This window comes from Roseobacter sp. EG26 (genome assembly GCF_049830555.1).
Lineage (GTDB): Bacteria > Pseudomonadota > Alphaproteobacteria > Rhodobacterales > Rhodobacteraceae > Roseobacter.
In genome coordinates this window covers 1-113,220 of record NZ_JBNBLH010000003.1, presented here as the reverse complement: position 1 = coordinate 113,220, position 113,220 = coordinate 1, and the positions used below count along the sequence as shown (strand labels likewise).

Annotated in this window: 111 protein-coding genes and 1 tRNA gene (1 of these 112 only partly in view); 60 read left to right on the top strand and 52 right to left on the bottom strand. The window is 57.6% G+C overall.

Annotation, left to right across the window (positions count from 1 at the left end):
- On the top strand, positions 1-91 hold the 3' portion of the coding sequence (locus ACOTTU_RS08415) for a LolA family protein (RefSeq protein WP_425657752.1). Its footprint begins 503 nt before the window's first position; 91 of the gene's 594 nt are visible here — the last part of the coding sequence; its start codon lies off the left edge, out of view; the stop codon is at positions 89-91.
- 6 nt (positions 92-97) lie between these two features.
- Here ACOTTU_RS08415 and ACOTTU_RS08410 read toward each other — a convergent pair whose 3' ends face one another.
- Complete coding sequence (locus ACOTTU_RS08410; RefSeq protein ID WP_298915609.1) at positions 98-685, bottom strand: lytic transglycosylase; 588 nt, start codon at positions 683-685, stop codon at positions 98-100.
- 247 nt (positions 686-932) lie between these two features.
- Here ACOTTU_RS08410 and hspQ point away from each other — a divergent pair, with 247 nt between their 5' ends.
- Positions 933-1,259 carry a heat shock protein HspQ gene (gene hspQ, locus ACOTTU_RS08405; RefSeq protein ID WP_298915606.1) on the top strand — a complete coding sequence of 109 codons (327 nt, stop codon included), beginning with the start codon at positions 933-935 and terminating at the stop codon, positions 1,257-1,259.
- 37 nt (positions 1,260-1,296) lie between these two features.
- Here hspQ and ACOTTU_RS08400 read toward each other — a convergent pair whose 3' ends face one another.
- The 3 genes from ACOTTU_RS08400 to ACOTTU_RS08390 form a co-directional block, all read right to left on the bottom strand.
- The gene (locus tag ACOTTU_RS08400) at positions 1,297-2,874 is read right to left on the bottom strand and encodes a gamma-glutamyltransferase family protein (RefSeq protein ID WP_425657289.1); all 1,578 of its coding nucleotides are present in this window, start codon (positions 2,872-2,874) and stop codon (positions 1,297-1,299) included.
- A 275-nt stretch (positions 2,875-3,149) separates the two neighbouring features.
- Positions 3,150-3,599 carry an ATP-binding protein gene (locus ACOTTU_RS08395; RefSeq protein ID WP_425657287.1) on the bottom strand — a complete coding sequence of 150 codons (450 nt, stop codon included), beginning with the start codon at positions 3,597-3,599 and terminating at the stop codon, positions 3,150-3,152.
- A 26-nt stretch (positions 3,600-3,625) separates the two neighbouring features.
- A complete protein-coding gene (locus ACOTTU_RS08390; RefSeq protein ID WP_298915595.1) occupies positions 3,626-3,964 on the bottom strand; it encodes an STAS domain-containing protein in 339 nt (112 codons plus the stop codon).
- An 81-nt stretch (positions 3,965-4,045) separates the two neighbouring features.
- Here ACOTTU_RS08390 and ACOTTU_RS08385 point away from each other — a divergent pair, with 81 nt between their 5' ends.
- The 11 genes from ACOTTU_RS08385 (at position 4,046) to ACOTTU_RS08335 (ending at position 14,735) form a co-directional block, all read left to right on the top strand.
- Complete coding sequence (locus ACOTTU_RS08385; protein WP_425657285.1) at positions 4,046-5,218, top strand: thiolase family protein; 1,173 nt, start codon at positions 4,046-4,048, stop codon at positions 5,216-5,218.
- A 4-nt stretch (positions 5,219-5,222) separates the two neighbouring features.
- Positions 5,223-5,681, top strand: coding sequence for a GAF domain-containing protein (locus tag ACOTTU_RS08380; RefSeq protein WP_425657284.1), 459 nt, complete (start codon positions 5,223-5,225; stop codon positions 5,679-5,681).
- Positions 5,682-5,791: 110 nt separating this feature from the next.
- Positions 5,792-6,364 carry a helix-turn-helix domain-containing protein gene (locus tag ACOTTU_RS08375; protein ID WP_425657282.1) on the top strand — a complete coding sequence of 191 codons (573 nt, stop codon included), beginning with the start codon at positions 5,792-5,794 and terminating at the stop codon, positions 6,362-6,364.
- A gap of 1 nt (position 6,365) precedes the next feature.
- A complete protein-coding gene (locus tag ACOTTU_RS08370) occupies positions 6,366-6,989 on the top strand; it encodes a LysE family translocator (protein ID WP_425657280.1) in 624 nt (207 codons plus the stop codon).
- Complete coding sequence (locus ACOTTU_RS08365; protein ID WP_425657279.1) at positions 6,986-7,360, top strand: GFA family protein; 375 nt, start codon at positions 6,986-6,988, stop codon at positions 7,358-7,360. Before ACOTTU_RS08370 ends, ACOTTU_RS08365 begins: the two co-directional genes overlap by 4 nt.
- Before the next feature lie 3 nt (positions 7,361-7,363).
- The gene (locus ACOTTU_RS08360) at positions 7,364-9,817 is read left to right on the top strand and encodes a GcvT family protein (protein ID WP_425657277.1); all 2,454 of its coding nucleotides are present in this window, start codon (positions 7,364-7,366) and stop codon (positions 9,815-9,817) included.
- Entirely contained in the window at positions 9,814-10,704 is an 891-nt protein-coding gene (locus tag ACOTTU_RS08355) for a homocysteine S-methyltransferase family protein (RefSeq protein ID WP_425657275.1), read from the top strand. The genes ACOTTU_RS08360 and ACOTTU_RS08355 overlap by 4 nt, the downstream gene beginning before the upstream one ends.
- 11 nt (positions 10,705-10,715) lie before the next feature.
- A complete protein-coding gene (locus ACOTTU_RS08350; RefSeq protein ID WP_425657274.1) occupies positions 10,716-13,160 on the top strand; it encodes a GcvT family protein in 2,445 nt (814 codons plus the stop codon).
- 92 nt (positions 13,161-13,252) lie between these two features.
- A complete protein-coding gene (locus ACOTTU_RS08345; RefSeq protein WP_425657272.1) occupies positions 13,253-13,900 on the top strand; it encodes an RluA family pseudouridine synthase in 648 nt (215 codons plus the stop codon).
- Between the two features lie 95 nt (positions 13,901-13,995).
- Positions 13,996-14,313 (top strand): ArsR/SmtB family transcription factor, encoded by a 318-nt coding sequence (locus ACOTTU_RS08340; RefSeq protein WP_425657270.1) that lies wholly within the window; start codon positions 13,996-13,998, stop codon positions 14,311-14,313.
- Complete coding sequence (locus ACOTTU_RS08335; RefSeq protein WP_298915563.1) at positions 14,310-14,735, top strand: SRPBCC family protein; 426 nt, start codon at positions 14,310-14,312, stop codon at positions 14,733-14,735. The genes ACOTTU_RS08340 and ACOTTU_RS08335 overlap by 4 nt, the downstream gene beginning before the upstream one ends.
- Positions 14,736-15,005: 270 nt before the next feature.
- On the opposite strand, the gene ACOTTU_RS08330 is transcribed toward ACOTTU_RS08335, so the two are convergent.
- The gene (locus tag ACOTTU_RS08330) at positions 15,006-16,433 is read right to left on the bottom strand and encodes an aldehyde dehydrogenase family protein (RefSeq protein ID WP_425657267.1); all 1,428 of its coding nucleotides are present in this window, start codon (positions 16,431-16,433) and stop codon (positions 15,006-15,008) included.
- Between the two features lie 164 nt (positions 16,434-16,597).
- Between ACOTTU_RS08330 and ACOTTU_RS08325 the strand changes: the two genes are divergently transcribed.
- Positions 16,598-17,251: a peroxiredoxin gene (locus tag ACOTTU_RS08325; protein WP_298915559.1), complete on the top strand. Its 654-nt coding sequence runs from the start codon at positions 16,598-16,600 to the stop codon at positions 17,249-17,251.
- A 32-nt stretch (positions 17,252-17,283) separates the two neighbouring features.
- Here the strand turns inward: ACOTTU_RS08325 and ACOTTU_RS08320 are convergent, their stop codons facing one another.
- The 12 genes from ACOTTU_RS08320 to rbfA form a co-directional block, all read right to left on the bottom strand.
- Positions 17,284-17,742: an Lrp/AsnC family transcriptional regulator gene (locus ACOTTU_RS08320; RefSeq protein WP_425657265.1), complete on the bottom strand. Its 459-nt coding sequence runs from the start codon at positions 17,740-17,742 to the stop codon at positions 17,284-17,286.
- Positions 17,743-17,843: 101 nt separating this feature from the next.
- Positions 17,844-18,863, bottom strand: a complete 1,020-nt coding sequence (locus ACOTTU_RS08315; RefSeq protein WP_425657264.1) for an SGNH/GDSL hydrolase family protein — start codon at positions 18,861-18,863, stop codon at positions 17,844-17,846.
- Between the two features lie 148 nt (positions 18,864-19,011).
- A complete protein-coding gene (gene pnp / locus ACOTTU_RS08310) occupies positions 19,012-21,150 on the bottom strand; it encodes a polyribonucleotide nucleotidyltransferase (RefSeq protein WP_298915551.1) in 2,139 nt (712 codons plus the stop codon).
- Between the two features lie 298 nt (positions 21,151-21,448).
- Positions 21,449-21,877: an ion channel gene (locus tag ACOTTU_RS08305; RefSeq protein WP_425657261.1), complete on the bottom strand. Its 429-nt coding sequence runs from the start codon at positions 21,875-21,877 to the stop codon at positions 21,449-21,451.
- A gap of 71 nt (positions 21,878-21,948) precedes the next feature.
- Positions 21,949-22,539 carry a LysE family translocator gene (locus ACOTTU_RS08300; RefSeq protein WP_425657259.1) on the bottom strand — a complete coding sequence of 197 codons (591 nt, stop codon included), beginning with the start codon at positions 22,537-22,539 and terminating at the stop codon, positions 21,949-21,951.
- Between the two features lie 151 nt (positions 22,540-22,690).
- Complete coding sequence (rpsO, locus tag ACOTTU_RS08295; protein WP_011566963.1) at positions 22,691-22,960, bottom strand: 30S ribosomal protein S15; 270 nt, start codon at positions 22,958-22,960, stop codon at positions 22,691-22,693.
- Between the two features lie 188 nt (positions 22,961-23,148).
- A complete protein-coding gene (locus ACOTTU_RS08290) occupies positions 23,149-23,913 on the bottom strand; it encodes a hypothetical protein (RefSeq protein WP_425657257.1) in 765 nt (254 codons plus the stop codon).
- A 65-nt stretch (positions 23,914-23,978) separates the two neighbouring features.
- Positions 23,979-24,500 (bottom strand): DUF1643 domain-containing protein, encoded by a 522-nt coding sequence (locus ACOTTU_RS08285; RefSeq protein WP_425657255.1) that lies wholly within the window; start codon positions 24,498-24,500, stop codon positions 23,979-23,981.
- A gap of 80 nt (positions 24,501-24,580) precedes the next feature.
- A complete protein-coding gene (locus ACOTTU_RS08280; protein WP_425657254.1) occupies positions 24,581-25,069 on the bottom strand; it encodes a hypothetical protein in 489 nt (162 codons plus the stop codon).
- 187 nt (positions 25,070-25,256) lie between these two features.
- Positions 25,257-26,168 carry a tRNA pseudouridine(55) synthase TruB gene (gene truB, locus ACOTTU_RS08275; protein ID WP_425657253.1) on the bottom strand — a complete coding sequence of 304 codons (912 nt, stop codon included), beginning with the start codon at positions 26,166-26,168 and terminating at the stop codon, positions 25,257-25,259.
- A gap of 90 nt (positions 26,169-26,258) precedes the next feature.
- Complete coding sequence (locus ACOTTU_RS08270) at positions 26,259-26,999, bottom strand: phosphodiester glycosidase family protein (RefSeq protein WP_425657252.1); 741 nt, start codon at positions 26,997-26,999, stop codon at positions 26,259-26,261.
- Complete coding sequence (rbfA, locus tag ACOTTU_RS08265) at positions 26,996-27,409, bottom strand: 30S ribosome-binding factor RbfA (protein WP_425657251.1); 414 nt, start codon at positions 27,407-27,409, stop codon at positions 26,996-26,998. Before rbfA ends, ACOTTU_RS08270 begins: the two co-directional genes overlap by 4 nt.
- 89 nt (positions 27,410-27,498) lie before the next feature.
- On the opposite strand from rbfA, the gene dapB reads away from it, so the two are divergent.
- A complete protein-coding gene (gene dapB / locus ACOTTU_RS08260) occupies positions 27,499-28,317 on the top strand; it encodes a 4-hydroxy-tetrahydrodipicolinate reductase (protein ID WP_425657249.1) in 819 nt (272 codons plus the stop codon).
- Between the two features lie 83 nt (positions 28,318-28,400).
- Positions 28,401-28,748 (top strand): dihydrodipicolinate reductase, encoded by a 348-nt coding sequence (locus ACOTTU_RS08255; protein ID WP_298915525.1) that lies wholly within the window; start codon positions 28,401-28,403, stop codon positions 28,746-28,748.
- A gap of 56 nt (positions 28,749-28,804) precedes the next feature.
- Here the strand turns inward: ACOTTU_RS08255 and ACOTTU_RS08250 are convergent, their stop codons facing one another.
- A complete protein-coding gene (locus ACOTTU_RS08250; protein WP_425657248.1) occupies positions 28,805-28,999 on the bottom strand; it encodes a DUF1674 domain-containing protein in 195 nt (64 codons plus the stop codon).
- A gap of 85 nt (positions 29,000-29,084) precedes the next feature.
- Between ACOTTU_RS08250 and ACOTTU_RS08245 the strand changes: the two genes are divergently transcribed.
- From ACOTTU_RS08245 to ACOTTU_RS08215, 7 genes are all read left to right on the top strand, one after another.
- The gene (locus ACOTTU_RS08245; protein ID WP_425657247.1) at positions 29,085-30,356 is read left to right on the top strand and encodes an RsmB/NOP family class I SAM-dependent RNA methyltransferase; all 1,272 of its coding nucleotides are present in this window, start codon (positions 29,085-29,087) and stop codon (positions 30,354-30,356) included.
- Between the two features lie 118 nt (positions 30,357-30,474).
- Positions 30,475-32,220 carry a heparinase II/III family protein gene (locus ACOTTU_RS08240; RefSeq protein ID WP_425657246.1) on the top strand — a complete coding sequence of 582 codons (1,746 nt, stop codon included), beginning with the start codon at positions 30,475-30,477 and terminating at the stop codon, positions 32,218-32,220.
- A 20-nt stretch (positions 32,221-32,240) separates the two neighbouring features.
- On the top strand, positions 32,241-33,827 hold the full coding sequence (gene purH / locus ACOTTU_RS08235; protein WP_425657244.1) for a bifunctional phosphoribosylaminoimidazolecarboxamide formyltransferase/IMP cyclohydrolase: 1,587 nt from the start codon (positions 32,241-32,243) through the stop codon (positions 33,825-33,827).
- A gap of 14 nt (positions 33,828-33,841) precedes the next feature.
- Positions 33,842-34,327 (top strand): signal peptidase II, encoded by a 486-nt coding sequence (gene lspA / locus ACOTTU_RS08230; protein ID WP_425657242.1) that lies wholly within the window; start codon positions 33,842-33,844, stop codon positions 34,325-34,327.
- 51 nt (positions 34,328-34,378) lie between these two features.
- Positions 34,379-34,879, top strand: a complete 501-nt coding sequence (locus ACOTTU_RS08225; protein ID WP_425657241.1) for a DUF3035 domain-containing protein — start codon at positions 34,379-34,381, stop codon at positions 34,877-34,879.
- A 110-nt stretch (positions 34,880-34,989) separates the two neighbouring features.
- Positions 34,990-36,324: a M16 family metallopeptidase gene (locus ACOTTU_RS08220; protein ID WP_425657240.1), complete on the top strand. Its 1,335-nt coding sequence runs from the start codon at positions 34,990-34,992 to the stop codon at positions 36,322-36,324.
- On the top strand, positions 36,321-37,640 hold the full coding sequence (locus ACOTTU_RS08215; RefSeq protein WP_425657238.1) for a M16 family metallopeptidase: 1,320 nt from the start codon (positions 36,321-36,323) through the stop codon (positions 37,638-37,640). Before ACOTTU_RS08220 ends, ACOTTU_RS08215 begins: the two co-directional genes overlap by 4 nt.
- Before the next feature lie 82 nt (positions 37,641-37,722).
- On the opposite strand, the gene ACOTTU_RS08210 is transcribed toward ACOTTU_RS08215, so the two are convergent.
- On the bottom strand, positions 37,723-40,065 hold the full coding sequence (locus ACOTTU_RS08210) for an aldehyde dehydrogenase family protein (protein ID WP_425657237.1): 2,343 nt from the start codon (positions 40,063-40,065) through the stop codon (positions 37,723-37,725).
- A gap of 24 nt (positions 40,066-40,089) precedes the next feature.
- Positions 40,090-41,094, bottom strand: a complete 1,005-nt coding sequence (gene deoC, locus ACOTTU_RS08205; RefSeq protein ID WP_425657750.1) for a deoxyribose-phosphate aldolase — start codon at positions 41,092-41,094, stop codon at positions 40,090-40,092.
- A gap of 249 nt (positions 41,095-41,343) precedes the next feature.
- Here deoC and ACOTTU_RS08200 point away from each other — a divergent pair, with 249 nt between their 5' ends.
- The 3 genes from ACOTTU_RS08200 to ACOTTU_RS08190 all read left to right on the top strand — a co-directional run bounded on the left by ACOTTU_RS08200 (position 41,344) and on the right by ACOTTU_RS08190 (position 45,928).
- Positions 41,344-42,771 carry a uracil-xanthine permease family protein gene (locus tag ACOTTU_RS08200; RefSeq protein WP_425657235.1) on the top strand — a complete coding sequence of 476 codons (1,428 nt, stop codon included), beginning with the start codon at positions 41,344-41,346 and terminating at the stop codon, positions 42,769-42,771.
- A gap of 101 nt (positions 42,772-42,872) precedes the next feature.
- The gene (mutL, locus tag ACOTTU_RS08195; RefSeq protein ID WP_425657233.1) at positions 42,873-44,693 is read left to right on the top strand and encodes a DNA mismatch repair endonuclease MutL; all 1,821 of its coding nucleotides are present in this window, start codon (positions 42,873-42,875) and stop codon (positions 44,691-44,693) included.
- Complete coding sequence (locus ACOTTU_RS08190) at positions 44,690-45,928, top strand: DNA recombination protein RmuC (protein WP_425657232.1); 1,239 nt, start codon at positions 44,690-44,692, stop codon at positions 45,926-45,928. Before mutL ends, ACOTTU_RS08190 begins: the two co-directional genes overlap by 4 nt.
- Here ACOTTU_RS08190 and uxuA read toward each other — a convergent pair.
- The 4 genes from uxuA to ACOTTU_RS08170 are packed head-to-tail and all read right to left on the bottom strand — an operon-like array spanning position 45,925 to position 50,199.
- Entirely contained in the window at positions 45,925-47,109 is a 1,185-nt protein-coding gene (gene uxuA / locus ACOTTU_RS08185; RefSeq protein ID WP_425657230.1) for a mannonate dehydratase, read from the bottom strand. The genes ACOTTU_RS08190 and uxuA overlap by 4 nt on opposite strands.
- A complete protein-coding gene (locus ACOTTU_RS08180; RefSeq protein ID WP_425657228.1) occupies positions 47,106-48,158 on the bottom strand; it encodes a Gfo/Idh/MocA family protein in 1,053 nt (350 codons plus the stop codon). The genes uxuA and ACOTTU_RS08180 overlap by 4 nt, the downstream gene beginning before the upstream one ends.
- A complete protein-coding gene (locus ACOTTU_RS08175) occupies positions 48,155-49,162 on the bottom strand; it encodes a Gfo/Idh/MocA family protein (RefSeq protein WP_425657226.1) in 1,008 nt (335 codons plus the stop codon). Before ACOTTU_RS08175 ends, ACOTTU_RS08180 begins: the two co-directional genes overlap by 4 nt.
- On the bottom strand, positions 49,159-50,199 hold the full coding sequence (locus ACOTTU_RS08170) for a Gfo/Idh/MocA family protein (protein WP_425657224.1): 1,041 nt from the start codon (positions 50,197-50,199) through the stop codon (positions 49,159-49,161). Before ACOTTU_RS08170 ends, ACOTTU_RS08175 begins: the two co-directional genes overlap by 4 nt.
- 117 nt (positions 50,200-50,316) lie before the next feature.
- Between ACOTTU_RS08170 and uxaC the strand changes: the two genes are divergently transcribed.
- Both uxaC and ACOTTU_RS08160 read left to right on the top strand, forming a co-directional pair.
- Positions 50,317-51,678 (top strand): glucuronate isomerase, encoded by a 1,362-nt coding sequence (gene uxaC / locus ACOTTU_RS08165; protein WP_425657223.1) that lies wholly within the window; start codon positions 50,317-50,319, stop codon positions 51,676-51,678.
- Positions 51,678-52,895 (top strand): mannitol dehydrogenase family protein, encoded by a 1,218-nt coding sequence (locus tag ACOTTU_RS08160; RefSeq protein WP_425657222.1) that lies wholly within the window; start codon positions 51,678-51,680, stop codon positions 52,893-52,895. Before uxaC ends, ACOTTU_RS08160 begins: the two co-directional genes overlap by 1 nt.
- Here ACOTTU_RS08160 and ACOTTU_RS08155 read toward each other — a convergent pair.
- The 11 genes from ACOTTU_RS08155 to ACOTTU_RS08105 all read right to left on the bottom strand — a co-directional run bounded on the left by ACOTTU_RS08155 (position 52,882) and on the right by ACOTTU_RS08105 (position 63,881).
- The gene (locus ACOTTU_RS08155) at positions 52,882-53,754 is read right to left on the bottom strand and encodes a sugar kinase (protein ID WP_425657221.1); all 873 of its coding nucleotides are present in this window, start codon (positions 53,752-53,754) and stop codon (positions 52,882-52,884) included. The genes ACOTTU_RS08160 and ACOTTU_RS08155 overlap by 14 nt on opposite strands.
- A complete protein-coding gene (locus ACOTTU_RS08150; RefSeq protein ID WP_425657220.1) occupies positions 53,751-54,632 on the bottom strand; it encodes a DMT family transporter in 882 nt (293 codons plus the stop codon). The genes ACOTTU_RS08155 and ACOTTU_RS08150 overlap by 4 nt, the downstream gene beginning before the upstream one ends.
- 1 nt (position 54,633) lies before the next feature.
- Entirely contained in the window at positions 54,634-55,521 is an 888-nt protein-coding gene (locus ACOTTU_RS08145) for an NAD(P)-dependent oxidoreductase (RefSeq protein WP_425657219.1), read from the bottom strand.
- Positions 55,522-55,547: 26 nt separating this feature from the next.
- Complete coding sequence (locus ACOTTU_RS08140; RefSeq protein ID WP_425657218.1) at positions 55,548-56,435, bottom strand: phytanoyl-CoA dioxygenase family protein; 888 nt, start codon at positions 56,433-56,435, stop codon at positions 55,548-55,550.
- Positions 56,413-57,438: a Gfo/Idh/MocA family protein gene (locus tag ACOTTU_RS08135; protein ID WP_425657217.1), complete on the bottom strand. Its 1,026-nt coding sequence runs from the start codon at positions 57,436-57,438 to the stop codon at positions 56,413-56,415. The genes ACOTTU_RS08140 and ACOTTU_RS08135 overlap by 23 nt, the downstream gene beginning before the upstream one ends.
- Positions 57,435-57,812, bottom strand: a complete 378-nt coding sequence (locus ACOTTU_RS08130) for a hypothetical protein (RefSeq protein ID WP_425657215.1) — start codon at positions 57,810-57,812, stop codon at positions 57,435-57,437. Before ACOTTU_RS08130 ends, ACOTTU_RS08135 begins: the two co-directional genes overlap by 4 nt.
- On the bottom strand, positions 57,809-59,317 hold the full coding sequence (locus ACOTTU_RS08125) for a UxaA family hydrolase (protein WP_425657213.1): 1,509 nt from the start codon (positions 59,315-59,317) through the stop codon (positions 57,809-57,811). Before ACOTTU_RS08125 ends, ACOTTU_RS08130 begins: the two co-directional genes overlap by 4 nt.
- Before the next feature lie 9 nt (positions 59,318-59,326).
- A complete protein-coding gene (locus tag ACOTTU_RS08120) occupies positions 59,327-60,274 on the bottom strand; it encodes a phytanoyl-CoA dioxygenase family protein (protein WP_425657212.1) in 948 nt (315 codons plus the stop codon).
- A 16-nt stretch (positions 60,275-60,290) separates the two neighbouring features.
- Positions 60,291-61,916, bottom strand: a complete 1,626-nt coding sequence (locus ACOTTU_RS08115) for a TRAP transporter large permease (protein ID WP_298915444.1) — start codon at positions 61,914-61,916, stop codon at positions 60,291-60,293.
- Entirely contained in the window at positions 61,916-62,761 is an 846-nt protein-coding gene (locus ACOTTU_RS08110; RefSeq protein ID WP_298915442.1) for a TRAP transporter small permease subunit, read from the bottom strand. The genes ACOTTU_RS08115 and ACOTTU_RS08110 overlap by 1 nt, the downstream gene beginning before the upstream one ends.
- Positions 62,762-62,855: 94 nt before the next feature.
- Positions 62,856-63,881 (bottom strand): TRAP transporter substrate-binding protein, encoded by a 1,026-nt coding sequence (locus ACOTTU_RS08105; protein WP_298915438.1) that lies wholly within the window; start codon positions 63,879-63,881, stop codon positions 62,856-62,858.
- 191 nt (positions 63,882-64,072) lie between these two features.
- On the opposite strand from ACOTTU_RS08105, the gene ACOTTU_RS08100 reads away from it, so the two are divergent.
- On the top strand, positions 64,073-64,762 hold the full coding sequence (locus ACOTTU_RS08100) for a GntR family transcriptional regulator (protein ID WP_298915435.1): 690 nt from the start codon (positions 64,073-64,075) through the stop codon (positions 64,760-64,762).
- Here the strand turns inward: ACOTTU_RS08100 and denD are convergent.
- A complete protein-coding gene (gene denD, locus ACOTTU_RS08095) occupies positions 64,726-65,709 on the bottom strand; it encodes a D-erythronate dehydrogenase (protein WP_425657210.1) in 984 nt (327 codons plus the stop codon). The two genes, ACOTTU_RS08100 and denD, sit on opposite strands and share 37 nt — an antisense overlap.
- Complete coding sequence (locus ACOTTU_RS08090; RefSeq protein WP_425657208.1) at positions 65,706-66,593, bottom strand: NAD(P)-dependent oxidoreductase; 888 nt, start codon at positions 66,591-66,593, stop codon at positions 65,706-65,708. The genes denD and ACOTTU_RS08090 overlap by 4 nt, the downstream gene beginning before the upstream one ends.
- A 195-nt stretch (positions 66,594-66,788) precedes the next feature.
- On the opposite strand from ACOTTU_RS08090, the gene ACOTTU_RS08085 reads away from it, so the two are divergent.
- From ACOTTU_RS08085 to ACOTTU_RS08070, 4 genes are read left to right on the top strand one after another with little or no spacing between them, the layout of a single operon-like run.
- Complete coding sequence (locus ACOTTU_RS08085; RefSeq protein ID WP_425657206.1) at positions 66,789-67,550, top strand: SDR family oxidoreductase; 762 nt, start codon at positions 66,789-66,791, stop codon at positions 67,548-67,550.
- Positions 67,547-69,343 carry an IlvD/Edd family dehydratase gene (locus ACOTTU_RS08080; protein ID WP_425657205.1) on the top strand — a complete coding sequence of 599 codons (1,797 nt, stop codon included), beginning with the start codon at positions 67,547-67,549 and terminating at the stop codon, positions 69,341-69,343. Before ACOTTU_RS08085 ends, ACOTTU_RS08080 begins: the two co-directional genes overlap by 4 nt.
- A gap of 10 nt (positions 69,344-69,353) precedes the next feature.
- A complete protein-coding gene (locus ACOTTU_RS08075) occupies positions 69,354-70,202 on the top strand; it encodes a fumarylacetoacetate hydrolase family protein (RefSeq protein ID WP_425657203.1) in 849 nt (282 codons plus the stop codon).
- 2 nt (positions 70,203-70,204) lie between these two features.
- Positions 70,205-71,155: a 2-hydroxyacid dehydrogenase gene (locus tag ACOTTU_RS08070; RefSeq protein ID WP_425657201.1), complete on the top strand. Its 951-nt coding sequence runs from the start codon at positions 70,205-70,207 to the stop codon at positions 71,153-71,155.
- Positions 71,156-71,208: 53 nt separating this feature from the next.
- Here ACOTTU_RS08070 and ACOTTU_RS08065 read toward each other — a convergent pair whose 3' ends face one another.
- Positions 71,209-71,868, bottom strand: coding sequence for a ChrR family anti-sigma-E factor (locus ACOTTU_RS08065; RefSeq protein WP_425657199.1), 660 nt, complete (start codon positions 71,866-71,868; stop codon positions 71,209-71,211).
- A 5-nt stretch (positions 71,869-71,873) separates the two neighbouring features.
- A complete protein-coding gene (locus ACOTTU_RS08060; protein WP_425657748.1) occupies positions 71,874-72,398 on the bottom strand; it encodes a sigma-70 family RNA polymerase sigma factor in 525 nt (174 codons plus the stop codon).
- 242 nt (positions 72,399-72,640) lie between these two features.
- On the opposite strand from ACOTTU_RS08060, the gene ACOTTU_RS08055 reads away from it, so the two are divergent.
- Genes ACOTTU_RS08055 through ACOTTU_RS08035 form a run of 5 tightly spaced genes read left to right on the top strand, consistent with a single transcriptional unit; the run spans position 72,641 to position 77,251 of the window.
- Complete coding sequence (locus tag ACOTTU_RS08055; RefSeq protein WP_425657197.1) at positions 72,641-73,969, top strand: NAD(P)/FAD-dependent oxidoreductase; 1,329 nt, start codon at positions 72,641-72,643, stop codon at positions 73,967-73,969.
- Complete coding sequence (locus tag ACOTTU_RS08050) at positions 73,966-74,724, top strand: DUF1365 domain-containing protein (protein ID WP_425657196.1); 759 nt, start codon at positions 73,966-73,968, stop codon at positions 74,722-74,724. Before ACOTTU_RS08055 ends, ACOTTU_RS08050 begins: the two co-directional genes overlap by 4 nt.
- Complete coding sequence (locus ACOTTU_RS08045; RefSeq protein ID WP_425657194.1) at positions 74,721-75,956, top strand: MFS transporter; 1,236 nt, start codon at positions 74,721-74,723, stop codon at positions 75,954-75,956. Before ACOTTU_RS08050 ends, ACOTTU_RS08045 begins: the two co-directional genes overlap by 4 nt.
- 3 nt (positions 75,957-75,959) lie before the next feature.
- Positions 75,960-76,523 (top strand): DUF3833 domain-containing protein, encoded by a 564-nt coding sequence (locus tag ACOTTU_RS08040; RefSeq protein ID WP_298915398.1) that lies wholly within the window; start codon positions 75,960-75,962, stop codon positions 76,521-76,523.
- On the top strand, positions 76,520-77,251 hold the full coding sequence (locus ACOTTU_RS08035; RefSeq protein ID WP_425657192.1) for an SDR family NAD(P)-dependent oxidoreductase: 732 nt from the start codon (positions 76,520-76,522) through the stop codon (positions 77,249-77,251). The genes ACOTTU_RS08040 and ACOTTU_RS08035 overlap by 4 nt, the downstream gene beginning before the upstream one ends.
- On the opposite strand, the gene ACOTTU_RS08030 is transcribed toward ACOTTU_RS08035, so the two are convergent.
- The 3 genes from ACOTTU_RS08030 to ACOTTU_RS08020 are packed head-to-tail and all read right to left on the bottom strand — an operon-like array spanning position 77,248 to position 79,586.
- Positions 77,248-78,303, bottom strand: a complete 1,056-nt coding sequence (locus ACOTTU_RS08030; protein ID WP_425657190.1) for a saccharopine dehydrogenase — start codon at positions 78,301-78,303, stop codon at positions 77,248-77,250. The two genes, ACOTTU_RS08035 and ACOTTU_RS08030, sit on opposite strands and share 4 nt — an antisense overlap.
- Positions 78,304-78,921: a glutathione S-transferase family protein gene (locus ACOTTU_RS08025; RefSeq protein ID WP_425657189.1), complete on the bottom strand. Its 618-nt coding sequence runs from the start codon at positions 78,919-78,921 to the stop codon at positions 78,304-78,306.
- Positions 78,922-78,932: 11 nt separating this feature from the next.
- Positions 78,933-79,586 carry a histidine phosphatase family protein gene (locus tag ACOTTU_RS08020; RefSeq protein ID WP_425657188.1) on the bottom strand — a complete coding sequence of 218 codons (654 nt, stop codon included), beginning with the start codon at positions 79,584-79,586 and terminating at the stop codon, positions 78,933-78,935.
- 225 nt (positions 79,587-79,811) lie between these two features.
- On the opposite strand from ACOTTU_RS08020, the gene fdhF reads away from it, so the two are divergent.
- From fdhF to ACOTTU_RS08005, 3 genes are all read left to right on the top strand, one after another.
- Positions 79,812-82,577 carry a formate dehydrogenase subunit alpha gene (gene fdhF / locus ACOTTU_RS08015; protein WP_425657187.1) on the top strand — a complete coding sequence of 922 codons (2,766 nt, stop codon included), beginning with the start codon at positions 79,812-79,814 and terminating at the stop codon, positions 82,575-82,577.
- Between the two features lie 75 nt (positions 82,578-82,652).
- A complete protein-coding gene (locus ACOTTU_RS08010; RefSeq protein WP_425657185.1) occupies positions 82,653-83,195 on the top strand; it encodes a hypothetical protein in 543 nt (180 codons plus the stop codon).
- Between the two features lie 61 nt (positions 83,196-83,256).
- Positions 83,257-84,447, top strand: a complete 1,191-nt coding sequence (locus tag ACOTTU_RS08005; RefSeq protein ID WP_425657184.1) for a Zn-dependent hydrolase — start codon at positions 83,257-83,259, stop codon at positions 84,445-84,447.
- A 22-nt stretch (positions 84,448-84,469) separates the two neighbouring features.
- On the opposite strand, the gene ACOTTU_RS08000 is transcribed toward ACOTTU_RS08005, so the two are convergent.
- Together ACOTTU_RS08000 and ACOTTU_RS07995 are read right to left on the bottom strand one after the other, a co-directional pair.
- Positions 84,470-85,171, bottom strand: coding sequence for a response regulator transcription factor (locus ACOTTU_RS08000; protein ID WP_425657182.1), 702 nt, complete (start codon positions 85,169-85,171; stop codon positions 84,470-84,472).
- A complete protein-coding gene (locus ACOTTU_RS07995) occupies positions 85,168-87,081 on the bottom strand; it encodes a PAS-domain containing protein (RefSeq protein ID WP_425657180.1) in 1,914 nt (637 codons plus the stop codon). The genes ACOTTU_RS08000 and ACOTTU_RS07995 overlap by 4 nt, the downstream gene beginning before the upstream one ends.
- A 227-nt stretch (positions 87,082-87,308) precedes the next feature.
- Here ACOTTU_RS07995 and ACOTTU_RS07990 point away from each other — a divergent pair, with 227 nt between their 5' ends.
- Positions 87,309-89,279 carry an AMP-binding protein gene (locus ACOTTU_RS07990; protein ID WP_425657178.1) on the top strand — a complete coding sequence of 657 codons (1,971 nt, stop codon included), beginning with the start codon at positions 87,309-87,311 and terminating at the stop codon, positions 89,277-89,279.
- 56 nt (positions 89,280-89,335) lie between these two features.
- Here the strand turns inward: ACOTTU_RS07990 and ACOTTU_RS07985 are convergent, their stop codons facing one another.
- A complete protein-coding gene (locus ACOTTU_RS07985; RefSeq protein WP_425657177.1) occupies positions 89,336-89,515 on the bottom strand; it encodes a hypothetical protein in 180 nt (59 codons plus the stop codon).
- Between the two features lie 88 nt (positions 89,516-89,603).
- On the opposite strand from ACOTTU_RS07985, the gene ACOTTU_RS07980 reads away from it, so the two are divergent.
- The 4 genes from ACOTTU_RS07980 to ACOTTU_RS07965 all read left to right on the top strand — a co-directional run bounded on the left by ACOTTU_RS07980 (position 89,604) and on the right by ACOTTU_RS07965 (position 92,849).
- Positions 89,604-90,422 carry an ABC transporter ATP-binding protein gene (locus ACOTTU_RS07980; protein ID WP_298915363.1) on the top strand — a complete coding sequence of 273 codons (819 nt, stop codon included), beginning with the start codon at positions 89,604-89,606 and terminating at the stop codon, positions 90,420-90,422.
- A 73-nt stretch (positions 90,423-90,495) separates the two neighbouring features.
- A complete protein-coding gene (locus ACOTTU_RS07975; RefSeq protein ID WP_425657175.1) occupies positions 90,496-90,960 on the top strand; it encodes a hypothetical protein in 465 nt (154 codons plus the stop codon).
- A 402-nt stretch (positions 90,961-91,362) separates the two neighbouring features.
- Entirely contained in the window at positions 91,363-91,860 is a 498-nt protein-coding gene (locus tag ACOTTU_RS07970) for a hypothetical protein (protein ID WP_425657173.1), read from the top strand.
- Positions 91,860-92,849, top strand: a complete 990-nt coding sequence (locus tag ACOTTU_RS07965; protein ID WP_298915355.1) for a branched-chain amino acid ABC transporter permease — start codon at positions 91,860-91,862, stop codon at positions 92,847-92,849. Before ACOTTU_RS07970 ends, ACOTTU_RS07965 begins: the two co-directional genes overlap by 1 nt.
- A gap of 21 nt (positions 92,850-92,870) precedes the next feature.
- On the opposite strand, the gene ACOTTU_RS07960 is transcribed toward ACOTTU_RS07965, so the two are convergent.
- Entirely contained in the window at positions 92,871-93,209 is a 339-nt protein-coding gene (locus tag ACOTTU_RS07960) for an SHOCT domain-containing protein (RefSeq protein WP_425657171.1), read from the bottom strand.
- 153 nt (positions 93,210-93,362) lie between these two features.
- Between ACOTTU_RS07960 and ACOTTU_RS07955 the strand changes: the two genes are divergently transcribed.
- From ACOTTU_RS07955 to ACOTTU_RS07925, 7 genes are all read left to right on the top strand, one after another.
- Positions 93,363-93,728 (top strand): GFA family protein, encoded by a 366-nt coding sequence (locus tag ACOTTU_RS07955; RefSeq protein ID WP_425657746.1) that lies wholly within the window; start codon positions 93,363-93,365, stop codon positions 93,726-93,728.
- Entirely contained in the window at positions 93,728-94,804 is a 1,077-nt protein-coding gene (locus ACOTTU_RS07950; RefSeq protein ID WP_298915348.1) for a branched-chain amino acid ABC transporter permease, read from the top strand. Before ACOTTU_RS07955 ends, ACOTTU_RS07950 begins: the two co-directional genes overlap by 1 nt.
- Before the next feature lie 88 nt (positions 94,805-94,892).
- Positions 94,893-96,176 (top strand): ABC transporter substrate-binding protein, encoded by a 1,284-nt coding sequence (locus ACOTTU_RS07945; protein ID WP_298915346.1) that lies wholly within the window; start codon positions 94,893-94,895, stop codon positions 96,174-96,176.
- A 60-nt stretch (positions 96,177-96,236) separates the two neighbouring features.
- On the top strand, positions 96,237-97,073 hold the full coding sequence (locus ACOTTU_RS07940) for an ABC transporter ATP-binding protein (RefSeq protein ID WP_298915344.1): 837 nt from the start codon (positions 96,237-96,239) through the stop codon (positions 97,071-97,073).
- 21 nt (positions 97,074-97,094) lie between these two features.
- Positions 97,095-97,478 (top strand): cupin domain-containing protein, encoded by a 384-nt coding sequence (locus ACOTTU_RS07935; protein WP_298915341.1) that lies wholly within the window; start codon positions 97,095-97,097, stop codon positions 97,476-97,478.
- A complete protein-coding gene (locus tag ACOTTU_RS07930) occupies positions 97,475-98,686 on the top strand; it encodes a phenylacetate--CoA ligase family protein (RefSeq protein ID WP_425657168.1) in 1,212 nt (403 codons plus the stop codon). The genes ACOTTU_RS07935 and ACOTTU_RS07930 overlap by 4 nt, the downstream gene beginning before the upstream one ends.
- A gap of 58 nt (positions 98,687-98,744) precedes the next feature.
- Entirely contained in the window at positions 98,745-100,424 is a 1,680-nt protein-coding gene (locus ACOTTU_RS07925) for an ABC transporter permease (protein ID WP_425657166.1), read from the top strand.
- Between the two features lie 47 nt (positions 100,425-100,471).
- On the opposite strand, the gene yghU is transcribed toward ACOTTU_RS07925, so the two are convergent.
- Positions 100,472-101,347, bottom strand: coding sequence for a glutathione-dependent disulfide-bond oxidoreductase (gene yghU, locus ACOTTU_RS07920; protein WP_425657164.1), 876 nt, complete (start codon positions 101,345-101,347; stop codon positions 100,472-100,474).
- A gap of 64 nt (positions 101,348-101,411) precedes the next feature.
- Positions 101,412-101,756 (bottom strand): hypothetical protein, encoded by a 345-nt coding sequence (locus ACOTTU_RS07915; RefSeq protein ID WP_425657163.1) that lies wholly within the window; start codon positions 101,754-101,756, stop codon positions 101,412-101,414.
- Between ACOTTU_RS07915 and ACOTTU_RS07910 the strand changes: the two genes are divergently transcribed.
- Complete coding sequence (locus tag ACOTTU_RS07910; protein WP_425657161.1) at positions 101,755-103,395, top strand: Na/Pi cotransporter family protein; 1,641 nt, start codon at positions 101,755-101,757, stop codon at positions 103,393-103,395. The genes ACOTTU_RS07915 and ACOTTU_RS07910 overlap by 2 nt on opposite strands.
- An 89-nt stretch (positions 103,396-103,484) precedes the next feature.
- Here the strand turns inward: ACOTTU_RS07910 and ykgO are convergent, their stop codons facing one another.
- Entirely contained in the window at positions 103,485-103,610 is a 126-nt protein-coding gene (gene ykgO, locus ACOTTU_RS07905; RefSeq protein WP_005850168.1) for a type B 50S ribosomal protein L36, read from the bottom strand.
- Between the two features lie 77 nt (positions 103,611-103,687).
- Positions 103,688-103,762: transfer RNA gene (locus tag ACOTTU_RS07900), tRNA-Val, on the bottom strand.
- A 148-nt stretch (positions 103,763-103,910) separates the two neighbouring features.
- Here ACOTTU_RS07900 and ACOTTU_RS07895 point away from each other — a divergent pair.
- The gene (locus tag ACOTTU_RS07895) at positions 103,911-104,771 is read left to right on the top strand and encodes an N-formylglutamate amidohydrolase (RefSeq protein WP_298915324.1); all 861 of its coding nucleotides are present in this window, start codon (positions 103,911-103,913) and stop codon (positions 104,769-104,771) included.
- Between the two features lies 1 nt (position 104,772).
- On the opposite strand, the gene ACOTTU_RS07890 is transcribed toward ACOTTU_RS07895, so the two are convergent.
- Together ACOTTU_RS07890 and pyrF are read right to left on the bottom strand one after the other, a co-directional pair.
- A complete protein-coding gene (locus ACOTTU_RS07890; RefSeq protein WP_298915319.1) occupies positions 104,773-106,026 on the bottom strand; it encodes a DNA polymerase IV in 1,254 nt (417 codons plus the stop codon).
- A gap of 492 nt (positions 106,027-106,518) precedes the next feature.
- Entirely contained in the window at positions 106,519-107,235 is a 717-nt protein-coding gene (gene pyrF / locus ACOTTU_RS07885) for an orotidine-5'-phosphate decarboxylase (RefSeq protein WP_425657157.1), read from the bottom strand.
- Positions 107,236-107,621: 386 nt separating this feature from the next.
- Here pyrF and ACOTTU_RS07880 point away from each other — a divergent pair, with 386 nt between their 5' ends.
- The 5 genes from ACOTTU_RS07880 (at position 107,622) to msrQ (ending at position 112,783) form a co-directional block, all read left to right on the top strand.
- Positions 107,622-107,798: a hypothetical protein gene (locus tag ACOTTU_RS07880; RefSeq protein ID WP_425657155.1), complete on the top strand. Its 177-nt coding sequence runs from the start codon at positions 107,622-107,624 to the stop codon at positions 107,796-107,798.
- Positions 107,799-107,813: 15 nt separating this feature from the next.
- The gene (gene clpB, locus ACOTTU_RS07875) at positions 107,814-110,432 is read left to right on the top strand and encodes an ATP-dependent chaperone ClpB (protein WP_425657153.1); all 2,619 of its coding nucleotides are present in this window, start codon (positions 107,814-107,816) and stop codon (positions 110,430-110,432) included.
- A 53-nt stretch (positions 110,433-110,485) separates the two neighbouring features.
- Positions 110,486-111,136, top strand: a complete 651-nt coding sequence (locus ACOTTU_RS07870; RefSeq protein ID WP_425657151.1) for an HAD family hydrolase — start codon at positions 110,486-110,488, stop codon at positions 111,134-111,136.
- A gap of 111 nt (positions 111,137-111,247) precedes the next feature.
- Positions 111,248-112,153: a protein-methionine-sulfoxide reductase catalytic subunit MsrP gene (gene msrP, locus ACOTTU_RS07865; protein WP_425657149.1), complete on the top strand. Its 906-nt coding sequence runs from the start codon at positions 111,248-111,250 to the stop codon at positions 112,151-112,153.
- A 24-nt stretch (positions 112,154-112,177) separates the two neighbouring features.
- Positions 112,178-112,783 carry a protein-methionine-sulfoxide reductase heme-binding subunit MsrQ gene (gene msrQ, locus ACOTTU_RS07860; protein ID WP_425657147.1) on the top strand — a complete coding sequence of 202 codons (606 nt, stop codon included), beginning with the start codon at positions 112,178-112,180 and terminating at the stop codon, positions 112,781-112,783.
- The last annotated feature ends 437 nt before the right edge of the window (positions 112,784-113,220 follow it).

The following is a 113,220-nucleotide window of genomic DNA, read 5'->3' as shown; positions in this document are numbered from 1 at the left end:
GACGGTTATATTGGGTGCTTTCGAAGCAGGCGTTCCTTTGAAAAACAGCCTGTTCGATCCCGGCCGCGCATTGCGAAACCGGGATCGCTAAACTCGGTTATCGCCGCAGATTACATGTCGCCAATTGCGCCTGATAGGTGTCCGCGCGGGCATCGACCTTGTTGGCGACCTGCAAGAGCCAGGATTTGCGGTTGTAGCTACCACGCGCGTACCCGGTGTGACCTTCATGATAGGCAAGGTACTGGTTACGCGTATCCGTCAGGGGGATGCCGTTCTTTGACCGGCTGTTGACCATGTACCATCCCATGAAATCTGAGGCGTCTTTGATCCGGTCCCGTTTCGCAAATCGCTTGCCGGTTGCGCGTTTGTAGTCGTCCCAAGTGCCGTCCAACGCCTGCGCATAACCATAGGCGCTTGACTGACGGCCCATCGGAATGATCCCCAGCGCGTATTTATGCGGGGTACGCGCATTGGAGATGAATTTGCTTTCCTGATGGATCGTCGCCATTTGGACATGCACCGGCACGCCCCATTTCTTTTCCGTTTTCCGGAACGCTTTGATGTATTCGGGGCGCTGTTGCACGATCTTGCACGCATCATCAAGATGACGCGGCGCGCTGCCTTGGCCGCCTCCACAGGAGGCCACCAGCAATACAAGAATCATAGCGCGAAGACTTCTGCTCATCTGCCTCTCGCTTCTTTTATTTTTCGTTAGTTTAACCGAAATTCGTCTGTTGGGAAATCACGAATTATACATGTTTTTCGCAGAAGCTTACTTTGTAGACCCTGCAAATACGCTCCAAAGTGAGTAAAGAGAGGTTTTTCATACTGTCAGTGGGGTGATCACAGTCTGTTTCCCCTCCAAAGGTGGCTGTGATTGGACAAATACCTCTTGAAGCGTGTAAAATTGAACGGTAGGGGGCTGGTTGGTAATGTTACGAACGCGTGCAAAATATCATCTCGGACAGGTCGTCCGACATAAGAAACACCCCTTTCGCGGGGTGATTTTTGACGTTGATCCAGAGTTTGCGAATACCGAAGAATGGTATGAGGCGATCCCCGAAGAGAGCCGCCCGGTCAAAGAACAACCATATTATCATTTGTTGGCAGAAAATGACCAAAGCTACTACGTCGCCTATGTGTCCGAGCAAAACCTGATAGCGGACTACTCAGGCGAGCCGGTCGATCACCCGGATATTCCGGATTTGTTTGGCCCGTTCCAGGACGGATCCTACCCTTTGCATTTCCAGCTGAACTGACAGGTTATCGACGCAGAACTTACTCAAGGTCCTGTTTTCAATAACCTAAAGCGCATCCGTCTTTCCGCGGGTCACTCGCACCCTCAAGAATTCCGTCATCACGAATGCGGATCGCCTGCGCGCCCCCAATCGGCGTTTCGGGGATGCTGACGTTGTGCCCGATATCGCTGAGTTCCTGTCGAACGTGATCTGAATATCCACGTTCTACCTTCATCGAACCGGCATCTGAAAAGGCGCGCGGGAGATCAATGGCCGTCTGTGGGTCCATACCAAAGTCAACGAGGTTAGAGGCAAAACGAGCGTGTCCATTCGGTTGATAAGCTCCGCCCATCACGCCAAACGGCATGATCACCTTGCCGTTTTTGCGCACCATGCCCGGGATGATGGTGTGCATGGGCCGCTTGCCGCCCTTCAATTCGTTGGGGTGGCCCTGTTCCAGCGTGAACCCAGAGCCGCGATTTTGCAGCAATATGCCAAATTTGTCTGAAGCAATACCCGACCCAAAACCGTTGAATATCGAATAAATGAGAGACACCGACATGCCGTCACGATCCACCGTTGTGATATAGATGGTGTCCTTGTGCACGTTTTCCGAAATTGAGGTGGCATTCGGCATCGCTTTCCGGGGGTCAATCAGAGCCGCCAGTTTCCTGGCGGTTTCCATACTCAGCATGTGATCCAACCGGGTCATGAAATCGGCATCCGCCAGAAATCTGTTACGCGTATCGTAGGCGAGCTTGGCCGCTTCGGCTTCGACGTGGGTGCGCAACGTGCCAAGGGGTTCCATGCTCGCAATGTCGAATTGGGCAAGGATATTCATCATCAGCAAGGCTGTAGCGCCATGGCCGTTTGGTGGGTGTTCAACGATGTCGATATCCCGGTATGTGCCTGAAACCGGTGTTGTGGGGGTCGCCGCGACATCGGCGAAATCGTCCATTGTATGCCGCCCACCAAGCCTGTTCAGAGTGTTCACCATATCTTCGGCGATTTCCCCAGAATAAAATGCGTCGCGACCCTCCGAGGCGATGCGCCTCAGTACTGCGGCTTGATTGGGGGCGCGGAAAACCTGACCGATTTCAGGGATTTTCCCGTCAATCAGATAGAACTGTCGGGCAGTCTCTTGCAGGACTGCCGCATCGCGCTTCCAGTCAAAAGCCACGCGAGAAGCGACAGGTACGCCGTTTTCCGCGGCCGCTATCGCAGGTGCAAGTATGTCGGAAAGGCCAATTTTTCCGTAGTTTTCGGACAGGAAACAAAATGCATCCACAGCACCGGGGATGGTCACGGAGTGGGGGCTTTGGATTGGGACCGTGCTGTCACCCTGATCTCTCAGAACTGCGGCATCAAGTGCTGTTGGTGCGCGTCCCGATCCATTGAGCGCTTTGACTTCGCTTCCGTCACCATCTTGCCAAAGGACAAAGCAGTCACCGCCGATTCCGGTCATCTGCGGTTCGCATATCCCCAGCACAATGGCACCTGCAATTGCCGCATCCATCGCATTGCCACCTTTTTCGAGGATGTCCACGGCGGTCTTTGCGCCGAGTGGATGCGATGTTGCGCACATACCGTTGAGTGCAAATACGGGCGACCGGCCCGGAAAGTGAAAATCGCGCATCTTCTGCCCCAGTTGTGAAGGTTCGGTCGCAAGTTAACGGCGCAGGTGGCGATGTCCATCCTGATCGCGGAACGGTTACTGATGATGGGGAAGGTAAGTTCCTCGACGCCGCGCACTGGGTGGGGGCTATTACGCGCAGCGCCGAGGGAAGCTATATGCAGCTACAAGACAGAGAATGCCCAGTGAACAAGGCGGCAATATGATCTCAACGCGGCGCTTTGGGGGAAGATTACGGAAGAATTAAGGCTTGGTTCTTGAAACCTTAAGGACCTCTGTCAGGAAGAGAGTGCAACGGCGATCCGTATCGTCAACTGGTTCTCGTTTTCAACGCGGTTGTAATCGACATCCTTGGCGAGGTCCTGAATCAGGAACCAGCCGAATCCGCCTTCGGGTAAATCCATCAGGTCGACATCCAGAGAAGCTTGCTTGCCCAATGGGGCCGCGCCATCGGGCATGGCAGCCCCTTGATCCGTGATTTTCAGATGAAGCCCGTCTGACCGATGGCTGCAGTAAATATGGATGTCACCGGAGGTGTCCGGCTCTGGATAGGCATGTTCGACAATATTGTTGAGCACCTCTGCCAACACCAGTTCAATGGTCCCCGCTTCTTCGACGCTTAGCTCCAGTGGACCCAATTCCGTCAAAATTTGAGCGAGCGCATCGCGCACAGCCATATCGCTGCTTTGTACTGAGATTTCAAACGGAGGCAGCAAGGCAACGGCCATGAGATTGGTCCTTTTCGTGCCCGTGATCAATTGCGCAGTTCTTTGAGTGCACCATCAACTGTAGAGAATACGCTGAAAACAGTATCCATTCGGGTCAGCTTGAACACCCGTTCCACCGTCGGCGTCAGACCGGCCAGTGCCATTCTGCGCTCGGCGCCAAGATTTTTCATTGCGGCGACAATCGCCCCCAGCCCGCTTGAATCGATGAATTGCACTTCGCTGAGATCAAGCACCACGATTTCCGAGCCACCATCTGTTTCAGCGCGCATGGCATCCTTGAATTCAATTGCGACGGCCGCATCAATGCGCGGTTCCTGAACAGAAACAATGCGCAACTGATCTTCTGTTTTGGTCGAGAGTTGCATTATATACCCCGAAGTTCTGGATCTTCGCTCTTTAAAGGGCAAATCTTACTATTCCATTTAGCCCAGCAGGGAGGCCACCCGATGCGCGATGTCGTGATTTCAGGAGCAGCAAGGACACCTATGGGGGGGTTCCAAGGCGAATTCGCCAGTTTGGAAGCGTCCGAATTGGGAGGTGCTGCGATCAAGGCGGCGATCGATGGGGCGGGTGCTGCGCAAGTTGAGGAAGTGCTCATGGGATGCGTCTTACCTGCGGGTCAGGGGCAGGCCCCTGCCCGGCAAGCGGGTTTCAAAGCAGGTCTCGGCGAAGATGTCCCGGCGACCACCCTGAACAAAATGTGCGGGTCGGGTATGAAAGCCGCTATGATCGCCTTCGATCAGATCGCGCTGGGCCGGGCAGGTGTCATGGTCGCTGGCGGGATGGAGAGCATGACCAATGCGCCTTATCTACTGCCCAAGATGCGTGCCGGCGCGCGCATCGGACATGGGCAGGTGATTGACCACATGTTCCTGGATGGGCTTGAGGACGCGTATGACAAGGGTCGCCTGATGGGAACATTTGCAGAGGATTGTGCCGAGACGTATCAGTTCACCCGCAGCGTTCAGGATGAATATGCGCTCAGTTCCTTGTCGCGGGCGCTCGATGCGCAGTCGAGCGGTGCTTTTGACGGCGAGATCACCCCTGTCTCCGTCACGTCGCGCAAGGGAAGCGTCACCGTATCTGCGGATGAGCAACCTGCCTCCGCCCGGCCAGAGAAAATCCCTCATTTGAAGCCAGCGTTCCGGAAGGGCGGCACGGTCACAGCGGCAAATTCGTCGTCAATTTCCGATGGGGCTGCTGCACTGGTGCTTGCGTCAGCAGACGCGGCGCAGGCGCAGGGCCTCAATATTCGTGCCCGCATACTGGGGCACGCCAGCCACGCTCAGGCACCGGGGCTTTTTACGACAGCGCCAGTTCCTGCGGCCCAAAAGCTCCTTGACCGTTTGGGGTGGCCCAAGGACAGCGTAGATTTATGGGAAGTCAACGAAGCCTTTGCCGTTGTGCCCTTGGCCTTCATGCGGGAAATGGCGCTGGATCGTGAGATCGTGAATGTCAACGGTGGTGCTTGTGCTCTGGGACATCCCATCGGTGCCTCAGGGGCACGCATCATGGTTGCCTTGTTGAATGCGTTGGAAAAGCGCGGGTTGAAGCGGGGTGTTGCAGCCATATGTATCGGCGGTGGCGAAGGAACTGCCATTGCTATTGAGAGAGACTGATGCCTTGAAGGTCGACTATGAAGCGCTCACAAAAGCCATCGAATCCCTGACGGGCGGGGAAACAGATACTGTTGCTTTGATGGCGACTGTAGCCTGCGAGGTGCATCGCGCCGATGACCGATTTGATTGGACCGGCTTTTACCGTGTCACAGAACCCGAAGTGCTGAAAATCGGTCCCTATCAGGGCGGGCATGGCTGTCTGGTCATCCCGTTTTCACGGGGTGTCTGCGGGGCTGCCGCCCGAACGGGCGAAGTGCAGCTGGTTCGAGACGTCGATGCCTTTCCCGACCATATTGCCTGCGCCAGTTCCACGCGCTCGGAACTTGTTTTACCGGTTTGGAACAGGGCTGGTGATCTGATTGGAGTGTTTGATCTTGATAGTGACCAGCCGGATGCCTTCGACGAAAAAGATGCACAAGCATTGGCCCGAATCTTGCGGATGGTTTTTACCGCTGCGGAATGAACCGGCTGGCGAATTTTTTCCGTAGACCACGGTATACGGTGAAAATTCACTGGATTTTTTCACAAGAATCGTTAACGTGAACAAATCATCTATTTTTTCACGAAGCATCAATGCGCCACGACTTGCCCACTCCTTCAGATACGCTTGGTGCCGACCTGCGCGCGCTTCGCAAAACCCGTGGGATGACGCTCTCGGAACTCGCTGAAAGGCTGGGGCGTTCGGTTGGGTGGTTGAGCCAGGTCGAGCGCGACAAATCCGACCCCTCCATCACCGATCTGCGTGACATCGCCAAAGCACTGGATGTCTCCGTTTCCATCCTTTTTCGCCATGCAGCGTCACCCGCCGGAGAGGTGGGATACATTGTGCGCAAAACTGCCCGACGCACCATCGGCTCGAATATTGCGGGGCTGGTCGAAGAGTTGCTGTCGCCCGATCTGACCGATGATTTCGAGATGGTGCATTCGACGTTTCAGCCGGGCAGCAAGATCACCGAAACCGTCACGCGACCCACGCAGGAAGTGGGATATCTGGTATCCGGCAGGCTCGATATCGAAATTCTGGGGGTGACCCACACAATCAATCCCGGTGACAGCTTCCGCATTCGCGGAGAGGCCTTCCGCTGGGCCAACCCTTACCCTGATCCGGCCGTTGCGATCTGGGTCATTGCGCCACCGGTTTATTGACATGAGCTTTGAGGGCTGGATCATATTCACGGTTTTCTGGGCAGTCTTCGTGACGACGCCCGGACCCAACGCGGTCAACTGCATAACAAACGGCATGACCATCGGCTTCAAACGCTCTCTGATCGGGGTTTTGGCGATTCTGACGCAGGCAACATTGTTCCTACTGCTCTCAGCCCTGGGCGTGACAGCACTTATCGCGGCATCACCACAGGCTTTCTTCGTCGCCAAGATCATTGGCGCGGCTTTCCTGATTTTCCTTGGAATACGCGGCTGGATGAATGCAGCCAAACCCGTGAAGGTCGACACGCGCCCGGCGTCCTCGATTTATTTCCGCGCTTTGGCCATCGCCACGATCAATCCAAAGAGCGTGGCGGGATATCTGGCGGTATTCTCGCAATTTGTGCAGCCGGATGTGCCCATCTGGCAGCAAATGGGTGTGATCGTCCCAACGGCGCTCACGCTGACTGCGCTGAGCTATATCGGCTTTACAGCGCTGGGCGCAGGAATTGCTCGTGCCGCATTGGGGGCGGTTTTCAATGTCTGGGTGCGCCGGGTAATGGGTGCCTGTTTCGTGATCTACGGGGTGTTGCTGGGGGCTGCCTCGACCCCGGGGAGGGCGTCGTGATCAAAGGAAGCTGCCTGTGCGGTGCAGTCACCTATGTGGCGCGGGGAACGCCCGGAGCGCCTGCGGCCTGCCACTGTAATCAGTGCCGCAAACAGTCAGGCCACGTCTGGGCATCCTCCTATGTCGACGACGGAGCCCTCGAGATTGCTGGAGAGGTGCGCTGGTTCCAGTCTTCTGACAAAGCACGGCGCGGATTTTGTCCGACATGCGGCTCGGCGCTCTTCTGGGATCACGAGGACGATCCGTTTATCTGTTTTTCAACCGGCTCAATTGACGGGCCGACCGGGCTTCGCTTGCGCGGCCACATCCATACCGCCGACAAGGGCGATTACTACGCAATCTCGGCCGAAGAGCCGCAAAGGGAGACCTAGATCATGGCAGAATTTCCAACGACGGCCCGGGTGGTCATCATCGGCGGCGGGGTGGTCGGCACCTCGACCCTGTACCATCTGGCGAAAGCGGGCTGGAAAGACTGCGTTCTGCTGGAGAAAAACGAACTGACGGCGGGATCGACCTGGCATGCGGCGGGCAACGTGCCGAACTTTGCCGGGTCCTGGGCCGTGATGAACATGCAGCGCTATTCCGCATCCATGTACCGGACGCTGGGTGATGATGTCGGTTATCCGATGAACTATCACGTCACCGGCGCGATCCGTCTGGCGCATAACAAGGAACGTATGCAGGAATTCGAGAAGGTCGCCTCGATGGGGCGCTATCAGGGCCTGACAATGGACATCTGCACGCCCGATGAACTGAAGGAGCATAACCCTTTCATCGAGACACATGATCTGGCGGGCGGCCTCTGGGATCCGCTGGATGGCGACATTGACCCTGCGCAGTTGACGCAAGCTCTGGCCAAAGGCGCACGGGAAGCGGGCGGGCGGATCGAGCGGTTCTGTCCGGTCGTTGGTATTGAGCGCGATGGTGACGAGTGGATCGTTAAAACGGAAAAAGGTGACATCCGCTGTGAATATGTCGCCAACTGTGCGGGCTATTATGCGCAGCGCGTCGGTGAGATGTTCAAGCCATTCGGTGGCCGCACGGTGCCCATGGTGGTCATGTCCCACCAGTACTTCCTGACCGAACCAATTGCGGAACTGGAAGCCTGGACCAAGGAGCACGGGCGCAAGGTGCCGATGATCCGCGATGTGGACATAAGCTATTATCTGCGCCAGGAAAAAACCGGTCTGAACCTCGGGCCTTATGAGCGCAATTGCAAAGCGCATTGGGTGACGCCCGACGATCCGATGCCCGAAGATTTCTCGTTCCAGCTATATCCCGATGATCTGGAGCGGTTGGAGTTCTACATCGAAGATGCGATGGAACGGATGCCGCTTCTGGGCACGTCCGGTGTCGGGCGCAACATCAACGGGCCCATTCCATACGCGCCTGACGGTCTGCCGATGATTGGCCCGATGCCGGGCGTGAAAAATGCTTTCGAAGGGCATTCCTTCACCTTCGGGATCGCGCAGGGCGGCGGTGCGGGTAAGTGCCTCAGCGAATGGATCATGCATGGCGAGACCGAGCTGGATATGTGGGCCGTCGATCCGCGCCGCTATACCGATTACGCCGATCACGACTATTGCCTGTCGAAAGCGCTGGAAACCTATGGCCACGAATACGCGATGCATTTCCCGCATCACGAATGGCCCGCCGGGCGCAACAAGAAGCATTCCCCGAACCACGACGCGTTGATCGCTGCTGGTGCTCAGATGGGCGCCTATAACGGCTGGGAGCGAGCCAACTGGTTTGCCAAGGAAGGTGACGACACCTCCGAAGAGGCGACCCATACATGGGACCGTCAGGGACCGTGGACACAGCGCGTCAAGGAAGAGGTCGAAGCGGTGCGCGACAACGCCGGCGTGCTCGATATGGTGGGATTTTCGCGCTACACGCTCAGTGGCGAGGGTGCTGCGGAATGGCTGCGCGGTCAGATTGCCGGGGCGCTGCCCAAGGCGGGCCGGATGAACCTGGGTTATTTCACCGATAGTCGCGGAAAGATCGTCACCGAGGTCACCATCATCCGTTGGGGGGAGGATGATTTCTGGCTGATGACCGCTGCCGTGGCGCAATGGCATGACTTCGAGTTCCTGCAAAAAGCGCTGCCTGCTGATGGATCACTGACCCTGACGGATATCACCAAGCAGTGGTCCACCCTCCTGCTGACTGGCCCGAAATCACGCGAGATGCTGGCCAGCGTTACCGAAGGGGCCGATCTTTCGACAGGCTGGTTGACCCTTCAGGACGCCACCGTTGCAGGCAAAGCCGCAAAACTCATGCGGATCAGTTTTGCGGGCGAACTCGGCTGGGAGGTACACACCGCGTTTGACGACAGCCCGGCCGCTTATGCCGCGTTGAGCGAGGCGGGTGCTGTGCCCTTTGGCATGTACGCGTTGAATTCCATGCGGATCGAGAAAGGTTATCGCACCTGGAAAGGCGATCTTTCCACCGATTACTCTTTGCTCGAAGGGGGCATGGAGCGTTTCATTCGCTTCGAGAAACCACAGGATTTCCCCGGCAAGGCGGCTCTGCTCAACGAAAAGCAGCAGGGATCGAAAAAGCAATTTGTCACCCTGATCGTTGACGCGCCGGAACAGGACGCGCCCTATATGTCGCCGCTTTTCCATAACGGCGAGGTTGTGGGTGAGACCACCTCCGGTGACTGGGGGTATCGGATCAACAAATCTGTGGCCCTTGGCATGTTGCGCAAGGACCTGACAGAACCGGGCACCGAGGTTGAAGTGGAAATCTACGGCAAGCGGTGCAAAGCCACTGTGCAACCGGATCAACCGCTGTGGGACCCTGAAAACGAAAGAATCCGGGCGTGACCCAAATCACGCTTCTTGATGGCGGTATGGGACAGGAGCTGATCCACCGTGCAGGGGATCGGCCGACGCCATTATGGTCGACCCAAGTGATGATGGATCATCCGGGTATGGTGCAGGGCGTACATGCGGATTTCTTTGCCGCGGGTGCAACGATTGCCACCACAAACACCTATGCCATCCACCGGGACCGCCTGGAAGACGCCGAGGTTGCCGGGCAGTTTGAGCGCCTGCATGCAGCAGCCCTTGCGGAAGCGAAAGCGGCCCAAGCCGCTCATGGGTCCGGCAGGATCGCAGGGGCCATCGGACCATTGCGCGCCAGCTACCGCCCTGATCTGCACCCCGCATCGGATGTGGCCGTTGCCTTGTTCGGAGAGGTGGTGCAAACACTGGCGCCGCAGTGCGATTTTCTGATTTTCGAAACCGTGGCCTCTGTTGCGCACGCGCGCGACGGGCTGAAGGCCGCGCGCCGGACGGATCGACCGGTTTGGTTGTCCTTGACGGTCTCGGACACTGACGGCACGCGCCTGCGGTCAGGTGAACCGCTGGCGGAGGTGTTGGAGATTGCACGTGGCGCCGATGCGGTGTTGATCAATTGCTCTGCCCCCGAAGCAGTCACGCAGGGCCTTCCGATCATCGCTGATCTGGGCCTGCCTTTCGGCGGCTATGCCAATGCGTTCGAACTCATCACCGAGGATTTTCTGAAAGAAAAACCAACCGTCGACGCGCTCAAAGCCCGCCGTGACATGGGGCCGCGCGCCTATGCCGGTTACGTCATGGAATGGGTGGGGCTTGGCGCAACAATTGTCGGGGGCTGTTGCGAAGTCAGCCCCGATCACATCGCCGAAATTGCCAGGCGGCTGCAAGCTGCCGGTCACACAATCATCTAGGGAAACTATTCATGGCTTTGCCTCCGTCGCACGCGCGTGTTGTCATCATTGGGGGTGGCGTTATCGGCTGCTCCGTCGCCTATCACCTTACCAAACTGGGCTGGAAAGATGTGGTCTTGCTGGAGCGCAAGCAACTGACGTCCGGTACGACATGGCATGCTGCCGGGTTGATCGCGCAGCTTCGGGCAACCGCCAATATGACCAAATTGGCGAAATACTCCCAAGAACTCTACGGCAATCTTGAGGAAGAAACTGGGGTGGCCACAGGCTTCAAACGGTGCGGATCTATCACCGTCGCGCTGACAGACGAGCGGCGCGAGGAAATTTTGCGACAGGCGGCCATGGCGCGCGCTTTTGGCGTGGATGTCGAAGAGATTTCAGCGCAGGAGGTGAAATCCCGATATGAGCACCTGAACATCGAGGGTGTCACCGGCGCGGTCTATCTGGACAAGGACGGGCAGGGCGATCCGGCAAATATCGCGCTGGCTTTGGCCAAGGGCGCGCGTCAGGGCGGCGCGCAGGTGATCGAGCGCACGCGCGTGACATCCATTCGCCGCGAGGGGCGTCGTGTCACCGGTGTCGATTGGGAACAGGGTGGTGAGAGCGGTTTCATCCAAGCGGACATGGTTGTGAACTGCGGTGGGATGTGGGGTCATGAAGTAGGCCGCATGGCGGGTGTGAACGTGCCGCTGCATGCTTGTGAGCATTTCTACATCGTGACGGAGGCTATTCCGGGCCTGACGCAATTGCCGGTCCTGCGGGTGCCGGATGAATGCGCTTATTATAAGGAAGATGCGGGCAAAATGCTGCTGGGCGCCTTTGAGCCCAATGCCAAACCCTGGGCGATGAATGGCATTCCGGCGGATTTTGAATTCGATCAACTGCCCGAGGATTTCGACCATTTCGAGCCTATCCTTGAAGCGGCGGTGGAGCGTTTGCCGATGTTGGCCGAGGCTGGCATTCATACGTTTTTCAACGGGCCGGAGAGTTTCACGCCTGACGACGCCTACCATCTGGGTCTGGCGCCAGAGGTGGATAATTTCTGGGTGGCGGCCGGGTTCAACTCCATTGGTATCCAGTCGGCTGGTGGGGCGGGTATGGCCCTGGCGCAGTGGATGCAGGATGGCGAAAAACCCTTTGATCTGGGCGATGTGGATATTTCCCGCATGCAGCCCTTTCAAGGCAACAAGACCTACCTCTTTGAACGTTCGAAAGAAACGCTTGGCCTGCTTTATGCCGATCACTTCCCGTTCCGGCAGAAGGAAACGGCGCGTGGCGTGCGCCGGACGCCGTTTCACCAGCACCTTCTTGATAAAGGCGCTGTCATGGGGGAGCTGGCAGGATGGGAACGGGCAAACTGGTTCGCCGATCCGGGTCAGGATGCGGCCTACAGCTACAGCTGGAAACGGCAGAACTTCTTTGACAACGTTGCCCGCGAAGTGGCGGCCATCCGGAACAATGTCGGCATGTACGATATGTCGTCCTTCGGCAAAATCCGTGTGGAAGGACGCGACGCAACCGCTTTCATGAATTACGTTGGCGGCGGTCAATATGATGTGCCGGTCGGCAAAATCGTCTATACGCAGTTTCTGAACCATCGCGGCGGTATTGAGGCGGATGTGACCGTTACCCGCCTGAGCGAGACGGCCTTTCTGGTCGTGACGCCCGCCGCAACACGTCTGGCGGATCAAACCTGGATGATGCGCCATGTCGGCGATTTCAACGTGGTGATCACGGACGTGACCGCGGGCGAAGGTGTTCTGGCCGTGATGGGACCCAATGCACGTAAGCTCTTGCAGGCGGTTTCGCCCAATGATTTTTCCAATGAGATCAACTCTTTTGGCACCGCACAGGAGATTGAGCTTGGCATGGGGCAGGCGCGGGTGCATCGCGTGACCTACGTTGGTGAGCTTGGCTGGGAAATCTACGTGAGCAGCGATATGGCGGCTCATGCTTTTGAAACCCTGCACGCGGCAGGGCAGGAGATGGACCTGAAACTCTGTGGCATGCATATGATGGATTGTGCACGGATCGAGAAGGGTTTCCGGCACTTCGGGCATGACATCACCTGCGAAGACCACGTGCTGGAGGCGGGGCTGGGTTTCGCGGTGAAAACAGACAAACCGGATTTCATCGGTCGCGATGCGGTTCTGCGCAAGAAAGAAGAAGGGTTGTCCAGCCGGTTGCTCCAGTTCCGTCTGACGGATCCGGAACCGCTGCTCTATCACAATGAACCGGTGATCCGGGACGGCGAGATCGTGGGTTACCTGTCGTCTGGGTCTTATGGGCATACATTGGGCGGTGCCATGGGCCTTGGCTATGTGCCCTGCGCTGGAGAGACCGCCGCCGACGTGCTGGCATCGCGTTATGAGATCGACGTTGCCGGCACAAGAGTTGCCGCAGAAGCCTCCCTCAGACCCATGTATGATCCTAAGTCCGAGCGGGTGAAAGCTTAGCGGTGAACCCATGCGTTTCTGATGGGCCGCAAATAGCGTTCCCCTCCCCGGCAAGGGGTTGAACATCGGCGTGGGTTCTGCGAGCAGACCCCATGTCCTCCGATTACATGCCACCGCAAGGCCCGCTTGCGATCTTGCACGAAGACGCCGAGGTCTTGCTGGTCGATAAACCGGCGGGCCTCTTGTCTGTGCCCGGCAAGGGGCCACATCTGGCCGACTGTCTGCTGTCACGTGTTCAGGCTGTCTTCCCCGATGCTTTGTTGGTGCACCGATTGGATCGCGATACGTCGGGGGTCGTGATTTTTGCACTGACCCCTTATGCCCAACGTCATCTCGGTCTTCAGTTCGAAAAGCGAATGACAAAAAAGACCTATGTTGCGCGTGTGTGGGGTGTGCCGGGCGAAAAGTCTGGTACGGTCGATCTGCCCCTGATTGTCGACTGGCCCAATCGTCCAATACAGAAGGTTTGCCATGAGACAGGTAAACCCGCCCAAACAGATTGGCGCGTTTTGAAGGATGAGCAGACCACAGCGCGGGTGCGTCTGCAGCCGCATACCGGGCGCAGTCACCAGTTACGCGTTCACATGCTCAGCCTTGGTCACCCCATTTTGGGCGATCCCTTTTACGCGACCGGTCCGGCCCGGGAGTTCGACCGCTTGATGCTGCACAGCCAGGAACTGCGATTCAATCACCCGCAGGGCGGTCGCTCCATGAAAGTCCGCGCCCCTCTTCCTTTCTGAAGCTGCGTGTCATCTGAAATCTCAATTTTGCCACTTGACATGATACCATATGGTTTCATAAAAGAGATACCAATCGGTATCATAAAGGAGGATACATGGCTCCGGTACAATCCACTTTTCGGGCTCTGGCCGATCCGACGCGGCGCGATATTCTCGTCCTGCTGCGGCACCGTGATCTGACAATTGCCGAAGTTGCGGAAAATTTCGACATGACGCGTGCCGCCGTCAAAAAGCACCTCACGGTGCTGTCGGACGGTGGGCTCATTACCGTCCGTGCAAGCGGGCGCGAACGCATCAACACGATTAACCCCAAAGGCATTGAGCCGATCGTCGATTGGCTCAAGTTCTTTGACATATTCTGGGACGACCGCCTCTCAACGCTCAAAACTATCATTGAAAAGGACAAGAAATGACCCAACCAACATTGCGCAAAACGATTTATCTCAAAGCATCACGTTCCGAGGTCTGGGCATTTCTGACCGAACCGGAAAAGCTGGCCCAATGGTTTCATGCGCCACAGAAAACGCTTGAGAAGGGTCAAAAACTGGAGATGTTTGGCACCACCTCCGGGGATCTGCTCATTTGGGGTGAGGTCAAGGAAGCGCGCGCGCCCGAATATCTGGAGTACACTTTCACGGTAAAGCCGATGGGCGATGCGGTGAGCCTCGTCAAGTGGACCTTGGCGGAAGTCGCAGGAGGTACTCAACTGTCGCTGGAGCATTCTGGCTTGCCAGCCGCCGCAGAAGCTTTCGACCTTGTGCTGGCACTCGACAACGGCTGGGACAAACACTTCATCCAGATGCGCGAAGCGATCCACGAACCCGTACCTGCATAGGCCTTTCGAGGCTATCATCATGGCGGCCTCCTTTGGTGAACGCGAAGTTCATCAGGGGACGCCAGTCATGAGGACGCCCGAACCCGCATCTGGAACAGTGATCGGTTCTGCGTATCCACGCGCCAGACGAGACCACCAATAGTCGATCGACCGAGCCCGTAAGGGGAACGCCTGATCACATCGGTATTGGCAAATAGAAACCGCCGCGGCAGAAACCGCGGCGTTTTTTGTTGGAGGTTCTGCGGTCGCAATTCCCGCAGAAGTGTCTTCCTATTCGGCCGCCCAGCCAGAGACGGCTTTGACTTCGAGAAATTCCTCCAATCCATAAGTCCCGCCTTCACGGCCGTTTCCGGATTGTTTGTATCCACCAAAGGGTGAGCCTTGTGCAAATCCCTGTCCGTTGGTTTCGACCATTCCTGAACGCAGACGTCTTGCGACGCGGCGGCGTTTTTCATCATCTTCGGTCTGGATGTAGTTGGTCAGGCCGTAAGGCGTATCGTTGGCAATCGCGATTGCTTCTTCTTCGCTCTCGAACGGGATGATTGACAAAACCGGGCCAAAAATCTCTTCGCGGGCGATTGTCATTTCGTTGGTAACATCCGCAAAGACTGTCGGTTTGACGTAGTAGCCGCGATTGAGTCCATCCGGACGACCCAGGCCGCCCGCCACGAGGCGCGCTTCACCCATACCAACCTCGATGAGCTTCTGAATCTTGTCGAATTGCGCCTTTGAGACAACCGGGCCGATGTGTTTACCTTCTTCGGATGCCGGGCCGACATGTGTGCCCATGGCCGTTTCCGCCGCCATTTCGACAGCCTCGTCATAGCGTGATTTATGCACAAGCATCCGGGTGGGTGCGTTGCAGGATTGACCGGTATTCCGGAAACAGCGCACCGCGCCGGATTTTGCTGCTTTAGGGTGCGCATCCTCAAAAATGATGTTGGCGCCCTTTCCACCCAACTCAAGGCTGACGCGTTTGAGCGTGTCTGCTGCGGCTTTCGAAATGGCGATGCCGGCGCGGGTCGAGCCGGTAAAGCTCACCATATCGACCTCCGGGTGTGCGGATAGCTGGCTGCCAACACCCGCGCCGTCGCCATTGACCATATTGAAAACACCGGCAGGAAAACCCGCCTCATGCACGAATTCCGCAAAGAGCAGGCCGGACAATGGTGCAATTTCCGAGGGTTTGAGGACCATGGTGCAGCCCGTCGCCATGGCTGGAACGGCCTTGAGGATGATCTGGTTCATTGGCCAGTTCCAGGGCGTGATCAACGCGCAAACGCCAATCGGTTCCAGCAAGGTCTTTTCCGTCGATGTGAAATCGCGCTCGAAGCTGAAGTCTTCGAAGGCCTTGAGAAATCCATCCAGATGCCAGCTGCCCGCGCCCACCTGCTGGTTGCGGCTGAGTTCCATCGGCGCGCCCATCTCCATCGACATGGCTCGGGCCATTTCATCGGAGCGCGCGTTGTAGATTTCAAGTAAACGCCGCATCAAGCCCGTGCGTTCTTCCTTGCTCGTCCGGGACCAGCTGTCAAAAGCCGCACGCGCAGCAGCGACTGCGGCATCCGTGTCCGCCTGATCGCCCAGAGAAATAACGGCGCATTGTTCTTCGGTCGACGGATCGATCACAGCAAAATCATTTGCCGTTGCGGGGGCGACCCATTGACCGTTGATGTAGAAATCACGTTTTTCCAACATGGGTTCTCTCCTTTTTCCTTTGGGACCGCGGGGTGCGGTGTAGCGTGGATTCGCGGCACTCTGTCACTGGGTTTGATCCTCTGCAAGAGAGGGGATGAAAGACGCGCGCGAACGTATTAGGTTAACGAACATTAGATACTGTTAGCATTGCACCGGAGGACACCATGGGCTTGCGCATCAACGACACCGTTCCGAATTTGACGGTCGAAACAGACCAAGGCACAATTCAATTGCACGACTGGATTGGCGACAGCTGGGCGATTTTGTTTTCCCACCCCAAAGATTTCACGCCGGTATGCACAACCGAGTTTGGGGCTGTGGCGCAGCTGGCAGACGAATGGGAAAAGCGAGGCACCAAAGTCATCGGTGTTTCGGTCGACGGCGTCGAGGATCACAAGAAGTGGAAAGGTGACATTGAAACCTTCGGCGGCGCAAAAGCCGGTTTCCCGATCATCGCCGACGATGGCCTTGAGGTTTCCAAGGCTTTTGACATGCTGCCAGCCGAGGCATATTTGCCCGATGGTCGCACGCCCGCAGACAGTGCGACGGTGCGGTCGGTTTTCATCATTGGGCCCGACAAACAATTGAAGCTGTCGATGACATACCCGATGACCGTGGGTCGGAACTTTGCCGAGGTCCTGCGGGCATTGGACGGACTGCAAATGTCCATCGGCAAAGGCGTTGCAACGCCTGCCAACTGGAATGTCGGGGATGATGTGATCATTCCTGCAACTGTGTCAGATGAGGACGCAAAGGCAAAATTTGGTGAGTTCAACAAGATCTTGCCCTACCTGCGGACCACGAAAGCACCCCAATAACCTGATCTTGGGGCGGCGTGTATTGCGCCGCCTCAAAGTGGCAATTCGGTTGTCGATTTAAGCTCTTTCAAAACAAAGCTCGAATGCACTTCGCGAACAATCGCGTTGCGCAGGAGTGTATGGGTCATGAAGTTCTCATAGGCTTCGACATCTGCCACGCGAATCTTCAATTGGTAATCAGCCTTTCCGGAAGTCGCATAGCATTCGACGATTTCGGGATGGCCTTCGATCAGACTGGCGAACCCGGAAACCGTCTTTTCTGAGTGGTCGGTGAGTGTGATCGCGGCCAGAACACTCAATTTGCAATCAAGCTGATTGGGGTCCAGTAAAGCCACCCGCGCACGGATGAGCTTTGCACTTTCGAATTCCTGCAATCTGCGCCAGACGGTGCTTTGTGCCATGCTACACCGCTCGGCGAGTTGTGCCAGCGACAGCCCCGAATCGCGTTGAATTTCCCGCAATAATCGCTGATCCGAAGCTGATATTTTCATTTTTCCGCTCAGTTGGGATTTCTTGTGACAATAGCTGGCGCAGATAAAACAAAAAAGCCCCAGCGATCGCTGAGGCATTCCCGTTTGTGTTTACAGTCGCTTTAGATAGGGCGACGGCGACGCGCCATAACGCCGATTGTGCCAAAGGCTGTGAGGAACAATAGCGCGGAGGCTGGAACCGGTACGACAGCGGCCCGCGCCTCTGACGCCAGAATGCGATGCGTGGCGGATGTCGGGTGGACCGCGTCAGCAAAGAGGAAACTGTTCACCTGTTCCAGGGTCAACCCACCGTCGGTAACGCAGTTTGGCCCAAGATCGTTTGCGAAGCTGATCGTGCAGGGCAAGGTGACATTAGTAAAATCATAGATACCTTCCGGGCCAAGAGGATCATTCAGAGCATCGTTAAACAAGGCGAACGTATCGACCGTGTAGATGTTCAACCCGGCATTTTGCAGGTCAGCGATGTTGCTTTGAAGCTGATTGTTGAACGCCAATGTTGCGTCGGTGGCGTTCTGCTGATTGTCGGCGTCGAACACAGCATATGAGGGTGTAAGTCCAAGATCGGGCAAATTGGGAATGATGAAATCGTCGAACAGTCCGCGCGTGGATGTGGCAATGCTCTCGACCTGTTGGGTCAGCAGGTTTGCGGCATTCCGAGCGTCCTCCAGACGGGTATCACCCGCAAGCGTGTTGAACAGATCGTTTGCACCGAACCATACGGAGACAAGGGGGTTATTTCCTGGCTCAATAGCGTCGAAAAATGGCGGCACGGGCACGTCCAGAAAAAGATTCGCGGAAAATGCCTGAATCTGACCTGCAAATGTGGAAATCGGTGTCCGAGGCGCGGCTACCGGACCGGCAGTTGCTCCGCCAATCGCGTAATTCTGAGTGTTCTTGCCAGCGGCTTCGAAATCGTCTGCCAGGAACTCTGTCCAAACTTTCCCGTTTGAAAATCGCCCGTCCAGGCTGGGTGCAGATAAAAATCCCGGACCCGCTTTCCCATCATCCGAGAGGCTGTCGCCAAACGCATAGTAGCTGGTGAAAGTGTCTGCCAATGTGCTGGCCTGCGCCGTTGTCGCCAGGCCGAGCGCGATTGTCGTTGCAATAGCTGTTGTCTTCATAACTGGCCCTCCCAAGCCTATTTGGGAGAAATTAGCACTGTTTCGGTGGCTGCACAGGATGACCCTGCGGCAATTTATCAGGACGCTACGTCAAAAAAACCCCGGCGCGATGGCCGGGGTAATTGAGTCTTCGAAGATCAAGCAGTGATTACTCGTCTGCTGTCGCTTCCTCTTTTTTGATCTCTTGGCCAGTTTCCTGATCAACCACCTTCATCGACAGGCGCACCTTGCCGCGGTCATCAAAGCCCAGAAGTTTGACTTTAACTTCCTGACCTTCCTTGAGAACATCCGACGGGTGGTTCAGGCGGCGGTTCTCGATCTGGGAGACATGCACGAGGCCGTCGCGCTTGCCGAAGAAGTTCACGAAAGCACCAAAGTCGACGATCTTCACGACGGTGCCAGTGTAGACCATGCCTTCTTCGGGTTCGGCTACGATGGAGTGGATCATGTCGTAGGCTTTCTTGATCGAATCGCCGTTCGGAGACGCGATCTTGATGGTGCCTTCGTCGTTGATGTCCACTTTCGCGCCCGAGACTTCCACGATTTCGCGGATGACCTTGCCGCCGGAGCCGATGACTTCGCGGATTTTATCCGTTGGAATCTGCATCGTCTCGATACGGGGTGCGTGGACAGAGAAGTCCGCTGCACCGGTGATGGACTTTGCCATTTCACCCAGGATATGCATCCGGCCGTCTTTGGCTTGAGCCAGCGCTTTTTCCATGATCTCGGGCGTGATGCCCGCGACCTTGATGTCCATCTGCAAGGAGGTGATGCCGTTCTCGGTGCCTGCGACTTTGAAGTCCATGTCGCCCAAGTGGTCTTCATCGCCCAGAATATCGGACAGGATCGCGTAAGAACCGTCCTCTTCCAGGATCAGACCCATGGCCACACCGGCCACCGCGTTCTTCAGCGGTACACCTGCGTCCATCATCGACAGCGATCCACCGCAGACCGACGCCATCGAAGACGAGCCGTTGGATTCGGTGATCTCGGAGACCACGCGGACGGTGTAGGGGAAGTCGGTGGCTGCGGGCAGAACCGCCTGCAACGCGCGCCACGCCAGTTTGCCGTGACCGATTTCGCGGCGACCTGGAGGGCCCACGCGGCCCGCTTCACCAACCGAATAGGGTGGGAAGTTGTAGTGCAGTAGGAAGTTGGATTTGAAGTTACCGTGCAGCGCATCGATGAATTGCTCATCGTCGCCAGTGCCCAGCGTGGTCACGACCAGACCCTGCGTTTCACCGCGGGTGAACAGCGCAGACCCGTGGGTGCGGGGCAGAAGGCCGGTTTCACAGACGATGTCACGGATTTCGTCGGTTTTCCGTCCGTCGATCCGCTTGCCGGTTTTCACCACGTCGCCGCGCAGGATCGAGGCTTCAAGGCCTTTCATCGCGGAGCCGAGGTTCGGGTCCTCTGCCTGCTCTTCGCTCAACGCTGCCATAATCTTCTCGCGGGCGGCGGCCACGGCGGTGGTGCGCTCCTGCTTGTCGGAGATCGCGAAAGCCGCGCGCATGTCTGCTTCGCCAGCAGCGGCGATGGCCGCAGACAGCTCGGAATAATCCGCAGGCTGATAGTCGAAGGGCTCTTTGGCCGCTTCTTCTGCCAGGCTGATGATCAGGTCGATCACCGGTTGGATTTGCTCATGTGCGAATTTCACCGCACCCAGCATTTCCTCTTCGGTCAGCTCGTAAGCTTCGGATTCGACCATCATCACAGCATCTTTGGTGCCAGCGACAACCAAATCCAGACGTTGTTCCGGGTTTAGACGCAGGTCCTGCATGTCATCGACGGTCGGGTTCAGAACGTATTCGCCATCCTCGAAACCGATGCGGGCACCGGCAATCGGGCCCATGAAGGGCGCGCCGGAAATCGTCAGCGCGGCGGAGGCCGCGATCATCGCAACCATATCGGGATCATTGACCAGATCGTGGGAAAGCACGGTGCACATTACCAGCACTTCGTTTTTGAAGCCCGGTACGAACAGCGGGCGGATCGGACGGTCGATCAGGCGTGCGGTCAGTGTTTCTTTTTCAGTTGGGCGCGCTTCACGCTTGAAAAAACCGCCAGGCACTTTGCCGGCGGCGTAGTATTTTTCCTGATAATGCACGGTCAGTGGAAAGAAATCCTGACCCGGCTTTTGTTTCTTGGCAAAGGTGACGTTTGCCATGACGCTGGTTTCGCCCAGCGTTGCAATCACCGACCCATCCGCTTGACGGGCCACTTTTCCAGTTTCCAGTGTGAGCGTCTCTTCGCCCCACTGCATCGACTTTTTCGTTTCGTTGAACATCTAGGTTCCTCAAGTTGGCCCATTGGCCATTTGCATAGGGGGCGTATTCCCCCTGACCCCGGTATCTTCTTTTGGCGGCGCTGAGGTCCGGGCGCCGGCTTTCAGATTGCGGGTACGTACACGAGAAATAGAGTATTGGAAAGAGACGCCGTGCGCTTCAGGCAAACCAATTCATGCCAGCAATCACAGCGATACTGCCTGCAAAAATACCGTTTGCCGAAATCCGTGCAGAAGGTTTCCGTTTCCGAACTGTTGGTACAACTTTCTGAAACTGATCCTCGCGCCATGGTGCTATCGATCAGGGGGCGTTTTCACCCAGGATTCGTGAAAACAAACCGACAACAAAGGCTGTTGTCATGCCGAACATCAATATACCGGTGACTGAAACCATCGCACCAGCAATCCGAAAACCAGGATCGAGAACCACGTCGCCGTAACCCACTGTCGTGTAGGTGACCAATGCGTAATAGATAGGCGCTTCATATCCAGGCAGCGCGCCAGCGGCCCACAGAGAAAACGCGCTGATATAGATTTGAAGGGTGTGCGAGAAGAGCAGCACAAGGAAAAGAGCGCAGACCGTCAGAATCTGATGCCGCGTATTTCGATGTTCTGCAAAGTGATCATGGTTGCGCAGATACCGTACAAGACGCGCAACGATCAGGATATGCAGCAATGAGCAGACGAGAAGCACAGCACTGCCAAACATGATTTGGAATAGGACGGGCATAGGTGTTCAGGTCTGCGCTGGTTCGACGTTTCCGATGGTCTAAGGTGTCAGCGCGATGTTGTCCAATCGCGTTAGACTTGGGAGAGTGTGGCCAGCACGACGACGGCCATCATTGAAAGAGCCATCGCAACGTTGATAGCGCGCTGGCTTTTTGCAGGCAGGTCCATCTTGCGCAAGGCAATGCCAAGCCAGAGCCAACTGAAATGGATCGGAATCCAGATGGCATTTACGATCAGAAATTTCAGCGCGATCTCGAAGACAAGGTTCTGAGGCCAGAAACCGAAACCTGTAAATAGCGTGGTGTTTACCGCATAGGCTTTTGGATTGATGGCTTGCAACATGATGCCACCGATGATCCCGGGCGGGCTGGCACGTTCGATAAAGGCGATCTTGGTGCCGGCAAATGCGATGCGACAAGCCAAGTAGGAGAGGTAGGCGACTGAAGCGATAAAGAGGATTGTACGCAGTCGGTCATCTGCCAAAATGGCGGCTGTCAAACCGCTTACGATGGCAAGGCAGACCAGGTTGGTGCCAATGAAAAGACCGGTCACGTATCTGGCACCGGCGCGCGCGCCAAATGCAGCGCCCACGCCGGCCGTCGAAAGAACACCGGGCCCGGGTGTTGCCATGAGGAAAAAGACAGCAGCAGCAAAAGTCAGCATGCGCGCAACCTAATGGACCTTATGAGGAGGTAAAGGGGGGCGCCACACAAAGAAAAACCACGCCGATGCGGGCGTGGTTTTATGGGTTTTCCGGGCTGATGAGGTAGTTTTCTAAAAACGGCAGGCACCCGGATGTTCGGATAACAGATCGTTATCTGCGCAGGCCAAGGCGTTTGATGAGGTCCTGATACCGGGCTTCATCTTTGGCTTTGGTGTAGTCAAGAAGTTTGCGGCGCGTGGCCACCATCTTGAGAAGACCGCGGCGGCCGTGGTTGTCTTTCTTGTGTGTTTTGAAGTGCTCGGTCAGGGTCGCAATGCGCGACGACAGAATGGCGACTTGCACCTCAGGCGAACCGGTGTCGCCTTCTTTGGTGGCGAATTCCTTCATGACGCGTGCTTTTTCTTCAGCAGTAATCGACATCGGGGTCTCCTTTTTCAAAAGAGTTACGGGAATGGCGCAAGCCGGGATGTCGTCCAGCGTAGGCCCATGGAGAAGTAGCTTTGGGGAGATTCCCTTCGGCGATGCGCGTATAGGCGCGTTTGCCGGAAATGGCAAACGGAGAATCATCCTTGCTGATGTCGGAATAGAAGAGGCCGGACCTCTTTGAATTAAGCGGGCTCCAGCCCGATCGCTTCTGCAGAGCTCAAGGGGATGAGTGTCAGGTCAGCCACACTCAATTCGGTGTCGCCGTAAATTTCAGCAACACTGACACCATTCATCGATATGTGCATGACTTCCGGGTCGTCGGGATCCGGGTCAACCGTGACATCCGGTTCGTCGGCGCTGATACTGGTATCATCCCACACCAGCATGAGGCTATCGTGCTCTGGCTCATAGTCCAGAATCTCCGCGCCGTTGCCTTGCGTGATCCAATCCCCAAGCAAGAAGTCATCATTGCCTTCGCCGCTCGCAGCAATGTCGTCTTCTCCAAGAATGAGGATATCGTCACCACTGCCCCCATTGAGGTAGTCACCTTCGTCGGTATCCATGATTCCGACCGTATCGGGATCATCTACGATACCGTTGAGAACATCACTGCCGAGCCCGCCGAAAATCAGGTCCGAGCCTGCGCTGCCCCCCAGTTGATCATCGCCGTCACCGCCTTCAATGTAGTCCGTTTGCTCAGTGCCAGCGATCACATCCGCGGATGCGTCACCGGAGATGTGAGAAATATCCAATGTGTCGAACTGTGTCAGCAAGTCGCCGGTTTCCAACGTGATTTCAGTGTCTTCAAGGGCATCGTCGTCTTGATCTTCATCGATCTCTCCCGGCTGGATTGCGACAAACGATGCCGCTCCTACCCCTGCCAGACCTACCAAACCGGCCAACCACAACATGACGAAACCCTCGTTAACGTATTTACCCGTTCGCATGCGAATTGGTCTTTTCACCCTCACAAGCGATCGCCTGTTGTTAGGCCGAAATTCTAACCAATCGGTTAACGCTGGTCCGATCTCGCCCAGATTTCAGGGAGTTTTGAATAGGCGAGATAGAGCGGGTGTCTTGGGTGCCCCTCCTTTGAAAGGCCCAGGTGGTAAAGCGGTTTGTCCAATTCCGACAGTAAATCGGCAACAGAATTACCCCTTTCTTGGTGCGCGCCATGAACGCCCCAGGCGACAATCACCTGATCGGCCCATAACGCGGAAGCGCGCAATACCGCGTCGTTCAAAGGGCCAATCGGTTCTTTCGCGCGGCGCATTGCTGTTGGATCCGTGTCTCGCCAGGCAAAAATATTCGTGACACGAAAAGCCCCGAACCCCAGATGCTCGGCCCGTCTCTGACAGCGTTCGACGGTTGGGTCATTGCGAATCTCGTCGGCTTTCGATGGATTCAGCATGATAAAGTTCACTTTGGGCCGTGTCTCGTCCCAGACCCGCGTCAACCGGTATCTGTAGTTGCCGCAATCCGAGTAGGCGGCTTCCGACCAAATGTTATTGTCCTGATGCGTTCTGACCTTCATGGCCGTGTCATGCCAGCACGCTTCGAATAGAACAAGGCCGCCCTAGGCAACGGCGGCCTCATTCTTACTTTGGGTGTGTTTTAGCCGATAGCGACTTCGCGTTTGCGTGGCAGATCAAGCACTTCACCGCGCAATTCAAGAACGGCTGCAGCCACCAGCGCGTAAACGATGTGACCCCAGAGCGCGACCCAGGTGATGCCGGTGAAACCAAGGAAAGGTTTCATGCCTGCCACCAGATGCGCCATGCCGTAAAGGGCAAAAGCCCAGAGAGCGACGCCGTATACGGTTGCGGTGATGCTCCAGTGCAACTGGGGAAGAACAGCGCGTTGAACGGGGCGGGCGATGGCAAAATATCCGATCACGTAGAACAGCAAGCCGGTGACCGTGTGCAACATATAGGCCGCGCCGGAAGGGGCCGCTCCAAAGACAGACTTGAGCGTGGCACCTGCAAGACCGACAGGGGCCAGCTTTGCGTAGCCAAAGAGGGGGCTGAGCGCTTGACCAAAGGTGTCGAAGGCGATTGTGGCAAATGCGCCGGCGGTCAGCAGGGTAAGGACAGTGCGTTTCATATCAGAGCTCCGCGTTGGGAAAGGGTTCATGCGTCTGATCCCGATATGGCGATAAATCCCGACCCTTTGGAGAGGCCTCACGCAGGGCTTACCCAGCTGTGATGTTTCGTAATAAATTCTGAAACAATTCAATGGTTTTGGTGACATCCGCGCGAGGAATGCGACAAATTGAAATATTTGGAACCAATCAGTTCTCTATATTGATTACGCGGCTTGGATGCAGCTCGCCGGACTTGAAGCGCCCGACCGCCACGGCACGCCCTTCATAGGACGCCCAGCACTCATCGCCATATTCGACATCCGTTGTCAGAACCATGCCGGGATTACCGTTGCGCAGGCGTGTGACGCCCTCCGGCGTGGCTTTGACTTCGGGCAAGGACGTCAAAGCTTCCTCAAGAGGGTGCAGATGTGCGTCGAGCGCGGGACTGCGTGCCATGTCGTCGACTTGCTCAAGCGATAGCCCGTCTTCGGCGTCCCAGGGGCCCGACCAGATCCGGCGCAACTCCCTTACATGGCCAAAGCACCCCAGCGCATTACCCAGGTCGCGCGCGATCGAACGCACGTAACCCCCCTTGCCGCAAACCAGCTCTAACGTCACATGATCCGCGTCCGGTCGATCAACGAGCAACAGGCTCTCCACGTAGAGCGGGCGGGCAGCTATCTCCATCGTCTCACCGTCGCGGGCCCGTTTGTAAGCGCGCTCGCCGTCTATCTTTACGGCGGAAAACTGCGGGGGCACCTGTTCGATATCGCCTATGAAGGCGCCAAGCGCATCCTTGATGTCCTGATCATCCGGGCGTTGCGCGCTTTCGGCAATCACTTCCCCTTCGGCATCATCGGTATTCGTGGCCTGTCCCAGTCGGATGGTGAACTCATAAGCCTTCAAAGCATCGGTGACGTAGGGCACCGTTTTGGTGGCTTCGCCAAGGGCAACGGCCAAAACGCCTGTCGCGTCAGGATCCAAGGTCCCCGCATGACCTGCCTTTTTGGCATCCAGCGCCCAACGGACCTTGTTCACAACTGCGGTAGACGTGAGCCCTGCTGGTTTGTCCACGATCAGCCACCCGGAAATGTCTCTGCCTTTGCGTCTGCGTGCCATGGTGTCCTCGATTTTCTTGCGATTGGCGCGATAACCCGCCTTTGCCTGGACGGCCAGCGAAAACTACGCGCCGCATCTCAATTCAGCGCATCACTCGTCGGCGACAACGACACCGACGATGGGTCCCAGGCTGAAACCGAAATCGCTGCGGTCCAGCGATGGGGCATAGAGCCGGGAGATCTTGCCATCAAAATAAAGTGCATTGGGTGTTTTCAAATGGTCGCGGAACAAGCGGCCAAAACTGTGAAAATTCACCGGCTCATCGGAGATTGCAAAAACCGCGCGTTTTCCATCCGCGGAGGTGCCAACCCCGTTGCGGATGTATTTGGACGTGCCGTCTTCGAGAAACCGGGGATGCAATGCGCCGTCGATGACCAGCATCGGGCCAGATTGCGACGCATCCTCGCAGCCCCGTGTTTCCGCCAGGAATTTTTTGGTTTCAAAAACGTCGGCCCGGCCCGGGCGCAAACAGAAAACGCCATTTGGCAGCAACCCGAAATTCCCCGGACCGGCGCTGTCTATCACCCGCATGATTTCGACGCCATCTTCAACATAGTGACCAACGGGTGCGCGATCCTCATGGTACATGCCCGCATTCATGGCAAAGGCCAGGCGCTTGTTCTGTGGCGCCAACACCCGATTAATGGTCGAAAACTGTCCCAGCGGGTCGCCTGCGTCATCAAAAAGGAAAAGCTCAAGATCGTCCGTAGTGGCATCCACTTCGCAGACTGTGTAACGTAAACCGTCAAAATCGACGGCTGCACACTCCAGCGCGTCAACGCTCTGTGCGTGCACCGCAAAGAGACCAGCCAGCCAGAGTGCCCGCATCATTCAGGGGGCGTCTCCTCGGCCGCTGTATCGCGCCGTACTTCGGCGCGGTTGAGCATTTCGCGTGTCTCATCCATCCGGTCAAATGTCTCATCGAGTTGAAACCGCAGGTCGGGCGCGAATTTCAGCGACAGCTTTTTGGATACGATCCGGCGTAACTCACCCTTGTTGCGCGCCAGCAATCCGATGACTTCATCGCGTCCATCACCGCCAAGTGGCAGCACATAGGCCGTGGCGATCTTCAGATCGGGGGAAGTTCGCACCTCGCCTACGGTGATCGACATGCGGTTCAAATCCGGATCGTGTACATCACCGCGCGCCAGCACATCTGCAAGCGCACGGCGGATCGTTTCCCCAACCCGCAGTTGACGTTGTGAAGGGCCGGGGCCGTCGTGAAATTTGTTCTTTCCCATGTGTTCCATCTAAGGCTTCATCATGGCTTTGCCAAGCGGGCTGCCGCGCGATAAGCAGGAGCCATGATTGCATCGCAAGGGAGTGTCGCGTGGGCAAGTCAACGGGAATAGTCGTCACAGGTGTCTCTGGTCGCATGGGGCAGATGCTGGTCGAGACAATTGCGGCTTCGGAACAGGCGCATCTGATCGGTGCGGTGGAACGTCCGGGGCATGCGTGGGTTGGATGTGATCTAGGCACCGCCATGGGCGCTGCGCAAACGGGCGTCACCGTGACGGATGACATTGCCCAAGCGCTGCAAGGCGCCGATGTCGCCATCGACTTTACTGCGCCGATCGCCACAATCGCGGTTGCGCGCGCGGCAGCTAAAGCAGGTGTTGCACATGTGATTGGGACAACCGGTATGACGGCTGACGAGATTGAACAACTGTCTGGCCCGGCCGGGCAAACCGTGATCGTACGGGCCGGGAACATGAGCCTTGGGGTTAATCTGTTGGTTCAATTGACCAAACGCGTGGCGGCGGCGCTGGATGACGATTACGATATCGAAATCATCGAAGCGCATCATAACCAGAAAGTTGACGCGCCATCGGGCACTGCGCTGATGCTCGGTGAAGCCGCCGCCGAAGGGCGCGGCGTGGTGCTTGAAGATGTTTCCGACAGGGCCCGCGATGGCATCACCGGCGCGCGCAACCGCGGCGAGATCGGATTCGCTGCAATCCGCGGGGGCGACATCATCGGCGAGCACGATGTGCTATTTGCCGCAGCCGGTGAGCGGATCACGCTGCGCCATGTGGCATCGGACCGCTCGGTCTTTGCGCGCGGCGCTTTGAAGGCAGCACTTTGGGCCATTGATAAAGACCCCGGTCATTACGACATGTTGGATGTGCTGGGGCTTTCCAAGCAGTAAACTGCCGACATCACGATTTTTTTAAAACCAATTTCGGTCACGCTGCGTATATCCTTTGAGTGAGATTTATGGAGCTTTCTGATATGCGCATGCTTGTGAGCACACTGGCAATGATCGCGGGAACGGCCGCGTCAGCCGAATTCGCTAAAGTGGACAGTCAGGAAGAGTTTGTGTCGCTGGTCGCGGGCAAAGAACTTAAGCGCCCTTTCATCAATCTGGAGGTTTCTCCGGAAGGAGCCATTTCCGGAAAGGGCGCGGCATGGGAAGTGACAGGAAACTGGACCTGGCGCGATGGATATTTCTGCCGCGATCTTTTCTGGGGTGGCGATGCGCTGGGGTATAACTGTCAGGAAGTTCAGGCCAAAGACAATCGAATCCGCTTCACATCAGATAAGGGTGCAGGCGATTCCGCCGAGTTCCGTCTGCGCTAGGCGGCGGCTTCATTCTCAAAACAAGCCTGTTGCCCGGGCAGGGCGCTTGAGCGACTTCAAAAGTCGACCGCGATGCCCTTTTTCTCCCAATCACCGTAGCGCACGGGTTCCGGCCCCTCGCGACCGCCCAATTCCGGCGGCAAGTTCAGTTCTTGCTGCTTGCGCCGACGTTCTTCGGCTTCGGCCAAAGCCCGACGAGCTGCCGGAGGCAGCTTTTTAGCTACTTCATTTGTTTCTCTGTCGTCGCCCATTTCGCATCTTTCCTGAACGTCCTGCCCTTGATATACGCCCCTCTTTGGCGCAGACAACCCGCCAGCATCTATTGGAGCCACAATCATGTCCGACACAGGCGTTCCGGCGCGGCGCAGCGCCGTCTATCTGCTTGATCAGATTTTGGGTGAGGGGCGACTGATGTCCGAACTGACCGGATCGGGCGCATTGGACAAATTACCCGTGGACGACCGCGCACGGGCCGCACGTCTGGCCACCGACACGCTGCGGGGGATGGAACGCGCGGACCGCCTGCTGCAAAAGCACCTGTCGAAATACCCGCCGTTGACGGTGCGCAATGTGCTGCGGGTCGGCACGGTTGAACTTTGTACAGGGGCTGCGGCGCACGGTGTTGTCAATGCGATGGTTGAACTCGTCTCCAAACATCCGCGGCTCAGCCATCTGAAGGGGCTGACAAACGCGGTTCTGCGCAAAGTTGCCGCAGATGGTCCTGACGCGTGGCAGAATCTGCGCGCCCCGCGATTGCCGAAATGGCTGCGCGGTCCCTTGGTTCAGGCCTGGGGCGCTGATGCCATGGTGGCGATGGAAATCGCGCATTTTAACGGCGCGCCACTTGACCTGACGGCACGTGATGACCCGCAGGCCGTGGCAACCGCAACGGGTGGCACGCTTCTGCCCAATGGATCAGTACGTATCCGCGATGCGGGGCAGGTTTCCTCAATGCCCGGTTTTGCTGAAGGCGCTTGGTGGGTCCAAGATGTCGCCGCAGCGATGCCGGTTCAAATTCTGGCTCCGAAACCTGGTGAGAAGGTGCTGGACCTTTGTGCGGCCCCCGGTGGCAAGACCATGCAACTGGCGGCAGCGGGCGCTCAGGTGACGGCGCTGGACGATTCGGCGGGGCGTATGACGCGCGTAGAAGAAAACCTGTCCCGTACGGGGCTCAAGGCCGAACTTGTGGTTACCGACGCGCTGAGCGCCAAGGGGCAATATGATGCAGTGCTGCTGGACGCACCCTGTTCAGCAACGGGTACGATCCGACGTCACCCGGATCTGCCACAGGCAAAGGACGGGTCTGAGTTTGGCGCGTTGATTGATCTGCAAGAGCAGCTGATCGACCATGCCTGGACATTGCTTAAGCCGGGCGGACGCCTGGTATTCTGCACCTGTTCCTTGCTGCCCGACGAAGGCGAGGTCCAAGTGGATGAAGCGCTGATCCGTCACACCGACATGGAGACGGATAGACACGCGCTTGATCGCCCGGGCATCGATCCCGATTGGCAAACCACGGAAGGCGGATTGCGTTTGCGTCCGGATTTCTGGGCGGACAAAGGTGGTATGGATGGTTTCTACATGGCTTGCCTGCGCAAGTCTGCGTGATCCAAATGGTTTCTCCAGTATGAAAAGCAGGCGGGTCAAGATAAGTCGGTGACTCGCGGGTTTTGCCACGCTAACATATGTTCAAACGCCGTCAGAGCGTCCCCAGGCAGAGACCCACATGTCCGAAAACAGAAGTTTTGCTGCCCGCAAGGTGCATTTCCTGAATCGCTGGCACGCCGCGCGTGCCGGACGTATGCGCGCGCGCGCTGTGGGATTCGTCTCGTCACCTGAACCGCGCACGATCGGCAGTTTTGCCAAAGGTCGCCAGTTGCTGGCGGGTAATTTCCTCTTTGCTGGCCACCTGTTGGAACACAAGGATGCGGAACTATGGGATTTGCCGGCACCCAATAGTGATTACGAGCAGGAGATTCAGGGGTTCGCCTGGCTGGATGATCTTGCGGCGGTTGGCGATCCGCCAGCCCGCAATGCCGCGCGTCTTTGGCTCTGGGGCTGGATCGAACGTTATGGCCGTGGACGCGGCCCGGGCTGGACGCCCGATCTTACGGGGCGACGCCTCATCCGGTGGATCAACCACGCGCTCTTCATGTTGCAGGGGCAGGATGCACCAGACAGCGATGTCTTTTATCGCAGCCTGCATCAGCAAACACATTTTCTTGCTCGCCGCTGGCACGGTGCGGCCAGCGGACTGCCCAGATTTGAAGCGCTGACCGGTCTGGTTTACGCGGGCCTGTCTCTGGAAGGAATGGAACCGGTGGCGATGCCCGCCGTGAAAGCACTGGCGAAGGAGTGCCGCTCACAAATCGACGATCAGGGTGGCCTGCCGACGCGGAACCCTGAGGAGTTGCTGGAGGTTTTCACCCTCCTCACATGGGCCGCCGCAGCGCTGTCTGATGCGGGCCACGCGACACCTCAGGAACACCTGGACGCCATTGAACGCATTGCACCGACGCTGCGGACATTGCGCCATTCGGACGGTGGTTTGGCGCGATTCCACGGTGGTGGACGGGGGCCGGAAGGCTGGCTGGACCATGCTTTGGCGCAAGCGCGGGTCAAAACGCGCCAGCCGGACGGATTGTCGATGGGGTTTGCACGGCTTTCGGCGGGGCGCACCAGCGTCATTGTCGATGCGGCGAAACCACCCACGGGCCGGGCATCCTTTAACGCCCACGCTTCCACTCTGGCGTTGGAACTGACGTCAGGGCGACGACCGCTGGTGGTCAATTGCGGATCGGGGCGTTCCTTTGGTCCCGATTGGCGGCGGGCTGGTCGGGCGACCCCGTCGCATTCAACGCTGTCGCTGGACGGCTATTCCAGTGCGAGGCTTGGCAATACTGACAGGGCGACAGGGCGCGAAGAGCTCATCGAGGCACCCACGCGCGTCCCAATCGAGATTGGGCATGTGAGCGACGGGTTGCGGTTTCAGGGGGGGCACAACGGATTTGCGCAAACCCACGGGCTGACGCACGCACGCACACTTGAAATGACCTTTGACGGGCGGGCGATGGCCGGAGAGGACATGTTGCTGTCACTGGATGATGCGGAAAAGAAGCGCTTTGACCGCGCCCTTGATGCCACGCAACTGCAAGGCATCGCCTTTGACATCCGATTCCACCTTCACCCAGAGGTGGACGCGACACTCGATCTGGGCGGGGCTGCAATCTCCATGGCCCTGAAAAGCGGGGAAATCTGGGTCTTCAGACATGATGGCGCCCAAACTCTGAGCTTGCAGCCTTCGGTCTATCTCGAAACCGGTCGCCTCAAACCGCGCAGTGCAAATCAGATTGTTCTTTCCGGTCGGGCTATGTCATACGCCACCCGTGTCCGCTGGTCCTTGTCCAAGGCGCAGGAAACTGCGATTGGCGTGCGGGATCTGAGCCAGGATACGCCTGATCTGACCGAATAGCCTTTCAAGGATTCCTGCCCATGACCGATCTCGCCCCGCTGCGCCGCGCACTTCTTTCCGTTTCAGACAAGACCGGGCTGGTGGATCTGGGGCAGGCTTTGGCAGCGCGTGGCGTCGAGCTGCTGTCTACCGGGGGCACGGCAAAGGCGTTGCGCGACGCGGGGTTGGAGGTGCGGGATGTTGCGGATGTGACCGGTTTTCCTGAAATGATGGACGGCCGGGTCAAGACACTGCACCCGGTGGTTCATGGCGGGCTGCTGGCGCTGCGGGACAAGGATGATCATGTCGCTGCGATGCGGGCCCACGATATTGGGCCCATCGATCTGGTGGTGGTGAACCTCTACCCCTTCGAGGAGACGCTGGCCAAAGGGGCGCCCTATGCCGAGATGATCGAGAACATCGATATTGGGGGCCCGGCGATGATCCGGTCGGCGGCGAAAAACCACGGGTTCGTGACGGTTGTGGTGGATGTGCAGGACTATGACGCGGTTTTGGCGGAACTGGCGGCCCATGACGGGCAAACAACCTATGCGTTGCGTCAACGTCTTGCCCAAACCGCCTATGCGCGGACGGCGGCCTATGACACGGCTGTCAGCACCTGGATGGCCGGTGAGGTGGGGCAAACGCCGCGCCGCCAGACCTTTGGCGGCACGCTGGCGCAACCCCTGCGCTATGGGGAGAACCCGCATCAGTCCGCCGCTTTTTACACGGATGGCTCCAACCGTCCCGGTGTGGCGACGGCGACCCAGCATCAGGGTAAGGAGCTGAGCTACAATAACATCAATGACACGGATGCGGCCTTCGAGTTGGTGAGTGAGTTTGACCCGGGTGATGGTCCGGCTTGCGCAATCATCAAACACGCCAATCCTTGCGGCGTGGCACGTGGTGCAACGCTGAAAGAGGCCTACACGCGCGCCTTTGATTGTGACCGGACTTCTGCCTTTGGCGGCATAATCGCCTTGAATCGGCCCCTGGATGCGGAGACGGCACAGGAAATCACCGGAATTTTCACAGAAGTCGTCATCGCACCCGGTGCGGATGAGGCTGCGCTCGCCGTTTTCGCGGCAAAGAAAAACCTGCGCCTGCTGACAACAGATGGGCTGGCCGATCCGGCAACTGCCGCTCTGGCGGTCAGGCAGGTGTCGGGAGGTTATCTGGTGCAGGACAAGGATGTCGGGCGGGTTTCATTGGAGGATCTGAAGGTGGTTACCCGGAAGTCCCCATCCGATCAGGAGATGGCAGACCTGTTGTTTGCATGGACCGTGGCGAAGCATGTCAAATCCAACGCGATCATCTACGTCAAGGATGGTGCGACGGTCGGCGTCGGTGCCGGGCAGATGAGCCGCGTAGATAGCACGCGGATCGCTGCGCGCAAAGCGCAAGACATGGCTGAGGCGATGGGCTTGCCAGCACCACTGACGCAGGGTTCGGTGGTGGCGTCGGACGCGTTCTTTCCCTTTGCCGACGGCCTGATCACAGCTGCCGAAGCGGGCGCAACTGCGCTGATCCAACCCGGTGGATCCATGCGGGATGACGAGGTGATCGCCGCCGCAGACGAGGCGGGCCTTGCGATGGTCTTTACCGGCATGCGCCATTTCCGACACTGAGAACAGGAATCCCAATGCGCACAATCTTTTGGGCAGCGGCGGCCGCTTTCGTCATTGATCAGGCCAGCAAGTACTGGATCATTCACGGGCTGGAGCTTTGGCGCATCCGGGCGATTGATGTTCTGCCGCCGGTGCTGAACTTCCGCTACGGGGAAAACAGGGGTATCAATTTTGGTCTTTTTGGCGACGGATCAGAGGCCAGTCGCTGGATATTGATCGCTCTTGCGGTTGCGATCTGCCTAGCCGTTTTGATCTGGGCCCGAAAGCACGCTCTTGGTCGAATGGCGCGCATAGGCGCCGGTCTCCTGGTCGGCGGTGCGCTGGCCAATGTGCTCGACCGGCTGATCTATGGTTACGTTCTGGATTTTCTGAACATGTCCTGTTGCGGTATCGACAATCCCTTTGTGTTCAACCTGGCGGATGTGTTCATATTTGCTGGCGCGATAGCGTTGGTGTTCTTTGCTCCAGACGTGAAGTCCGAGCCCAAAAAAGGCCAGTGACATTGCCCGCCCGCTTGGCGTATCAACGGACTGACCGCGAGGAGACCTGACATGCGCCGGATTTTGGCCCTCATTCTGATCACCGCTGCCCTCAGCGCTTGTGCAAACAAGGGCCTGAGAGATCTGCGTCCCAATTCGCGTGGACCGGATGAGTTCATCATCGAGCCCAAAGCCACGCTGGAAACGCCAGATGATCTGAGCACGCTGCCGACCCCAACGCCTGGCCAAAGCAACCGGACCGACAATGACCCGCTGTCTGATGCGGTCATCGCTCTGGGTGGCAAACCGGCGCAATCCAGCGGCATTCCCGCCTCTGATGGCGCTCTGGTTACGGCCGCCAGTCGCTTTGGCGTATCGCCGAGCATTCGTCAGGACCTCGCGAAAGCCGATGCTGATTTCCGCCGCAGACAGTCGCGCTTCACCCAGTTCCGCCTTTTCCCCGAGGATCGTTATGTGCAGGCTTATCGCCGCGAGGTTCTTGATGCGGAGACGGTTGCAGGACAATGGCGACGTGCCGGGGCCAAAACGCCAAGCTATCCACCGCTCAATTGAGCTTACTTGGGGCGCTTTCGCTCACTTTCGTGACAGGACGCCTTGAACCCGCGCCGCGGGGAAGTACCTCTTGGGCAACGAGATGTGATTGACCACAAGAAGGACGTCCCATGATCCGACTGACTGCCATTGCAGCACTTCTTTCGCTTCTTCCCGGTTTTCTGGCCGCGAGTGACGAGGCGGTCACCACTTTCAAACTCGACAATGGCATGCAGGTCATCGTGGTCGAAGATCACCGTGCCCCCGTGGTACAGCATATGGTCTGGTACCGGGCCGGATCGGCTGATGAGCCCAAAGGCTCGTCTGGCGTCGCCCACTTCCTGGAACACCTGCTGTTCAAGGCGACCGACAAACTGGCCGCAGGAGAGTTGTCGGCGACGGTCGCGCGAAACGGCGGGCGCGACAATGCGTTCACGTCATATGACTATACCGCCTACTTCCAGAGGGTTGCAGCGGATAGGCTGGAATTGATGATGAGCATGGAATCAGATCGGATGCGCAACATTCGTCTGACCGAAGACAATATCCGAACCGAGCGCGATGTGATCATTGAAGAACGCAACCAGCGGACCGAAAACAATCCCAGCGCCCTGTTCGGGGAACAGTTAAGCGCGGCGCAGTTCCTCAACCACCGTTATGGCGCACCGATTATCGGTTGGATGCACGAAATGCGCTCGCTGGATATGGATGATGCTTTGGGGTTTTACGAAACCTACTATGCGCCCAACAACGCCATTCTTGTTGTTTCAGGGGATGTAACGCCGGAAGACGTGCGCAGGTTGGCAGACAAATACTATGGCGTAATTCCTGCCAACCCCGATCTTCCTGAACGCGTTCGCACGGAAGAACCGCCGCAGACCGCCGAAAGGCGGGTGATTTTCCGCGACGCACGTGTCGCACAGCCTTATGTGCGCCGGTCCTATCTGGCACCCGAGCGTGATCCGGGAGATCAGCAGGCGGCAGCAGCCCTGACCATTCTGGCGGAAATTCTGGGCGGTGGCACGACGTCTTATCTGACCGATGCATTGCAGTTCGATACGCAGATCGCGACCTATTCGGCGGCCTTCTACCGTGGGGTTTCGCTGGATGATACGACCTTCACCGTGTTGGTGGTGCCGCGCCCGGGTGTGAGCCTGCAAGAGGCCGAAGACGCCATGGATGCGGCGTTGGAACAATTCCTGATAGACGGTGTCGACGCTGAACAGCTTGACCGTATCAAGCTGCAAATCAGGGCGGATCAGATTTATGCGCGTGACGATGTGGACAGAATTGCCAACCGCTATGGGCAAGCCCTGTCGTCGGGTTTGACGATTGAAGATGTGCAAGCCTGGCCCGATGTTCTGGAGGCGGTGACGGCCGAAGATATCGTCGAAGCCGCACGCGATGTTTTTGATATCCGCGCCTCTGTGACCGGATGGCTGATGCGCGAGGAGGTAACGCAATGATCCGTTTTCTTTTGTCGATGTTTGTCACTTTTGTGATCGCAGCACCCACGGCGGCAGAGGTCAAAATTCAGGAAGTTACCTCTGATCGCGGATTGACGGCCTGGTTGGTGGAAGATCACTCCATTCCGTTTGTAGCATTGGAAGTCCGGTTTCGGGGTGGCGCGTCGCTGGATGCACCTGGCAAGCGCGGTGCGGTGAACCTGATGACGAGCCTTCTTGAGGAGGGCGCGGGCGACATGGACGCCAGAGCCTTTGCCCGGGCAGGGGAGGCGCTTGCCACATCTTTTGGGTTCGATGTCGGGGACGATTCCCTATCGGTTTCCGCCCGGTTCCTAACGGAGAATCAAGACGCTTCGGTCGCTTTGCTGCGCGCGGCTTTGCTTGAACCGAGGTTCGATGCGGATGCCATTGAACGCGTCAGAAACCAGGTGCTTTCCGTCATTCGCTCAGAGGCCAAGGACCCGAACGACATCGCCAGCCGGACCTTTGACCAGGTTGCCTTTGGAGATCATCCCTATGCGACGTCGATCAACGGTACCGAAGAAACCGTGGCGGCCCTGACCCGTGACGATCTGGTACAAGCGCACCTCAATGTTATGGCGCGCGACCGCATCTACATCGGCGCTGTCGGAGATATCACGCCCGAAGATCTGGCGATCCTGATGGATGAATTGCTGGGTGACTTACCTGAAACCGGTGCGCCTATGCCACCAGTGGCGCAGGTTGAAATTCCCGGTGGCGTAACCGTTGTCCCTTTTACAACGCCGCAGTCTGTAGCGATATTCGGGCATGCCGGTATGGCCCAGGAAGACCCCGATTTCTTTGCCGCCAGCGTCCTCAACCAGGTTTTGGGGGGCGGGTCGTTTGAAAGTCGATTGATGGATGAGGTGCGCGAAAAACGCGGACTGACCTACGGGGTCTACTCTCACCTCATACCAAAAGATCTCGCTGCGATTTACCTTGGATCCGTAAGTTCGGCCAATGATCGGATCGCAGAAGCCATCGATGTCATCCGGTCCGAATGGGCCAGGGCGGCGGCGGAAGGTGTGACACAGGCTGAGCTGGATGATGCCAAGACCTACATGACAGGGGCCTACCCCTTGAGATTTGATGGAAACGGACCGATCGCGCGGATAATGGTCGGAATGCAAATGCTCGGTTTGCCGATCGACTACATTGCGACCCGAAACGAGCGCGTTGAGGCGGTCACCTTGGAAGACGTCAAACGGGTCGCCGCGGATCTGCTTGTTCCGGAAGGGCTGCATTTCGTTGTCGTCGGGCAGCCGGTTGGGCTGGAAAGCACACCAGCCAACTGATGTTTTGTTAAAATGAGGCGCTGACGCGCCACGCCATGTCCTCGGCCCTTGATGGGCCGAGTGTTGTCGCGTGGTTCAGGTGTTATTCGCCATAGGGGACCCAGATATTCTTGATTTCGGTCGCGGCATCAAGGAATTCCTTGCCTTGACCTGCTTTTCCCAACCAGTCACGGGCGAAACCATTGTTGACCCAGGTGCGTTTGAGATTGCTGGCGCTGGCACGTTCAATATCAGCGCAGAGGTCTTTATCCGCGAATGACCAAACGGCATCAACATCCATATGACTTGCCATGTGCCTTGCGACATCTGCATGAGAACCGGTGAGAATATTGACAACACCAGAAGGCACATCTGACGTTTCCAGGATTTGGATGAAATCCGTAGCTGTCAGAGGAAAGGGTTCAGAAGCACTGAGAATGACCCGATTGCCCATTGCGATGGCCGGAGCCATGCAAGAGATCAGACCCAGTAAGGGCATCTCATTTGGACAAATGGCGCCGATCACGCCAACGGGTTCCTTCATGGCAAGGGCGACGCCGCGGATGGGAACACCGTGCACCTGACCGTCGTTTTTGTCAGCCCATGCAGCATAGGTGAAGAGCCGCTGTATTGTCGCTTCGACCTCCTTTTCCCCCAGCTTGCCACCCTGCATGTCATTCAAACGCCGCGCAAATTCTGCGGCCCGAGCGGAGAGGTTTTCGGCGATATAATAAAGGATTTGCGCACGCAGGTGGCCGCTGGTTCTGGCCCAGCTCTTTGCAGCCTGCGCGGCTTCGACCGCGTTGCGCAAATCCTTGCGGTTTGCCAGGGAGACATGGCCAAGTTGACCTCCTGACTTCCCCCAGACCGGGCGCGAATAACCCCCATCCGGGCGCGATTGCTTGCCGCCGATGTAAAGTTTGGCGGTCCGGTCAATCGAATCTACAGGATTGCCGATGCCGGAAAAGGCCGAAATCTCCTTGAGCGGTTTTCGCGCGCCCTTAGGCCGTGTGTAACCTGCAAGACCTTCCCATCCTCCTTCGCGGCCAAAACCGCTTTCCCGCACGCCCCCGAAACCGGCGGCAGCATCCATCAGATTGGTGCCATTGATCCAGACGATCCCGCTCGCAAGTTTGGGCGCGATGTCGAGCGCGAGGTTGATATTCTCGCTCCAGACGGTTGCGGCCAGGCCGTAGCGCGTATTATTGGCCAGCGCTACAGCATCCGCCGGCGTCCGGAACGTTGAGGACACCAGAACGGGCCCAAAGATCTCTTCCTGCATCAGCGTATCAGCAGGGTTCAGACCTGTGATCAGCGTGGGTGGGTAGAAGCTGCCAGCCTCGGGCAATTGCGCCGTGGCGACGTGGGTATGACCCGCGGAATTCGAAGCGACGAGCTCAGTAATTGCTTTCAGCTGGACCGGGTCGACAATCGCGCCAACATCAATGCTCTTGTCCAACGGGTCGCCGACGCGCAGCTTATCCATGCGCGCACGCAACTTGGCATAAAACACCTCTGCAACCGGTTCGTGCACCAAAAGACGCGATCCCGCACAGCATACCTGACCCTGATTGAACCAGATCGCATCAACCAAGCCTTCGACGGCTGAATCGAGATCCGCATCGTCAAATACGATGTAGGGAGATTTCCCCCCCAACTCCAGCGTCAGCGCCTTGCCGCTGCCCGCCGTGGCTTCGCGGATGCGGCGCCCTACTGCCGTTGATCCTGTAAACGCCACTTTTTCGACATCCGCAGCCACAATCATTTCGCCAACGGTGCCATCACCGGTGATAATGTTTACAACGCCTTTCGGCAGCCCGGCCTGACGGCAGATATCCGCGAAAAGCAAGGCGGTCAGAGAGGTGTATTCAGCGGGTTTCAGAACAACTGTATTGCCCATGGCGAGGGCGGGAGCGATTTTCCAAGCCAACATCAGCAGTGGGAAATTCCACGGGATCACCTGACCGCATACTCCTAGCGCTTCGCGGTCCGGCAACGCGTCTTCCATCAACTGCGCCATGCCCGCGTGGAAATAGAAATGCCGCTGTGCAAGGGGTACATCGATATCACGGCTCTCGCGGATCGGTTTGCCATTGTCGAGCGATTCCAGAACGGCAAACATCCGCCCGTGTTTTTGCAGCAGGCGCGCAAGGGCGTAAAGATATCGCGCTCTGCCATGGCCGCCAAGGCCTTCCCATTTGGGGTGGGCGCGCCGGGCTGCTTTCACTGCGGCATCGACGTCCGCCCGTGTGCCTTGGGTCAGTGTCGCCAGGGTCTCTCCATTCGCCGGATTGCGGCTGTCAAAACCTTCCCCTGGTTCCGTGAAGGTGCCGTCGATGAAATGTCCGAACCGATTGTCCTGGTCTTTCAGCCAAGCCAATGCATCTTCGGTACTTTCCGGAGCGACCCCGTATTCCATCGTTTCAAATATCTCGGAAACTGTCATGGCCTCAGGCCCTTTCAATGCGTGTCAGCTGGTCGGGTGCCGGTAGCTGGCGGAGTAATTGCCGGTGACGTGATGCTCTAGCTGGCGCTCAATGTCATTCAACAAAGATGACGCTCCAAAACGGAACAGATCGGGCTGCAGCCACCGGTCGCCCAACTCTTCTTTCATCATGGCCAGATAGGTGATCGCATCCTTGGCCTTTGAAATGCCACCCGCCGGTTTGTATCCAACCCTGAACCCGGTGCGCAGATGGTAATCCCTTATGGCCCGGATCATGACAAGGGTGACGGGCAGGGTCGCATTGACGCTTTCCTTGCCGGTTGACGTCTTGATGAAATCGGCACCCGCCATCATGCAAATCAGGGACGCCCGCGCCACATTACGCAACGATCCTAACTCGCCAGTGGCCAGAATGGCTTTGACATGGGCCTCTCCGCAGGCGGCACGAAAAGCGCACATTTCGTCATAAAGCGCTTGCCAGTTGCCGCTCAGTACATGACGGCGTGAGATCACGATATCTATTTCTGCAGCCCCGGCTTTCACGCTCTCGTCAATCTCGGCGATCCGCAGGTGCAACGGTGACAATCCCGCCGGAAATCCGGTACTGACTGCCGCAACCGGAATGCCCGTGCCTTTCAATGCTCTTACAGCGGCCGGGATCATCTCGTGATAAACGCATACCGCCCCGGTTGTAATGCCGGGCATGCCCAAGGTGTCGAGCACGGATTGTGCGACGGGTTGCCGGGCCTTGGCGCACAGACGCGTCACCCTGTCTTCGGTGTCATCCCCGGAAAGAGTGGTCAGGTCTATGCAGGTCACAGCACGCAACAGCCACGCAGCCTGATGTTGTTTCTTGACCGACCGCCGCGCCGGAAGACCGGCAGCCCGACGTTCAATTGCCGATGTATTGGCCTGCAAGCTGCGCACCCAATCCATATCCAATGCCATGCCAGGATTTCTGGGTTCCGTCACTTGGGGCAACTGGTGACCGGTTGTTGGCTGGGCAGTTTGGGTTTCGTGGCTGAGCATCTCGGTCATCCTTGTCGAGCATCTGCGCAAAATCGCATGACCGGTTCGCCTTGGCAAGCGCCCGTGCCATCCATTGCGGCAATGAAACGACGGTTTGACGAATTCTTCGAATGTAACTGCCGATGCGGCCATGCACGGCCCACCATCAGGTATTGCGGCCGGTCGAAATACTACTTGATCCATTGTGTCCTGTGCTCTCATAGTCCCGACACTGATGACAACGGACCAATCCGGCAGCAGGGGGACAAGATGACCGATCACTCAATAGGCACACCAGAACAGCTGCGTGACCCGAACTACACACCCGCATTGGGCAAAGCTATCCCATTGGGCATCCAGCATGTTCTGGCCATGTTCGTTTCCAACGTGACGCCTGCGATCATCGTTGCGGGGGCCGCCGGGTTCGGGTTCGGATCGAACTCTCCGGATTTCCCGGAACTGCTGTACCTCATTCAAATGTCGATGCTCTTTGCGGGCGTTGCCACCTTGCTGCAAACCATCACCCTGGGCCCCGTTGGCGCGGCCCTGCCAATTGTACAAGGCACATCCTTTGCCTTTATCCCGATCATGATCCCGCTGGTTGCCGGTCGCGGGGTGGATGCGCTGGCAGCCCTGTTCGGAGGCGTGTTGATCGGCGGGATTTTTCACGCGTTTCTGGGGCTTTTCATCGGCCGTATCAGGTTTGCGCTGCCGCCCCTGGTAACCGGGCTGGTTGTCACCATGATCGGCCTCGCGTTGGTGAAGGTTGGCATTCAATATGCCGCTGGTGGTGTGCCTGCGATCGGTACGCCGGAATATGGCAGCCTGTTGAACTGGTCTGCCGCCCTTGTGGTCATCTTTGTCACCCTGGGCCTGAAATTCTTCAGCAAGGGCATGCTCTCGGTTTCTGCGGTGCTGATCGGGCTGATTGTCGGGTATTTCTATGCGCTTATGGTTGGGATGCTGAGCTTTGAGGCCATCGGGACCTCCTGGTCACGCTCGGCCGCATTCGCCCTGCCACAGCCTTTCAAATACGGGTTCGAGATGTCCTTCGCCGCCGTATTGGGTTTCTGTCTGATGGCATTTATCTCGGCCATCGAAACGGTGGGTGATGTCTCCGGCATCACCAAAGGGGGCGCGGGCCGTGAAGCTACGGACAAGGAAATCGCCGGTGCTACCTACGCGGATGGTCTGGGGTCTGCGCTTGCCGGTATCTTTGGCGGGTTCCCCAATACATCCTTCAGTCAAAACGTCGGTCTAATTGCGATGACCGGCGTGATGAGCCGCCATGTGGTGACCTGCGGCGCTATTTTCCTGATCATCTGCGGGCTGGTGCCAAAGGTGGGCGGATTAATCCGGACCATCCCCATCGAAGTCCTTGGCGGCGGTGTAATCGTCATGTTTGGGATGGTCGTTGCGGCAGGTGTCTCCATGCTGTCGGATGTGGATTGGAACCGTCGCAACATGGTGATTTTCGCAATTTCCCTGTCGGTCGGGCTTGGTTTGCAACTGGAACCGGGGGCCGTTCAGCATTTGCCCGACACCCTGCGCATTCTGATGACCAGCGGACTGCTGCCCGCCGCTTTCATAGCCATTTTGCTGAACCTTGTTCTGCCCGAGGAACTGGCAAGCGAGGCCACGGAAGAAGTCTCTGGCGGGCTGTCAGGGGAGGCGAAAGGCAGCTTGCCGCATAAGTAACAACGGCGCAGCTGTGGATGGTTTCGCGGCGGTGTGTTCATCCGAACAGCTCCTGCGAATCCGGTTTCAGAATCGGGTGCGGACATGCTATACCTTGCGTCATGGTATCTCTCGACCCCAATATAGGCGATGTGCGCCCTGTCATACGGCAACTTGATGAAGGCGCAATCAACCGGATCGCGGCGGGTGAAGTGGTCGAACGGCCGGCTTCTGCCGTCAAGGAACTGGTGGAAAATGCGCTGGATGCCGGGGCGCGCCGGATCGCCATAGACTACGCCGATGGCGGCAAGACGCTGATCCGCGTGCAGGACGATGGCTGTGGCATGACCGAAGCGGAACTGCCGCTGGCACTGTCCCGCCATGCCACATCCAAGATCGACGGGTCCAACCTGTTGGACATCCACACCTTTGGCTTTCGGGGCGAGGCTTTGCCATCTCTGGGAGCGGTTGGACGTCTGACATTGGCAAGCCGGGTCGAAGGCGCACCGGGTGTTGAAATTTCGGTCAACGGCGGGGTGATGGGCGCGCTCAAACCAGCCGCATTGAACAATGGTACAACGGTCACGCTGCGCGATCTTTTTTATGCCACCCCTGCGCGCCTGAAGTTCCTGCGCACGGACAGGGCAGAGGCGCAGGCCATTGGCGATGTGATCAAGCGTCTGGCGATGGCAGAACCCTTCGTGCAATTTGTGCTGAGGGATGTTTCTGGCGGTGGCGAGGGGCGTGAGGTTTTTCGGGCAGATGCCGAGCAGGGCGATCTCTTCGGAGCGCTGCATGGTCGTTTGGCCCGCGTGCTGGGGCGCGAGTTTGCCGAAAACTCCCTGCCTATTGACGCCGAAAGCGAAGGCCTGCACCTGACCGGCTTTGCGGCTTTACCGACTTATTCGCGGGGCTCAGCGGTCGCGCAGTATCTCTTTGTCAACGGCAGGCCGGTGCGTGACAAGCTTCTTGTGGGGGCCTTGCGGGGTGCCTATTTCGACTTTCTGAGCCGCGACAGGCACCCGGCTGCTGCGCTGTTCCTGGATTGCGATCCGGCGCTTGTGGACGTGAACGTGCATCCGGCAAAATCCGAAGTGCGGTTTCGGGACCCGGGTGTCGCGCGCGGCCTCATCGTCTCGGCGCTGCGCCACGCACTGGCGGAGGCCGGGCACCGGGCATCGAGCACCGTGGCGCATGCGACCCTGGGCGCGATGACGCCCGAACCCGTTGGTGCGCGTGTCTATCAGATGGACCGGCAAAGGGCCGCTGCCCCGTCGCCCAGTTTTCAGGAAACGGCCCCTGTCTGGGGTCGCGTTGAAACGTCCGAGCCCGTCGATGAGACCGCGCCCGAGGAAGCCCTGGAATACCCATTGGGCACCGCGCGCGGTCAGGTTCATGAAAACTACATCATCGCGCAGACCGCCACGGGTATGGTCATTGTCGATCAGCATGCTGCCCATGAACGTCTGGTCTATGAAAAGCTGAAACGTCAGATTGCCGAGAACGGCGTGGCGTCTCAGGCGCTGCTGATCCCGGAAATTGTCGAGCTTTCAACGGGGGATCGCGCGCGGCTGATGGATGTCGCTGATGACCTTCAGAAATTCGGTTTAACCATTGAACCATTTGGCGGTGAGGCCATTGCCGTGCGGGAAACACCCGCCATTCTGGGTGCTGTCGATGCACGTGCCATGGTGCTGGATATCCTTGATGAACTGGCCGATCAGTCGAGCAGCAACACGGTGCAGGCACGGATCGAAGCGATCCTGAGCCGCATTGCCTGTCACGGGTCCATCCGCTCCGGGCGCTGGATGAAAGCGGAAGAAATGAACGCGCTCCTGCGCGAGATGGAAGCGACACCACATTCCGGGCAGTGCAATCACGGACGCCCAACTTATGTGGAACTCAAACTAAGTGACATAGAGCGGCTTTTTGGACGCACATGATTGAAATCGCTGGACATACCTACGCATTGGATGACCCGTTGGTTATCCTGGTCTGCGTCGGGGCGGCGGCCCTGTTGTTGATTTTTGTTTTGCTGATCATGGCGGTGCGATCCACAGGGCGCAGCGTGCAGATGACAGCACCGCTGGTTCAGCAAATCGGCATGCTTGGTCAGCAGGTGCAGCAATTGGGCGCAGGTCAGGAACAGTTGCGGGGCGGGCTGCAAACCGTCTCCGACACGCAGGCCAACGCGCAAACGCAGGTGATCCAGACCGTCGAGGCACGGCTCGCCACCGTCCAGCAGCAGATGCAAGACCGGCTGGCGGATAATGCGCTGCGGTCCGCGCGGTCCCTTTCGGAAATGCAGGAGCGCATGAAAGAAACGCTGCACGGATCGTCAAAACAGACCACGACGTCGCTGACACAGTTGCAGGAACGGCTGGCGGCGATTGACAAGGCGCAGGACAACATCACGAAGCTATCCGGGGATGTGCTGTCACTTCAGGACATCCTGAGTAACAAGCAGACCCGTGGAGCCTTTGGTGAGATCCAGCTACGCGACATCGTTTCCAAAGCGCTGCCAAGCGACAGCTTTGCCCTGCAACACACGCTAAGCAACGGAAAACGAGCGGATTGTCTTGTCCATTTGCCCAATCCGCCTGGACCCATCGTCATCGACAGCAAGTTTCCACTTGAGGCATATGAAGCCCTGCGTGCGGCAGAGACGGATTGGGCATTGAAAGACGCCGTGGCCAAGATGAAAACGGCTGTGACCAAACACATCACCGATATCTCCGAGAAATATATTATCGAGGGTGAAACGGCGGATGGGGCGCTGATGTTCCTGCCCTCCGAGGCCGTCTACGCCGAATTGCACGCGAATTTCCCCGAGCTGGTGCGCAAGGGTTTCGACGCGCGGGTCTGGATTGTGTCGCCAACCACCTGCATGGCCACGCTGAACACCATGCGCGCCATTCTGAAAGATGCCCGCATGCGCGAACAGGCCGGGGCCATTCGGTCGGAACTGTCAAAACTGGTGACGGATGTGGACCGTTTGGGAACACGTGTCGGCAATCTGGACAGGCATTTCTCGCAGGCTTCCAAGGACATCGAAGAGATCAAGATTAGCGCCGACAAGGCTGGAAAACGTGCCCACAGGCTCGACAATTTCGATTTCGAAGAGCTATCCCCTGACGATTCTGGAAATGTTGTCCCACTTGCGAAGTCGGACGTTTAACCGGCAACGGCAGCCATGATCCCGCGCAATTCGGCCAGCCCGCGCATGCGCCCGATCAGAGGATACCCGGGCATGCTGTCCATGTCACGATCTGACAAAAGCTCCTGTCCGTGGTCCGGGCGCATCGGGATTTGCCAATCGTCACGCCCTTCATCTCTGCGCCGGAGCTGTTCAGCCATCAAGGCCCGGACGGTCGCAACCATATCGGTATCACCTTCCAGATGAGCCGCTTCAAAGAAGTCAGGACGGTCGGGATCGCCATCTGAAAGCCGTTTTGTGTTGCGCAGATGGGCAAAATGGATACGGGCCCCGAGCCTCTCGACAAACCCGGGCGCGTCAAAATCCGCGTTGACCCCAAGCGACCCGGTGCACAGCGTGGCGCCATTGGCCGCCATATCCACGGCATCCAGCGCATGCGCGTAGTCGTCGGTCGATGACATGACCCGCGGCAGGCCAAGCAATCCGAATGGGGGATCGTCCGGGTGGCAGCAAAGCCGCATACCAAGTGTCTGTGCGACCGGTGCGACTTCGGACAAAAAGTCGATCAGATGTGCTCTGAGCCGGTCTGGGCTGACCCCATCATAGCTGGCCAGCCGACGCCTCACATCGTCCAACGTCCAATTGTCGTTTGCCCCCGGCAGACCGGCAATAATGGTTTGTTGCAATGTCAGCCGCTCGCTGTCTGACAAGTTGTCAAATCGTGCGCTGGCAGCGTCCTGCTGACGGGTGGAATAGTCCTCCTGCGCGCCGTGGCGTTTGAGAATGTGCAGGTCGAAAACGGCAAAATCCAGAAGCCGAAAAAGCATCGCAGTGCCGCCATGGGGTTGCGATGCCCGCAGGGCCGTTCGTGTCCAATCGAGGATCGGCATGAAGTTGTAGCACACGGTGTGGATGCCTTGTTGCGCCAGAGCTTGAAGGCTGGATTTGTAAGCCGTCAGATGTTCGCTGGCACCGGTTCCTTGGGTTTTGATCGTCTCGGAAACCGGGAGGCTTTCCACCACATCCCAGGTAAATCCCTGCGATTGCAGGAGGTCTTGCCGCTTGGATATTTCATCATCAGACCATGGCGTGCCCGGCGCAAGATGATGCAGGGCCGTGACAATCCCCTCGACACCTACTTGATGCAGATCAGCCAGCGGGATTTTATCGGCGGGTCCGAACCATCGCCAACACTGCTTCATGGTTGCCACCCTTCGTAAAGCGTGTGGGTTTTTGCCAAGGGAAGTGTCACATGCGTATCGCGCCGTGATGCGTCGTAAATGGCTGTGACCAGCTCTATGGAAGCGCGCCCGTCATCGAGCCTGACGGCGGAATTCGGTTGATTGGCAAGAGCCTTGGCGACTTCGTTCAGGAACCCGGTGAAACCCTGCGGTTCCGGCGGCAAGGTTGCCAGTATACGATCTACCTTCGGCTGGTCATCGGGCCTGCGCGCGGTAAACTCCCAGGGTTGTGCGCCGGGTGCATAGGGTTCAGTGCCAGAGGTTGCCGTCAGGTTTTCGAAAACCATCCGAATACGGGTTTCGTCCATGGCCGAGCCAAGGGTGATACTGCTGGTGCATAACGCGCCATTTTGCATTCGGAATGAGATGGCCGCGCAATCCTCGGTTTCAATGGGATTTACACGCGTCGTGGTCATCGCGGAAACCGTCTCGACCGGCCCCATGAAATGGGTCAGCAGATCGTGGTTGTGGATGGCATGTCCAAGCACCGCGCCCCCCTGTTCCCCGGCCCAGGTTCCGCGCCAGGGTGTGGCGTAATAATCGGCACCGCGCTTCCAGTGGGTTTCAATGGCAGCGACCTGAGGTGCGCCGGTCAAACCTGCGGCAATGAGCGCGCGCAATTGCGTCAAGGCTGGCCCCCAGCGATATTGAAAGACCGGGAAGACCTGCTTCCCACTACGTTTGACGGCGTCGCTCAGGCGATCAGCATCCGCCAGCGACGTGGCGAGCGGTTTTTCACAGATTACATGCTTGCCAGCAGTCAGGGCCTGTAGCGTCACCGGAACGTGAAGGTGGGGGGGCAGGCATACATCCACGAGATCAATGGCGGGGTCCTCCAACGCTTGCCCAACATCGGTAAGAACCGTGAAGTCATCCGCCGCGCGAATGCGTTCTGCGCGTGCGGCGTCCTGATCGACTATGACGGATACCGAATACAGATCGGGCAACGCGCGATATGCGGCGAGGTGTTCGCGGCCGATCCCGGCCCCGAGGATCGCGACACGGGTCACAGGCGCCCCGTTTCGGCCAACCGCTGGGCTTTCAACGCCAGTTCCATGACCAGAAAACAGTGTTGTTGGGTCATTGCCGTCTCTGTCCGGTCCAGCACATCCTGCGCAAACCGGTCAAAGTAGGGCAAGCCCGCGTCGGCGGCGTCAATTCTTTCGCAAAGGTCCTGGGTAACGAGAATGAGGTGATCGGTGCCATCCGCCCCTCCGACATCCACGTATTTCCGCAGCTCAATATAGCCTTCGGTCCCAAGAATTGTAAGGCGCCCGTCCCCCCAGGTGGGCAGAGCATCCGGCGTATACCAGTCCACGCGGATATAGCCTGTTGCCGTACCGCTGCGCAAAGACAGCTCGCCAAAATCCTGCAGACCCGGGTCGCCGGGACTAGCGTTGTTTGTCGTGAAGGCATGCGTTATTTCTGCGGTATCTACGCCCGTAAAATGCAAAAACTGGTCAATCTGATGCGAGGCGATGTCGGTCAGTATACCGCCATACCGTTCGCGTTGGAAAAACCAGTCAGGCCGTGTCGCGCGGTTCAGCCGGTGCGGGCCAAGGCCAACGGTATTTACGACCTTCCCGATGGCACCGGCCTGCACAAGCTCTGTGGCGCGCGTTACCGCCGGGACTTCAAAGCGTTCGGAGAAGTTGATCGACCAGATGCGACCGGTTTCCGAGACGCAGGTTTTGATTTCATCCAGTTGTTCGAGCGTTGTACAGCCGGGTTTGTCGGTCATGACATCCATGCCGCGTTGCATTGCCGCTACCGCCAATGCGGCGCGATCCGCAGGCACTGCCGAGATCATTGCCAGAGATGCGCCGCAGGCGAGTGCTTCTTCCAGTGTTTCAATTCTTGGAATGTCCGGAAAGCGCTTGATGAAACCCGCAAGTGTTTCTGGCGCACCGTCGGTCCAGTATCCAAGGCATTCCGCCCCGGTTGCCAACATGTTTTCCGTCATGCCGTAGATGTGCCGGTGATCGAGGCCAAGTGCGACGAAAGCAAGTGTCATGACGCGTGAAATACCTCTGTGCGTTGGCCGGATCTGTTTGCGCGTTCCATTGCATCTATAACGCGGTGCGCAGCCAGGCTGCTGGAACCGCTTGCGATCGGCTCTGAATTGTTGGCCAGGCTAGAGGCAAAATCCTCGATGATCGTCTGGTGCCATTCATGGGTGAAAGCCATGGGATCAGCACCGCCTCCGGTGCTGGCCTCAGCGCCCGATGTTTCAATCCGACCGTCTAGATGGGTAACGGTCAGCACGCCGGATTCCAGAAGGGCCGCTGCCTTGTCGCCCTGTACACGCAGGCTTTCCGCAGAGCCGGGAAAAGCGGCCGTTGTCGCCATCAGACTACCGACAGCACCGCTGCGCATCTCGAACAAGGCACCGGCCCAATCCTCTGCCTCAAGTTGGTGCAGCAAGGTGGTGCGCATCAGTGATTGGACTTGCGTGATCGGCCCCAAGAGCCAAAGCGCAAGATCAAGAGTGTGAATGGCCTGATTGATCATGACACCGCCGCCATCGCGGGCGTATGACCCACGCCCCGGCGCATCATAGTAAGCTTGGTCGCGCCACCACGGAACCCGGATTTCAACCGTCGAAACTTGCCCCAGAACGCCGCGGTCCAGCGCCTGTTTGATCGCAAGCGAGGCCGCGCGTGCGCGGTGCTGAAACACGACGCCCAACGGGACGTTAGCCTGCCGACAAATGCGAACGATTTCTTCTGCGGCTGCGAGGGTTCTCTCGACAGGTTTTTCCATCAGGATCGGTTTGCCCACGCCAGCTAAAACGGAAACCAAATCGGTACGCGCATCGGGGGGTGTTGCGATGATAACGAAATCGATGGACCGATCTTCGGCGATCTCATTTATCGTCGAAAAGGCCGGAACCCTATAGCCCAGCGCCCTTGTTGCTTTGTCAGAATATGCCTGCGTGCGTTGGGTGTCGCGTCCCATGACGCCTGCCAGTGACAAGCCTTTCCGAGAATGCTGGATCGCGGCAAGATGCGTGTCGGCCACCATGCCCAGCCCAATCAGCGCAATCCTCATATCCCCTCCATCCTGCGGCGACATTTGCAGGAAACTAGCAAAAGGCCAAGCAAAAGATGCGTTGGAAAAAAAACCTGATAATGTGGTGAAAAATGCGAAGTTTTGTTGGGGGCATATGTGCAGAATTTGACGGGCGCTGCGGGAGCACTTTACGAAGAAATTCGTGATCTGCCAATTGTTTCACCGCATGGTCATTGCGATCCTGAGTGGTTCGCCGCAGACGCGGCTTTTCCCGACCCTGCCGCCCTTTTGGTGGTGCCTGATCACTACGTCTTCCGGATGCTTTATTCGCAAGGCCACGCCTTGGCTGACCTGGGCGTCGGCGCGCCAGGAAAACAGGCTGACCCTCGCGAGGTCTTTCGCCGGTTTGCAAAGAACTGGCATCTTTTTCTGGGCACGCCATCACGCTTCTGGATGTCTTATGTGTTGCACGAAACGCTTGATGTGGCGGCGCCGCTGTCAGAGACGACGGCAGATCGGATTTACGATGAGGTTTCTGAAAAACTGCAGCTGCCGAATTATCGCCCCCGCGCCTTGTTTGAGCGGTTTGGGATAGAGGTTCTGGCGACGACAGATGGCGCATTGGATGATCTCGTGCATCATCAAAAGATCAAAGACAGTGATTGGCAGGGGCGTGTCATACCGACCTTCCGGCCGGACAGTGTTCTTGATCCCAATGATCCGCAGTTTCTTGCGAATGTAGAGCAGCTCGGCGTGATCTCTGGCGAGGATGTTGCGAGTTTTTCAGGATACCTGAGTGCCTTACGCAAACGTCGCGCCTTCTTCAGGAAAATGGGTGCAACAGCGACGGATCATGCGATTGAGGTGGTGCATACCGTATGGCTCGATGATCCTGAGGCGGTCTACCAGCGTTTGCGATCCGGCACACATGCACCTGAGGACCATGGGGCATTCTACGGACATATGCTCATCGAAATGGCACAGATGTCTGTTGAGGACGGGCTGGTCATGCAGATACACGGGGGCAGCAGGCGCAATACGAATCCTGCGGTGCTGGCGGCTTTCGGGCGCGATAAAGGCGCTGATATTCCTGTTGCAACGGATTGGGTGCGCGGACTTGAAGCACTGCTGAACAGGGTGGGCAATACACCGGATTTCACGCTAATTCTCTTCACGCTGGATGAAACCACCTATGCGCGGGAGCTGGCCCCGATGGCGGGTCATTGGCCGTGTCTTCGGATCGGGCCACCGTGGTGGTTTCATGACAGTTCGGCGGGGATCGCGCGGTATTTCGATCAGGTCGTCGAGACAGCGGGCTATTTCAATCTTGCCGGTTTCAATGACGATACGCGTGCTTTTTTGTCGATACCGGCGCGGCATGATCTCTGGCGGCGCGGTGTGGCACAGCATTTGAGCGAGCAGGTCTCCAAAGGGGTGTTTGATCTTGCGGATGCGCGGATGCTGGCCCCGTTGCTGGCGACGGATCTGGCGCGCGATAGCTACAGGCTGAGCCGATAATGCCGCGCATTTTGCATATTGGTGTTGGCAATTTCTGCCGGGCGCATCTGGCCGATTACACGCAAGATGCAGGGGACTGGTCGATTTGCGGCGTCAGCCTCAGATCGCCAGGCGTGCGTGACGGGTTGAAAGCCCAGGGGTTCGGTTACACCCTTGCCATTCAGGGTCAGGAAGCCAAGTATATTGATGTGTTCGACGACGTTTTGGTTGCGCCGGAAAACCCTGCCGCAGTTCTTTCGCAAATTGCAGCGCTGGATGTTCACGTAATCTCCATCACCGTGACCGAAAAGGGTTATCACCTGACCCCGGACAACCGGCTGAACAGGGCTGATCCGATGATAGCAGAGGATCTGGCAGGGCATGGACCGCATACGCTGATCGGTTTTCTGGCACGCGGGCTTGCGAACCGGACCACTCCCGTGACCGTGCTGAGTTGTGACAATCGAAACGGCAATGGTGAGACATTACGCGCCGCAGTTTTGGACTTTGCGGAAGCTGCGCATTTGCGGATCGATCAGGCAATCGCGTCTTTTCCCAACAGCATGGTGGATCGGATCACCCCGGCGACAACGGAGGCACTGCGCAAGCAGACCGGAGATGCCATGGCGGTGCCGACAGAGCCCTTCCGTGAGTGGGTGATCGAAGACAGCTTTGCAGGTCCGCGCCCCGATTGGCCGGATGTGCAGTTCGTCACGGATGTTGCCCCCCATGAGATGCGCAAACTCAGGATGCTGAACGCAGCACATTCCATGCTGGCCTATGCCGGAACGCTCGCAGGGTTCGAATTTGTGCATCAGGCGGTGGGTGCTGAAGTCCTGAGAAACGAAGCGCGCGCTGTCATGTCAGAGGCTGCGCAAACGCTGCCGCCCGATGTCCGACATCAGGCTCCGGCCTATGCTGAAGCGCTGATCGAACGTTTTGACAATCCACACATCAACCACAGCTTGCGGCAGATCGCGATGGATGGATCACAAAAGCTCCCCTATCGCATCTTTGATAGTATCCGCGAACGGTCTGCGGACGGGGCCAAATCGCCCGCGTTGTGCAAGGCTGTGCGGGCGTGGCTGGCATTCTGCCGAGAAGAAACGGCTGCGGCGAGGCCGATACAAGATCCGTTGGGCGCGGAGATTTCGCAACTGATTGCATCAGGTGCGGCTGACCAAGCTCTGCTGGAGTTGATTGGTGCGGGGCATTTATCGGCGGTTATTCTGGAATGATTGCGCCTCGATGTAGCACAACCCGTGCTGCCAGATCATGGCCTGATCGCAGGGCTTCCGCTTGAGATTTTCCGCTTAACAGCGCCCCGAGGTATCCGCCGTTGAAACTGTCCCCGGCCGCAGTGGTGTCGATCACTTTCTGCGCGGGCGGGTAGTCCTGGGTCACCTCGGAGCCCAAGGATAGCGGGCCTTGCGCGCCGCGTTTCAATGCGCCGCTGACGAATGATCCCTGGCACCGTGTTTTCACCTCCATTGCGGTTTCACCGAAGAGGGCCATTTCGTCATCAATGGAGGGCAAAGCGATATCTGTATGGGCCCAAATTGCGCGGGTGACGTTCTGCGCCGTTGCCTGATCCTCCCAAAGCGCTGGGCGATAGTTGCTGTCATAGATGACCCGTAGATCCATGCTTTGCAGATAGTCGATCAGGGCCAACCGCACGGCCTGTGGCAATATCCCCAAGGTGATGCCCGAGAGATAGACAAGATCGTACCCCTCCAACACTGAGAACTCGAATCGGCCGTCAAACTGGAACATATCCCGTGCGGCTGACGCGCTGCGCCAATAGGTGAATGCGCGTTCGCCGTCGTCCGTGGTCGTGATGGCGTAGAGGCCGGGCGATTTGCCCGGGATTGTTCGGATGGCGTCGCAGCCGATGCTTTGAGTGGCGATGAATTCACGAATCTGCTCAGAAAACGGATCATCGCCAAGGCATGTCACGTAGTCGACGCTCAGATCGGGTGCGGATCGTTTGAGATAGATCGCGGTGTTGAGTGTGTCACCCGCGACGCCAATATTTGCGGATTGCCCGTCCATCGACAATTCGATCATGGCTTCGCCGACGCAGGCAATTCTGGTCATCGCTGCTCTCTCTTCCAAATGATCAGACCCGAAACCACGATGATCATTGCCCCCGCGATCGTCCACTGGTCCGGCACATGCGCAAACACCAAATAGCTGAGAATCGAAAGATAAATCATGAAGGAATAGGTGTAGGGCATCAATGTATTGGCCGAACCGAAGCGATGCGCATTGGTCAGCAGTTGATGCCCTGCCCAGCCAAAGACGCCAAGGCTGATCAGGATGGCCCAATCGGCAAGATTGGTGGGCCATTCCCATACCCAGACGGCAAAAGGCAACAGGACGGCAGTGCCAAGCGCGCCCATGTAGAACTGCATGGTTTCGGTGGCGACAACACCGGCAAGTTTGCGCGTCATGATCGAGTAAAGCGCGAGACTTACCGAATTATAGAGCGGCATCAGCATGGCGATGTGGAAGGCTTCGCCAAAGGGTCGGATGACCACCAGCACGCCACCGAACCCCAGCATGATTGCGAACCAACGCCAGGGACCCACGCGTTCACCCAAGAGCGGCCAGGACAGGAAACACACGATCACGGGGCTGGAAAACATAATCGCGGAAGTCACCGTCAACGGCAGGAAATTCAGCGCGTAAAAGTTGGACAGCGTCGCCGTGATCAGCAGCATGGCACGGCTGGTGACCTGCCACATATGCCCGGTCTGGAACCGATCCTTCGTGATGCCGCCTTTGGCAATGACCCCTATCGAGATGATGAAATGGCCGAAATACCGCATGAAGGCCAGTTGGAACGCGGGAAGTCCGGCGAGGACCAGCCATTTCGCACCGGTGTCCACCAGCGCGAACAGCAGCCAGGCGCATAGCATCAGCATGATGCCAAAATGTGGCCGGTCCTCCAGAATGCCCGCGGAAACCGCCACGCTATTTGGTCATTTTGGAGGCGTAGTAATCAACCATGGTGGAGACCATATCATCGCCGCGGCCTTCATCGTTTGCGCGACGCAGGGCTGTGAGCGCGCCTTGCGCCATGACCGTTTCGGCACCCGCCTCATCGACCATGCGGGCATAATACCCAACGTCCTTGGCCGCATTCTTGATCGCGAAGGCCAATTGCGCGGGGTCGCCGTCCAGCGCATAGCCTTTGACAAAATCCATCATGCCGGAATGCAGTGGTCCGGCGGCCATAACGTCATAGAGGTTCTGCCGGTCTATCCCGGCCACGTCCGCCATGGCGAAAGCTTCGGCCATGGCATTGGCGACTGTCATGCCGAAAAAATTGTTGATCAGTTTGATGGTATGACCAGATCCAAGTGCGCCAAGATGAAAGACGTTTTCACCCAGATCATTCAGCACCGGTGCGACCTTGTCGAAGGCGGCTTTTTCTCCCGCTGCCATGATGTTCAGCAATCCATCCTTGGCATGCGCAGGTGTGCGGCCTAACGGTGCGTCCAGATATGCGCCACCAGCTGCTTCTGTCTCTGCACCAAGCGCATGGGTGCTGCCGGGGAGCGACGTGCCAAAATCGATCACGACCGCGCCCGGTTTCAGACCAGCAATCACGCCGTCATCGCCGCGCATCCGCGCCTCAACGCTGTCGCTGGTGTCCATGCAAAGCATGACAATATCGCTCGCCGCAGCCACATCGCGGGCCGTCGCAACTTCTGTCGCCCCGCGTGCGACAGCGGCATCAATGTTCGGGCGAGAGCGGTTGGCCGTGACGGTCACAGCGTAGCCTTTGTCCTGCAAACGCCCCACCATGGCCGCGCCCATAAGGCCGAGGCCGATAAATCCGATAGTTGCTTGTGTCATCTGGTGTCCTTCCCGGGGGTATGCGATCAGTCGATTGTATCAAAGGCCCGCTTTTTCAGGCCTTTCTGGATTTCATAGATGGAGACTGGGACGTCCGGTTGCGGCTGCGGAATGCGCACCGGGATGTCCTTGAGACGCGGGTTCAGCGTGGATTTGCCGCACAGCATGCGCGTGTCATAATCCCTGATCCCGTCCCATTTCGTCATCGAGCCCATGATCGGAAAAGCGTCTGCCGCCATCATCTCGTAAAACAGAATGCGGCGCGCGCGGTTGGATGTATTGAGCGCGGAGCCATGCACGATCCGCCCGTGGTGGATGCTGATGGACCCGGCGGGCCCGGTCAGTTGTACCGCATCGGCCGGGTTCAGCCCGTTCTCTTCCGGCAGCATGGCACCTGCGAAAACGCCGTCCACATGATGGTCATAAACCGGTCCTCTGTGGGAGCCGGGATAGACCATCAGCGGGCCATTCTCCGCAGCCATATCGTCAATCAACACACCGATGGCCAGAATGTCGTCGTTCGTGTGGGGGTAAAAGGCATAATCCTGATGCCACTCGACCGCCGCGCCGTAGCCTGCCGATTTCATGTTGAGCTTGGTGGTGTGCAGGCGCAAATCCGGCCCGATGAGGTCACGTGCGGGGGCGAGGATATGATCGGAAAACATCAGCTCTCGCATCACGTCGGAAATCAGATGCGGTAGTTTGATCCGCCGCAGGCGCGGTGCCTCCGGTGTGTGGCTGTCTTCCAGATCAAGCCGGTCGTTGCTGGCCGTCATGCCGCGCGCTTCTTCTTCGAAACGTGCAATTTCCGCATGGAGCCGGTCCAGCCAGACCTGTGGTATCTGGTTCTGCAACACCAGATAGCCGTACTCCTGATAATGGGCGATCTGATCAGGCGTGAGCGTTTCGGGCATTTGCTGCTCCTTCCACTTGGGCCGTTAGCTGGGCTTCGATTTGCAAGGCTGCGGCCAGCGTTCTGGTTGCGTCCGCCACGTCAATCAGCGGCGGCGCGCCCTTCATCACGTCAATGAAGTGGTCAAGCTGCGCATCAAGCGGGGCCTTGATGTCCTGTTCCGGTGCGCCCGGCGTGCTTTCGGCGGGTTTGGACCAATCCAGCCCCGACCAAAGCGTCAGTGACGGATAGCTGACAGCCCCCTGCGTTCCCATGATCCACATCATATCCTGCCCGGTTGTGCCGATGTTCGGGTTTTCACCGGTTGCGGCCTCAAAACCCCAGGGGCTGGGCGAGGTATCGGCAAAACTGATGGTGCCAGTTGCACCGCTCTCGAAGGCCAGCGCGATGGCACCGCTCTCGATGCGGGTGTCCCCGCGCAATCCCTTGCCGCGCAACGCGGTCGTCGTGGCAATTTCACCAATGACAAAACGCAGGATGTCGATGTCATGCACCAGATTGATCATGACGGGGCTGCCACCCGCCGTGCGCCAGTTGCCCTCAAAATAGGCGTCTGGTTTGCGCATCGCCCAGATCAGGTTGGCGCAGACCGGTGTGCCGACCGCGCCGTCCGCCACAAGTTCTTTCAACTGTTGCACGCTGCGGTGATAGCGCCTGTGATGCCCGACCAGCGACCCGACACCGGCCTTGGCCACCGCATGACTGAGGGCCTCAGCACCGGGCAGATCACCGGCTATTGGCTTCTCTATCAGCATATGCCAGCCGCGTTCTGCGGCATAAACCCCGTGCTCCGCATGAAGTGCCGTTGGGGTCGCGATGATGACCCCGTCAACAGGTTCGGTGATCTCGGCCATCGACGCAAAGCGTTTGACGTCAGGAGCCAGCGTCATATCCGGATCTGCCAGCCCGACCAGACTGCAATCAGGATGTGCCTGCACCGCCTGAAGATGGCGGATACCGATCAACCCGCCGCCGACGACCAGAATGCGCTTTGGCGGGCTCATATCGTACCTATGTGAAAATCAGCGTAGAGGGTTTTGTATTTTGCTGACAAATGCGCACGCGTATAGCTGCCATCCCTCTGCCAGGACCGCGTTTCAAGTTCCGTGCCATGCTTTTGGCAAAGATCGACCATGTGGTCATGTTCAACCAGATACCAATCCTGCCGGTCGCGAAAGGCGATCCAGATGCCGCGGTCCAGATATTTGCGATGTATCGTCCAGCGCGATTTCTGCTGAACACATTTCATGTCGTTATCCGCCTCGCGGTGCACGATGAAATCAATGCCCTGATCAACGACCGGTAGATAGACGTTGTAACCCTGCAAAAGCAAAAGCGAAGTCACCTCATTGCGATGGATAACTTCCGTCAGGCTCACATCACCGCCCCGATTTGCCATGGCACGAATTCATAGTCACCCAAGCCCTGAGCTTCGGATTTTGTCGCCTCTCCGCTGGCCACCTTGAGGAACAGATTGTAGATTTCGCGCCCTTTTTCCTCGACACTCACGCCTTGCGTCAGAATTGTGCCTGCGTCCACGTCCATGTCGTCAGACATGCGCTTGGCCATTTCCGAGTTGGTGGCGACTTTGATTGTCGGGCTGGGTTTGGAGCCAAACGCTGATCCGCGCCCTGTGGTAAAGCATACCAGATTGCACCCGCCTGCGATCTGCCCGGTCACGCTGGCCGGATCATAGCCTGGGCTGTCCATGAAGGTGAACCCTTTGGCCTGCACGGGTTCGGCGTATTTGTAGACCCCCATCAAGGGGCTGGTGCCGCCCTTGGCCGCCGCCCCCAGCGATTTTTCCAAAATGGTGGTCAGGCCGCCCTTTTTGTTGCCGGGGCTGGGATTGTTATCCATCGAGCCCTTGTTGCGGGCGGTGTAGTCCTCCCACCATTTGACCAATCTGACGAGGCGATCACCTGTTGCCCGGTCAACCGCGCGGCGGGTCAGCAGATGTTCTGCGCCATAAATCTCCGGTGTCTCGGCCAGAACACCTGTGCCACCCTGGGCGGCCAGCAGATCACAGGCGTATCCCAAGGCGGGATTTGCCGTGATGCCTGACCATGCATCCGAGCCGCCGCATTGCAGGGCGACCATCAGTTCAGAGGCCGGGCAGGGCGTGCGTGTGGCTTGGTTGGCAATGGGCAGCATCGCTTCGATTTTCTTGATCCCGAGATCAACGGTTTTCTGCAGGCCCGCGACAGATTGAATATTCATCACTTGAAAGGTCGGGCTCTGTTGCAGACCGTAAGCTTCGAGCAGCCAGTCGATCTGGTTCATTTCGCATCCCAGACCCACCATCAACACGCCCGCATGATTGGGGTGGCGCGCGTAGCCCCACATGACCCGTTGCAGCGCCTCGAACCCCTCGCCATCACCGGCCATGCCACAGCCGGTGCCATGCACAAAGGCGGCAACCCCATCGACATTGGGGTAATGCGCCAGGATGTCCGGCGTGAAATGGCTGGCGATACGGCGCGCTGCTGTGGCCGAGCAATTCACCGAAGTGACAATGGCGATGTAATTGCGGGTGCCTACCTGACCGTTTTCGCGCCGATAACCCATGAAAGTGTCGCGTGCGTCTTCCGGAACTGTTTTGACCGGGCGCAAATCGGTGGCAAACTCATATTCCGCCTCCGTGTTGCGAAAGGCCACGTTCTGGGTATGCACATGCTCGCCCGGTGCGATATCCTGCGACGCGTATCCGATAATCTGCGCGTATTTCCGAATGGCATCGCCTTTGGCAATCGGGGCTGTCGCGATCTTGTGCCCCGATGCGATGAGCGCACGGGTTGTTACCTTTTCAACCGGGACATCCGCTTGCAGCGGGCGTGTGGCAGTGACGACATTATCAGCCGGATCAAGACGGACGGTATCCATGGGGTCTCCTTAGGCGCAGAACGGCGCATCGCCTTGCCAGCGATGAATGGGGATGTGGGGGTTGCGCGCCAGAGTGTCGCGCGCGTCTGCCCACATCTGCCGCCATAGGCGCCAGTCGGTCAAGACCTGACCCGGATCATCTGCGCTGTGCGCGATAAATTCAGGGAAATGCGCCCGCCCGGTGGGTTGACCCGTCACATTGTAGCGCAGATCGAACGACCACCTGAATGTGTGCGTACCATTGGGCAGCGAAGCATGTGGTAAAAGCGGGTGAAGCAGCACGACACCACCTGCCGGGACCGGAAGCGGCACGGCCTGTGCCTCATCAATGAAACCGTCCGCAATCGCCGTCTGAGTTTTGGGACAATGGGGCAGCATCTCGCGGTCGGCGCCGGGTATGACCTGCAAACACCCGTTTTCAACGGTTGCATCTGTCATGGCGATCCAAACAGTGATCATATCCGTCGCATCGGCCTCTTCCAGACCGACGCCGCGATCCTGATGCCAGTCGGTTTGGGTCACATGGGCGCGGATTTCTTCCGTGTTCAGTGCCGGGCGCGGCGGCTTGATCCGGATATGCTGAATAGGGTTGGACGTGATCTCGGGCCCGATCAGCGCCTCAACCACATCCAGAATCGCAGAACAGGTCACAAGGTCGAATACCGCCGGTCCAAAATGCATGGGCGTGTCCGCCCTGATGTCGCCCCCCGGCAGGCTGATGTCCATGGGCTGGAACCAGTCGCATCCGGCCCGGTAGGCCGTCAGTAATTTCCCCCAGAAATCCTGCTGTGACACGTCATCGGGCAAAAGGCCCCGGGCCTGCCAATCGGCACAAAGGTGATCCAGCAACTGGGCGTATTCGGCGGCAACCGCGTCCCGGGTCGACTGCGGAACAACATCAGGCAAGACGAGGTAGCCATCCGTTTCAAACGCGCGTTTCTGGCCATAAGACAGCATCCGGGTTCTCCATCATCTATGGCAAAAGCAGAGACACAATGGGGGGCCAGATCAGCAGGACGGAGAGGGCGCAAAGCTGGATGCCGATGAACGGCAGAAAGCCCTTGAAAATATCCGTCAGGCTGATGTGGGGCGGGGCCACCGATTTCAGATAGAAGGCGGCAGGGCCGAAGGGCGGGCTGAGAAAGCTTACCTGCATGTTCATACAGAAGACCACGCCAAACCAGATTGCCACATGACGCGGGTTCAGCTCGCCGATAAGTCCGATTTCCTCGATGGGCAACCGCTGCACAATGGGCAGGAAGACCGGGATGATCAGCAGCACGATGCCGACCCAATCCATGAAGGCCCCCATAAAGAGCAGGATCAGCATCATCGCAAGGATAATGCCCATGGTTGGCAAATCGGAGCCCACGATGAAATCGGCTACATAAACCGGCCCGCCCGCGATTGTATAGGCCCCGGCGAGGGCTGCTGCACCAATCGTGACCCAGATGATCGTCCCGGTGGATTTGAGCGTGCGCATCAGGCTGTCCCACACCAGATCAAAGGAGGCCTCGCCGCGGAAAATCGCGATGACGAGCACTGCCAATGCTCCCATACCGGCGGCTTCGGTGATGCCGGTGATGCCGCCATAGATGGATCCCAGCACGACGCCGATGACAACGATGGGTGGCACAAGACCTTTACCCATGGACCATCCCAAAGCGGTCCGGGCGCGACCCAAAACACCAAACATCACCACAAAGGAAGCAACAACCGCTCCGCCAAACCAGGGCAGGTAGTCCGCGGTTCCATAGGCAATGGCGTCGCCCGTTTGCGCCGCATTCTGACCACTGAGTTCAAAGAACAAGGCACGCAGGAAGAGCGCAGAGCTGAAACCTGCAACCAGAACGCAGAGGAATGCCAGGAACAGTTTGAACTTCTCCATGCCGTAGGGCTCGCCTTCGACCGGGTCGGGCAAAGGGGCGTCTTGCGGGCGGAGTTGTGTGCGTACGATGATGTAAAAGATGATGAAAGATGCCAGCATGAAACCGGGCAGGAACGAGGCGGTAAACAGCGCCTTGATCGACGTCTCCGTGATCAGCCCATAGATGATCAGAACAATCGACGGCGGGATCATCGTCCCGAGGCTACCCGAGGCGCAGATCGTGCCGATTGCAAGGTTTTGACTATATCCCAGACGAAGCATTTGCGGGAGCGCGATCAGACCCAATAGCACAACCTCTCCGCCAATGATCCCCGACATTGCGGCCATGATAACAGCCATGATCGAGGTCACGATGGCGATGCCGCCACGAGTGCGGTTCAGCCAGACATTAAGGGAAGAATACATCTCTTTGGCGATGCCCGAGCGTTCCAGCAAGGCGGCCATGAAAATGAACAGCGGAATGGATATGAGGACATAGTCCGTTAACAGCCCGTATATTTTCTGCGCCAGAATATTGAGCGGCCCGGTACCGGGTCTGCCGGTCAATATGCCTTCGCCAAAGGTCCAGGGCGCTGTCAGTAGGGCCGGTTCAAATTTCATGACAAGCACCAGTACCGACAGGATCGCGGAGGCGAAACCCAGTGGCATGCCGATGGCGAGCAAAAGGACCAGGCCCAGCATCAGGACCAGTGAGATTGTGCCAATATCCATTACTTCTGCTCCGGTTCGTCTGCGCCGACAGCCGCTCGCAGGCGGGCGATTTCGTCTTCGTCAATGTCGTCCGCCGCTGTATGCACGGTGGGTTCGGTGTTCCAATCGGAAATCAGATTGATGACGGCCTGCACGGCCACCATTGCAACGATGAACAGGACGGTCGGTTTCAGGGTTGCCGGGATGGGCGGATTGAAGGCCGATCCATATAGCTCCCATCTGGCGAATTTCTGGAACGCTTCGCCGTAGCCGCCGTAGAAGAGAAAAAACGCAAATGTCACGATCAGCAGCGTCGAGATCACGTCACATACGTGCTGCAAGGTGCGTGGCATGGCGTCATAGATGATGAAAATGCGGATGTGGCTGCGCTGCTGCATGGCGTAAAGCCCGGCGCAGAGGAAAATATATCCAGCCAGCCAGAGCGACAATTCATTGGCCCAAAGCGTGCCGGATGCCAGAACATAGCGGGTGAAAACTTCGTAGAGCATGACGCCCATCAACACCACGACCAGCATCATCGTAACGCGACCAACAAAGACGGCGGTGCGATCCAGTGTTCCCCAGGCTTCGAATTCCATGGGGGCCCGGCGCACTGTCAGAATGCCGATGACGGCCAAAACGGGTATCAGAAGTAACGCGATAAGATCGATGATATCAATATGCGTGCCCATGACGACGGGCATATTCGGGGCCACGTCGACGCGGGCAAAATGGGCCGCTAGCTGGTCGCCGTGCCCACCCCAATCCAGTATGAAAGCAGGCATATGCCAAATGACCCAGCCGCCGCAAAAGATGAAGCCAAGCGGCACGATCCATTCGATCAGGCTTCCTGATTTTTCCTGCATGATGTCCCCCACCAGATTGGCCGCTGATTATTGTTGTCTGGGCCAGAAAGATTCAGGCCCTGCCTTTGCGAGCAGGGCCTGAATTCAGGTCATATTAGTCGGATACCAAACCCAGTTGAGAGAGGTAGGCAAGGTGCGCCTCAACCAGAGCTTTGGCTTCTGGTGTATCCGCGAACTCTGGCCATGTGGCTTGAGCCGCTGCCCGGAATTTGGCCAGTTCCTCAGGTGCCCACTGAGACAATGTAACGCCTTGTTCACGCAATTGCGCCGCTGCTTCTGCGTTCTTTTTCTCAAACGTCAGCGCCGTGCGCAGTGCAAGAGCTTCCATCGTCACTTTCATGATCTTCTGATGGTGCGCGGGCATTGCGTCGAACACGGCCTTGTTGCAGGCCAGGTGATCGGACGGCATGGAGTGGAAACCGGGGAAGTTGGCATATTTTACGATGTCGTAAAGTCCCAAGCCCACGTTATTGGCGAGGCCTGAAGCGTCAGCCCCATCAATGATGCCTGTTTCCAGAGCCGTAAAGATTTCAGTGAAATCCATCACGATCGGCTGTGCACCGAGTTTTTCAAAGATCTTGGTTTCCATGCCGGGGGGCGAGCGGAACTTCCAGCCTTCAAAGTCGGCAACTTTTTCGATCGGCTTGCCGGACGCAAAGGATTCCTGACCGTAGACCCACCAACCGATCAGCTCCATGCCGAATTTGTTGTAAAGTGGTGCCGCCGCCTCACGTCCACCGCCGAAATAGAGCCAGCTGAGCTGCTGATAGGGGGTCTCATAGCCGCCCATGATGTCGCCAACAAACTGGAACGCGGAGTTCTTGCCTGTCTGATAGCCACCGCCCGTCATATCACAGTCGAGAATGCCGGTCGCGGCGGCATCAAATGTTTCCACCGGTTTGACCACAGAAGCGCTGTAGAACATTTCGACTTCGATTTCGCCGTTCGACATGTCCTGAATGTCTTCTACGTATTGAGCAGCCAGTTTGCCGGATACGGTTTCAGGCGCGTAGTGCGTCTGAATGCGCAGCTTTGTTACGGCGTGGCCATCTGCCAATGCAGATGTCGCAGTCAAAGCTGCAAGAGCGGCGACAGTGGCCGCCTTTTTCATCAGTTTCATTGTTGTCCTCCCAGACGTTGAGCGCACGTATAAGTTGGGGCTTTGAAATCCCGTTCGTGATTACGCTAACGGAACGTTAGGCTGAGGCAGCAGGCACACGCAAGAAAATATTTTATTTTTCAGGAATTTTGAGATTTTGTTTGAATTTCGAATTTTTGACGGTATCAAAAATAACGCATGGGGAGATAGAGATGGGTGCTCAGGACGCTGATATTTTTGACGACATGCGTCATCGCCTCATCACAGGAGAGTTTGGATACGGTAGCAAGTTACGCGCCGAAAAGCTACGCCAGGATTATAATTGTTCGGCCAGTACGGTGCGCGAAGTTCTGTTTCGCCTGTCCACCGTGGGCCTGGTGGAGTTTCAGGAACAGCGTGGTTTTCGTGCGCCACATCAGTCACTTGAGCGCCAGCATGATCTCACGCAGATGCGCATCATGCTGGAAAGTGAAGGGGCCTGTTTGTCGATCAGAATGGGAGGCGTGGATTGGGAATCCCGGTTGACAGCGGCCCACCACAAACTGTCACACATCGAGACACGCGTGCGCTCGTCAGGTGATGTGATTCCCCTTTTGGGGCTGTGGAGCCGCGCTGAGCAGGAGTTTCATGAGACGCTGATTGATGCGTGTGATTCGAAACTTCTCAAACGCACACATCAGGTCATCTACGAGCAATTCCGCCAACAGCTTGTCTCCGCAGAAACCAACTACGGCTATTTCCCCGAGAACATTCGGGAGCATCAGGCGATTCTTGATGCGGCGCTTGAACGCAACGAGGACCTGATGCGCGTGCGCATAAATGATCATCTGGCGCGTAACCTGATGAAACCGATTCCGGAAAAAACTCAAGTAGAGGCGGCAGGTAAATCCTCGGCAATATAGGTTTGAACAATCTCATCGAAACTGCTCTCTGCCCGGAACCCGAGCTTGATGGCGCGGGTGGGGTCAAAATTGCGGGGCCAGCCTTCCACTATTTTGATGATATCGGGGTCAGGCTGCGGTTTGATCAGATTGACGGCCTCTTGTCCGGCAGCGGCGCGCAGGGCTTCAATTTGCTCGGCAACCGTGCAGCTCAATCCGGGAAGATTAAGCGCACGTCTGCCTTCCAGAAGGTCAGTATCCAACCTGGCCGCATGGATGAGAAAGCCCGCAGCAGCCTTGGGCGATGCGTGCCAATGACGTACCGTATCATCAACGGGTAGAATTGCTTCCTCTCCGTTCAGCGGTTCACGGATGATGCCGGAGAAGAACGACGACGCCGCGAGGTTTGGTTTTCCCGGCCGAACACAAATGGTGGGAAGCCGAAGCGATAGACCATCGACAAATCCCTTGCGGCTGAAATCTGTCAGCATCAGCTCGCTAACAGCTTTCTGGGCGCCATAGCTCGTTTGCGGCGCTGACAGGAAAAGGTTGTCGATTTTCTCGGGGAAAGGACCCCCGAACACCGCAATGGAGGAGGTGAAAACGACGCGCGGCACGTAGGTGCCTCCAGATGCGTCATGTTCGGCACGAAACGCTTCCAGCAGATGCCACATAGACATCATGTTGATGTCCCAGCTCTTGGAGAAGTTGGTTTCGGCCTCGCCAGAGACAATGGCCGCCAAATGGAACACAATATCCGGTCGCGCTGCCGCAAGTTGCTGTGCGGCACCCGTCTGCGACAGGTTGCCGATTTTCTGTTTCGGACCGGCAACCGCACCTGTTGGAAAGGCCACGTCAAAAAGCGTGATATCCAGCGCACCGTGATCTTCCAATCCGTCGCGTACCAGCTGGCCTGCCAGTTTTTGGCCAACCATGCCGCCGCCCCCGATGATAAGTATTTTTGTCATGTCAGCAGTCCATTTCGGGATTTGAGTTCTAGGTAGAGGCCGGAGTGATCTTTGTCAGCACCGTTCATCGCATCAATGAAATACTGAAATCGATCCCGCACGTTTTCCGTTGCAGGCAGGTTCAGGTCTAAATGGCGCGCCTCATCGAGCGTGTTGTTGAGGTCTTTCACCTGGAATTTTGTCAGGCCGCCGGGTTCAAAATCACCATTTGTCATCCGCGCCCCGTGTTGCTGGAGGATCGTGCTATCCGCAAATCCACCCTTGAGCGCTTCGCGAACGGCAGCCGGGTCCGCGCCGCCCTGCTCAACCAGTAACATGGCCTCGGCAACGGCACTTATGGTCACGGCGACAATGGTCTGATTGGCGAGTTTTGATAACTGCCCCGCGCCGGACGGACCCACATGTACCGGGCGCCCCATGGCTTGCAATACCTCGCGTGCCGCGGCGAACGTGTCGGCGTCGCCACCAACCATGATCGCCAGAGCCGCGTTTTCTGCGCCTTTGGTGCCACCGGACACCGGTGCATCCAGATGGGCGATCCCAAGGTCTTTTAGTTTGCTGGACTGCTCACGCGCGTGCTCCGGCTTGGCGCTGGACATGTCCAGCCAGATCGCATTTTTGGAGAGCGCCCTCTGCACTTCTTCGTCTTCGATCAGGGCCCCGGTTGCGAACCCGTCAGAAAGCATCGTGATGACAAACTCGGCGCTCGTGATGGCCTCGACCGGATTGGTCGCCAGCGTGGCCCCATGAGCCACCAGCGGTTTGGCGCGCGACGCACTGCGGTTCCAGACTGTCAGGTCGTGCCCGGCCTTCATCAGGTTCAAAGACATTGGGAAACCCATGAGCCCTGTTCCAATCAAGGTGATCTTGCGCGATGTCGTCATTTTGTGGCCGTCCTGTGATGTTCGTCTTTCAAAGCTGTGGCCAAATCCATGGCTGTGTCATACGCTAACGTAAACCAGCCATTGGACCAGCCCGTCTGATGGTTTTTTGACGAAGACAGCAAAAAGCATGCGCCATGGACAGGGGACCAATGCAATCCGCAGAGGGTCTCTGGCGAATTGCGACGGGGGAAAAACATGTCAGGGCAACGACTTAGTGGTAAACGCGCGCTGGTAACAGCCGCCGGTCAGGGCATTGGCCGGGCAAGCGCAATTGCAATGGCCGCCGAAGGGGCAACGGTTGTTGCGACAGATATCAACGCAGATGCGCTTTCCACGATTCGCGAGGCGAATCACGAAAATATCGAAATTTTCGAACTTGACGCGCGGAGTGACGAGAGTGTTGCCGCCGGGATTGCTCAGGCGCAACCGGATATCCTGTTCAATTGCGCGGGCTTTGTTCACCACGGGACCGTGTTGGACGCGACAGACGATGAATGGGAGTTCGCTTTTGACCTGAACGTCAAATCGATGCTCCGCACGATCCGCGCGGCACTGCCGGTTATGTTGGGAAAAGGTGGCGGGTCGATCATCAATATGTCTTCGGCCTGTTCGTCCGTGATCGGCGCGCCCAATCGGTTTATCTACGGGACCACCAAGGCCGCTGTGATCGGGCTGACGAAATCAATTGCTATCGATTATGTAGCCAAGGGGATCAGGTGCAATTGTATCTGTCCGGGAACGGTGGAAAGCCCAAGCTGGCATGACCGCGTGGACGCTTTGGGCAAAGAGCTGGGCAGCAAGGAAGAAGCGCTTAAACAATTTGTGTCGCGCCAGCCCATGGGCCGCGTGGCCACCGCCGAAGAAATCGCAGCCCTTGTTGTCTATCTTGCAAGCGATGAAAGTGCGTTTACAACAGGACATCCCCATATCATCGACGGAGGCTGGTCGGGCCAATGAAGAAAATCGGCATCGAAAACTTGCGGTCACGCAAATGGTTTATGAATCCGGACAATCCGGAGATGACCGCGCTCTATCTGGAGCGATATCTGAATTACGGCCTGACGCGCGAAGAGCTGCAATCGGGCAAGCCAATCATCGGGATCGCGCAGACCGGCAGTGATCTCAGCCCCTGCAATCGCCATCATCTGGAGCTGACCAAACGGGTGCGCGACGGCATCATCGCGGCGGGCGGGACATGCATCGAGGTGCCCGTGCATCCCATCCAGGAAACCGGCAAGCGCCCCACGGCCATGCTGGACCGAAACCTTGCCTATCTGTCACTGGTGGAGACACTTTTTGGCTATCCGCTGGATGGGGTGGTGCTGAACATCGGGTGTGACAAGACCACGCCTGCCTTGTTGATGGCCGCAGCCACGGTAAACATTCCGGCGGTCGCCCTGTCTGTTGGACCGATGTTGAATGGGTACTTCCGTGGCGAGCGGACGGGGTCAGGCACAATCGTGTGGAAGGCCCGCGAAATGCTGGCTGCCGGTGAAATTGACGACGATGGGTTCATGGAACTGGTGGCGTCTTCCGCGCCGTCGGTGGGGTACTGCAACACCATGGGGACCGCGACGACCATGAATTCGCTGGCCGAAGCTTTGGGCATGCAACTGCCGGGCTCTGCGGCAATCCCCGCGCCCTATCGTGAGCGTGGCCAGATCAGCTACGAAACCGGTCGGCGGATCGTCGATATGGTGTGGGAAGACCTGCGACCTTCCGACATCATGACACGGGAAGCATTTGAAAACACGATTGTTATCAACTCCGCAATTGGCGGGTCCACAAACGCGCCCATTCACCTCAATGGCGTGGCGCGCCACCTGGGCGTGCCGCTTGATAACAACGACTGGCAGAAAATCGGTCATGACGTGCCCTTGCTGGTGAATTTGCAGCCCGCTGGCGAGTATCTGGGCGAGGATTATCAGCACGCCGGCGGTGTGCCAGCGGTCGTTGGCGAATTGATCGCCGCCGGTTTGCTGCCGCATCCGGATGCCATTACGGCAAATGGCAAGACCATGGCGGAAAATTGCGCTCACCGGCGCAGCGAAGATACCAAGGTGATCAAACCCGCGTCTGACCCGCTGAAAGCGCAGGCCGGGTTCATCAATCTGACGGGCAACCTGTTTGACAGCGCGATCATGAAAACCAGCGTGATCAGTGATAATTTCCGGGCAAAATACCTCTCCAATCCCGATGACCTGAACGCCTTTGAAGGGCGTGCGGTTGTTTTTGACGGGCCGGAAGATTTCCACCATCGCATTGATGATCCTGCCGAAAACATTGACGAGGATTGCGTCCTGTTCATGCGGGGTGCTGGCCCCAAGGGGTATCCCGGCGGGGCGGAGGTCGTGAACATGCGCCCGCCGTCCTATCTGTTGAAAAAGGGGGTCGAAGCGCTGCCTTGCGTGGGTGACGGTCGCCAATCGGGGACATCTGGCAGCCCGTCGATCCTGAACGCCTCGCCAGAGGCGGCGGACGGTGGCGGTCTGGCACTTTTGCAGAATGGTGATCGGGTGCGGATCGATCTCAACAAATGCACGGCGGATATGCTGGTGCCATTGGATGAGTTGGCTGAACGCGCCCGTCAGTTTGAGGCAAACGGCGGCTATGACGCCCCTGCTAGCCAGTCGCCCTGGCAGCAATATTTCCGCGAAAAAGTTGGCCGCTTCGATCAGGGGATGATCCTCGAGGACGCAGACAAATACCAAGACATCGCCCGCGCTTCTATGCCGCGCGATAACCACTAAGGAAGAATAGATGAAACTTGTACGCTATGGCGCAATGGGCGCTGAAAAACCTGGATTGCTGGACGCTGCGGGGACGTTACGCGATCTTTCGGCGCATGTTGGAGATATCGCGGGTGATGTGCTGTCGGATGCCGGTCTGGAAAAGCTGCGCGCCATTGATCCGTCGACCCTGCCGGAGGTGTCGGGCAGCCCGCGCATCGGTGCCTGTGTCGGCAACATTGGCAAGTTTCTGTGTATCGGTCTGAATTATTCGGATCATGCAGCGGAAACCGGTGCGGCGATCCCGGAACACCCGATCCTGTTTTTCAAGGCGAATTCAGCCGTGGTGGGTGCTTATGACGATGTTTCCATGCCGCGCGGCTCGACCCATACGGATTGGGAAGTGGAATTGGGCGTTGTCATCGGCACCACGGCCAAATACGTCAGCAAGGAAAACGCGCTGGATCACGTTGCGGGCTATTGCGTCGTCAATGATGTCTCCGAGCGGCACTTCCAGACGCAGCTGACCGGGCAATGGACCAAGGGGAAATCCTGCGACACATTCGGCCCGACAGGTCCGTGGCTGGTGACCCGTGATGAGGTGGCCGATCCGCAAAACCTCGCCATGAGCCTTGATGTGAACGGTCAACGTATGCAGACGGGCAATACATCCACCATGATCTTCACCGTGGCGGAGGTCATTGAACATCTCTCGGGTCTGATGACGCTGTATCCGGGGGACGTGATCACCACGGGCACACCGCCCGGCGTTGGCATGGGGATGAAACCCGACCCCGTTTACCTTAAGAAAGGCGATGTGATGGAACTGACCATCGAAGGTCTGGGCCACCAGCGGCAAACCGTGACCGAGGACAATTGAGCATGGCAAATCTATTTATGATTGGCAGTGCCACGGATGTGATGCTGGAGCGTCTTGGAGAGAAGTTCACCATTCACCGGGCATCGGACATGGATGATCCGCAGGCCTGGCTTGATGAAAACGGGGCTGGCGTGGACTATGTCGCGACCAACGGCCATGATGGCGTGAAACCGGCGTTTATGGCGGCTTTGCCAAACCTCAAGGCGATTAGCTGTTACGGCGTCGGGTACGATGCCATCGACACGAACGCCGCCCGGGAAAAGGGCGTGGTGGTCACCCATACGCCCAACGTTCTGAACGCCGAAGTCGCGACAACCGCCGTGATGCTGATGATGGTCTGCTACCGCGAATTGTTGCGCGATGACGCCTATGTGCGTGCAGGCCGGTGGGAGAAAGAGGGCAATGCGCCGCTGACCCGCTCGGTGGACGGGCAAACTGTCGGTATTCTTGGTCTTGGCCGGATCGGTCAGGCGATTGCCGACAAGCTGGCGCCTTTCGACACGACGGTCGTTTACCATTCACGCAGCCCGAAGGATGTGGATTACAAATACTATAGTAATCTCGTGGATATGGCGCGGGATGTGGATGTGCTGATCTGTATCACCCCCGGCGGGCCGTCGACCAACAAGATCGTCAACCGGGAGGTGATGGACGCGTTGGGTCCGCAAGGCACCCTGATCAACGTGAGCCGTGGCAGCGTCGTGGATGAAGACGCCTTGATCGCAGCCTTGCAGGACGGGCGTCTTGGCTGGGCCGGTCTCGACGTTTTTGTTGAAGAGCCCAAGGTTCCGGAAGCGCTGCGCAAACTCGATAATGTCGTATTGTTGCCGCATGTCGGCAGTGCCACGGTGGAAACGCGCGCCGCGATGGGGGCGTTGACCGTGGACAACCTGCTTCAGCATCTCAAAGATGGCACGGTGATCAGCCCAGTGCCGGAATGTGCGGATATGTAGCCGCTGCCCGGCTGAGTGCAAAAACGGGCCTTTTCGGGCCCGTTTTTTCTGGATCAGATGCGCAGGAATTTTTGCGCTATCTTCGGGATCAACCGGTCAAATTGCAAAGGCGCATCCGTGACCGCGAGGCAGATGCAATCCTCATGGATATCCGCCACGGGCGTGTGATGCAGATCGCTGTCTGCGATTTCCACATCACCGCGCGCGAAATAGCCGTCGTCATCCTGAAACGCGCCTTGCAGCACCATCGTCATCTCGGTGCCTTGGTGGCCATGGTCGGGCATGGCCGTGCCCGCCGGAATAAGAAGCAACCGGGCGGATGCTTCCTTCGACGTTGGCAGGATCGCCTGTTTGACGCCCATGCCAACTGGTTTCCAGCGGATGGCATTCAGGTCGCCGCCCACATAGTCGCGCAGCGGTTTAGGTAGTACAGCGCACCCGGTATCTTCAGTTGCGGCCGTTTCAACAGGGCCGCCTGCGATCAAGGCTAAAGTTGCGGCGTAGCTCTCAGCGCTCACCAATGCCTCTTTGCCATCCTGGAGCTGTTCCAGAACTTCGCCGCCCAGGGCTTCAAAGCTTTCGGCCTGTGCCCGGCAGGCGTCGCATAGGGAGAGATGTGCCGCAACCATTAGGTTGAAAGCTTCGGGTAACGCGCCTGCGGCGTAGGCCATAAGCACGGAGTCACTAAGATGGTGTTTGATGTTCTCACTCATGTCATTCACTTCATTACATGGCGCAATCGTTCAAGCGCCAGACGTATTCTCGATTTGATCGTGCCCAGGGGCAGACCGGTTTCAGCGGCGATTTCGCTATGGGTCAGATCCCCGAAATACGCCTTTTCTATCAACTCCCTCTGGGCGCTTGGCAAATCCGCCAAAGCTGCACCCAGCAGTTCCGTTTCTTGTTGCAGATTCAGGATATCCGCCTGATCTGGTTCTTCTTCCGGACCCCAGGTGAGGTCCTCCGGTTCGGGTCTGCGCTGACGGCGCAACAAGTCAATTTTTCGGTTCCGCGCAATCGTGAAAATCCACGTTGCAACGGACGCGCGTGACGCATCAAACTGATGCGCTTTGTGCCACAAGGTCGCCATAACATCCTGCGTGCACTCTTCGGCCAAGGATGCATCCGCGCCGGACTTGATCAAAAACCCCTTCACGCGTGGCGCAAAGTGATCAAACAAATCCGCAAAGGCCTGGGTATCCTTATGGTCCCGGATGCGAGATACATGTTCGACCCAAAGCAATCTGGCTGCTGCATTTTTCGGCGTCACCGGTTGTTTTTTTACCTTTTCATTGCGCACAAACCCGATCGAGTTTGCGCCAGCACTCGCTAGCTTGGGTCGAATTTCAACATTTGCCAACATGCACCGTTTACGCCGCAGGTGCATAATTGGATCAAATTTTTTTGTTTGACACGGGATGCATCCATTTTTCTACGCTCATCGTATACATTCCATCAACACAACGAGTTGCGGACCTTAAAGTGATGCCCTTCGACACCCTCACAGCAACGTCACTTCCTGAAAGCGGGCGTCATGGCAAACCTTTGAGGATTGCCGTCATCGGCGGCGGCATATCCGGTATGGCTGCGGCTTACATGATGAGCAAGGAACATCAGGTGACGCTGTTCGAGGCCGAACCGCGCCTGGGGGGTCATGCGCGGACGGTGGTTGCGGGCAAGAACAAAGATCAGCCCGTCGATACAGGGTTCATCGTGTTCAATTACGCCAACTATCCTTATATGTCGGCGCTTTTTGAACAGCTGGATGTTCCTGTTACCAAGTCGAACATGAGCTTTGGCGCGTCAATTGATGGCGGTCGGCTGGAATATGCGCTGACATCCCTTGATGCGCTCTTTGCACAACGTCGCAATGCGGTAAGCCCGGCATTCTTGGCAATGGTGCGGGATATTCTGAGCTTTAACAAACATGCGTTGGATATTGCGCAAGACAGAAACCTGACCCTTGGGGAGTTTCTCCAGAAGCTTGGTTCCGGAGACTGGTTCCGTGACTACTATCTGTTGCCGCTTTCCGGTGCGATCTGGTCAACGCCAACAGAAAAGATCATGGATTTCCCCGCGCATGCGATGATCGAGTTTTTCAAGAACCATGCGCTGCTTGGGGTGACGGGGCAGCATCAGTGGTACACGGTCGATGGCGGTTCCATCCAATATATCCGCAGACTGGAGAGCGCTCTGCGAGACCGGGACGCGCAATTGCGTCTTGGGACGGCTGTCAAATCCGTCATGCGTCAAGCCGGACGTGTGATCGTTCAGGCCTGGCAGAGTGATCCGCAGGAGTTCGATGAGGTGATCCTTGCGACCCACTCAGACGACAGTCTGCGCCTTCTTGGGGATGCGTCGGATCAGGAACGGCAGGCCCTGGGGGCAATCGCCTATCAGCCAAATGACATCATTCTTCATGCGGATGAGACGATTATGCCGAAACGACGTAAAACATGGGCCAGTTGGGTCTATACGGAAGATCAGGCGGCGCAATCTGACCGAATTGACCTGACCTACTGGATGAATTCGCTGCAACCCATTCCGAAAGATGATCCGCATTTCGTGACCTTGAACACCAAACGCACGATCCGGGAGGAATTGATATACGATCATGTCACCCTGCGCCATCCGGTCTACGACCTGGCAGCACTGGCTGCGCAGAAAAAGGTGCAATCCTTCAATGGCACGAACAACACCTGGTTTTGTGGCGCCTGGATGAAAAACGGATTTCATGAAGATGGACTATCGAGCGCCGTTGACGTTGTCCGTGCCCTCCAGGAAAGACACAACCAGAAAATTGCAGCCGAATGACACGGCAAGCTGATCATATCGCCGGCCAAACTTTTCATGGACGCAAGGGCGCTGCGGAAAACGCCTTCCGCTATTCCGTGGACTATGTTCTGATGGACGCCGAGGCAGAGGTACGCACACCTTACCTGTTTTCGCGGAACAAGCCCGGGTTGACGTCATTGCAGGATATTGACCATGGCGGTGCGCCGGGTGTGGGTCGCGGCGCCGGTTGGGTGCGCGACGTTCTTGAGCGCCATCAGATCACCGGTGTTGAAAAGATTGAGCTGCTGGCACAGCCGCGTATGTTGGGGCATGTCTTCAACCCTGTCAGTTTCTGGCTTTGTCGGCGGGCGGACGGAGCCCTGATCACCGTTATTGCTGAGGTCAGCAACACTTTCGGAGATCGTCATAGCTATCTGTGCCATCACATGGATCTCAGGCCCATTACACCCAGCGATACGCTAACGGCGGCGAAAATATTCCATGTTTCGCCGTTCCAGCCGGTTGAGGGCGGTTACACGTTTCGCTTCGACATCACCGACGCACGCATCGGCATCTGGATAGATTATTCAAGAAAAGACGGGGGATTGATTGCAACCCTCACCGGCAAGCGTAAACCTCTGACCAATGGTGCGATATTGCGTTCGGCACTGCGACGTCCGTTCGGTGCGCGGCGTGTTCTGGCGCTGATCCATTGGCAGGCGTTTAAGCTCTGGCTGAAAGGCTCAAGGTACCGGGTGCGCCCGGTTCCGCCCGAAAATGAGGTTTCCCGGTGACGCAAGCAGCCGAACGCCTTCCGGCATATTCTCTCTTCGCGGCATTGCTTTCGGCAGCCGGGTTGCCGATCTACATCCACGCTCCGAAATTCTATGTGGATGAATATGGCGTCTCTCTCGCGGCGCTTGGTGCGGTCTTGTTCGGGCTGCGACTGCTGGACGTTGTGCAGGATCCCCTGTTGGGAAAGCTGTCTGAGAAAATGCGGGACAGGCGCGCGATCTGCGTAACCATCGGCTGTGCTGTGATTGCCGTCGCCATGATTGGATTGTTCGCCATTCCTCCGCTGCTCCCCCCCCTGGTCTGGTTTGGCCTGACACTCACGCTTGTTTTTTCCGCATTCAGTTTCCTGACCATCAATTTTTATGCGCAGGGCGTCCTGAAGGCCGCGCGGCTATCGGGAAAGGGCCATCTGAAACTGGCGCGGTGGCGGGAAAGTGGTGCGTTGATCGGGGTTTGTATTGCCGCTGTTGCACCAGTCGCTTTGGCCGCTTACGTGGCCTCTCCCTTTGCCTGGTTCGCAGCAGGTTTCTGCTGTCTGGCTCTACTGGCCGCATTGGTTATGGGACAGGAATGGAGTTCCGCAGGAACGCCCCCGGCCACCGGTTTTGGAACGGTGCTGAAAGATAAGCTGGCGCGCCGGTTGTTGCTGATCGCATTGGTGAATGCGGCCCCTGTCGCGGTCAGCTCAACCCTGTTCCTGTTTTTCGTTGAAAGCAGACTGGACGCACCAGGTCTCGAAGGTCCGCTGCTTTTGGTATTTTTCCTGTCGGCCGCCGTGGCTGCGCCTGTCTGGGGCAGTCTGGCTGAGCGCTTCGGGGCCAGAGATGTGCTGATCCTCGCCATGATCCTTGCCATTTGCGCATTTGGCCTCACGTTAACCCTTGGTCCTGGAGATTGGGTGCTGTTTGCGATCATATGTGTGGCGTCGGGAGCGACATTGGGGGCCGATCTGACGTTGCTGCCCGCGATTTTCGCACAACGTCTGGCGCAAATTTCACCCTCCGCAGCAGAAGGTTTTGGACTTTGGTCATTCGTGTCGAAACTGACGCTTGCCTTTGCGGCGGTGACATTGCTGCCCTTGTTGGAGCGCGCAGGCTTTCAGAGTGGTGCTGCGTCCAACAATCCCGAAGATACGCTGGTATTGCTCGCATTGCTCTATGCTGCCGTTCCATGTGCCCTGAAGCTGGTCGCGGTCGCTCTGTTGGCGGTGACCAATTTGAGAGAGGTCTGAAAAATGAGTGCTTGGGTTTACGTGATCGCGGGTATCGTCCTTGGTCTCATCGCTGTTTGGCTTGCCGGTCGTATGTGGGGCTTTGCGGCGCAAAAACCCGAGGACTATGAAGACGCAGGGCCAGAATTCGATTTGCGGGAGCATCTCAACGGCCCGATACTCTGCGAAGGCGTGATCTATGGACCGTTGGGTCGCGTGAGCAGCCGGTTTGTAGCCGAATTTCATGCATCCTGGTCAGGCAATGCAGGCTCCATGAAAGAGCGTTTTACCTATGATGATGGCAGCACCCAGGATCGCGAGTGGCATCTGACGATGGAAGACAATGGTGCCATTCGCGCGACTGCTGATGATGTCGTAGGAAATGGCATTGGGTGTCAGACCGGCCCCACGGTTCAGTTGAAATACAAAATCCGGCTACCCGAGGCCTCCGGCGGGCATGTTCTCAACACTGTCGATTGGATGTATCTCACACCCAATGGCACCATCATGAACCGGTCGCAGTTCCGCAAGTTTGGTATCAAGGTTGCCGAACTCGTCGCCACGATGAGACCCAAGGAAGCCCGATGAAATCCTGGAAAGGCAAGCGCTACTGGCTTGTGGGGGCCAGTGACGGGCTGGGTGCTGCTTTGGCAAAACGCCTCAGTCTCGCGGGCGCGCATGTCATCGTCTCTGCGCGTTCCGAACAAAAGCTGCAAAACCTTGTCGATACATTGCCAAATGAAGGCTCCTTTCAGACCATTGATGTGTCGAGCGACAAAAGCGTCACCGAGGCAGCCGAAGCGGTCGGACGCGTTGACGGTGTGGTGTTTCTGGCGGGCGTCTACTGGCCTTTTGGGGCCGAAGCCTGGAACGCGGAGCAGGCCACGGCGATGGCGGACATCAATTTCACCGGGTTGGTGCGTGTCATGGGGGCGATTGTTCCGCCCATGGTGACCCGGGATGAAGGGCATATTGTCATTACCGGCAGTCTAAGCGGGTTTCGGGGTTTGCCCGGATCCATCGGTTACACGGCCTCAAAGGCCGGGACCATGTCGCTGGCCGAATGCATGTATGCTGATTTACGCGACACCAGTGTGCAGGTTCAACTCGCCAATCCCGGTTTCATCAAGACCCAGTTGACCGACAAGAACGACTTCAAGATGCCATTTATCATGACAGCAGAACAAGCCGCAGAAGAGATGTTCAAGCAGATGAATACCGACAAGTTCAAGGTCAGTTTCCCGCGCCTGTTCTCCTTGGTGTTCCGCGCGAGCCAATTTCTTCCAGATTGGCTGTATTTCCGGATTTTTTCCTAAAGCTTCGCGATATGCTCATCGAAGGTTGCACGTGCTCGGGTCCAGACCGGCGCGTCAGGTTCAGCGAGAGATTTGAGAACAGGTAATAATTGTTCTGCATAATCCTTGCTACTTTCCAGCGGCAGCAATGAGGGCAGATTATCAATGGCAGTGACATCCAATACCGGATGCTCATGGACGCGCAGGACCGGCATTTCCCAGCTGGTGGTCTGATCATATACTTTAATTGGTGAAAAATCGCTGTCAGGGTCACAGGCGATGTCTGCAATAACGCTCAGTTTTCTGGGCTGCTTTATGGCCTCCACCGGGACAAATACAGGTGTGCCGGGTCGCGCCAGCACACAGTTGAAAAACAGATCATGCGTCAGAACTTCCGGGAAGGGGCCACCGCTTGCGGTTTCGGCCAGATCCCATTTTGTTGTTGCAACCCCCATCTCGGCGCATAGATCAGCAACGCCAGAGCCTACGCGTCCTTGCGCACCAATGATCAGAGCATTGGGACGGTCGGTTTCGGTGGCGTCAAGATCGGCCTGCAAGTCAGAGAGCAGGTGGGCGGATGTCTCATAGGCACCGAGCGCAACGGCAAGCCTACCCGTTTGCTGCGCCACCCAGCATTTCAGCGCCACAGCAGCTCCCGCATACCCCGCCCAATACCCGAAGGCCGCAAGCCTGCGTCCTTGCGCATCTGTGAGATACTCGAGATCGAGCAGGGTCCCGCCGCCTTTCCGGAACCGCCGCAGCAGGCGCAGCCCGGCAGGCTGGCCTTTGAACGCATGGCCAAACATGATGTGGCGATGGATCAGCGGGCTGTCTTCCTCTGGCAGTTCTTTCAGACCAAAAATGATGGTCTCTTGGGGAGCATCCGGCCATGTGTAGCTCTTGGCCATGGTACATCCCATCTGCGCATAAGCCTCATCGGCGATGACACGACTGGGTGATCGTTCGACGGTCACATCGATGCCCACTGCCATGAGCGCGGCGGCACCTTCTGGTGTCAGGCCAACGCGGGTTTCATTGTCACGCTGCTCGGCGCGAACCCAAAGATGTGTCATTCAGAGCATTCCCTTCGCTGTCACGGCCTGCACGGATTTTCGGGCGCGCATACGGTCCAGAAACACGCCGATTTCCGGGAACCCAGCCATATCGACGCCGTCTCCCGCAAGCCAGCTGCAAATCATGAAGGCGTGCGGATCGGCTAACGAGAACTGAGACCCCATTACATAATCGCCCTGCAGACAGTGATCTGTAAAATACTGTGCGCTTTCGGTCATTGTTTGCGGCACTTTCGATTTCATATCATCGAAGCTGGATTGTTCTGTGGCCCAGCGATGACCGCGTTGCTTGTGGGCATGGTTCACATGCATCGTCGCTGCCAGGTAGTACATAATGCTGCGCATTTCAGCGGCGCGGGCGGGGTCAGAGGGCACCAGATCAGCCTGTGGCGCCATCGCCGCGATGTAATCAAGCAGCGCCCCGGTTTCCGTCAGGATCGTCCCGTCGGCTGTCTCCAGCGCCGGGACGCGACCCTTTGGATTGACCCGCAGATAGGGTTCTTTGGTTTGTTCTGCGGATTGGAAATCCACGCGGATCGGTTCATAGGCCAGCCCGGCTTCTTCAAGGGTGATCGCGACGGCAATCGATATCGTCCGCGGAGCATAATAGAGGCGCATGATCTGTCCTTTCAAACATGGGTTTGAGCGTAGTGTCTGTCTGGGTTTTCCAGATGCGGGATGGCGTTGAACATGGTGGGTGACAGGGTGCCGCCGATGGGAAAGAGCCTGTGTTGCGAGGTGTTGTAAATGGCCAGTGCCATATGCGCCATGGCCTGAATATCAAGCCTGAGAACCTGGCGCATGACCATTGAAATCAGGCCACCCGAGGTGACGACAAGCGCAGGGCCATCCCCTTGTGCGATTTCCGTGATGGCCGACATGACCCGACTTTCGAAATCGACGAACCGTTCTGGCGCGCCTTGGATTTCGCCCTTTTGCCATGCTGCAAAAACCTGTGGCAAATGCGCGGTGAACGCTGCCTGATCCTGGGGAAAGGGAATGCCCTTTTCCGTTTCCAGCGCCCGGGCAAGTGTCAGATACTCCAGCTCATTCAGACGCGCATCCGCAATTGGCGTCAGGCCGGTATTCATCGAAGCGGCGGTTTCCTGGTGTCGTTTCAATGTGCCGGTATAAAGCCGTGTATGGTGTTGATTTTGTACGCGCATGTGCTCGCCAAGCCACTGAGATTGCTGGTGTCCCAAACTGCTCAGCTTGTCGTAGCTGGCTTCATCCTGTGCGCCTGAATTTGCCTGACCGTGGCGAATGAGGGTAATGTGCGACATGTCTGCTTTCTTGGCTCCTACCGTTCTTCTAGGCGACTGGTCTCCGGGTTGAAAGGGCAGGCATGGGCAGCGACCGGAAATCCACGCAGGCGGGTGTATCGGGACATTGATTTTCCCATGGGAAACGCATCTGGCGGAAATCTGGTGCGATGTGTCGGGAATAGGGTGCTGAACCAACTCTGTGAACTCTATAGTTCCAGGAGGATTCTGAGGAGACGGGTGCAGATGTCGGGCAAAATTACTTTCACACTGGATGGTCAGGAAGTTCAGGCGGATGCCGGTTTGACGATCTGGGAAGTGGCCAATGGTCGCGGTCTCGTGATCCCCCATTTGTGTCACAAACCGGCCCCCGGCTATCGTCCGGACGGAAATTGCCGTGCCTGTATGGTCGAGATTGAAGGCGAACGTACACTGGCCGCCTCCTGCATTCGCGAACCCTTGGACGGGATGGTCGTGACCACGAATTCAGCCCGTGCGGAAAATGCGCGCAAGATGGTTGTGGAAATGCTTGTCGCGGACCAGCCAGACCAAGAGGTTTCGCACGACAAATCCAGCCATCTTTGGGATATGGCCGCCCTGAACGGTGTCAGCGAAAGCCGCTTTCCCAAGCTGGAAGAGGGGCGCATTCCGCTGCTTGATGACAGCCATGTGGCAATGAGCGTGAATCTGGATGCCTGTATTCAATGCGGGCTTTGCGTGCGGGCCTGTCGCGAAGTGCAGGTCAACGATGTGATTGGCATGTCCGGGCGTGGGCATGATGCCTATCCGACCTTCGATATGGCCGATCCGATGGGGGCCAGCACCTGCGTTGCCTGCGGCGAGTGTGTGCAGGCCTGTCCGACCGGTGCATTGATGCCGTCGACCGTGGTGGATGACAATCAGGTCGGTGACAGCGCGGATTACGACAGCGAGGTTGAAAGCATCTGCCCTTTCTGTGGTGTCGGTTGTCAGGTGTCGCTCAAGGTCAAGGACGGCAAGGTCAAATATGTGGACGGCATCAACGGTCCGGCAAATGAAGGGCGTCTGTGCGTCAAGGGCCGTTTTGGGTTCGACTACATTCACCACAAGCATCGCGTGACCAAGCCGCTCATCCGCCGGGAAGATGCGCCTGCAAAGGGTCTCAATGTCGATCCTGACAACTGGCAAACCCATTTCCGCGAAGCCAGCTGGGACGAAGCGCTGGATTTTGCCGCCGCCGGTATGAAAGGCCGGGGTCGCGAAATCGCCGGTTTCGGGTCGGCAAAATGCACCAATGAGGAAGCCTATCTTTTCCAGAAGATGATCCGACAGGGCTTTGGCCACAACAACGTCGATCACTGCACGCGGCTGTGCCATGCGTCCTCTGTTGCGGCGCTGATGGAGAACGTGGGCTCCGGCGCGGTGACCGCGACATTCAACGAGATCGAGAACGCCGATGTGGCGATTGCCATCGGTTGCAACCCGGTCGAAAATCACCCCGTTGCGGCAACCTTCTTCAAACAGTTCACCAAGCGCGGCGGCAAGCTCATTGTGATGGACCCGCGCGGCGTCGGGCTCAGACGTTTTGCCAGTCATATGCTGCAGTTCCGCCCTGGCACGGACGTGTCGATGCTGAACGCGATCATGCACACGATTGTCGAAGAAGGCCTTTACGACCAGCAATATATCGACGCCTACACCGAAAACTGGGAGGCGGAGAAAGCGCATCTGGCCGATTTCTCGCCCGAAGCCATGGCGCCGATCTGCGGAATCGACGCGGATGTGCTGCGCGATGTGGCCCGCACATTTGCCGGTGCCAAGGCCGCGATGATTTTCTGGGGCATGGGTGTCAGCCAGCATATCCACGGAACGGACAATTCCCGCTGCCTGATTTCTCTGGCGCTGATGACCGGTCAGGTCGGGCGTCCGGGCTCGGGCCTGCACCCGCTGCGGGGTCAAAACAACGTTCAAGGAGCCTCCGATGCGGGGCTGATCCCGATGTTCCTGCCAGACTATCAACCTGTGACGGATGACGGTGTGCGCGCGGCCTTCACCTCTGTCTGGGGAACGGAGGATTTTTCCAATGAGAAAGGTCTGACCGTGACCGAAATCATGGACGCCGTGCACGCAGGCGCGATCAAGGGCATGTATGTGCTGGGCGAAAATCCGGCCATGTCGGACCCGGATGTCGAGCATGCGCGCAGTGCTCTGGCCAAGCTTGATCATCTGGTGGTGCAGGACATTTTCATCACAGAGACCGCGAATTATGCGGATGTGATCCTGCCCGCGAGTGCCTTTGCGGAAAAGACCGGGACCGTGACCAATACCAACCGTCAGGTGCAGATGGGCCGCCCTGCCGTGCCGCCTCCGGGGGACGCGCGCGAGGACTGGTGGATCGAGGTGGAACTGGCCAAGCGGCTGGGGCTGCCCTGGACCTACACATCCCCGGCAGATGTTTTTGCCGAGATGAAGCAGAATATGCGCAGTCTGGAAAACATCACTTGGGACCGTCTGGCTGAACAAAACGCCGTGACGTACCCGTCGCTGAGCCCGGAAGATCCCGGGCAGGCGATTGTCTTTGGCGAAGGCTTCCCACGCCCCGATGGGCGCGCTCGGTTTACCCCCGCCAGCGTGATTGCCCCGGACGATGTGCCGGATGCGGATTATCCGATGATCCTCACAACCGGCCGTCAGCTGGAGCATTGGCACACTGGCTCCATGACACGGCGGTCATCGATACTGGACGGGCTGGAGCCGGAGGCAAATTGTTCACTACACCCCAGCACGTTGCGAAAGCTCGGTGTTGCACCGGGAGAGCATGTCGTGCTGACAACAAAACGCGGCAGCATCTCGATCATGGCGCGCGAGGACCGCGCAGTCGCACCCGATATGGTCTTTGTGCCTTTCGCCTATGTGGAAGCTGCGGCAAATGTGTTGACCAATCCGGCGGTGGATCCCTATGGCAAAATCCCGGAGTTCAAATTCTCCGCCGTTCGCGTGGAAAAAGCCACTGACAGCGTGGCCGCCGAATAAACGCTCGCGCGTAAAGCATTTCTTCAAGGCCGATGTCTATCCTTAAAGGCATCGGGTCAAAGGAGGTTGCTGTCAATGCGGAAACTATTAGGTATATTCGCGTTTTTTTGGGCAACGGATGCGGCCGCTGACTACCAGTATTGGGACTACAAGGACTGGACCGTGGCTGTCGAACGGGTGGACACGGGTGAAGATCTGCGGATCACCTGCACGGCATCAACCGGTGGCGATGGTGATCCCAGCCTGGCGATAACACTATCGAACGGTGACGCAGCACCACCCTATTTCTACCCGGGTCCGGAGCTGCTTGAACGTGCGCCGCGTGGATACACGACGATGATGACAGATGGCGCGCGGGTGATGTTCGAGTTCGATGTTGACTGGCGCACCGAAGGCTTCGTGACTGCCGGATATGATGCCGAAGGCTTCGCACAGGCAATCGCACGGGCGCATCAGAACGACAGCTTGGGGTTGCTGCAAACAATGCGACGCGCAGGCATGTTGTGGATCACGCTGGACGGCGAGGTCGTCTATGCGGCATCGCTGTCAGGTTTCACCGCCGCTTACGGCAAAATGGCGGAGCAATGCGGATTTCCGACAGTTGGCGTGATCGACTGACCTTCATTTCAGGCGCTTGTAAGGGTATGAAAAACTATCCCGACCCAGCCGGATATGCCAGATGATCAACCCAGACCGATTTTTGTCCGATCTTCATCAATTACGCAGCTTTGGTGCGTCAGGCACCGGCAAAGGGGTTGTGCGCCCGGCCTATTCGGATCCGGACATTGCAGCGCGTTGCTGGTTGGCGGACAGGTTTGCCGATGCGGGATTGCAGGTTGAAATTGATCCGATGGGCAATGTCTTTGGTCTGGCGTGCGCGCCGTCCATGTTGCTTGGGTCACATTCGGACAGCCAGCCGGAAGGCGGTTGGCTGGACGGCGCTCTGGGCGTGATCAGCGCATTGGAAATCGCTCGAAGCTGCAAAGAAAGCGGCGGACCGGCGGTATCTGTGGTGTCTTTTCAGGATGAGGAGGGGCGTTTCGGTGTCACGACCGGCAGTGCAGTCTGGTCCGGCCATCTGGATCAGGAACGCGCGGATGACTTGACGGATCATTCCGGGATAACCCTGCGCGAGGCGCGCGCAACCATGTCTGATATGGTGACAGGCCCAGTCAACCCGTCGCAATTCAGCGGCTTTATCGAAATGCATATCGAGCAGGGACCGACACTCGACACAAGCGGCGACATCATCGGTGTGGTGACTGGTATCGTCGGCATCCGCGACATGAAAATCACCTTTGAAGGGCAACAGAACCACGCCGGCACAACCCCCATGGCCCTGCGCCGCGACGCTTTTCAGGCGGTCTCACATTTCAATATGTTGCTGAATGACCGTCTGCAAAATGTGGTGACGCCGCAGACGGTCTGGACAATTGGCCACATCACGCTGCATCCGAATGCGTCATCCATCGTGCCGGGGCGTGCGACATTCTCGATGCAGTGGCGCGACGCTGATGCGGATCGGCTGGCGCGTATGGAAGAGATCATCCGGAGCACGGCGGATGACGTGGCGCAGATGAACGGCATGGCGCTGTCCTTTGGTCCGATGTTGGGTCTGGAGCCCGTCGCAATGGCTCAAGGGCTGGTCGATGCCCTGAGCGATGCAGCCCGGAACATCGTGCCGGATGCCTGGCGCAAGATGCCGTCGGGCGCTTTGCATGACGCAACAAATCTGTCGCGCCTGATGCCCGTCGCCATGCTTTTTGTCCCGTCTATTGATGGGATCAGCCATGCCTTTCAGGAAGACACCAAAGAAGAACATCTGGTTGCAGGTCTGCGGGTGCTGAATCATGCCGTCAGAAGCCTCTGATCAGGTTGAGCACGACCCAAGCCTACATCCAATCGACGTCGCCCAGAAAGATATACCCCGCCCCGTAGATGGTTTTGATCAATTGCGGGTTTTTGGGATCTTCGCGTAGTTTGGTACGCAATCGCGAGATTCGCACGTCCATGGCGCGATCAAAGCTCTCGCTGGCGGCACCCCCCAGATTGTCCTGCATCTGCGCCCGGCTGATCAGGCGTTTCGGGTTCTCAAGAAACAGGCGCAGAACTTCACCTTCGGCATGGGAAAATCCGGTCTGCCCGCCATCTGCGTCTTCCATCACATATTGATCGAAAAAAACGGTCCAGCCCGCGAATTGCGCCGTTTTGCCGACAATCTGCTCCGCCTTGGTGGTGCGAAGCCGGGCCCGAATGCGCGCAACAACTTCCGCCGGATCGAAGGGCTTGATGATGTAGTCATCGGCACCAAGCTCAAGGCCCGTCACCTTGTCCTGCACCAGTGCCCGCCCGGAAATGATGATTACGATGGCGCCTTGCTCAAGGGCAAGCTTGTGCACCAGCGTCAGCCCATCGGTGTCTGGCAGCGACAGATCGACAAGGCATACATCCGGGGTGAATTTTGTGAGTGCCGTGCTAAATTCCTTGGCGCGCGCGAAGCTCAAGGTGCGATACCCGGCTTCCTCAAGTGCGTCCGTCAGCATGCTTCGGATGGCCGGTTCATCGTCAAGGATGGTGATAAGCGGCGCGGTCATGCGACGATTTCTTTCGCGGATTTTGGTGCCAGCAAAGCTTGCAAAGTGTCCGATGAAAATGGCTTTCGCAACAGCGGCGCTGCTCTTTGCGCGGCCTTAAACAGTGGATCCTCTGCCGGCAACGAAGTCATCAACAAGATCGGAATACCGGCTGCCAGACGATTTGTCAGATCAATACCCGTCGCTTCGCCAGCCAGCTGAACATCCGACAGGACGAAGGCAATTTCAGGCAGATCCGCTAACAGCGCCGTGGCTTCATCCGCGCTTGTGGCCTCAATGACGGAATGGCCCAGATCAGTCAGCATGTCCCGGTAAACCGACCGCAAGTCGTCGCGATCTTCCACCAGCAACACAAGGCCCATCGCCGCGCTCAACGCGGGTCGATAGGGCAGGCGAAGGGTGACCCGCGCGCCGGTCTGGGTGTTTTCGAGCCGCAGATCACCTCCGGCAAGCTTGGTCATGTCATAGACCATCGGTAATCCGAGCCCGGAGCCTCCGGCACCCTTGGTGGTAAAGAATGGATCAAACCCTCGGCTGAGGGCCTGTTCTGAAAACCCCGGCCCGGTGTCCTCGACCTGCCACTCGATCCAGGTGTCATGCACGACTTTCACGGAAACGCCAATCTTGCCTTTCGTACCGCAGGCGTCTCTTGCGTTGAGGATCAGGTTAAGCAAGCTATCCGTGGCCATCCCGGCATCCAGCATGACCGGACGATCAGGCGTTGTGTCGGTTACCACGAGTGTGATCGCATCGGGCAATGTGGGCTCCGCCAGTGTGCGCAGGTTGGCCATCATCTGCCTGACTTCGGTTGCTTCTGGCCGAAGGGAGCGCTGCGCCGTCATTCCGGCGATGCTGCCCAGCAGGCTCCCTCCGCGCTGTGCTGCTGCCAGGGTTCCATCAATCAGTTCGGCGGCTTCCTGTGGCAAACCCTCAGCGCGCTTCAGCTTTGACTGCAACCCAAGGATGATCGTCAAAAGGTTGGAGAAATCATGCGCAAGACCAGAGGTCATTTGAGCCGCCAGCGCGCGCCTTTGGGTCTGCTGCATGGCCACCCGTACCTGCATTTCGGCAGTGACATCCATCGACAAGATATACGCGCCACCCCGGCTGTCCGGCGTGAATGCCGCCCGAATGCGCCGGGCGCTGGCGTCATCGGTGAACTCAAATACTGACGGATTGCCGTCGAATGCTTTCTCGAGGTGTGGCGCGATCCGATCATAGGCGGAGGTCCCCAAAGCGGCGCTGATATGCATGCCGCGAATGTCTGAAGGTCGTCCCGGGATCACGGCGTTCAACTGGCGGTTGGAATAGGTGTAGGTTCCCGACGCGTCCACATGGGCGATATGGGCCGGCATCATTTCGGTTGTCAGACGGGTGCGCGCCTCGATTTCCGTCAACTCGCGTTTGGCCTCCTCAAGGGCTGCGTTCATGGCGGCGAGTTCGCGGTTGGTAGAAGAGAGTTCTTCGGCGTAATCAATCAGTTGACCCGATAGCTCCTCGGATCTGGCTTGCAGCAACGCTTCCTGCTGCCGTGTCCGCGTGATGTCGGTGTAAACCGTGACCCATCCGCCCTGCTGCAATGGCGCACCTTCCACGCTGATGATCCGTCCGTTCGCGCGTTTGCGCTCCATGTAATGCGGCTCAAAGGCGAGGGCCTGATCGACACGTTCGGCCACGAACCCGTCAATATCTGCGACGTCGCCATATTCACCGCGCTGAACCAGATGACGGATGGTGTCTTCGAATGTCGCACCGGGTGTGACCAACTCATCGGGCAGCTCAAACATGCGCTGGAACGGAACGTTACATACGGCCAGTTTCAGATCAGAATCGTAGATCGTCAGGGCCTGACCAATCAGGTTGAGACCCGCCGCCGTCAACTCTTGTGTCCTGTCCGGGGAGATGGCCAAAGGATGCTCCTGAGGGTGATTGTTTGCCACCCGAGCCTAGCACGTAATTTTTTGCCGAAAATCCGGTTTCTGCCGAACCATACAATAAAGCCGATTTGTAACAATTCGTAAGGATTGAGAAATCATGACGAAAAAGTTGACCTTATGCTCAAAAGCAACATTGTTATTCACACGAGAGCTGAAAAAGCTGCGCTTGTCATGATTGGCAAGGTCTGGGAGGACAACAGTTGAATAATCGCACCCTGGGGGCTGACGGATCACAATCCGTCCCGGCGCTGCTGCATCGTAACGCGACCGAATTTGCGAACGCGCCTGCGTATCGTGAAAAAGAGTACGGGATCTGGCAGACCTGGACATGGTCGCAGACCCGCGAAGAGATCGAAGCACTGGCACTGGGACTTCTTGATCTGGGCGTGGCAGAAGGCGACTTTGTTGCAATCATCGGGCGGAACCGACCATACCTCTACTGGTCCATGGTCGCAGCGGAAATGTGTGGCGCGATCCCCGTGCCGCTCTATCAGGACGCGGTTGCCGAAGAGATGGCCTATGTGCTTGGGCATTGCGGTGCGCGCTTCGTGATCGTCGGCGATCAGGAACAGGTCGACAAAGTCATCGAAGTACAGGCGCAACTGCCCGATTTCGAACAGATGATTTATCTCGATCCGAGGGGTCTGCGCAAATACGATCATGCGAAGCTGCATCAATACGCGCATGTGCAGGAGGCCGGCCGTGCCAAACGCGACGAGTTGAGCAAAGAGCTTGATGCGCGGCAGGCGAAACTGACCTACGACAGCACCTGCGTGATGCTTTACACTTCGGGTACAACTGGCAAACCCAAAGGGGTTGTGCTGAGCAATCGCAACGTGATCGAGACGGCGAAATCATCCTCGGAATTTGATGGTCTACGCCAGACAGATGACATTCTTGCCTATTTGCCCATGGCCTGGGTGGGTGATTTCATTTTCTCCGTTGGTCAGGCGATGTGGACAGGTTTCTGCACCAATTGTCCCGAGAGTGCGGAGACGATGCACACCGATCTGCGTGAGATCGGCCCGACCTACTACTTTGCGCCGCCGAGGGTGTTCGAGACGCAATTGACCAACGTCATGATCCGCATGGAAGATGCAAGCCCTTTGAAAAAAAGGCTTTTTGACAAGTTCATGGCGCATGCCCGCAAAGTGGGGCCAGCCATTCTGGACGGTGAACCCGTCAGCCAATGGGACCGGTTCCTCTACAATATCGGTGAGTTGGTGATCTACGGACCGCTCAAGAACACGCTGGGGTTTAGCCGCATTCGCGTGGGCTATACTGCGGGCGAGGCGATCGGGCCGGAAATCTTTGATTTTTACCGATCACTGGGGATCAACCTCAAACAGCTTTATGGGCAGACCGAAGCCACAGTCTTCATCACCGCCCAGCCTGATGGCGAGGTGCGCAGTGATACTGTGGGTGTGTGTTGCCCGGGCGTGGAGCTGAAAATCGCGGAGAACGGAGAGGTCTTTTACCGCTCTCCGGGGGTTTTTGTCGAATACTACAAGAATGCCGAAAGCACCGCCGACACCAAAGATTCCGAAGGCTGGGTCGCCACCGGTGATGCCGGGTTTATCGAGGAGGACACGGGGCATCTGCGTATCATCGACCGTGCCAAGGATGTGGGGCAGATGGCGGACGGGTCGCTCTTTGCACCCAAGTACGTTGAAAACAAAATGAAATTTTTCCCCAACATTCTGGAAGCCGTGGTTTTCGGCAATGGGCGGGATGAGTGTACAGCCTTCATCAACATCGACCTGACGGCGGTTGGCAACTGGGCGGAACGCAACAACATCGGTTATGCCTCCTATCAGGAGCTTGCCCGCCACCCTCAGGTCATGGACACGATCCAGACCCATGTAGAAGAGGTGAACGCCTCTGTTGCGCAGGACGAAATGCTGTCGGGCTGTCAGGTACACCGTTTTGTGGTTCTGCATAAAGAACTCGATGCGGATGACGGTGAATTGACCCGCACCCGCAAGGTTCGCCGCAGGATCATTGAGGAGAAATATGCCGATATCATCGCGGCGCTCTACGATGGATCAAGCTCGGTCAGCACTGAAACGGAAGTGACTTACGAAGATGGCCGCAAGGGCTCTATTTCTGCGACATTGGAAGTGCGCAACGCTGCAGTGCAGGCCGTGGCACAGAAGATGGCTGCCGAATGATAACGTCTGTTCCTGATGCGATGCCCGCTATGGCACCACTTGTTTGTCGCCCAAAGCTACAGAAAGGTCGACGATCCATCATAAGTGGCGCTGACGGCGCGACTGATGTGGAAGCGTGTCGAAAATCCGCGCAGGATGGATTCGATGTCCCGGATCGCTTCCGTGCGACTGAGACCCTTGTTCCTGCGCTTGGCAGCCATGGACATGAGGCAGTTCCGTTCCCAGTCTTTACGCATTGTAATGCTCCCTCGTGCTGCTCCTTCCATCACTCTAAATCGAAAATGGTTAATATTTCGCGGACCCTTAGAACGTTGGGGGCAGAACATGCTTGATCAATCACAAGGATATACCACCGAGGACGGTCGCAAGATTGGCGGCGTGGTCATGGAGATGCGCAATATTACCCTTAGATTCGGCGGGGTTGAGGCGATCAAGGATATTTCCTTTGATATCCGTGAGGGTGAAATCCGCGCCATAATCGGCCCGAACGGCGCGGGTAAATCCTCAATGCTTAATGTGATCTCTGGGTTCTATATCCCGCAGGAGGGCGAGGTTCTTTACAAAGGTAGCCCGCGCCCGCCGATGAAACCTTACCAGGTTGCCCAGCAGGGCATCGCGCGTACCTTCCAGAATATTGCGCTCTTTGAAGGCATGTCGGTGCTCGACAATGTGATGACCGGTCGGCTGACCCATATGAAAACCGGGCTTTGGCAACAGGCTTTGTGGAAAGGTGCGGCGGAAACAGAGGAAACTGCCAACCGCGAAGTCGCGGAAAAGATTATTGATTTCCTTGAAATTCAAGCCATCCGGAAAACCCCGGTTGCGCGTCTTCCATATGGGCTGAAAAAACGGGTTGAGCTGGCGCGGGCGCTGGCGGCGGAGCCGTCGCTCTTGCTGCTCGACGAGCCGATGGCGGGTATGAATGTCGAGGAGAAAGAGGACATGAGCCGCTTTATCCTCGATGTGAATGACGAGTTCGGCACAACCATTGCGCTCATTGAGCATGACATGGGCGTGGTCATGGATCTGAGTGACCGGGTCGTGGTGATGGACTACGGCAAGAAGATCGGCGACGGAACCCCGGCGGAGGTGCGCGGCAATCAGGCAGTGATCGACGCCTATCTGGGAGTAGCGCATGACTAGTGCCACTTCACCCTTCTTGCACCGATTTCCTGCCAATACTCAATTTGCACGATTTCGATGGGTGCGAGGTGGCGTGGGCCTCCTTGCACTACTGGTTGCAGCAGGCCTTGCGAAGCCAGCAAAGGCGGATGCATGGCTAACCTTTCAAGCGCGCTGCCTTGATGCCTTTGAAGCCTTCTCGCCAGCGGTGGTGAGCGATCTGCCGTGGATCAAACACGCCGAGTTGCCCGGCGCTTTTTCGAGTGATGCGGTAGCCTATGGGCCAACCGAGGCCGGGCATGTGGTTATCCTCGATCCTGCGCCTCTCGCAGATGGCGACAGGCTATGTTCCGTGACCGGAGAAATCGAGGATCGGGGCGAGATTGCCGGATGGATTGTCGATCAGGTGCAAACCGATCGTTATGAGATGACCAGAAATGGGGTCGCGACTATTCTTCTCAGCCTTGAATGGATCGAGCCGCGCTTGCAGGTGACGCTTATCCTGGAAGGCACTAATGCGGGCGCGTACTCCGTTTTGGAGACAAACCTTGAAAGCTGAATTGTTGCAGACCATTCGAAAACTGGGCCGCGCGGGTCAATCCTGTGCTTGTCACATGTCCGCCCGCTTGTCGGTTTGCAGGCGCTTATGGCGTCAAACATACGGTCACGAACCTACCACTCCTGTTATATTTTTTGAACAAATGGTTAACCATCGGCGGATTGTTTCCGTGGTACCACCAAAGCATGGGCAAGATCATGCTTAGTCTGCCGGCGATCCTGTCCTTCATGCAATGCCGACCCGCGTGGGCCGGTGTCACAGAGCAGACGGACAATGGATACCGTTTGGAGGGTACACATGAGTAATTGGTGGTTAATGGGCGCGTTCGCCCTTGGAAGTATAGTGTTCACAGGCGCGCAAGCTGAAGCAGGGCCGAGATTCTGCGAAGAACCAACACCTGCAATGCAAGAGACCTGCGCTGTCTATCAATCCTACTGCGCAGCTTATCTGGATGATCCGTCCTCTCTGGACCGGTCAAACCTGCGCGAAATCCCCAGCGGCGCGCGGGCGCGCTTCGCGGCTAGCGAACTGACGCAGGTCACGCTGGGTTACATGACGACGCCGAACCCGCAGGTGGCTGTGGTCTACGGCGATGAATACCCGTCGTGCGAACTCTTGATGACGGGAATGCAGTATTCGGACCTGCTTTTGGCCTATCGCGACTGGCGCGAGGGGGAGGGGGCGCAGTTTGCGGCCACCGCCCCGTTTGAGCCTGTATCGAAACGCGAGATGCCACGCGCTTATGCCGCTGTCTTTCTGGCCGCACCGCGCGATGATGGGCGGGTCACCGAGATCACCCTGAACTGGAACCTGAGCGAGGCGGGTCTGACCCGGCTCAAAGTATCATATCAGCCGGAGCGCGAGCACACCCGCGCTCTGCTGGGGCAAGGAGCAAACTGATGCCGGAACAGCTGGCCTTTACCATCGAGGTTTTCCTGAACGGTCTGATGGCGGGGGTGCTTTATGCACTTGTCGCCCTGGGGTTCGTCTTGATCTATAAGGCCAGCGGCATTTTCAACTTTGCACAAGGGGTCATGGCGCTGTTTGCCGCCATGACCCTTTACGGGATCATGAATGGGCAGGTGCCTTTTGCGCATTTGATCAATGCGATTTTTGGCACGGACATTCATTATTTCGGATGGAGCATCCCTGCGTTCCTGTCGATCATTCTGACCATCGGCGTGATGATTTTGCTCGCCTGGATGGTGCAACGCTACATCTTTCGCTACCTCGTGGGGCAGGAGCCGATCATTCTGTTCATGGCGACCATCGGGCTCGCCTATTTCCTCGAAGGGGTCGGAGACCTCATGTGGGGCTCCGATATCAAAACGCTCGATGTGGGGCTGCCGCAGGGCATCAACGTCGCCATTGACGAGGCCACTTTCGGCTGGTTCGGTTACGGCTTTTTCATCGACAATCTGGATATTGTGGCCTCCGTGGTGGCGGCATTGCTGGTGATCGGACTGGTCATGTTCGCGCAATATACCAAGCAGGGTCGGGCCATGCGCGCGGTGGCAGATGACCATCAGGCGGCCTTGTCCGTCGGCGTGTCGCTGAATTTCATCTGGATTCTGGTCTGGTCGCTGGCCGGGTTCGTGGCGCTGGTTGCGGGCATCATGTGGGGGGCGAAGTCAGGGGTGCAGTTCTCGCTGTCACTGATCGCGCTCAAGGCGCTGCCGGTGCTGATGCTGGGTGGGTTCACCTCGATCCCCGGTGCCATTGTCGGCGGGCTGATCATCGGCGTGGGCGAGAAGCTTTTCGAGTTCCTGATCGGCGCACCCTACCTTGGGGGGGCTACGGAAAACTGGTTCGCCTATATGCTGGCGCTGGTCTTTCTGGTGTTTCGTCCGCAGGGTCTGTTCGGGGAGAAGATCATTGAACGCGTGTGAGACAGGCGCGGTTGCAATGCGCTATTCTTCCAGACTGCGGAAGAGCGCCACACTCAGGGCCGCAAGAACCGTGACACCCAGCGTCAACGCCAGATTGAAGTCCGCAAATGTCAGCATGGCCAGGGCCAGACAGACGCCCACAACAAGCAAACATATTATGATCCCAAGTCCCCAGATCATTGAGCCGGATTTTCCCTTGCGGGTCTTTTGGAGTGCTGGGTCCGCATCAACGAACTCGGTCTCCACAACGTCGACACTTTCGATCAGTTGCGCCCGTTGCGCCAGATACGCGACATCTGAAATCTCGCCACGTGCCAGACGCTCTTCCAGTTGGCGTATTTCCTTGAGGATGGCCGTCATGTCTTCCACTCCTTCCCCCACGAGCGGTCTTGCCGGGGGAAATGGGGCAGAATTGGGAAAATCTGTGAAAGATTGTGATCTGGTTAATGCCGTTATCAGTGCGAAAACGCGCCGGTGCAGATCGGGGGTCTGTCGATGACAAAAGGTATTCCAATGCGCCTGACGTGCCATTGTGGCGCCAGCGAGTTGAAGGTCATCCTGGCCGAAGACTTGGAGACCGCGCGTCGGTGCGATTGTTCTTTTTGTCGCCGCAGAGGAGCCATGAATGTCTCCGTGCGCGATGGCGACCTGAAGGTGATACGTGGTGCGGCCCTGGCACTCTACCAGTTCGGCCCTCGGCGGGCAGAGCATTACTTTTGCAGCATTTGCGGATGTTACACGCATCACCGGCGCAGTTCGAACACGTCGGATTTCGGCGTGAACGTGGGCGGCCTTGAAGGCGTCAATCCCCGCGATGTCGATCCGGTGCCTTGGCTTGATGGCGTCAACTACAACCCAGAAATTCAGGGAGCCGACTAATGCTCTATCGTGAAGCCGGTGACTTCAGCACCACCTATTCTGAAGACAGCCAAACCTTTCCGATCAAGTTTGACCGCTGGCGATACTATGCAGTGCTCTTTGTCGCGATTTTTGTCATTCCGTTTATGATCAATGACTACTGGGTCAATTCGATTTTCATGCCGTTTCTGATCTATGCGATCGCGGCGATCGGGCTGAATATTCTGGTGGGCTACTGCGGGCAGGTGAGTCTGGGAACAGGTGGTTTTATGGCTGTGGGGGCCTATGCCTGTTACAAGCTGATGACGGCCTTTCCCGAAGTCAGCATGTTCATCCATGTGCTGCTGGCGGGTGGGATTACCGCCGCTGTGGGCGTGCTCTTCGGCCTGCCGAGCCTGCGCATCAAAGGGTTCTATCTGGCGGTGGCGACACTGGCGGCGCAGTTCTTTCTGGTCTGGCTGTTTAACCGTGTGTCGTGGTTCTACAATTATTCTGCCAGCGGTCAGATCAACGCCCCCGAACGCGACACCTTCGGCATCCTGATCACCGGGCCCAACACCGAAGCCTGGGCCACCTACATGTTCTGCCTGATCTTCACGATCTTCTCCGCGGTAGTGGCGCGCAACTTGACACGCGGATCGGTGGGGCGGCAGTGGATGGCCATTCGCGACATGGATATCGCGGCGGAAATCATCGGGGTGAACCCGCTCAAGGCCAAGCTGACGGCCTTTGCTGTGTCGTCCTTCTTTGTCGGGATCAGCGGCGCGCTGTTCTTTGCGGTTTATCTGGGTGCGGTGGAAGTGGGCGAGGCCTTTGGCATCACTAAATCCTTTCTCGTGCTCTTCATGATCATCATTGGGGGCCTCGGTTCGATCTTTGGTTCCTTTGCGGGGGCTGCATTTCTGGTGCTGCTGCCGGTGCTGCTGAAAGTCATTGGCGTGGATTGGCTGGGCTGGCCCACGGACATCGTGGCGCACCTGAACCTGGTGATTGTGGGCGGTCTAATCGTGGTCTTCCTGATCGCGGAACCGCACGGTCTGGCGCAGCTTTGGCGCGTTGCCAAGGAGAAACTGAGATTGTGGCCCTTCCCGCACTAGGGCGGGCTGCAGAATAACGGCGGGCAAACCCGCCTCGAAGACCCCGGGCACCCGGGATATCGGACAAACACCAAGGGAGGTAACACCGATGAAGTATAAACTGGGAACAATGGCCGTGGCCGGCCTGATGGCGGCAAGCCCCGTGATGGCGGATCTTGTCTTTCCATCGCTGAGCTACCGGACAGGACCATATGCGGCGGGCGGCATTCCGTTTGCCGATGGGTATGCGGATTACTTCACGCTGCTGAACGAGCGTGACGGAGGCATCGGCGGCGTGGCAGCACGCGTGCTGGAATGCGAGACCGGCTATAACACCGAAAAAGGCGTGGAGTGCTATGAGAGCACCAAAGGTGAAGGCGCATTGGTGTACCAACCGCTTTCCACCGGCATCACCTACCAGTTGATCCCCAAGGCCACGGCGGATGACATTCCGATTCACTCCATGGGGTATGGCAGGACATCTGCGGCTAACGGCGATGTCTTCAGCCATGTTTTCAACTACCCAGCCAACTACTGGAACGGGGCATCCGCCGCGATCAACCACATTCTGGAACAGAATGGTGGCGATATATCTGGCAAGAAGATCGCACTGGTTTACCACAACTCCGCCTATGGCAAGGAGCCCATCCGGACGCTGGAGAAGCTCAGTGAAAAGCACGGGTTCGAGCTGAGCCTGCTGGCGGTTGATCACCCCGGACAGGAACAGAAATCCCAATGGCTGCAAATCCGCCGTGAAAAGCCGGACAATGTGATCATGTACGGCTGGGGTGTGATGAACCAGGTGGCCGTGCAAGAAGCCGCCAACATCCGTTTTCCGATGGAAAACTTCATCGGCATCTGGTGGTCGGGGGCTGAGATCGATGTGACCCCGGCCGGTGACAAGGCCAATGGGTTCAAGGCGTTGGCGCTGACAGCGGTGGGCGATGATTTCCCGCTCTACGAAGACCTGCAGAAATACGTGGTCGACACAGGCAAGGCTGCGGGTGCGGGCGATCAGCTTGGTACCGTGCCCTACAACCGGGGTATCTATGCCGCCATGCTGGCCGCAGAGGCGGTAAAAGTGGCGCAGAAGATGCATGGGGTGGATGACATCACCTCCGGTCAGATGCGCGATGGTATGGAAGCGCTGGTGATCACGGAGGATGTAATGGCCGCCAATGGACTGCCAGGCTTTGGTCCGTCGTTCTCCGTCTCATGTGAAAACCACGGCGGCGAAGGCATGGTGGCCGTCACGCAATGGGACGCGAGTGCGGGCGAGTTCGTGACGATTTCGGATTTTGCACCGACGGACATGAGCGTCATCCAGCCGTTGATTGATGAGGATTCTGCTGCGTTCAAGGCAGAGAACAACATCGCATCCAACTGCAACTAAGCAACATGGCCCCGGCGGTTTCGCTGCCGGGGCATCCCCTAAACGGAAGGTCAATGCACGATGCTGGACGCCGCCAAGCAACAGGACACGAAGCCCGATACGGTGCTGGAGGTCAATAATATCGAGGTAATCTACAACCATGTGATCCTCGTGTTGAAGGGCGTCAGCCTGAATGTGCCTAAAGGTGGGATCACCGCCCTGCTGGGCGGAAACGGGGCCGGCAAGACCACGACGCTCAAGGCAATCTCGGGGCTTCTGGCCTCCGAGCGCGGCGAAGTGACTAAAGGGTCGATCCGCTATCGCGGTGAGGTTATTCAGCATCAGGACCCGGCAGAGACCGTGAAACGCGGTGTGGTTCAGGTAATGGAGGGGCGTCATTGTTTTGAGCATCTGACAGTTGAAGAGAACCTGCTGACCGGGGCCTATACCCGTAAAGACGGCAATGCTGCGATCCAGGCCGATCTGGAGCTTGTGTACACCTATTTCCCGCGCCTGAAAGAACGGCGCAAAAGCCAGGCGGGCTATACTTCGGGGGGCGAACAGCAGATGTGCGCCATCGGGCGCGCGCTGATGTCGCGACCCGAGACGATCCTGCTGGATGAGCCATCGATGGGGCTGGCCCCGCAACTGGTCGAACAGATTTTCGAAATCGTTAAATCAGTCAATGAAAACGAAGGCGTGACCTTCCTGCTGGCCGAGCAGAACACCAATGTAGCGCTGCGGTTCGCCCATTACGGCTATATTCTGGAATCAGGCCGGGTGGTGATGGATGGCCCGGCAGGTGAGCTGCGCGAGAACCCGGATGTGAAAGAATTCTACCTGGGCATGTCGGAAGAGGGACGCAAATCCTTCCGCGATGTGCGCAGCTATCGCCGCCGCAAACGCTGGCTATCATAACCCCAATAACGGAGACATGCGATGAGACAGATTGCCTTTGCCATTTTCGTGGCGCTGATGGCCGCGCCCGTTGCCGCCGAAGAACTGGTTGTGCGGGAGATATTGAATGAAAAACCTCTCAGCAATGCGGAAGGCACTGTTGTCATTGTCTCGAAGCTGACGGTCAAACCGGGTGGGCGCATTCCTTTGCACATCCACCCCGGCGATGAACATGCCGTTATGATCGTGGGTGGGCAGGCCTTGATGCCCAATGGTAAGGAGGTGACGCTGCCGGCCGGCACGCCGATGTTTTTTCCTGCGGGTCAGGTTCATGGGGGTGTGACCAATCAGGGGCAGACAGACATCGAGATTGTCACAACCCATATTCTGCGCGCCGACCAACCCTTTCAGACAGTGGCTGAATGAGAATGAATACCCACTATGACGATTTGGAAACCCGTAGCGCAGACGCGCGCGCGGCAGCGCAGCTGCAGGCGCTTCAGGCCAACATAGCACGTGTCGCGGCGACGCCCGGGGCTTGTCGAATCGAAGATGGAAGCGTTCAGGATTTGGCCGATCTGCGAAAGTTGCCGGTCTTGCGCAAATCCGATCTGGCCGCCTGGCAGGCTGACAACCCGCCCTTCGGGGGGATACCCGTGCGTAACGCGGCGCATGTTTTCCAATCCCCGGGGCCGATCTATGAGCCGGGTGGCGTAACCCACGACTGGTGGCGCATGGGCCGGTTTTTGCATGCGGTCGGTATTGGTGCAGGTGATGTCGTTCAGAATTGTTTTGGATACCATCTGACGCCAGCAGGCATGATTTTCGAGTCCGGGGCGCGTGCTGTTGGGGCCACCGTCCTGCCAGCGGGCACCGGCCAGACTGAACTACAGGTGCAGGCCGCCAAGGCGGTCGGGTCCACTGCCTATGCCGGTACGCCGGACTACCTGAAGGTACTTTTGGACAAGTCTGATGCGTTGGATGTTGCCTTGAACTTCACCAAGGCGGCGGTAGGCGGCGGTGCTCTGTTCCCGGCGATGCGGCAGGCCTATGCGGATCGCGGCATCACCTGTCTGCAATGCTATGCCACCGCCGATTTGGGCAATATCGCCTATGAGAGCCCGGCAATGGAGGGGATGATTGTCGATGAGGGGGTTATCGTCGAAATCGTGACACCCGGTTCTGGCGAGCCCGTCGCACCGGGAGAGGTAGGGGAGGTGGTCGTGACCACGCTTAACCCCGATTACCCGCTGATCCGCTTTGCGACAGGTGATCTGAGCGCAGCTTTGCCCGGTCAAAGCCCCTGCGGGCGGACGAACATGCGCATCAAGGGGTGGATGGGGCGCGCGGACCAGACAACCAAGATCAAGGGAATGTTTGTGCGCCCCGAGCAGGTTGCAAATCTCGTGGCCCGCCATGATGAAATCGTCAAGGCGCGGGTCATCGCCCGCCGCGACGGAACGCAGGACGCGATGACGGTCCAGCTGGAGACGACGGGTGGTGCGGCCGAGGATTACGCGGCCAGTGTGGCGGCGACGCTGAAACTCAAGGGCATTATCGAGGTCGTGAGCCCTGGCAGCCTGCCGAAAGACGGTCTGGTGATCGAGGATCAGCGCGACTACGAAACCACCTGAGGCGGCGTGCCTGCGAACGGGGCTGGTAATTCCGACAAAAAGTGTCGAAAAAGACCTCATGTCAGACGTACCTTCCGTTACCCCAATCCGAGCAGCCGCGCGACAGCGCAGGCCCGGCGATGGATTGCGCGGGCTATCGTCCTGGGCCTCAGTGATCGCGGCGATCTGTCTCCTGCCAATGCTGGCTGTGGCCATCGCCGCCTTGAGCGGCGGCACGGACACCATATCGCACCTGATGGACACGGTGCTGCCACGCTATGCAGGCACCACCGCCACGCTGGTCATTCTGGTGGCTGCGGGCACGTTTGCCCTGGGGGTCGGGGCGGCGTGGTTGGTGACCATGACCCGCTTCCCGGGAGTTCGGTTTTTCGAGATCACCTTGGTGCTGCCACTGGCTTTCCCGGCTTATGTGCTGGCCTATGCCTATACCCATGTTCTGGATCATCCCGGCATCGTACAAAGCACTTTGCGCGATCTGACCGGGTGGGGGCCGCGGGATTATTGGTTCCCGGAGGTGCGCTCTTTGGGTGGGGCCGCTGCAATGCTGGTTCTGGTGCTCTATCCTTACGTCTATCTTCTGGCGCGAGCTGCTTTTCTGCAGCAAAGTGCAACGACATTTCTGGCCGCCCGAGCCCTTGGCGCATCCGCCTGGGCCGCTTTTTTCAGGATCAGTCTGCCCCTTGCCCGCCCGGCCATCGCAGGAGGTGTTCTGCTGGCCGTCATGGAAACCATCGCTGATTTCGGAACAGTGGCCTATTTCGGGGTTCAGACGTTTGCGACCGGCATTTACACAAGCTGGTTCACGCTGGCAGATCGCGCCGGGGCGGCACAGCTCGCCCTTTGCCTTCTGAGTTTTGCGCTGCTGCTCGCGATGCTGGAACGCGCGCAGCGGGGGCGCGCGAAATACCATGATACGGCCCGTCGCCAGCAGCCGATGGAAGCTGCGGCGTTGCAAGGGCCCAGGGCGATCCTGGCAATTATCCTGTGCGGGATTCCGGTACTTTTCGGCGCGGTCCTGCCGATAGTCGTCTTACTGAGCATGGGGCTTGGATCAGAACAAAACCTGCTCAGTCCACGCTATCTGGGCTTCATTCAGAACTCGGTGACTTTGGCGGCAACAGCGGCTGTTGTCACAGTGGGTGCGGCGATCCTGGTCGGCTTTTATCAGCGCGCGCGACCGGGTCGCAGATCGCAAGCCGCCGCCTATGTGGCGCGTTTGGGCTATGCGGTCCCCGGCGGGGTGATTGCCGTCGGGCTGATGGTGCCATTTGCCCTTTTTGACAATACGCTGGACGCATGGATGCGCAGCACCTTCGATATTTCTACCGGGCTTCTGATCACCGGATCCATCTGGTTATTGGTCATGGCCTATATGGTGCGTTTTCTGGCCGCTGCCATGGGTGCCTATGAGGGCGGTCAGGCAATGGTGCCGGTCAACATGGATGCTGCCGCACGGTCTTTGGGACAGAGCGCCATGGGTACGTTGCGCCGGGTGCACCTGCCCATTTTGGCCCCAAGCTTGTTGACGGCGTTGTTGATCGTCTTCGTGGATGTGATGAAGGAACTGCCCGCGACCCTGATCATGCGGCCTTTCAATTATGACACACTGGCTGTGCAGGCCTACCGGCTGGCCTCTGACGAGCGTTTGGAAGGTGCTGCCGTGCCCAGCCTGGTGATCGTCGCCATCGGTCTGCTGCCGGTGATCCTGATTTGCCGTCAGGTCGGGCGGCAGCGGTAACCCCGTGCCAGTCAGCACCTTTGGTGCTGACCGATCCAGCAAGACGGTCAGGCGTTTTCGCCAATCTTATCCTGGGTTCTGGTCTCAAAATCACTCGCGTCGTGACGCTCGTGCAATTGCATTTCGGGCTCGCCAAAGCTGCGGTTGACCATGCGGCCCCGTTGTACGGCCGGGCGCGCATCAATCGCCTTGGCCCATCGCAGGACGTGTTTGTAGCTCTCTACATCCAGGAATTCGGCGGCGTCATAGAGCCTGCCGAGTACCAGTTGCCCATACCATGACCAGATCGCGATATCGGCTATGGTGTAGTCCGATCCGGCAATGAAGTCGCGGGTCGCCAATTGCCGGTCCAGCACATCGAGTTGGCGCTTGGTCTCCATCGCGAAACGATTGATCGGGTACTCGAATTTCTCCGGCGCATATGCGTAGAAGTGGCCAAACCCGCCCCCGAGATAGGGCGCTGAGCCCATTTGCCAGAATAGCCAGGACAAGGTTTCCGCGCGCGCGGCAGGATCGGTTGGTATGAACTTCCCGAATTTTTCCGCCAGATGCAGCAGGATCGCGCCGGATTCGAAGATGCGTTGGGGTGTGGCGCCCGACCGGTCCATCAGGGCAGGGATTTTGGAGTTTGGATTCACCTCGACAAATCCGCTGCCGAACTGATCTCCGTCGCCAATCTTGATCAGCCAGGCGTCATACTCGGCGTCCTTGATGCCTAGGGCGAGCAGCTCTTCAAGCAGAACCGTGACCTTGACGCCGTTGGGAGTGGCAAGGGAGTAGAGCTGAAATGGATGTTTGCCAACAGGCAACTCCTTGTCATGTGTCGCACCTGCAATGGGGCGGTTGATGCTGGCAAACTGGCCGCCATTCTCGGCGTCCCATGTCCAGATTTTCGGCGGGGTGTATTCAAGTGCTTTGGTCATGGAAGGCCTTTGTCAGCTAGGATTGAGAACTGCACTTATGCCGTTTGTCAGACAGTACAAGGTTTCACAAAACAAAGGCATGGCTGATCAAAACGTCAATGCCTTGCTTGAATTTTACCTTGAACGCAGGTGATCGAGAAATGCAGGCCGTGGCTTGTTTCATGGTGTCAGTGGCCATTTTACGACCTAAAGAATGGCGTGTTGCGGAAGTCCTCAGGCGTGCATGACGTTGATTGACCCTGCCTGCAAAGCCTGTCACCAAAAGACCCTTAATGCCATCGCGCCGTAACCCGGCCATGCGTTTTGGTCTGTGGCTGGTTGGCCAGCCTTTCTGATCCGGACGCAAGAATGAACGAAAGTGCCCTATGCTGATCATCTCCTTTCTTGTCCAGTTGATGGGCGCAACCATGCTCTTGCTGTTTGCGGTCCGGATGGTCAGGACGGGCATAGAGCGCGCCTTTGGGGCCTCTTTCCAACGCGTCGTGACGCAAAACCGCAACCGGGCGAGCGCGGCGCTAGCCGGTCTGACGCTGGCTGTGATCCTGCAAAGCTCCGCCGCGGTTGCCTTGCTGGTTGCCGGGTTTTCAACCGCCGGGGCAATCTCCTTTGGTTCGGGGCTCGCCGTGGTTCTGGGCGCGGATTTGGGGTCCGCATTGCTTATTCAGGTCTTCTCGTTCGATCTGCAGTGGCTGGTGCCCGTCCTTCTTGCGGTTGGGGGCGGTTTGTTCATCAAATCCCAACAGCGCAAGCTCAAACAAGCCGGTCGTATCGTGCTGGGCATTGCCTTCATCCTGATTTCCCTGCGGTTTTTGCGAGAAACCATGGATCCGATCCGGGACAGTGCGTTTTTACCGGTTATCGCTGATTACTTGGCAACCGATTTCATCAGCGCTTTCGTGGTAGGCGCCTCGTTGGCCTTCCTGATGCACTCCAGCGTTGCCGTCATCTTGATGTGCGTCACGCTGGTATCGGTGGGGGCAATCCCGGTTGTTGCAGGGGTTTCATTGGTGCTGGGGGCAAATCTGGGCAGCGCGCTGATCCCGGTCTGGCTGACGCGCGGCATGGTCAATGCGGCGCGTCGTGTTCCGGTTGCAAATCTTGCGCTGCGTGGGGCCGGGGCCTTCATCGTTCTATGCGCGGTCAATAAATTGGATCTGCTGCCCTACATCGGATCAATGACTTCGGCGCAGACGTTGATCAATGCTCATATCCTGTTCAACATGTTACTTCTGACCTTGCTGATCTTTGCGAACCGTTTGGAAGCACCGATTGCGCGCCTCTTGCCGGATCCTGCCCCCTCGCTTGAAGAGCAATCGCCTTTCCACAGGTCGACGCTTGATGAAACGGTGCTGGACAAGCCACATCTGGCGATCGCAAATCTCAAGCGCGAAGTTCTGCGCATGCTCCAACTGGTCGAGACCATGTTTGCGTCGATCATGGATGCCTATACAAAGTACGATCCCACCCAGGCCCGCGCGGTATTGTCAGAAGATGCCTATGTGAACGCGGCTCTCGATGACGTTCGCCGTTATTCTGCTGCATTGCAGGGCAGTGCCTTGAGCAAGGCCGAGAACAAGCGCGTCCGTGAGTTGGCGGAATACGCAATCGCGATTGAAACCGCCGGCGATATCGTGGCCAAGAGGCTCATCCCGCTGGCAAAAGAGAAAGCTCAAAAGGGGATCAGATTTTCTGAGAGCGGTGCTGCGGAAATCCAGAGCATGCACGAGCAGGTCAAAGCCAATCTGCAACTGGCATCGAACCTTCTGGTCTCAGACGATCTGGAAAGTGCACGGCTGTTGCTGGAAGAAAAGCAGGAGATGGCCCGGATGGAGCGAAAAAGCCGTAAAAGACACCTCAAGCGGTTGAGCGAAGGTGTCCAGATCAGTTTTGATTCCAGCGACATACATCTCGAAACCGTCAGTTCTCTGCGGGATTTCAACAGCCATGTCGCCTCCGCAGCCTATCCACTCTTATATCGTGGTGGACAGCTTCTAGAGACACGGCTGATTGAGCAGGAATTCGAAGATATAGACGTGCGTCAAAGGTAATCAAATCCCCGATACGTGGGCATGTCCTAGCTACAAAGCAAAAAACCGCCCCAAAAGGAGCGGCTTTTACGAGTTGATCGCGCGGGTCTTCAGCCCTGGCGGGCTTTGAACCGGCGTTGCGTTTTGTTGATTACGTAAACGCGGCCTTTGCGACGCACAACACGGCAGTCGCGGTGCCGATTCTTGAGCGAGCGGAGCGAATTGCGAACCTTCATGGTCGGTCTCCTCATGTCGTGGCGCGGGCCAGCGCCGGGTTGCGGGCGATCCGGAAAATCCGGACCAGTTCATCAGGTGGTGGGCGATACTGGGATCGAACCAGTGACCCCTTCGATGTCAACGAAGTGCTCTACCGCTGAGCTAATCACCCCCTATATCACACGATTTCCGTTGCCCCGAATAAAAATGGGGCGCGAAAAACGCGCCGGTAGCGGGGTCTTTAAAAGGAGTCGCGGCCAAGATCAAGGGCTTTCGGCCATTGTATTTTATGGGTTATGGTCTGACCAAGAGGAACCCCTATGCTGAAGCCGGCTTTTGAAGTTTTTTATCCCCAAAGCAACCAGTCTTGCGTGGTGTTTGCGTCACCTCACAGCGGGCGTCATTATCCTGCATCGCTTTTACGGGCCACGGTGCTGGATGATAAGGCGATCCGGTCGTCTGAAGACGCATTTGTAGATCAACTATTCGAATCCGCGCCGCAGTTCGGTGCAAGCTTTCTCAAGGCGCGCGCCCCGCGTGCGTTTGTTGACCTGAACCGCAGCAGTGATGAGCTTGACCCGGCGCTCATCGTTGGCGTGCGTCGGCGCGGTCACAATCCCCGTGTTGCCTCGGGTCTGGGTGTGATCCCGCGCGTGGTCGCGAATGGTCGGGCGATCTACCGGGGCAAGCTGAGCATTCTCGAAGCGAATCAACGGCTCGCTGACTACTGGCATCCCTATCATGAGATGTTGCAAAGCTTGCTGGACCGCGCTGTCACGCATCATGGTCAGGCTGTCTTGATAGATTGCCACTCCATGCCGCACGAGGCGTTGCAGGGCATTGCCCGGACGGGTGCCAAATGCCCCGAAGTTGTGCTGGGAGACCGATTTGGCGCAGCCGCCGCTGGTGATGTGGTCGACCGTGTGGAGATGGCCTTTCGCGATGCGGGTTTCGCCGTAACGCGCAATGCCCCCTTTGCCGGGGCCTATGTGACCCAGGCTTACGGTCGTCCCTCGCGCGGCCAGCATGCCGTGCAGGTTGAAATTGATCGTGCCATTTACATGGACGAAAAGCAGATCAAGCCCTCCGAGCATTTTGCCGATGTGCAGCGTGCTTTGCGGTCTGTCATTGCCGAGATTGCGCAAATTGGTCAGGAGCGCAGGCCGCTGGCGGCCGAATAACCTACCTGAGCGCGCGGCCTTTCAGGATAGCCTCAGGGCCAAAGCGGGCGCGAATTTCGTCTGTTGCCCGCTCAGCCTGAACTCTTTGCGTGGCATCCTGATCCAGCAGATCACCGGATCGGTCGGCACCAGCCGCATCAACGAGGTCGGAAAGGCCACAACCCAACAACCGGTATGGCCCTTGATCTCCAAGCTGGTCAAACAACGCACGCGCTGTTCTGTAAATGGTGTCGGCCAGTTGCGTTGCATCCCGAAGGCTGAGCCGTCTTGAAATCAACGAGTGGTCAGCGCGTTTCAGCTTGAGGGTGACCACCCGCCCGGCAATATCCTTTGCCTTGGCGCGATCCGATACTTTTTCGGCCATGCGCCACAGGTGTCCATCAAGCAACTCCGGATCGCTGGTATCTTCAAAAAATGTGGTCTCGTTGGAGATGGATTTTACAGGTGTGTGGGCAGATATGCGACGGCGGTCCTGTCCACGTGCAAGATGCCACAAGCGGTCGCCCATCGATCCGAAACGCGCGATGAGGTCAGTGCGCTCCCACCGCAAGAGGTCCGAGAAAGTCCGAATACCTGCCTTTTCAAAACCGGCCTGTGCCGCCGGACCGACACCCCAGATCAAACGTACCGGTTTATGACGCAGAAAACTCTCCGTCTCCGCCTTGCCGATCACTGAAAAGCCGTGCGGTTTGTCGAGATCTGATGCCACCTTCGCCAGAAACTTGTTGTGTGACAGGCCAATGGAGCCGGTCAGACCCAATTCGGTGCGCATCCGCCGGATCAGACGGGCCAGCATCACAGCGGGCGGAGCACCATGCAGCCGCTCGGTGCCCGAAAGATCCATGAAAGCCTCATCCAGCGACAGCGGCTCAATGTCCGGGGTCAGTTCTTCCATCATTGCGCGAATGGCGCGCGACGCTTCCACATAGGCGCTCATTCGGGGTTTGATGATAACGGCTTCGGGGCAAAGCTTAAGGGCCTGAAACATTGGCATCGCCGACTTTACCCCGCGGATGCGGGCGACGTAGCAGGCCGTAGACACGACACCGCGACGTCCGCCACCGATGATGACCGGCTTGCCTTCGAGGCTTGGGTCATCCCGCTTTTCAACCGATGCGTAAAAGGCGTCGCAATCCATATGGGCGATCGACAAGGCGAAAAGCTCAGGGTGCGTGATGATGCGGGGACTGGCGCAGGACGGGCACCGGCGCGCGGCATCAAATTCGGTCAGGCAATCGCGGCAAAGAGCAGGCATCTGCGAGGGCTTTTGAGTTGGTTGAGATATCTTGCGATCCTACGCCGTCCTGCTGCAAATGAACATGGGCTTCGGGGCTCCATTCCGTTTGGGCATGCGCCAAAGCCGTAGCTTCGGCACCATGTTCGAACTGCCATTTCAGGGAAAATGGAACGCAGATAGAGGCGTCTGTAAGTATCTATGTGTTCGTGGGAAGACGAGCAATGTATCCGCATCGAACCTGGGCCCTGTTTTGTGGCTGCGGACATGATGGGTACAGAAAAACCCCCCGCTGCATTAAGCGGGGGGAGGTAACGAACCTCAGGAAGACGCGGTTCGTTGGGGAGTATCACCTTACGTCAACTTACCACTTAAAGGCGAATGCGCCTAACCGCGAATGCCGAGGGCAAACAACATCCTGTATTCTGTTGTTTCCGGGACACAGTTTGTAGATTTCTCGATTTATGTGCTGGTTATGTGATGTTGTGGATAACCTGGCATTATTCTTCGAGTTCAGTGGTTTGGACTTAAGGCTTGCGGGCTGTTGAGCTCTGCCAAAATGCGCATTGCCGCCGCGCGCGGATCGGAGGATTTCCATACCGGACGGCCGACAACGATGTGATCTGCGCCATCAGCAATGGCGTTTGCCGGGGTTGCGACTCGTTTCTGATCTCCCAGATCGGCACCTGCCGGACGCACGCCCGGCGTTACGATCAGACGGTTTCCAGCATCTGGCAGGGTGCGAATCATCGCCGCCTCACGAGGCGATGCAATGACACCATCCGCACCGGCCTCAAACGCCGCCTGGGCGCGGGCGGCGACCAATTCGGAGAGATCACCGGGACGCATCTGGCAAGCATCGAGATCGGTACGGTCAAGAGAGGTCAGAATGGTTACGGCCAGAATTTTTGTTTCCGACCCTGCTGCCCCTTCCTTGGCTGCGCGAACCACATGCGGGTCGCCGTGGACCGTCAGGAAATCGAGGTCGAACTGCGCTAAACCCCGCACCGCTGCCTCGACCGTTGCACCTATGTCGAAGAGCTTCATATCCAGAAAGATGCGCTTGCCATGCTCCTGTTTAAGTTCGTTGGCCAAAGCCAGACCGCCGCCCGTCAGCATGCCCAGACCGATCTTGTAAAAACTGACGGCGTCGCCAAGTCTTTCCGCCAGTTGATGGCCCGCCAGCGCGTTTGGTACATCCAGCGCCACGATCAATCTGTCATCTGCCATGCTTTTCGCTCCCCTTGGCCTGACGCTTCCTTAGGGGCTGGATTGTCCCATGTCCATGTGCCCTGCAGTTGGATGTAAAAAGACCCGGAAGACATGCCGAGGCCATGTTCCGGGTCAGGTGGGTACTCGCGGTCGTTGGCGGTTCTGATCTTACCGTCCCGTTAACGTTCTTACGGCAAACAGAACCTTATTGATTTCGACCGCTCATGCGCCCGGTCAGCAGAAAATCGACCGGAACGCATGACTGGAACTGGCAGAACAAGCCAAATGGTTAAGCACTATTCGTAATCAGGCGCGTTGGAAGTGGAGTAATTTGCGCGTTTTGATGACGTATAGATAGGCATTGGAAAGGCTGGGGTAACGGGGAAAGGGCTGGTGAGGTTCCCATGAGAAACGGTTTTGATCTGGATCAGCGAAAGGGTCAATTTTTGCGCCTAATCTGGTTGCGGGTGATCGAAGGCCGCGCCCCTCTTGAAGCGCGGTCTTACGTCCCCCAAATAACATCCAAGGCCCTTTCCGCTGACGTGCCGCCAAGTCGGGCGCAGCATTACGGGGCGCTTTAGAAAAGGAGAAAACCCATGGACTTGACCAAGTTCACGGAACGGTCGCGCGGCTTCATTCAGGCTGCCCAGACGATCGCGACACGGGAAAGCCACCAGCGGCTGGCCCCTGAGCACATGTTGAAAGCATTGTTGGATGATGATCAGGGGTTGGCGAGCAACCTGATCTCTGCAGCTGGCGGCAAACCTGCCCAGGTGATGCAGTCGCTTGAATTGGCGCTCACCAAGATGCCGAAGGTCAGTGGCGACGCCGCTCAGGTGTATCTCGACAACGCAACACAGAAAGTTCTTGTCGAAGCGGAAGCCTTGGCCAAAAAGGCGGGTGACAGTTTTGTGCCGGTAGAACGGCTGCTTATGGCGCTCTGTATGGTGAAATCGGGTGCGAAATCTGCGCTTGATGCGGGGGGTGTGACCGCTCAAGCCCTGAATTCCGCGATCAATGATGTTCGCAAGGGGCGCAAGGCTGATACGGCAACCGCAGAGGAGGGGTATGATGCGTTGAAGAAATACGCGTTGGATCTGACCGAGCGGGCAAAAGAGGGCAAGATTGACCCGATCATTGGCCGTGACGAGGAAATCCGCCGCGCCATGCAGGTGTTGTCGCGGCGCACCAAGAACAACCCGGTGCTGATTGGTGAGCCGGGTGTGGGTAAAACCGCGATTGCCGAAGGGTTGGCCCTGCGTATCGTCAATGGTGATGTGCCCGAAAGCCTGCGCAACAAGAAACTTCTGGCGCTTGATATGGGCGCGCTGATCGCCGGCGCGAAATATCGCGGCGAGTTCGAGGAGCGCCTCAAAGCTGTGCTGACTGAAGTGACGGAAGCTGCCGGCGAGATCATCCTTTTCATTGACGAGATGCACACGCTGGTGGGCGCGGGCAAGGCCGATGGCGCGATGGATGCGGCGAACCTGATCAAACCCGCCCTTGCGCGCGGTGAACTGCATTGCGTGGGGGCCACAACGCTCGATGAATACCGCAAATATGTAGAGAAGGACGCGGCCCTTGCGCGCCGTTTTCAGCCGGTGATGATCTTGGAGCCCACGGTGGAGGACACGGTCAGCATCCTGCGCGGGATCAAGGAGAAATACGAGTTGCACCACGGGGTGCGGATATCGGATTCTGCGCTGGTGGCGGCCTCGACGCTGAGCCATCGCTATATCACCGACCGGTTCCTGCCGGACAAGGCCATTGACCTTGTGGATGAGGCGGCCAGCCGGTTGCGCATGGAAGTGGACAGCAAACCCGAAGAACTGGACGCGTTGGACCGCCAGATATTGCAGATGCAGATCGAGGCCGAAGCCCTGCGGCTGGAAGATGACAGTGCCAGCAAGGACCGCCTGGAAACGCTGGAGAAGGACCTCGCCGATTTGCAGGAACGCAGTGACGGGATGACCGCGCAGTGGCAGGCGGAACGCGACAAGCTGTCCAGCGCGCGGGATCTGAAGGAAAAGCTGGATCACGCCCGCGCCGAGCTGGAGATCGCCAAGCGCGAGGGCAATCTGGCCAAGGCCGGGGAGCTATCCTACGGGGTGATCCCGCAGATCGAAAAGCAGTTGCAGGATGCCGAAGGACGCGACGAGGGCGACATGATGGTCGAGGAAGCGGTGCGGCCCGAACAGATCGCCAGCGTTGTCGAGCGCTGGACAGGTATTCCGGCGGGCAAAATGCTGGAAGGCGAACGCGACAAGCTGTTGCGCATGGAAGATCAATTGCACAAGCGGGTGATCGGGCAGGCTACGGCTGTGCGTGCTGTTGCCAATGCGGTGCGCCGCGCGCGGGCCGGTCTGAATGACGAAAACCGCCCGCTGGGGTCGTTCCTGTTTCTGGGGCCAACCGGTGTCGGCAAGACCGAGTTGACCAAGGCCGTGGCGGAATTCCTATTCGACGATGACAACGCGATGGTGCGCATTGACATGTCGGAATACATGGAAAAACACAGCGTTGCCCGTCTGATCGGTGCCCCTCCGGGTTATGTTGGATATGATGAGGGCGGCGCGCTGACCGAAAGCGTGCGCCGGCGTCCCTATCAGGTCGTGCTCTTTGATGAGGTCGAAAAGGCGCACCCGGATGTTTTCAACGTGCTCTTGCAGGTGCTTGACGATGGGGTGCTGACCGATGGTCAGGGCCGGACGGTGGATTTCAAACAGACGCTCATCATCCTGACATCGAACCTGGGCGCACAGAGCCTCAGCCGCTTGCCCGATGGCGCGGATGCCTCTGATGCCAAGCGTGACGTGATGGACGCGGTGCGTGCGCATTTCCGGCCGGAATTTCTGAACCGGCTGGATGAAACCATCATCTTTGACCGGCTGGGCCGCGAGGACATGGACGGCATTGTCGATATCCAGCTGGCGCGGCTTCTCAAGAGGCTCGCGGCGCGGAAAATCACGCTCGATCTGGATGACGGTGCGCGCAAATGGCTGGCTGATGAGGGCTATGATCCGGTGTTTGGCGCGCGGCCGCTCAAACGGGTGATCCAGCGAGCCTTGCAGGACCCCCTGGCTGAAATGCTTCTGGCGAGCGATGTGAAGGACGGCGACACGCTGGTCATATCAGCAGGCAGTGAAGGGCTGATCATCGGAGACCGTGTTACCGCGACCAACAGACCCAAACCGGATGATGCCGTCATCCATTGACGCCGCTTTGGAAATAACGTCAGAAAGGCCGGGCATATGACCCGGCCTTTTTCATGATCCTCCCCCCCGACATGGTGATATTCGACTGCGACGGTGTTCTCGTTGACAGTGAACCGCTGACCAATGTGGTCATGCGTAATAATTTGGCACGTCATGGGCTGGATATTTCCCTCGACCGGATAACCGAACTATTTGTTGGCGGCACCATGATGGGCGTGATGCAAAAAAGCCGGGAACTGGGTGCAGACCTGCCGGAGGACTGGCTGGACGCGATTTACGCGGAAATGTTTGATGTGCTTGCCCAGGAGGTTGAACTGATCCCGGATATCAAGCCGGTGCTGGATGCGTTGGATGCGGCAGGCATCCTGTATGCGGTGGGCTCAAACGGACCGCACCGCAAGATGGAGATCACACTGACCCGCACGGGCTTGATGGACCGTTTCAGGGGCAGGATCGTGTCGCGCGAAGATGTAGCAACGCCCAAACCGGCCCCGGACGTGTATCTGAAAGCGGCGCGCGATGCCGGTATCGCCGTGGATCGTTGCGTGGTTGTGGATGACAGCCCCAGCGGCGCGCGCGCCGGACAGGCTGCCGGGATGATCACATTCGGCTATGTCGCCCAGAGCGATCGGGGGCGCATGAAACCCGTTTGCGACCGGCTTTTTACCTCCATGAAAGACTTGCCCGGTATGCTTGGCCTGTGAGCGGGCGCGGCAAACGTTACAGTTTCCTGTCTCATTCGTGACTCGAATTGGTTTGGTGCTGCGCGTACTACTCTCTACATGAAGCGCAACGCGATCACGCAGGAGTAACAAATGGCACACCGTTGGACCAACACGCTGACCCATGAAGACGTCACTTCTGAACGCCTGTTTCTGAACCGTCGTCAGGTGATGGCGGGGGCTGCGGCAGGCTTCGGGATGGCTGGTCTGGGTACGCAGGCCGCGGCTGAGGAAGCGTTGGAGCCCAACTCCTGGGAAGACATCACGGAATATAACAACTTCTACGAATTCGGCACCGGCAAAGGCGACCCGGCGGCCTATGCCGAGGCGCTGACGACCGATCCCTGGACAGTGACCATCGACGGGCTGGTGGATAGACCCGGCGATTACGATTTCAAGGACATCATGGCGCGGATGACGGTCGAAGAGCGCATCTACCGGTTCCGCTGTGTTGAAGCCTGGTCCATGGTGATCCCCTGGAATGGTTTTGAACTGGCGGATTTGCTGGAGATGGCAGGGGTGAAGGCCGAGGCGAAGTTCGTCCGCTTCGAGACACTCTACCGGCCCGAGGAAATGCGGGGCCAGAAATACCGCACCATCGACTGGCCCTATGTGGAGGGTCTGCGTCTGGATGAGGCTCTGCACCCGCTGACGATCATGGCCACGGGGATTTACGGCAAGACCATTCCCAACCAGAATGGTGCACCCATGCGGCTTGTGGTGCCGTGGAAATATGGTTTCAAGTCGATCAAGTCGATTGTGAAGATCACCCTGACCGATGAAGAGCCGATCAATACCTGGAAAGCCCTTCAGGCCAGCGAATACGGGTTTTATGCCAATGTGAACCCGGAGGTCGATCACCCACGCTGGTCCCAGGCGTCCGAGCGCAAGATCGGCGGTGGGCTGTTTTCGCCGCGCGTGCCGACCCTGAAGTTCAACGGGTACGAAGAAGAAGTTGCCAGCCTCTACGAAGGCATGGATCTGCGAGCCAACTTTTAACTTCTCTTGTGTTAGAGTGCCTCTATGACTGTCGTTGACTGGATAAATACATTCGCGCGCCGGATACCCGTCTGGGCGGTCTATGTGCTGTATCTGTTGCCGGTGCCATATCTGTTGTATCTTGCGCAAACCGGCGGTCTGGGACGTGAGCCGATCAAGGCGCTTGAACACGAGCTTGGCGAGATTGCCTTGCAACTGCTGATCATCGGGCTGACGATCACGCCATTGCGCCGTTGGCTCGGGCTGAACCTGTTGAAATTTCGACGAGCGTTTGGGCTTCTTGCCTTTAGTTATGTCGCGTTGCACTTGCTGGTTTGGTTGGTGCTCGATGTCGGGATCATCAGTCAAATCTGGACCGATATTGTCAAACGGCCCTACATCACCATCGGCATGGCGGCCTTTCTGTTGCTTCTGCCTTTGGCGGTAACCTCGAACAACCTTTCCGTACGCAAGCTTGGGACCAGATGGCGCAAGCTTCACCGTCTCTCATATGTGGCGGTATTCCTGGGTGGATTGCATTACCTGATGCTGACCAAAACCTGGTCGGTGGAGCCGATGGTTTACATGGCGGTCATCGTTGGTCTCTTAATGCTGCGACTTCCCACGGCGCGCCGCAAACAAGCTGTCTGACAAGACTTTGCCTCTCGATCAGCGTGCCTAGCGGTGCCTCTGGGCCTTGATGGGACGCAGAGGGATCGGGCGTTGCTTTGGAAGTCCCGGGGCCTGCATATCGAAGGGTTGAGTCGGCCTTTTAAGAGGCGGAGACTCAAGGTGACTTGGGGTCGCGTATTTACCTAACGCTATATATAGCGGTTGATGGTCTGGCCCTTGCGCGCGGTCAACGAAATAGAGTTGCTAATGGCGCATGTTTTGAGGAACTTTTGCCAAGCAACCCGCTGAATTCAGGGCACAATAAAGAAACATGAAAAAAAAATGACGTTTTCCGAAAAAAGGGGTTGCGGGTGGGTTGGAGTAACCTTAGAACCCCCCTCACCGGCGACGCAGCGATGCATTGTTGGGGCGCCAGACGGGCGGGACGGGGCGGCGACGCCACAGACCGAGACGAG

What these genes read in the sequence shown, in the direction of transcription:
- ACOTTU_RS08410 (WP_298915609.1), bottom strand. Translation starts at nt 685, where the DNA reads ATGAGCAGAAGTCTTCGCGCTATGATTCTTGTATTGCTGGTGGCCTCC.
- hspQ (WP_298915606.1), top strand. Translation starts at nt 933, where the DNA reads ATGTTACGAACGCGTGCAAAATATCATCTCGGACAGGTCGTCCGACAT.
- ACOTTU_RS08400 (WP_425657289.1), bottom strand. Translation starts at nt 2,874, where the DNA reads ATGCGCGATTTTCACTTTCCGGGCCGGTCGCCCGTATTTGCACTCAAC.
- ACOTTU_RS08395 (WP_425657287.1), bottom strand. Translation starts at nt 3,599, where the DNA reads ATGGCCGTTGCCTTGCTGCCTCCGTTTGAAATCTCAGTACAAAGCAGC.
- ACOTTU_RS08390 (WP_298915595.1), bottom strand. Translation starts at nt 3,964, where the DNA reads ATGCAACTCTCGACCAAAACAGAAGATCAGTTGCGCATTGTTTCTGTT.
- ACOTTU_RS08385 (WP_425657285.1), top strand. Translation starts at nt 4,046, where the DNA reads ATGCGCGATGTCGTGATTTCAGGAGCAGCAAGGACACCTATGGGGGGG.
- ACOTTU_RS08375 (WP_425657282.1), top strand. Translation starts at nt 5,792, where the DNA reads ATGCGCCACGACTTGCCCACTCCTTCAGATACGCTTGGTGCCGACCTG.
- ACOTTU_RS08370 (WP_425657280.1), top strand. Translation starts at nt 6,366, where the DNA reads ATGAGCTTTGAGGGCTGGATCATATTCACGGTTTTCTGGGCAGTCTTC.
- ACOTTU_RS08360 (WP_425657277.1), top strand. Translation starts at nt 7,364, where the DNA reads ATGGCAGAATTTCCAACGACGGCCCGGGTGGTCATCATCGGCGGCGGG.
- ACOTTU_RS08350 (WP_425657274.1), top strand. Translation starts at nt 10,716, where the DNA reads ATGGCTTTGCCTCCGTCGCACGCGCGTGTTGTCATCATTGGGGGTGGC.
- ACOTTU_RS08345 (WP_425657272.1), top strand. Translation starts at nt 13,253, where the DNA reads ATGTCCTCCGATTACATGCCACCGCAAGGCCCGCTTGCGATCTTGCAC.
- ACOTTU_RS08340 (WP_425657270.1), top strand. Translation starts at nt 13,996, where the DNA reads ATGGCTCCGGTACAATCCACTTTTCGGGCTCTGGCCGATCCGACGCGG.
- ACOTTU_RS08335 (WP_298915563.1), top strand. Translation starts at nt 14,310, where the DNA reads ATGACCCAACCAACATTGCGCAAAACGATTTATCTCAAAGCATCACGT.
- ACOTTU_RS08330 (WP_425657267.1), bottom strand. Translation starts at nt 16,433, where the DNA reads ATGTTGGAAAAACGTGATTTCTACATCAACGGTCAATGGGTCGCCCCC.
- ACOTTU_RS08325 (WP_298915559.1), top strand. Translation starts at nt 16,598, where the DNA reads ATGGGCTTGCGCATCAACGACACCGTTCCGAATTTGACGGTCGAAACA.
- ACOTTU_RS08320 (WP_425657265.1), bottom strand. Translation starts at nt 17,742, where the DNA reads ATGAAAATATCAGCTTCGGATCAGCGATTATTGCGGGAAATTCAACGC.
- ACOTTU_RS08315 (WP_425657264.1), bottom strand. Translation starts at nt 18,863, where the DNA reads ATGAAGACAACAGCTATTGCAACGACAATCGCGCTCGGCCTGGCGACA.
- pnp (WP_298915551.1), bottom strand. Translation starts at nt 21,150, where the DNA reads ATGTTCAACGAAACGAAAAAGTCGATGCAGTGGGGCGAAGAGACGCTC.
- ACOTTU_RS08305 (WP_425657261.1), bottom strand. Translation starts at nt 21,877, where the DNA reads ATGCCCGTCCTATTCCAAATCATGTTTGGCAGTGCTGTGCTTCTCGTC.
- ACOTTU_RS08300 (WP_425657259.1), bottom strand. Translation starts at nt 22,539, where the DNA reads ATGCTGACTTTTGCTGCTGCTGTCTTTTTCCTCATGGCAACACCCGGG.
- rpsO (WP_011566963.1), bottom strand. Translation starts at nt 22,960, where the DNA reads ATGTCGATTACTGCTGAAGAAAAAGCACGCGTCATGAAGGAATTCGCC.
- ACOTTU_RS08290 (WP_425657257.1), bottom strand. Translation starts at nt 23,913, where the DNA reads ATGCGAACGGGTAAATACGTTAACGAGGGTTTCGTCATGTTGTGGTTG.
- ACOTTU_RS08285 (WP_425657255.1), bottom strand. Translation starts at nt 24,500, where the DNA reads ATGAAGGTCAGAACGCATCAGGACAATAACATTTGGTCGGAAGCCGCC.
- ACOTTU_RS08280 (WP_425657254.1), bottom strand. Translation starts at nt 25,069, where the DNA reads ATGAAACGCACTGTCCTTACCCTGCTGACCGCCGGCGCATTTGCCACA.
- truB (WP_425657253.1), bottom strand. Translation starts at nt 26,168, where the DNA reads ATGGCACGCAGACGCAAAGGCAGAGACATTTCCGGGTGGCTGATCGTG.
- ACOTTU_RS08270 (WP_425657252.1), bottom strand. Translation starts at nt 26,999, where the DNA reads ATGATGCGGGCACTCTGGCTGGCTGGTCTCTTTGCGGTGCACGCACAG.
- rbfA (WP_425657251.1), bottom strand. Translation starts at nt 27,409, where the DNA reads ATGGGAAAGAACAAATTTCACGACGGCCCCGGCCCTTCACAACGTCAA.
- ACOTTU_RS08255 (WP_298915525.1), top strand. Translation starts at nt 28,401, where the DNA reads ATGCGCATGCTTGTGAGCACACTGGCAATGATCGCGGGAACGGCCGCG.
- ACOTTU_RS08250 (WP_425657248.1), bottom strand. Translation starts at nt 28,999, where the DNA reads ATGGGCGACGACAGAGAAACAAATGAAGTAGCTAAAAAGCTGCCTCCG.
- ACOTTU_RS08245 (WP_425657247.1), top strand. Translation starts at nt 29,085, where the DNA reads ATGTCCGACACAGGCGTTCCGGCGCGGCGCAGCGCCGTCTATCTGCTT.
- ACOTTU_RS08240 (WP_425657246.1), top strand. Translation starts at nt 30,475, where the DNA reads ATGTCCGAAAACAGAAGTTTTGCTGCCCGCAAGGTGCATTTCCTGAAT.
- purH (WP_425657244.1), top strand. Translation starts at nt 32,241, where the DNA reads ATGACCGATCTCGCCCCGCTGCGCCGCGCACTTCTTTCCGTTTCAGAC.
- lspA (WP_425657242.1), top strand. Translation starts at nt 33,842, where the DNA reads ATGCGCACAATCTTTTGGGCAGCGGCGGCCGCTTTCGTCATTGATCAG.
- ACOTTU_RS08225 (WP_425657241.1), top strand. Translation starts at nt 34,379, where the DNA reads ATGCGCCGGATTTTGGCCCTCATTCTGATCACCGCTGCCCTCAGCGCT.
- ACOTTU_RS08220 (WP_425657240.1), top strand. Translation starts at nt 34,990, where the DNA reads ATGATCCGACTGACTGCCATTGCAGCACTTCTTTCGCTTCTTCCCGGT.
- ACOTTU_RS08215 (WP_425657238.1), top strand. Translation starts at nt 36,321, where the DNA reads ATGATCCGTTTTCTTTTGTCGATGTTTGTCACTTTTGTGATCGCAGCA.
- ACOTTU_RS08210 (WP_425657237.1), bottom strand. Translation starts at nt 40,065, where the DNA reads ATGACAGTTTCCGAGATATTTGAAACGATGGAATACGGGGTCGCTCCG.
- deoC (WP_425657750.1), bottom strand. Translation starts at nt 41,094, where the DNA reads ATGCTCAGCCACGAAACCCAAACTGCCCAGCCAACAACCGGTCACCAG.
- ACOTTU_RS08200 (WP_425657235.1), top strand. Translation starts at nt 41,344, where the DNA reads ATGACCGATCACTCAATAGGCACACCAGAACAGCTGCGTGACCCGAAC.
- mutL (WP_425657233.1), top strand. Translation starts at nt 42,873, where the DNA reads ATGGTATCTCTCGACCCCAATATAGGCGATGTGCGCCCTGTCATACGG.
- ACOTTU_RS08190 (WP_425657232.1), top strand. Translation starts at nt 44,690, where the DNA reads ATGATTGAAATCGCTGGACATACCTACGCATTGGATGACCCGTTGGTT.
- uxuA (WP_425657230.1), bottom strand. Translation starts at nt 47,109, where the DNA reads ATGAAGCAGTGTTGGCGATGGTTCGGACCCGCCGATAAAATCCCGCTG.
- ACOTTU_RS08175 (WP_425657226.1), bottom strand. Translation starts at nt 49,162, where the DNA reads ATGACACTTGCTTTCGTCGCACTTGGCCTCGATCACCGGCACATCTAC.
- ACOTTU_RS08170 (WP_425657224.1), bottom strand. Translation starts at nt 50,199, where the DNA reads ATGAGGATTGCGCTGATTGGGCTGGGCATGGTGGCCGACACGCATCTT.
- ACOTTU_RS08160 (WP_425657222.1), top strand. Translation starts at nt 51,678, where the DNA reads ATGCCGCGCATTTTGCATATTGGTGTTGGCAATTTCTGCCGGGCGCAT.
- ACOTTU_RS08155 (WP_425657221.1), bottom strand. Translation starts at nt 53,754, where the DNA reads ATGACCAGAATTGCCTGCGTCGGCGAAGCCATGATCGAATTGTCGATG.
- ACOTTU_RS08145 (WP_425657219.1), bottom strand. Translation starts at nt 55,521, where the DNA reads ATGACACAAGCAACTATCGGATTTATCGGCCTCGGCCTTATGGGCGCG.
- ACOTTU_RS08140 (WP_425657218.1), bottom strand. Translation starts at nt 56,435, where the DNA reads ATGCCCGAAACGCTCACGCCTGATCAGATCGCCCATTATCAGGAGTAC.
- ACOTTU_RS08135 (WP_425657217.1), bottom strand. Translation starts at nt 57,438, where the DNA reads ATGAGCCCGCCAAAGCGCATTCTGGTCGTCGGCGGCGGGTTGATCGGT.
- ACOTTU_RS08125 (WP_425657213.1), bottom strand. Translation starts at nt 59,317, where the DNA reads ATGGATACCGTCCGTCTTGATCCGGCTGATAATGTCGTCACTGCCACA.
- ACOTTU_RS08120 (WP_425657212.1), bottom strand. Translation starts at nt 60,274, where the DNA reads ATGCTGTCTTATGGCCAGAAACGCGCGTTTGAAACGGATGGCTACCTC.
- ACOTTU_RS08115 (WP_298915444.1), bottom strand. Translation starts at nt 61,916, where the DNA reads ATGGATATTGGCACAATCTCACTGGTCCTGATGCTGGGCCTGGTCCTT.
- ACOTTU_RS08110 (WP_298915442.1), bottom strand. Translation starts at nt 62,761, where the DNA reads ATGCAGGAAAAATCAGGAAGCCTGATCGAATGGATCGTGCCGCTTGGC.
- ACOTTU_RS08105 (WP_298915438.1), bottom strand. Translation starts at nt 63,881, where the DNA reads ATGAAACTGATGAAAAAGGCGGCCACTGTCGCCGCTCTTGCAGCTTTG.
- ACOTTU_RS08100 (WP_298915435.1), top strand. Translation starts at nt 64,073, where the DNA reads ATGGGTGCTCAGGACGCTGATATTTTTGACGACATGCGTCATCGCCTC.
- denD (WP_425657210.1), bottom strand. Translation starts at nt 65,709, where the DNA reads ATGACAAAAATACTTATCATCGGGGGCGGCGGCATGGTTGGCCAAAAA.
- ACOTTU_RS08090 (WP_425657208.1), bottom strand. Translation starts at nt 66,593, where the DNA reads ATGACGACATCGCGCAAGATCACCTTGATTGGAACAGGGCTCATGGGT.
- ACOTTU_RS08085 (WP_425657206.1), top strand. Translation starts at nt 66,789, where the DNA reads ATGTCAGGGCAACGACTTAGTGGTAAACGCGCGCTGGTAACAGCCGCC.
- ACOTTU_RS08080 (WP_425657205.1), top strand. Translation starts at nt 67,547, where the DNA reads ATGAAGAAAATCGGCATCGAAAACTTGCGGTCACGCAAATGGTTTATG.
- ACOTTU_RS08075 (WP_425657203.1), top strand. Translation starts at nt 69,354, where the DNA reads ATGAAACTTGTACGCTATGGCGCAATGGGCGCTGAAAAACCTGGATTG.
- ACOTTU_RS08070 (WP_425657201.1), top strand. Translation starts at nt 70,205, where the DNA reads ATGGCAAATCTATTTATGATTGGCAGTGCCACGGATGTGATGCTGGAG.
- ACOTTU_RS08065 (WP_425657199.1), bottom strand. Translation starts at nt 71,868, where the DNA reads ATGAGTGAGAACATCAAACACCATCTTAGTGACTCCGTGCTTATGGCC.
- ACOTTU_RS08055 (WP_425657197.1), top strand. Translation starts at nt 72,641, where the DNA reads ATGCCCTTCGACACCCTCACAGCAACGTCACTTCCTGAAAGCGGGCGT.
- ACOTTU_RS08050 (WP_425657196.1), top strand. Translation starts at nt 73,966, where the DNA reads ATGACACGGCAAGCTGATCATATCGCCGGCCAAACTTTTCATGGACGC.
- ACOTTU_RS08040 (WP_298915398.1), top strand. Translation starts at nt 75,960, where the DNA reads ATGAGTGCTTGGGTTTACGTGATCGCGGGTATCGTCCTTGGTCTCATC.
- ACOTTU_RS08035 (WP_425657192.1), top strand. Translation starts at nt 76,520, where the DNA reads ATGAAATCCTGGAAAGGCAAGCGCTACTGGCTTGTGGGGGCCAGTGAC.
- ACOTTU_RS08030 (WP_425657190.1), bottom strand. Translation starts at nt 78,303, where the DNA reads ATGACACATCTTTGGGTTCGCGCCGAGCAGCGTGACAATGAAACCCGC.
- ACOTTU_RS08025 (WP_425657189.1), bottom strand. Translation starts at nt 78,921, where the DNA reads ATGCGCCTCTATTATGCTCCGCGGACGATATCGATTGCCGTCGCGATC.
- ACOTTU_RS08020 (WP_425657188.1), bottom strand. Translation starts at nt 79,586, where the DNA reads ATGTCGCACATTACCCTCATTCGCCACGGTCAGGCAAATTCAGGCGCA.
- fdhF (WP_425657187.1), top strand. Translation starts at nt 79,812, where the DNA reads ATGTCGGGCAAAATTACTTTCACACTGGATGGTCAGGAAGTTCAGGCG.
- ACOTTU_RS08010 (WP_425657185.1), top strand. Translation starts at nt 82,653, where the DNA reads ATGCGGAAACTATTAGGTATATTCGCGTTTTTTTGGGCAACGGATGCG.
- ACOTTU_RS08005 (WP_425657184.1), top strand. Translation starts at nt 83,257, where the DNA reads ATGATCAACCCAGACCGATTTTTGTCCGATCTTCATCAATTACGCAGC.
- ACOTTU_RS08000 (WP_425657182.1), bottom strand. Translation starts at nt 85,171, where the DNA reads ATGACCGCGCCGCTTATCACCATCCTTGACGATGAACCGGCCATCCGA.
- ACOTTU_RS07985 (WP_425657177.1), bottom strand. Translation starts at nt 89,515, where the DNA reads ATGCGTAAAGACTGGGAACGGAACTGCCTCATGTCCATGGCTGCCAAG.
- ACOTTU_RS07980 (WP_298915363.1), top strand. Translation starts at nt 89,604, where the DNA reads ATGCTTGATCAATCACAAGGATATACCACCGAGGACGGTCGCAAGATT.
- ACOTTU_RS07970 (WP_425657173.1), top strand. Translation starts at nt 91,363, where the DNA reads ATGCAAGAGACCTGCGCTGTCTATCAATCCTACTGCGCAGCTTATCTG.
- ACOTTU_RS07965 (WP_298915355.1), top strand. Translation starts at nt 91,860, where the DNA reads ATGCCGGAACAGCTGGCCTTTACCATCGAGGTTTTCCTGAACGGTCTG.
- ACOTTU_RS07960 (WP_425657171.1), bottom strand. Translation starts at nt 93,209, where the DNA reads ATGACGGCCATCCTCAAGGAAATACGCCAACTGGAAGAGCGTCTGGCA.
- ACOTTU_RS07955 (WP_425657746.1), top strand. Translation starts at nt 93,363, where the DNA reads ATGCGCCTGACGTGCCATTGTGGCGCCAGCGAGTTGAAGGTCATCCTG.
- ACOTTU_RS07950 (WP_298915348.1), top strand. Translation starts at nt 93,728, where the DNA reads ATGCTCTATCGTGAAGCCGGTGACTTCAGCACCACCTATTCTGAAGAC.
- ACOTTU_RS07945 (WP_298915346.1), top strand. Translation starts at nt 94,893, where the DNA reads ATGAAGTATAAACTGGGAACAATGGCCGTGGCCGGCCTGATGGCGGCA.
- ACOTTU_RS07940 (WP_298915344.1), top strand. Translation starts at nt 96,237, where the DNA reads ATGCTGGACGCCGCCAAGCAACAGGACACGAAGCCCGATACGGTGCTG.
- ACOTTU_RS07935 (WP_298915341.1), top strand. Translation starts at nt 97,095, where the DNA reads ATGAGACAGATTGCCTTTGCCATTTTCGTGGCGCTGATGGCCGCGCCC.
- ACOTTU_RS07930 (WP_425657168.1), top strand. Translation starts at nt 97,475, where the DNA reads ATGAGAATGAATACCCACTATGACGATTTGGAAACCCGTAGCGCAGAC.
- ACOTTU_RS07925 (WP_425657166.1), top strand. Translation starts at nt 98,745, where the DNA reads ATGTCAGACGTACCTTCCGTTACCCCAATCCGAGCAGCCGCGCGACAG.
- yghU (WP_425657164.1), bottom strand. Translation starts at nt 101,347, where the DNA reads ATGACCAAAGCACTTGAATACACCCCGCCGAAAATCTGGACATGGGAC.
- ACOTTU_RS07910 (WP_425657161.1), top strand. Translation starts at nt 101,755, where the DNA reads ATGCTCTTGCTGTTTGCGGTCCGGATGGTCAGGACGGGCATAGAGCGC.
- ACOTTU_RS07915 (WP_425657163.1), bottom strand. Translation starts at nt 101,756, where the DNA reads ATGGTTGCGCCCATCAACTGGACAAGAAAGGAGATGATCAGCATAGGG.
- ykgO (WP_005850168.1), bottom strand. Translation starts at nt 103,610, where the DNA reads ATGAAGGTTCGCAATTCGCTCCGCTCGCTCAAGAATCGGCACCGCGAC.
- ACOTTU_RS07895 (WP_298915324.1), top strand. Translation starts at nt 103,911, where the DNA reads ATGCTGAAGCCGGCTTTTGAAGTTTTTTATCCCCAAAGCAACCAGTCT.
- ACOTTU_RS07890 (WP_298915319.1), bottom strand. Translation starts at nt 106,026, where the DNA reads ATGCCTGCTCTTTGCCGCGATTGCCTGACCGAATTTGATGCCGCGCGC.
- pyrF (WP_425657157.1), bottom strand. Translation starts at nt 107,235, where the DNA reads ATGGCAGATGACAGATTGATCGTGGCGCTGGATGTACCAAACGCGCTG.
- ACOTTU_RS07880 (WP_425657155.1), top strand. Translation starts at nt 107,622, where the DNA reads ATGAGAAACGGTTTTGATCTGGATCAGCGAAAGGGTCAATTTTTGCGC.
- clpB (WP_425657153.1), top strand. Translation starts at nt 107,814, where the DNA reads ATGGACTTGACCAAGTTCACGGAACGGTCGCGCGGCTTCATTCAGGCT.
- ACOTTU_RS07870 (WP_425657151.1), top strand. Translation starts at nt 110,486, where the DNA reads ATGATCCTCCCCCCCGACATGGTGATATTCGACTGCGACGGTGTTCTC.
- msrP (WP_425657149.1), top strand. Translation starts at nt 111,248, where the DNA reads ATGGCACACCGTTGGACCAACACGCTGACCCATGAAGACGTCACTTCT.
- msrQ (WP_425657147.1), top strand. Translation starts at nt 112,178, where the DNA reads ATGACTGTCGTTGACTGGATAAATACATTCGCGCGCCGGATACCCGTC.